Raw genomic sequence first — 112,655 nt, 5'->3', positions numbered from 1 at the left:
ATTACCGTAGAGGCTGCTGGCAACGTTCGCTGTCGTGGTTTTACCGGCACTCGATTGCTCGTAGAAGTGAATGCCAAAGCCATCCGCACCCGCTAGGCCAATCAGGGGCGCAGCCAGCGCGGCAGCAATGCCCGTCATCATCGAATAATTACCGACAGCCAGCGCCCCCACATTTTGACGCCAGCTCTCTGCGCTTCCCCTGCAGGTGTAACCGGCAGCGGCTGAACTGCGGCCGTTGAACAGCACCGGTTTGTCAGGCGTGCCGATGATTTCCCCATCCGGCATGATATAAGCGCCGCATTGCCACCCTGTAGCGTGCGCCACTCTCCAGACCTCCCGCGATCCGTTCCGCTGTAGCCAGTCAGCCAGAATCGCTCTCAGGCCGCTTTTGGTTGTGACATTCACCCCACCAGCTTTGAGCGTTCGCCATCCCTCCCGCTCGCCAACATCGGCCAGCGGGATCGCCTGTGTGGTTTCGCTATCTGAACCCCATGCCTGCCAGCGCAGAATCAGAAACTGGTCTTTATCGTCGCGTCCGGTGCCGATAACCTGCAGGGGCGAACACAGCCAGCTTTCACGGTTGATGATTTCCCCGGTCTGCTTATCGGTGTTTGGCTCAACCCAATACACGCCATCCTGACGGCTTTCAATTCGTGGCTTGAGTAAATCGGGATCGGATGCTGCTGTTTTACCTCCCTCAATGACTTCCAACTGAGCGCCCATGCTTTCCCCTTGCGGTTGGTACAGTGAATCGTTAAACGCTGCTGTGGCTGCCTCCAGCCCGTTTTGCTGGCGGTAATCATCCCAGTCTGCTTTGTAGCGGGTTGGTGGCAATGAAACGGCCCCGTTCACGGCCTCAGCAGCTTTATCAGCGAATATCTTGCCGCTGTTCACTCTTGGTTTGCCGCGTTCATCAAGTTCGCCAGGCTCATGCCAGTCGTTATCGCCGGCAATGACGATTGCGGCGTTCGGGTACTGCTGGCGCATAGCTTCCGCAACAGGTGGCAGATTGCCGGCATCAAGCGCCACGACAGCGAGCGCACCGGGGCGTATCAGGTGAGCTGTGAGCGTGGTGGCCAGCCCTTCAGCGATGATAATTTCCTTCACTTCCTGCCGCTGATTAACAAAATGCCACGCTCCGCGCTTGGCTGATCCGTAGAGCACTTTCTTTTCCCCTTGTGGCGTGATGGTCTGCGCTGCGGCCACATCGCCGGACTCATCCACCAGCGGAAGAAGAATTGATCCATCGGGCAGGCATGGCAGAGTGAAGCCATCAAGTCCTTTGGCAATCAGGTATTCGCTTTCGCCTGGCGTGGTTTGTCCTGCGAGTCTCTGGTAGTGGCCCACAAAATTCTCTCGCCGCTGTTCTGCTTCTACTGCCTCTTTCTTCTGACGATCCTGCTCATGCTGGTGGCGCTGTTCATCAAGCTGCCGCCTTCTCTGGCTGGCTGCTTTCTGGTCAATTTCAGTCACCCGGTAATCAATACCCAGTACATCAGCCGCCATGCGGGCGGCCTCAGTAGTACCGCACTGATTAACTTTTTGGATGAGGTCTAAACCATCACCCGCGCCGCACTGGTTGCAGAAGAAGCTGCCGCGCCCTTTATCATCAAAGCGAAAGCGATCTTTACCGCCACAGGCCGGGCATGGCGCGTGCTGGCGGGGTGAGCGTGGCACATCAATCCCCAGCTGGCTGAGCACCATCGGCCAGCGGTCAGCTGCGGCGCTGGTTGTCTCACGGATCAGGTCGTAATTACGCATGGAAGCTCACCTCGCCTTTTGAAAGAGAGGCGCTCATGTCGTTAATCATGCTCTGCCAGATGCTTTCCCCTCGCTCGCTCAGTCCGCTGCCCTCTATGCAGAGGGTCAACAGATTGACAGCCAGCGCTTCCCAGTGTGGATATTCCTGTTTCAATGCCTCCAGCAGATAACTGTCCACCAGCAACCTGATGCCTGCTGATCCATCCACAATGGCAACCTCAATCCTTTGCCCGCTGATTTCCATCGGGAACCAGTCGCCCCCGTTCAGCTGCCTGACATGGTTATAAATGGCCACCGAATACTGGTTGGCCAGCGCATTAAGTCGGAAGTTTTTAGTGATTAGCGTCATGGTTCCCCCTTTAATGCGCTGTCGGTGCGGCAGGAATGCCTTCGGTATTGAGAAGCTCGATAAAGCCATCATGAAGCATGGCCATGCCGTCGCGCCCCCACGCAGAGAGAGTCATGCCACCATCGGCAGACGGTTCAAGCATTGACTGATAAAGCATGAGCGCTTTCTGATACGGCTCATCATGTGTGAAGTCTTTCAGCATCAGCTCCTCAACGTTGAGCGCCAGAGAAAACCGTTCGGTTGCCGGATAAATCACAATGCCGCCATGTTTACCCACGTAACGCACCGCATGAGTCGTTGTGCCGTCATTCTGGCTGACCGCAACTGTGCCATTTGCCTTCATCTGCTCGACGATAAAAACGCCCGCCACCATCCAGCGCCAGACGCTTACTTGCTGCTCCAGGCTGGGTTTGAACCAGCCGTTAATTTCAGCCAGGGATAACTCAGCAATCACGCCAAAACCCTCTGAAAGCGGGTTATCAAAGCGCCCGTCATTCAGCTGGCGGATAGCTGATGAGTAACCAATAACTCTGTTGCCACAGCGCACACCATCAGAAGTCGCTTCTGCTGAGAAAGAGCCGGATTTCTCCGGCATTTTCGGGAATTTGAGGACGTTACTCATGATTTTGTCTTTGCCCCCTTTTCGAGTGATTTCAGCTCGGTATCTACTACCGCCTCAAGCGCCTCAATGGTGTCGTGAACGATGTCGTGCGCTAGGTTGATGAGCCAGGTGTAATCCTCGTTAATGTCGGTGCCAGGCATCGTATCGAGAAGGATTGAGAGAACGGCACGAGCCTTCTTCAGATTGGCTGCTTGCCCGTCAATATCAGCAAATGAAATAGCCATCAGATAGCACCTCCATGAGCAAGCTGGCTGGAGAGTCTGGCGATACGCATACCAGCCCGATCAGTGGTTGAGCACAGCTCTGCAAACAGTGTGGCGATGCGGACTGCGGCTCTTGGAACGTGCTCCATAAGGGCTGCGTGCACGCTGCCGTTGTAGATTTCAGCGAGCAGATTCGCGTATTTGTCAGCGTTATGAATGTCGATAGACACAGTTCTGAGGGGCGATTGCTGCTCAGTAAGAACGGCAACCGGCTGCGGGTGCTTGTTAGATACGGCGACGTTGAGATGTTTCATGCTTTTCCCTCCTGCGCCTGACGCTCTCTCGCAGCATCACATTCTTCAAAGCGAGTCAGATTGTGGATGCCATCTACGAGCAGGTACACCTCACGGCGCTGCTCCTCGTCCGTAATCTGAGGGATTACCACAGTCAGCAGGTGGAGCAATCCGGCCTGAGCGCGCAGCAGGCGATCACGAGAGATATTCTCAGGCGTGTTTGGCGTCGGGGCGCTCTCATTACCGATGATGGCCTGAGTACGCTTGAAATCTTCAGTGTGGGATTTAATGGTGTCGTTATGCATGAGCCACCTCCTGAACTGGCAGGCGTGCGGCTAATGACAAGATGAAATGTGGTGCCAGAACGCGGCGGGCTTCTTTCTCGTTTACGGCCTGAACGGATACGCGGCAAGGCTTGGCCTGCATGTCAGCGCGTGACAGAGCCAGAAAACGAAACTCAAATTTGGGCGTGGTTTGGGTGAGGGTAGTAGCCATGGTGGCAGCCTCCTTGTACTGGGATTTGATCCCACCACCGGAAACGCCAATTTCGCTGGTGGTGAGCTGAACAGGGTTGGCGTAACCGGCGTACAAGGTAACCGGCGCGGATTTCTCCGCCCCCATCCAGCCCACCATTACTTTGTGAGCGACACGGATTATAACCATATCGCTAAAAAAAGGGTGAACAGATGCGAGGACACAAAAAAAGACGCTAGGCGCGTCGTGTGTCGCCTTGTACTTTGCCAGGACGCCAATCCTGGCACCGGATTTTGCCGGTGCAGGTTGAGGATAGTCCGAAGATTGCAAAGAGGGCAAGCGGTTTTTTAAGTGTTTGTGACAGGCGCTGCCGACAGTGTAAGACACTGCCTTACGCATCATGGCTTTACGCATCGTCAGGCACAAAGCCAAATTACTGGCTGAGTAGGCGTCAGGTTTTGTGAAGTTGCTGACGTCATTATTTGTCATCAACTGGCTAAGTTTGGCTAAGTTCTCCGGGCGTAGTGACAGGCCAGCCAGCGGGTAAGCATTGCTCTGAACGGCCATCATGGCTTTATCTCCGTAAACTCACGCATAAAGCTCTCTAGTGGTTGTTTGCAGGGCGATGAGTACCCGTCTCGGTAGAACGTCACGCGATTAAATTGCACGCTGTGTACTGTGACCATCGCGCCGCTGGCGTCCTGATAGCGAGCGTTTGGGGTTGGATTTCCGGTGGGCTTAGTCATGGGCTGCCTCCAGGCGTTTAGCCAGCCACCGCTGAGACAGACGCATCAGTTCGGCTTTCCGCTGGTCATAGGCCATGCCCATATCAATCAGCGTGATGTTGGTGCTTTCGAGATAGGTGAGGTGCTCCAGCTGAGATGAATTCATGCCGTCGCGTGGTTCGCCCTGAACGCCATTTACCTGCGCCCACTGCTTAGCCGTGAGGCCACCCAAGACAATACGGGCGATCATGTTGCTCTCGTTGCTGTAGTGACGGGATAAAGTCTGTTTCCCCTGTTCTGCACGGGCAACATCCAGAGCGGCGCACATAGGCTTAAACATGTTGGCGGCACTCAGGCGGGCTTTAAGCTGGCGGCGATACTGTGCGGCAATCTCAGGCACGCTGCGCTGTAGTGCCTCTTCACACTGGATGAAGTAGCGGCGTATGGCACGGCCCTGCTCATTGCGCTCAACCATAGCCACTTCTTTTGCCATCCCAAGCGAAAGGCCGTAATCCTTACTGCGACGATCACCGCCGCGCTTCGTGACCCATCCGCGCTCGGCCTGCTCAATATTTGCACTTTGATTCCTGAAATCTGAGGAATCAAAAACCACGTAATCAGCACCGAGGGTAAACCCATATTCATCAATGCGGAGTTTTACCCAGGTAGAGAAGTCATTACCCACGCCTAATGCTTTATGCAGAGCTTTTGCACTTACAATATTGGTTTCACGCCCACCGATTTGGCCGGAAATAACCGGGACAATAGTGGCAAAGTCGTTTCCTGAAATATCGCTGATGCTGGTTGTGGGCTGAGGGGCGGCCTCAGAATTTAATCTGCTTTTTTCAGTTTTCATTTGTCAGGCTCCGTTAAGCGGCGCTGAACGCATCCGGGTAGAGGGAAAGAATGTCGTTAATCTCATGCTGAGACAGGCCGGTATAGCCACCAGCAGAGGCGTTGTATTTCATCAGGCGGATAACACGCATAACGTCAGCTCTGCAGGTGAAGCGATAACGGAAGTGGCTTCCGATGCCGTCCGGGTTTTTCTCGTCAATGCGCTCCAAGCGAATATCTAACTGGCGCTCTAATTCACTGGCGTAATTACGGCCAGAAGACAGACGACAATGTTTAAGAAGCTCATTCTCAGTAAATCCACTGGCACCGCTACGGAGCATAAAGAGACGCGCTCGATGCTTCTTAGGCGCTGGCTTAATAACTGTGGCAGGCGTAACATCAGAGGCGTCAGCTCCCTGATTAGCCGCCTGTAATGGGCGGTTTTTCATTTCCATCAGGCCACCTCACCACGAGATTCAGCGATACGCTGATTAATCCAGTCATCAACTTCACTTTCTACGAAAGCGATAGCGCGTGAACCAATTTTTACGGATTGAGGAAAGCGGCTTTCTCTAAGAAGACGATAAATCCACGCCTTGCTGTAACCAGTGCGGCGTTGGACTTCTGGTAAGCGGATTAGGGTTCTAGACAATGTAAAAGCTCCTGTAGTTGATTAAGGTCTACAGGAGCAAATATCTCACTCACACATCGCCATAGAGGCATAAATACAGATAAATACTTTATCTGGTAAAAATAACAGGTTTAGCTCTCAGCGAAAACCAGTGGTTCAATCTTCAGCGAGTTTCATAACATCTGAAAGTCTCATAGTCTTGAGGTAGCTATTTTTCTTTACATAGTGCTTTACGAGCTGATAAGTGTCTTCATTGATTATTTTTTCAACAAACGGGCGAATTGTATCCTTAACTTGCTGCGCTCCGATGAAATCGTCTTCATCATCCGGGAACAAAACTCTTGAAGCTAAATCATGGCTAATTTTTCTACCGTTGATTGCTTCCCAGAGCATCAAATCCAGGAAAGGAAAAACTTTATAGGTAATAATTTTCTTAATGGTTGAAATCCCTACCCTAGTTTTACTCGCTTGCGGTTCATCAATATCCAGCTCGAAACGCCATTCTTTAAGGAGTTCTTTGAATTCTGCTAGCAACTCATCATCAGTGTAAGATGCTAGGTTAACTTTGATGACTACTTCATCTTCGAATTCTGAACTTCCATCTTCTACAGCACTAACACATGAAAATATTCTACCGTCATTAATTTCCGAAACTCGGTGTCCATGGACTATGTGTTTATGGCGAAGATAAAAACGATAGTAGCTAGCTAAGTCACCCATACTGAAGGGGGTTATAGACTCCTCGCCACTTAACTCTTCTTGGTAAGGTTTTAAACCATGTTGATTGGAAATGACTGGAATACCATTAATCCTGTACTCGACAGGCTCAGGATCGTTCTTATCTCTGATAGCGGCGTTTTCTGCAACCGTTGGAAATGCCAATTCTGAAAGGTCTGCCGATAAAATGGTTCCCTTCTTTACTTGTTCAAGTAAGCTGGATTTGGTATGAAGCCAGCCTTCATTTGATTCCTCATCATCAGATGTGTAATCAATAAGGAACATTACCCTAAACTCTAATTCGAGAAGAATTTGCTCAATAGTTAGTGAGTGGAAAACTTCGTAATTCTTTAGCGAGAACCAACTTTTAATTTCTTTTGGAAGAACTTTTTTTGTCATAACGCCACCTCGCGTTCCTCTTTTTTGGCGGCTATGCCAGCCCGTAGAGGTGTACGGGTTTTCGGGGATCAGCCTAGACATAGCCTATTCTGTATTCGTCTACTGAAGTCTACTATCGTCACCTAATACTGTCTATTCATCCAGTTATGCTCTTCTGCCAAACGAGCCGTGAACCACGTTTTCGCCCTTCTCTAACGCATCCATATAGTCGGCATACCACTGAAGCATTTCACGGCGTCCATCCAGATACTGGGCGTGGTTGTAGGTGCCACGAATACTGTTCTTATCTGCGTGAGCCAACTGCGTTTCAATCCATGCAGTGTTATAGCCCTGCTCATGCAAAATGGTGCTCATAGTGTGTCTGAAGCCGTGACCGGTAGCTTTACCGCCATAACCGATTCGTTTGATAACCTGATTGATACTGGCCTCGCTCATCGTCTTCCCTGCATCGTTGCGCCCGGGGAACACATAGCGTCCTCTTCCCGTCAGCTGGTGGATTTCTTCAAGGAGAGATTTAGCTTGGATGGAAAGCGGCACTACATGAGGGCGGCGCATCTTCATCCGTTCTGCAGGTATCTGCCAGATGCCTTTCTCTAAATCGAATTCAGCCCATTCAGCGGCGCGTAATTCAATCGTGCGTGTGCCAGTAAGCATCAACAGCCGTGTGGCATTTTGTGTAACCTTGCTGCCAGTGTATTCACTAAGTGCGCGAAGGAAGCCGCCAATCTGTTCGGTGAGAAAGTGAGGGAAATGTTTTTGCTTTGGCGCTTTTAGTGCGCCGGCGAGATCGGTAACAGGGTTATGCTCTGCCCTGCCGGTGATGACGGCGTAGGTAAAAATCTGGCGGCAAGCCTGACGTGTTTTCTTCAATTTATCCAAAACGCCGCGCTGCTCCATCTTTCTGAGCACCTGCAGCATCTCTGCCGCTTTGATTTCTGCGATGGCACGTTTACCGATAAACGGGAACACATCTTTTTGCAGGTACTCCAGGATGTCACTGGCATAGCCCTGTGACCAGTTAGGGCGCTTATGCTCATGCCATTCAATCGCCAGTGCTTCGAAGCTGTTACTGACCGCCAGAATCTTAGCCTGCTTTTCCGTCTGTTTAACCTCACCCGGATCACCACCAGCAGCTAATGTGCGTTTTGCTTCATCACGCTTCGCCCTGGCATCAGCCAGAGAGACATCAGGATATACCCCCAGCGCCAGCAGCTTTTCTTTTCCCGCAACGCGATACTTCAAGCGCCAGTATCGTGAGCCATTGGTGTTAACGAGAAGGTAAAGTCCGCCGCCGTCAGAGAGCTTATAGGCTTTATCTTTGGCCTTTGAAGTGTCCACTGTGCGGGCATTAAGTTTCAATTTGGGGGTATCTCATCTCATTGAACAGAACTATACCCCCAAATGTACCCCCACATGATTGTTGATTTCAATAGATGATAGTAGACGTTGAGATAACGAGATTCGCGGGAAGGTGCTTACTGACTGGGGTTTTGTGGACTTTAGTAGACGACAGGAGAAGTGAAAATGGCACGCCCTACAGGATTCGAACCTGTGACCTACGGCTTAGAAGGCCGGTGCTCTATCCAGCTGAGCTAAGGGCGCGTGGAGATGGCGAGGATTATACGGCGAGACCTCAACGAGTCAACGGTTTTGGCTGTATGCGCGACGCATATGCCGAAGATTCAGACAACCGTCGGCGATTCAAAACCTGACAGCGCGTCACGCTTCTGACAGAATAGGCTCCTTTCCCCGATTCAACACAACACAGTGGATTTCCTCTCTGATGGCAGCAAAAATTATTGACGGTAAAACGATTGCGCAGCAGGTGCGCCTTGAGGTTGCGGAAAAAGTAAAGCAGCGTCTGGCAGCAGGTAAACGCGCACCGGGTCTGGCGGTGGTTCTGGTCGGTGAAAACCCGGCCTCGCAAATCTATGTTGGCAGTAAACGCCGCGCCTGTGAAGAAGTAGGCTTTGTCTCCCGCTCTTACGATCTGCCCGCGACCACCAGCGAGGCCGACCTGCTCCAGCTGATTGACGATCTCAATGACGACAGCGACATCGACGGCATTCTGGTGCAGCTGCCGCTGCCAGCCGGTATCGACAACGTCAAAGTGCTGGAACGCATCACCCCGGATAAAGATGTCGACGGCTTTCATCCCTATAACGTCGGCCGTCTCTGCCAGCGCGCACCAACGCTGCGTCCCTGCACGCCACGCGGCATCATTACGCTGCTGGAGCGTTACAATATTGATACCTACGGCCTGAATGCGGTTGTGGTGGGCGCATCTAACATTGTTGGCCGTCCGATGAGCATGGAGCTGCTGCTGGCAGGCTGTACCACTACCGTCACGCATCGCTTTACAAAAAATCTGCGTCACCACGTGGAGCATGCCGATCTGCTGGTGGTTGCCGTTGGCAAGCCAGGTTTTATTCCGGGCGACTGGATCAAGCCGGGCGCGGTGGTAATCGATGTGGGTATCAACCGGCTGGAGAGCGGAAAAGTGGTGGGTGACGTCGACTTTGACACTGCCTCAGAGCGCGCCTCCTGGATTACCCCGGTGCCGGGCGGCGTAGGCCCCATGACCGTCGCCACACTGATTGAGAACACGCTGCACGCGTGTGAAAGCTATCACGATAAAGAGGAAGCGTAATGGCAAGCTTTTCACTGGGTAAATTCCCGCACGTTGACCTGTGCGATCTGCTGAAGCTGGAAGGCTGGGTAGAGAGCGGCGCGCAGGCGAAAATCGTTATCGCCGACGGCGAAGTCACCGTTGACGGCGCGGTGGAAACCCGCAAGCGCTGCAAGATCGTTGCCGGACAGACCGTTGAGTTTGCTGGCCAGCGCGTTACCGTCACCGCCTGAGCTGGGGCGTCCTGCGGGACGCCCTGCTACGCCCCCGCTATTCGCGTCTCTCCTTCAACCTGCTCCAGCCGAATATGGTTTACCGGCGCATGCTGCGCAATCAGGTGCGCCAGACGCGGCGAATGGCTGGTGATCCACAGCTGACAAAACGGGCTGGCCTCGGCAATCAGGTGCGCCAGCGCGGGCAGCAGATCCTGATGCAGGCTGTTTTCCGGCTCGTTCAGCGCCATAAACTGTGGCGGTCTTGGGCTGAGCAGCGCCACCACCAGACAGAGAAAGCGCAGCGTTCCGTCTGAAAACTCCAGGCTGTCGAGCGGGCGCAGCACACCGCGCCGCGACATCTGCATCTGGAAACGCCCGTTCTGCACGTCTACGTGAAACGTACTGTCGGGAAAGGCCTGTGCCGTAACCGCACAGAGCAACTCATGATGACCGCGCTCCACAATGGTCGCCCAGGCGGCGGCGAGATTGCTGCCGTCGTGTGCCAGCACCGGCGAACGTACGCCGATCTGCGGCACGCGGACGGGCGATCCGGGCCAGACAGCAAACTCGTGATAGAAGCGCCACTGGCGCAGCCGTTCGCGCAGCTGCGACAGCTCAGGATAGCGGTGCGGTTCGCCCAGTTGACCGAACAGCGACTCCTCGGGATGCAGCATCGCCGGACAGGCCACGCGCTCGCCCTCCACGTTGTACAGAAACGCGGTCTGGTTTTGCCGGTGCATAATGCAGGATGAGGGTCTGCGCCGCTGGCCACTCAGCCAAATCGCTTCCTCTTTCACCAGCGGGTCGAGATTAAACAGCGACGTCGCCAGCGGTTCAGGAAAGCCTATATCAAGCTGGTAGTCAAGATCGTCCATCTGTGCCGCCAGCGTCAGCCGCCGGGGATCGTGACGCCGATCGCCGCGCCGCTGGCCACCCGCCCACATCACCTTCTGAATACCGCCCTCTTCCGCCAGCGCCGCCGCCAGCCGTCCGCTGGCGGCATCATGCAGCAGTTTCACCGCTTTATAGAGGTTCGATTTGCCGCAGCCGTTTGGACCGCTAATCACGTTAAGCTGCGTTAACGACAGCGTGAGCTGGCGCACCGAGCGAAAGCCGTGAATTTCAATCTTTTCGACAGGCATTAATAAAGGGCACCTGGGTGCCCTCTCCTCACACGTTACTTACGACGCCAGGTTGAGCCCTGCGGGCCGTCCTCAACGATTACGCCCAGCGCGTTCAGCTTGTCGCGGGCGATATCGGCCTGCGCCCAGTTTTTCTCTTTACGCGCGTCGGCGCGCGCCTGCACCCAGTGCTCAATCTCAGCCACTTCATCGGCGTTAGTCTGCGCACCGCTCTGCAGGAACTGCTCAGGATCCTGTTGCAGGATGCCCAGCACGTTAGCGATTTCACGCAGCTTCGCCGCCAGCGCACTGGCCGCCTCATCGCTCTCGCCTTTCAGACGGTTAACTTCGCGCGCCATGTCGAACAGCACAGAATAGGCTTCGGGCGTATTGAAGTCGTCATCCATGGCCGCCCGGAAACGGGCATCAAACTCTTCGCCACCCGCTGCCGCCACGCTGCGATCGGTGTGGCGCAGCGCGGTGTAAAGTCGCTCCAGCGCCGCACGTGCCTGATTCAGGTTCTCTTCGCCGTAGTTAAGCTGGCTACGGTAGTGGCCCGACATCAGGAAATAGCGCACCGTCTCCGCGTCGTAGTGCTGCAGCACGTCGCGCACGGTGAAAAAATTGCCGAGCGATTTTGACATCTTTTCACGATCGACCATGACCATACCGGAGTGCATCCAGTAGTTGACGTAGGGACCATCGTGGGCGCAGGTAGACTGGGCGATCTCGTTCTCATGGTGAGGGAACATCAGATCGGAGCCGCCGCCGTGAATATCAAAGTGCGCACCGAGCTGTTTGCAGTTCATCGCCGAGCACTCGATATGCCAGCCTGGACGGCCGTTACCCCACGGCGAGGGCCAGGCTGGTTCGTCGGCTTTGGACATTTTCCACAGCACGAAGTCCATCGGATTACGCTTCACCTCAGCGACTTCTACGCGGGCACCAGCCTGCAACTGCTCCAGGTCCTGACGCGACAGCGCACCGTAATCAGCATCACTCGGTACATCAAACATCACATCACCGTTGTCGGCGACATAGGCGTGGCCGCGTGCAATCAGACGCTCCACCAGCGCAATAATCTCAGCGATATGGCGCGTCGCACGCGGTTCCTGATCCGGTGGCAGAATGCCGAGCGCGGCAAAGTCTTTGTGCATCTCGCCGATCATGCGGTTGGTCAGCGTTTCAATACTCTCGCCGTTCTCGTTGGCGCGCTTAATGATTTTGTCATCAATGTCGGTGATGTTACGCACATAGTTAAGACGATAGCCGCTATAGCGCAGATAGCGTGATACCACGTCGAACGCCACGAACGTACGCCCGTGGCCAATATGACAAAGGTCGTACACCGTGATACCGCACACGTACATGCCGACTTCACCAGCATGGATAGGTTTGAATTCCTCTTTTTGTCGACTCAGGGTGTTATAAATCTTTAGCATTGAACAGTTCCGTTTAGACGAGTGCGGTAAACACTTTTATCAGGTTATTCAGTTATTGTGCCGTATTTTTCACGCTTGCGCGACGACAGCGTGCCAACGGCCCCGCGGGCGTGCTGACGCGTCATCAGAATTTATGATATAAGAGGCGTCGACTAAAATGGCCAGCCCGTTTTGCGGCGGCCAGACGACTGACGACAACCTTTACAGGACGAGAATGATGGTTACTTTCCAGACCAACCACGGCGACATCGTAATTAAAACCTTTGACGATAAAGCGCCTGCTACCGTGCAAAACTTCCTCGAATACTGCCGTGAAGGTTTTTATGACAACACGATTTTCCACCGTGTGATCAACGGCTTTATGATCCAGGGCGGCGGTTTTGAGCCGGGCATGAAGCAGAAAGCAACCAAAGCGGAAATTCGCAACGAAGCAAACAACGGCCTGAAAAACACCCGCGGCACGCTGGCAATGGCGCGCACCTCTGCTCCACACTCAGCAACCGCACAGTTTTTCATCAACGTCGCTGACAACGACTTCCTGAACTTCCGTGATGAAAGCCTGCAGGGCTGGGGCTACTGCGTATTTGCGGAAGTCGTTGAAGGCATGGACGTGGTTGAGAAAATTAAAGCGGTTTCAACCGGCCGCAGCGGTATGCACCAGGACGTTCCGAAGGATGACGTCATTATCCAGAAAGTGATCGTCAGCGAGTAATGTCGCGCACCCTGTTTATCGCAGATTTACATCTGTGCCAGGAAGAACCGGCGATTACCGCCGGTTTTCTGCGTTTTCTGGCGCGTGAAGCGTCGCACTGTGACGCACTTTATATCCTGGGCGATCTGTTTGAAGCCTGGATTGGCGATGACGATCCCAGTCCGCTGCATCAGCAGGTGGCTGACGCGCTGCGGGCACTGCCGGTCCCGGTCTACTTTATACACGGCAACCGCGACTTTTTGCTGGGCGAGGATTACGGTCGCGTCAGCGGCATGACGCTTCTGCCGGAAGAGCAGGTGCTGACAGGTTACGGCCATCGCGTGCTGATCCTGCACGGTGACACGCTCTGTACCGACGACGCGGGCTATCAACGCTTTCGCGCAAAGGTTCATCAGCGCTGGTTACAACGCCTCTTCCTGGCCCTGCCCTTGTTTATACGCCAGCGCATCGCCGCACGTATGCGCGACGGCAGTAAACAGGCAAACCAGCACAAATCGCAGACCATTATGGACGTCAACGCGCAGGCGGTTGCCGCAGCAATGCAGCGCCAGCAGGTCAGCCTGATGATCCACGGTCATACCCATCGTCCGGCGATTCACGCCTTTATGCTTCAGGGGCAGCCTGCTAAACGGGCCGTACTCGGCGCATGGCACGCGCGCGGCTCCATGATCCAGCTCGACGCCAGCGGCATTAGCCTGATTGAATTCGACTTTTAAAAAGCCGCAAAACCTGCGGTAAAAGCGGCGACGCAACCGTTTTCCTTACGGCTTTCTCATGCTATTCTCTGTGCCCTTCTTTACCGGCCTGACCGGCCAGGTTCGTTTGTTTATTCACAGGAGTTGACCGCATGTCATCCAACGCCGCCCCGGCACGCATTGCCATTGTGATGGGCTCAAAAAGTGACTGGTCCACCATGCAGTTCGCTGCGGAAATCCTCACCCGTCTGGAGGTCCCCTTCCATGTTGAAGTGGTCTCCGCCCACCGTACGCCAGATAAGCTGTTCAGCTTCGCCGAAACGGCAGCGGATAACGGCTATCAGGTGATTATTGCGGGCGCAGGCGGTGCAGCGCATCTGCCGGGTATGCTGGCAGCAAAAACCCTGGTGCCGGTACTGGGCGTGCCGGTGCAGAGCGCGGCGCTGAGTGGTGTCGACAGCCTCTACTCTATTGTGCAGATGCCGCGCGGCATTCCGGTGGGCACCCTGGCCATCGGTAAAGCGGGCGCTGCCAACGCGGGCCTGCTGGCGGCGCAGATTCTGGCGCTCCACGATGCGGCGCTGGCGACGCGCCTTAGCGAATGGCGTCAGGCGCAGACCGATGAGGTGCTGAACAACCCGGATCCGCGGGAGGAAGCATGAAGCCGGTTTGCGTACTGGGCAATGGTCAGCTGGGTCGCATGCTGCGCCAGGCGGGTGAGCCGCTGGGCATCGCCGTCTATCCGGTTGGTCTTGATGCCGAACCCGACGCGCTGCCGATTGCGCAGAGCGTCATTACCGCCGAGATCGAGCGCTGGCCAGAAACTGCGCTGACGCGCGAGCTGGCGGTACATCCGGCGTTCGTCAATCGTGACATTTTCCCGCGACTGGCCGACCGCCTGACGCAGAAACAGCTGCTCGACCAGCTAAACCTCGCTACTGCGCCATGGCAGCTGCTGGCCGACAAGCGCGAGTGGCCACAGGTGTTCGCCGCGCTGGGCGAGCTGGCTATCGTCAAGCGCCGCACCGGTGGCTATGACGGTCGCGGCCAGTGGCGGCTGCGCGCGAACGAAACCGCTGCGCTGCCTGACGAGTGCTATGGCGAATGCATTGTGGAACAGGGCATTAACTTTTCTGGTGAAGTCTCACTGGTCGGCGCACGTGGCCGGGACGGACGTACCGTATTTTATCCGCTGACTCACAACCTGCATCAGGACGGCATTCTGCGCACCAGCGTTGCCTTCCCCCAGGCGGATGCGGCACAGCAGGCGCAGGCCGAAGCAATGCTCAGCGCCATCATGCATGAACTGAACTATGTGGGCGTGATGGCAATGGAGTGTTTTGTCACGCCTGAAGGCCTGCTGATCAATGAGCTGGCTCCGCGCGTACACAACAGCGGGCACTGGACGCAGAACGGGGCCTCCATCAGCCAGTTCGAGCTGCACCTGCGCGCGATTCTGGGTCTGGCGCTCCCCCAGCCGGTGGTGATCGCGCCATCGGTCATGGTCAACCTGATTGGAACCGCACTTAACAGCGACTGGCTACAGCAGCCGCTGGTGCATCTGCACTGGTATGACAAAGAGGTGCGCTCCGGCCGCAAAGTTGGCCATCTCAACCTGACCGACAGCGACAGCGCGCGGCTGACCACGGCGTTAAAGGCCCTTGTGCCGATGCTGCCGCCTGAGTACGCCAGCGGCATTGCATGGACCATCGACAAGGTGTAATCCCCTCTTTCGCTGAGGCGGAAATTGCGCGCCCGCGTGGAAACGCACCCCCCTTGCTGGGGTGCGTCCGTAAAGGGCCAGTGCACCGTCTTCGCTGAACAGAACCAGCCATTTTTTCCCCGACACTCCCCTCTTTCCCGTCCCGCTTCTCGCTTTCAGGCTCTGACAGCGGCCTGACGGTGCGTCAGGCCGACTCGAAACGCCGGAACAGTGCCTTGCCGTGCAGCAGCCTGATGCCCAGCCAGCCGCCACAGATCGACAGCAGCAGCGCGCCACTCAAGGGGAGCGCCAGCCAGAGCGTCCAGTCAGGCTGCCAGGGGAAATCAAAAATCTTACGCTGCAGCGCCCAGAGCGCCGCTTCAGCACCCAGCGCCGCCGCTACGCCAGAGACGATGCCAAGCAGCGCAAACTCCCACCACAGCGTAGCGCGCAGCAGCTTCTTGCCCGCGCCCAGCGTGCGGCACACCACCAGTTCCTGCCGCCGCTGCCGCATCCCGACCTGAATCTGCGCCAGCAACAGCAGGACACCGCAAAAAGTCACCAGCACCACCATAATCTCCAGCGCCTGACTCACCTGCGTCAGGACCTGACCAATCTGCCGCATAATGCTGCCAATATCTAACAGGCTCAGTGTCGGAAAGGCGCGGTTCAGCTGCGCCAGCAGCGCGGGATTGTTCTCCAGCCGGAAACTGGTAAGCCAGGTTTGCGGCTGGGCATCGAGCGCACCGGGCGGAAAGATAAAGAAAAAGTTGGGCCGCAGACTCTCCCAGTCCACCTTGCGCAGGCTGGTAATCGTCGCGCTGAACGCCTGGGTATCGCCGGTAAAGGTCAGCGTATCTCCCAGCCTGACGCCCAGCCGCCCGGCCAGCTCCGTTTCCATGGAGACTTCGCCCGGCTTCGGCGGCCAGCTGCCCGCCACCAGCGGGTTGTGATCCGGCCGTTCGCTCATCCACGTCAGGTTGAGCTCGCGGTTCAGCGCACTGTCCACGCTGGGGTCTGCCGCTTTGCCATTAAGCCCGGTCAGCCGCACCCGCGCAATCGGGTAAAACGTCTCAGGTTTAACCTGATGCGCGGCGAGAAAGGCGCGCACCTGGGGCACCTGATCCTGCGTCATATTGAGCAAAAAGAAGTTGGGGCTATCGGCAGGCAACTGCTGCTGCCAGCGATCCAGCAAATCGCCGCGCATCACCAGCAGCAGCGCCAGCAGCATAAAGGAGAGCGAGAACGCGGCCAGCTGGCTCAGCGTCATGCCGGGCTGGCGCAGTAGCCGACTGATCGCCAGCCGCAGCGCCAGGCTGCGCACGGCCAGTCGCCGCAGTAACAGCAGGACGCTCCAGCCGAGCAGTGCCAGCAGGCCCGCCAGCACCGCCACCCCTGCCAGCAGTGCCCACAGCATCTTGCTGCCGCCCACCAGCAGCGCCAGCAGGGCCACCACCAGCAGCGCCATGGCCGGGAGATAATATTTTAGCGGCCAGAGGGTCGCCACCGCATCGCGTCGCAGCACGCGTAGCGGCTGGGTCGCCAGCAGCAGCCGATAGGGCCGCAGACCCACCATCAGTGAAATCACAAACAGCGAGCCTACAGCCCAGAGCCACGGCCAGCCGCTGGCAGGCGGCAGCGTCGCGGGCAGCACCGGCTTCAGCATCTGCATCAGCAGCGCCTCAACCCCCAGCCCCACTCCGCCGCCACAGAGTGTCGCCAGCAGCAGCACCGCCAGCCACTGACCAATAATCAGACGCTGTAGCGCGCTGCGCGTCGCGCCCAGGGTTTTTAGCACCGCCACCAGATCGTAACGGCTGCGGCAGTAGTGGCTCATCGCGACCGCCACGGCGGCGATGGCCAGCATCAGCGTCAGCAGGGCCGACAGCAGCAGGAACTGCTGGGCGCGCTGCATAGAACGGCCCAGCGCATCCTCGCTGTTTTCCACGCTGATCCAGCGCTGGTCGGCCTTCAGCTGCGGCTGGATCCAGCTATCGTAGCGCGCCAGCTGCGTGCGGTTTCCGGCAAACTGATAGCGCCACGTCAGGCGGCTGCCGGGCTGGATCGCCCCCGTTTTTTGCGCGTCATTGAGGTTAATCAACAGGCGTGGAGCCATCTGAAAAGGGTTAAAGCCGCCGTCGGGCTCCTGAATGACCTCACCTGCAATGAGCAGGCTGGCATCTCCCACGTCCAGCCGATCGCCCACCTTAAGGTTGAGTAGCGCCATCAGACGCGGTGCGGCCAGCGCCGTGCCTGGCCGGGGCTTCAGGCCGGGCGGATCGGTTTGCAGCTCGCCAAACATCGGATAGCGGTTATCTACCGCCTTCACCGCTGCCAGCTGCGGCGTCTCGCCAGCGAAGGTCATGGTCATAAAGCTGAGCTGCCCGCTCACGCTCAGCCCCTCCTGCCGCGCCCTGACAAGCCAGGCTTCGGGGACGGGCGTGCTGCTGCGCAGCGTGCGGTCACCGGCCATAAAGTCGCGACTCTGCTGGCTCAGCCCTTTTTCCATACGATCGCCAATGGTGCCAAGCGCCAGCACGCAGGCCACCGCCAGCGTCAGCGCCAGCCAGACAATTAACAGCGAGGGCGAACGCCACTCGCGCCAGAACCAGCGCCAGATCATTGTTCCTCCCACACTTTGCCGTCGCGCAGCCTGAGTCGACGGTCACAGCGCGCCGCCAGCTGTTCATCATGCGTCACCAGGATCAGCGTAGTGGCATAGTCGCGGTTCAGGGAAAACAGCAGATCGGCGATGTGATCGCCGGTTTTGCGGTCCAGATTGCCGGTTGGCTCATCGGCAAACAGCAGGCCAGGCCGCCCGTTAAAGGCGCGTGCCAGCGCCACACGCTGCTGTTCACCGCCGGAGAGCTGGGCAGGCAGATGCGTCAGGCGTGCGCCCAGCCCAAGCTGAGTAAGCAGCTCGCGCGCCTGCTCACGGCTCTGGCGATCGCTGTCGCCGCGCAGCAGCGCAGGCAACTGCACATTCTCCAGCGCGTTAAGGGTCGGTACCAGCATAAAAGACTGGAACACAAAACCTACCTGCGTCGCCCGCAGGGCCGCGCGCTGCTCCTCATCCAGCCGGTGCAGCGGCTGCCCCAGCAGATTCACCTCGCCACTGCTGCCATCATCAAGACCTGCCAGAATGCCCAGTAGCGTCGATTTGCCAGAGCCTGATTCGCCCGTAAGCGCAATGGTCTCGGCTCGTTTGACAATGAAGTCAACTCCGGTGAGGATGGTTAACGGGTGTTCCCCCTGACCGACGGACTTTGTAAGATGATGAACTTCAAGAATGTTTTCCGCTGGCATTATCCTTTCCTGTTTTTCGTTCTTATGCTGGTGTCGCATCTGGCTTCGGCGAGCACGTTACTGGTTTTAGGCGACAGCCTGAGCGCAGGCTATCGTATGTCGGCCAGCGTCGCCTGGCCGAGCCTGCTGAACAGCCACTGGCAACAGCAGCCCAGGGTGGTTAACGCCAGCATCAGTGGCGATACCACGGCCCAGGGTCTGGCGCGTTTACCGGCGTTATTAAAACAGCATCAGCCGCAGTGGGTGTTAATCGAACTGGGCGGCAACGATGGCCTGCGCGGTTTTTCGCCGCAGAGCATTGAGCAGGATCTGCGCAAAATCATTGACGACGTGAAGGCGGCCAATGCCAGGCCGCTGCTCATGCAGGTTCGTCTGCCCGCCAACTACGGGCGGCGTTATACGGAAGCGTTCAGCGGGATCTATCCCAGACTGGCACAGCAATACAACATTCCTCTGGTGCCCTTTTTTATGGAGCAGGTCTACCTGAAATCTGAATGGATGCAGCAGGACGGTATTCACCCGAATCCTGATGCGCAGCCCTTTATTGCCGAGCTGATGGCGAAAGAACTGGCTCCTTTAGTTAAGCATGAGTAACGGGAAGCGACGCGCTTTTTATGGGTAAAGATATGCAAAAGACCATTGTCATCACTGGCTGTTCCAGCGGTATTGGCCGGGTAGCCGCAGAGGATTTGCTGGCGCGTGGCTATCGCGTGATTGCGGCCTGCCGCAAGTCAGAAGATGTCGCGCAAATGCGCACGCGGGGCTTTACGGCGGTGAGACTGGATCTCGACGATGCGCAAAGCATTGACCGTGCGGCCGATGAGATCCTGGCGCTGACCAATCATCGTCTGTTCGCCCTGTTCAACAATGGCGGCTTCGGCCTCTATGGACCGCTGCGTACGCTGTCGCGCCAGCAGCTGGAGCAGCAGTTCTCGACCAATTTTTTCGGCACCCATCAGCTGACGATGCGGTTGCTGCCTGCGCTTGAGGCACACGGCGATGCACGCATCGTCAATACCAGTTCGGTCATGGGGCTGATCTCCACCCCCGGACGCGGCGCCTATGCCGCCAGTAAATATGCGCTTGAGGCCTGGAGCGATGCGCTGCGCCTTGAGGTGCGTCGCAGCGGCGTGCGCGTCAGCCTGATTGAGCCGGGCCCCATACAGACACGCTTTACCGACAACGTCACGCAGGGGGAACCGGGTAACCCCGTGCGTAATCCCGGCATCGCCGCACGCTTTACCCTGCCGCCGGAAGCCATTTTGCCCAGGCTGCGCCATGCGCTGGAAAGTCCCCGTCCGCGCCTGCGCTATCCAGTGACGCTGGTCGCACACGCCATGAGCATCCTGAAACGGCTGCTGCCAGGCTGGATGCTGGATCGCATTTTAAGCAGACACTGAGAATTCATCTTGAAGCGGGGCCGTTCGGCCCCATATTCTTTAAACACTTTCTGCCAAGAGACTTAGTCATGTCACCACACGCTTCGATTATCGACATCAATGAATCCAACCTGCACCAGACGCTGGAACAGTCCATGCAAATCCCGGTGCTGTTCTATTTCTGGTCGGATCGCAGCCAACATTGCCAGCAGCTAACGCCGCTGCTGGAGCGGCTGGCGCAGGAGTATGCGGGTCAGTTTATTCTGGCGAAACTGGACTGTGATAAAGAACAGATGGTTGCATCGCAGTTTGGTCTGCGCTCGATTCCAACGGTCTATCTGTTCCAGAACGGTCAGCCGGTTGACGGCTTCCAGGGCCCGCAGCCGGAAGAGGCGATTCGCGCACTGCTGGAAAAAGTGCTGCCGCGCGAAGAAGAGTTGAAGGCACAGCAGGCGCTGGCGCTGATGGACGAAGGCAAACCGCTGGAAGCGCTGCCGCTGTTAAAAGACGCCTGGCAGCTCAGTGGCCAGGCGAGCGAAATCGGTTTTCTGCTGGCAGAGGTGCTGATCGCCCTTAACCGCAGCGATGAAGCGGAAGAGGTGCTGGCGAAAGTTCCCCTGCAGGATCAGGACACACGCTATCAGGGTCTGATTGCACAGATCGATCTGCTGAAACAGGCCGCAGATACCCCAGAAATTCAGCAGCTGCAGGCGCTGCTGGAAAGCGATCCTGCGAATGCCGAGCTGGCTGCTAAGCTGTCGTTACAGCTCCATCAGGTAGGGCGTAACGAAGAGGCGCTGGAGCTGCTGCTGGGTTTTCTGAAGCGTGATTTGAATGCAGGTGATGGACAGGTGCGCAAAATGCTGCAGGAGATTCTGGCCGCGCTCGGAACCGGTGACGCACTCGCCGCCCGCTATCGCCGCCAGCTCTACTCCCTGCTCTACTGATTCGGCTCCGCCGTATCCGGGCCGAAGCGACTCGGCCCGTTATCTGACAATCAGGAGGTTATATGTTAACAGTTATCCCGGTGCTGATTGTGCTCGCCCTCGTTACCGTATGGGCAGGCGTCAAAATCGTACCGCAGGGCTATCAGTGGACCGTGGAACGCTTCGGGCGCTATACCCGCACGCTACAGCCCGGCCTGAGCCTGGTGGTGCCCTTTATGGATCGCATTGGTCACAAGATCAATATGATGGAGCGGGTGCTTGATATCCCCTCCCAGGAAGTGATCTCTAAAGACAACGCCAACGTCACCATTGACGCCGTCTGCTTTATCCAGGCCGTGGATCCGGCGCGCGCCGCCTATGAGGTCAGCAACCTTGAGCTGGCGATTATTAATCTCACCATGACCAATATCCGCACCGTGCTTGGCGGCATGGAACTGGATGAGATGCTGTCGCAGCGCGATAATATTAATACACGCCTGCTGCATATCGTCGATGAAGCCACCAACCCCTGGGGCGTAAAAATCACCCGTATTGAGATCCGCGACGTGCGTCCGCCGCAGGAGCTGATCGCCGCCATGAACGCGCAGATGAAGGCGGAGCGTACCAAACGTGCCGACATCCTGGCGGCAGAAGGGGTGCGTCAGGCAGCCATCCTGCGCGCCGAGGGGGATAAGCAGTCGCGCATCCTGAAAGCGGAAGGAGAACGCACCTCGGCGTTTTTACAGGCTGAGGCGCGCGAGCGTCAGGCAGAAGCGGAAGCGGCTGCCACGAAAATGGTCTCCGAAGCGATTGCAGCGGGCGACATCCAGGCCGTGAACTACTTTGTGGCGCAGAAATATACCGACGCGCTGCAAAAAATTGGCGAGGCCAGCAACAGTAAAGTGGTGATGATGCCGCTGGACGCCAGCAGCCTGCTGGGCTCGGTGGCGGGGATCAGCGAGTTGCTGAAAAGCACATCCTCTGAGTCGAAACGCTAATGCTGATGGAGATGATCGCGCATCCGCACTGGTTCTGGCTGACTCTGGGTGGCCTGTTGCTGGCAGCGGAGATGCTGGGCACCAGTGGCTATCTGCTCTGGAGCGGCATCGCGGCGGTGCTGGTCGGCATCGTTGAGTGGCTCTCTCCCTTTAGCTGGACGGCGCAGGGCTCACTGTTTGCGCTGCTGACGCTGGTTTGCGTCTACCTCTGGTATCGCTGGATACGTTATCGCGAGCGTAGTCAGCAACCTAACTCGCTAAACCAGCGCGGTACCCAGCTGACGGGCACCCTTTTAACGCTGGATGCACCGCTGGTCAACGGCGTCGGTCATGTGAAGCTTGGCGACAGTAGCTGGCGTGTGCAGGCTGACCAGGATCTGCCTGCTGGTACCCAGGTTATCGTCACCGGCATTGAGGGCATCACGCTGCACATTGCGCCGCGTTAATCGGGTTTCATGCGGGTGTGACCGCAGCAGCCTGCCAGGTCATTGATAATCGGACACTCTGCGCTGTCATCACCGGGACAGGCGTCAGCCAGCGCCAGCAGTCTTATACGCATCGCCTGAAGTTCTTCAATATGTGCAGCGATCTCCGCTGCTTTCTGCAGGGTACGCGCCTTTACGTCGGCGCTGTGTCGCGCCGGGTTGTTAAACAGCATGACCAGCTCGCGGCACTCTTCCAGCGTGAATCCCACCTGCCGCGCCTGTCGCAACAGGTTCAGCTCGTCAAGATGATGCGCGCTGTAGCGGCGATAGCCGTTGTCGCTGCGCAGCGGCGGCGTAACTACGCCCTTCTCTTCATAAAAGCGGATAGCTTTACTGGTCAGCCCGGTTTTTTTCGCCACATCGCTAATATTCATCTCTTTCTCCTCGCCAGCCCCCTTCACCTACAGACCTGTTAAAATAGTTTGACCTTCCCCTTGATGGAAGGTTTAGCCTGTATCACGAGTGATAAAAAAGCTCACATTGTTAACTGTGACACAACAGGAGCCCACTATGTCTCAGACCATTTCGCTGGCGCTGGAAGGCCTTACCTGCGGCCACTGCGTTAAACGTGTTAAGGAAGCGCTTGAAAAGCGTGACGATGTCGAACAGGCCAGCGTTACCCAGCATGACGCACGGGTAACCGGCGACGCCGACGCCGCTGCGCTGATCGCCACGGTGGAAGAAGCGGGCTATCACGCCACGCTGAGCGGCGACAGCCACCCAAAGCCTGAGCCGTTGACAGCTTCAGAGCCGCCGCCGGAGGCGCTGACAACGGTGGCGGAACCCCTGCCGGCACAACAGAGTGAAAGCGCGCAGTTCCTGCTGATTGAGGGCATGAGCTGCGCCAGCTGCGTCAGCCGGGTAGAAAAGGCGCTGGAAAAGGTGCCTGGCGTGACTCAGGCGCGCGTCAACCTTGGCGAACGCAGTGCGCTGGTGATGGGCGACGTCGCCGCGTCTCAGCTGGTTACCGCCGTAGAGGCGGCGGGCTATCACGCGCAGCCGGTGCAGGATGAGCAGGAGCGACGCGATAAACAGCAGCACAGTGCGCGTAGCGCAATGCGCCGCTTTAGCTGGCAGGCGGCGCTGGCGCTGGCGCTGGGTGCGCCCCTGATGATCTGGGGCATGCTCGGCGACAATATGATGCTCAGCGACGCTAACCGCAGCCTGTGGCTGACGCTCGGCATCGTGACGCTGCTGGTGATGATCGTCGCGGGCGGCCACTTCTACCGCAGCGCCTGGCGCAGCCTGCGCAATGGCAGCGCCACGATGGATACGCTGGTGGCGCTCGGCACCGCGGCCGCGTGGATCTATTCCATCAGCGTCGCTATCTGGCCAGACTTTTTTCCGGTCCAGGCGCGCCATCTCTATTTTGAAGCCAGCGTGATGATTATCGGCCTGATCAATCTGGGGCACGCGCTGGAGCAGCGTGCACGACAGCGCTCTTCCAGAGCCCTTGAGCGCCTGCTCGATTTGACGCCAGCGCAGGCGCGGCTCGTCAGCGAGCAAGGCGAAAGGCTGGTGCCGCTCAGCGCGGTGCAGCCCGGCATGACGCTACGCCTGATGACCGGCGATCGCGTGCCGGTGGATGGCGAGATCAGCGACGGTGAGGCCTGGCTTGACGAAGCGATGCTGACCGGCGAAGCGGTACCGCAGGGCAAAGGGGCCGGTGACAAGGTCTATGCCGGGACGCTGGTGCAGGACGGCGCGGTGCGCTTTGTGGCGCGCGCGACCGGACAGCACACCGCGCTTTCGCGCATCATTCATCTGGTGCGTCAGGCGCAGAGCAGCAAGCCCGACGTAGGCCGCCTTGCCGACCGCATCTCGGCGGTGTTTGTACCGGTAGTCGTGGCCATCGCACTGATTAGTGCGGCCATCTGGTATCTGTTCGGCCCGCAGCCGCAGATAGCCTACATGCTGGTGATCGCCACAACGGTGCTGATTATCGCCTGCCCGTGCGCGCTGGGCCTCGCCACGCCGATGTCGATTATCGCAGGCGTAGGACGGGCGGCCGAGCTGGGCGTGCTGGTGCGCGATGCCGATGCACTACAGCGCGCCAGCCGCATCGATACGCTGGTATTTGACAAAACCGGCACGCTGACCACAGGTAAGCCACAGGTTGATAAGGTGTTGACGTGGGGCGACTGGTCACGCGACGCGGTGTTAGAGCGCGCCGCCGTGCTGGAGAAAAATGCCAGCCATCCGCTGGCGCAGGCGATTGTTGCCGCATCGCACAGCGCTGATCGGGGGGAAATAGCGCAATTTCGTACAATACGCGGTAAAGGCGTCAGCGGCATACTTGACGGCAGAGCCCTGCTGCTGGGCAACGTGGCGCTGATGGAGGATAACCAGGTCGGACTCTCCCCTGCCCGGGCAGAGATTGAGCGGCTGTCGCGTCAGGGGGCGACGCCAGTGCTGCTGGCGCAGGACGGCGAACTTGTCGGCCTGATTGCACTACGCGACCAGCTGCGTCCTGAGAGTAAAGCCGCGCTGCAACGGCTTCATCAGGCGGGCTACCGTTTAATGATGCTGACCGGCGACCGTGAAGAGACCGCTCGCGCCATCGCCCAGCAGGCGGGCATTGATGAAGTGATTGCCGGGGTGCTGCCAGAGGCGAAAGCGCAAACCATCGCCAGGCTGCAACAGCAAGGCCGGTGCGTGGCGATGGTGGGCGACGGCATTAACGATGCCCCTGCGCTGGCGCAGGCGGACGTCGGCATTGCCATGGGCGGCGGCAGCGATGTGGCGCTGGAGACCGCACCCATCGCCCTGATGCGCGCCGATCTGGACAGCGTTGCCGATGCCCTGGCGCTTGCCAGCGCGACGCTGCGCAATATTCGTCAGAATCTGCTGGGCGCGTTTATCTATAACAGCCTGGGCATTCCGCTGGCAGCGGGCGTGCTCTATCCGCTGACTGGCGCGCTGCTCAGCCCGGTGGTGGCCGGGGCCGCAATGGCCCTCTCATCGATTACCGTCGTCAGTAACGCCAACCGTTTGCTGCGCTTTCGTCCGGCGCAGCGCAATAGCCGTTAATGCGCTGTTTTTCAGCAGCAGGAATCGCTAGCATGGCGTTTTGACTGAGTAAGGACAGGGAATGACAGGCACTATCTGGCGCAGTTTGCACGGGCTGATAAGCCGGCTCTTTCCCGCCAGCTACCGCTGGCCCGCCCAGGATATTCGGCTGGACGACCGCCTGCTGCATCTGGTGGGCAGCATTCATATGGGCACTCGTGACATGCAGCCGCTGCCCCCGCGCCTGCTGCGTCAGCTGCAAAAAGCAGATGCGCTGATTGTCGAAGCGGATATTACCCAGGGCGGTTCGCCGTTTGATGAGGCCGAGACGCGTGAGCCGCTCAGCCTCCGCCTGGCGCCCGATGAGCAGGCCACGCTGAGTGCGTTGTGCGGCGAGCTGCACCTCTCAATGATCATGTTCGATACCCTGCCCGCCTGGCAGATCGCCCTGATGTTACAGGCACAGCAGGCGCAGCGACTTGGGTTGCGCCCCGATTACGGCATCGATTTTCAGCTGCTGCAGGCAGCGAAAGCGATGCACAAGCCGGTTATTGAACTGGAAGGCGCGCAGACGCAAATTGCGCTGCTGAAATCCCTGCCGGACGACGGGATGGCGCTGCTGAAAGATACGCTGACGCACTGGCATACCAATGCGCGGCTGTTGCAGATGATGGTGAGCTGGTGGCTGGATGCACCGCCGCGTGAACCACGCATCACCCTGCCCTCAACGTTCAGCTCTGCCCTGAACGATGCGCTCATTTCACAGCGCAATGCCCAGTGGTGTGAACGGTTACGGGCGCTGCCGTCCGGACATTATGTGGTGGCGGTAGGCGCGCTGCATCTGTATGGCGATGAAAACCTGCCGGCGCTGTTACAGCGTTAGAAAAAAAGAAGGCCGATATTGCTATCGACCCGTCAAAGAGGAATTTGTTTATGATTTTGGTTATCGCTCAGCCTTTCGGCTGGCGCGGATGCCATTCTCGCGCAAAGCGCAAACTTTCGCCACCATTAATTTATTAAAATTAGGAATGAGATTTTTCTTATAAGGAGAAATTTATGACACCTGCCGTAAAACTGCTGGAAAAACAAAAGGTCACCTTTAAGATCCATCCCTATGAGCATGACAGTCATGAAACAAATTTTGGTGACGAAGCCGTAAAAAAACTTAATCTGGATGCCCGGCAGGTCTACAAAACCCTGCTGGTGGCGCTAAACGGTGATGCAAAACATCTGGCAGTGGCAGTTACGCCTGTTTCCAGCCAGCTCGATTTGAAGAAGGTTGCAAAGGCGTTAGGGGCAAAAAAAGCGGATATGGCCGATCCACAGCTGGCACAGCGTGTCACCGGCTATCTGGTTGGCGGCATCAGTCCGCTGGGGCAGAAAAAGCGCCTGCCAACGGTTATTGACCGCTCAGCAGCTGACTTTGCCACAATTTTTATCTCCGGCGGCAAACGCGGGCTCGATCTCGAACTGGCGGCGCAGGATCTGTCGCGCCTGCTGAACGCGCCGCTGGCAGACATCGCCCGACGCGACTAACTACGCGTCTGAGCGCAGAGCTGGTCAATCATCCAGCGCCCGGCAGGTCCTGGTGGCGTGCGCCGCGACCAGATCGCTTCCACCGCAATACGCTGCGGCCATCCCGGTAACGCCAGCTCCTGCAACACTTCATGACCAAACTGTTTGACCAGCCAGCGCGGCAGTATGCTCCAGCCAAACCCCTGCTCCGCCATCTCCAGCAGCAGTAAATAGGTCGGTGCTGACCAGACGCGCCCCGGCGGTGTAACGGCATGCGGCTCTACCCAGGTGTTAAGCCGCAGCTGACGCACCTGCTCCAGGGCGCTTTCTGTCAGCCCCGGCTGCTGCGCCAGCGGATGGTCACGATGAATAAAGATCGCCATTTCTGCATTAACCTGAAGTCGCGCAACGGCAATGTCAGGCGGCAGCACCGGCTGCGCACGTACCACGCCCAGGTGGACGCGTCCCGCCTGCAGCAGATCCAGCACGTCAGCATCCTCAGCGATCATGCACTCCAGCTCAATTTCCGGGAACTGCGCGTCAAACTGTTTCAGCAACTGCTCATGATATTCCGTCTGCCAGAAGTCGGAGACGGCGAAGCTAAGGCGTGGCTCAACGCCCTGCGACAGCCTGATGGCCAGCGCGTCCAGCCGCTCGCTGGCGGCAAGGATTTGCTGCACCTGCGCCAGCGCGCGCCTGCCCTGATCGGTCAGGATCGGCTGACGACTGCTGCGATCGAAGAGTCTGAAGCCGAGATCGTCCTCCAGGCTGGCTATCGCCACGCTGATCGTTGACTGACTTTTGCCCAGCGCACGCGCGGCCGCAGAGAAAGAACCGCTGCTTACGGTCTGCACAAAGGCTTCCAGGGATTCAGGGGAGTAGCGCATGTTTTATCCATCGCTTTTATCGATAGGTCATCATTTTATTTTACCATCCTCTGCTGTCAGAATGCCTGCCTCACTGATGGAGGTTGATAATGCGTACCCGTTCCCTGAAAGAACGTTTTTTACATGCTCTGGGATTTGAAACGCTGGCAATCCTGACCGTTTCGCCGCTGGCAGCATGGGCAATGCAGAAGCCGCTGTTCCAGATGGGCGCGCTGGCAATCGCGCTCTCAACTATCGCGATGCTGTGGAATATGATTTACAACACGCTTTTCGATCGCCTCTGCCCGCCGGGCAAAGTCCATCGCGGTCTGCTGATCCGCGCCCTGCATGCGCTGCTGTTCGAGGGGGGATTTATTCTGATTGGTTTGCCCGTTGCCGCCTGGATGCTGAAGATTTCGCTGTGGCAGGCCTTTCTGCTGGAAGTGGCGTTTTTTCTCTTTTTCCTGCCCTACACCATGGCCTATAACTGGGCATGGGACAGGCTGCGTCCGCGCTGGTTCAGGCGGAAATCGTGTGAGGCCTGATCTTTGCGCCTGCGGGCGAGGTCGCGCGATCACAGCATTACGCAGAAGATTGACAAACGCTCTGCCCACAGCCCCGCCGTCAGGACAGCTTTGCGGCGGCGGCCATCTTGCCCGCTAAGGGCATCCTGTCCCGGCTTTCGCGAAGGTTTACGGCGCATTGCGCGCCGTTTCATTTCCCCAGGGCCAGAGCCAGGCCAGAATCATTTTTGGATAGCTGCGCTTGTGCGGCTTCTCGCGCGCCTTTTTCTCCGCGTCCGTTAACTGGTGAACGACCTCTTTCGGCGCATAGTCAGCTGCTTTCAGCGGCGTGTTAGCCTTGACGTAGTCGCGCAGCACCTCGGCATCAATATCGCCGCTATTTTTAAAACCGGCATGGGTATCAATGCGTGGATAGCCATCACCGCCTGCGGCATTGAAGCTGTTGGTCGCCATGCGATAGATTTTATCGTCCTGAAGCGGCTGCCCGTTAATCCGCACCTCGCTTACCCTGTTGCCGTCTGCGACCAGGCTGACATGGGCAAACTGGGCAAAGCCTCCTGCATCTGCTTTGATGTTCGCCACCACATCAAGGTATTTTTTCACCTCGGCCCCGGTCAGCGTCACTGACACCACCTGGTTACTAAACGGCTGCACCTGTAGCAGATCGCGCCAGCTCAGCTTGCCTTCAGGTAACGAGGCGCGAATGCCGCCACCGCTCATCACGGCAAAGTCAGCCTTCACATGAGCCATCTGCGCGCGCAGAATAAGTTGTCCAAGGTTGGTCTGGGTAAAACGTACCTGCTCACGCTCGCCGTTAAACTGACCGATCGTGCTGCCCACATTGATACTGAGACGCGCCTCGGCACGCTTCTGATAGGGCATCAGCAGCTTCATCATAGCGGTGTTCTTTGGGATCTCCTGCTGCCAGGTCAGCCAGGTTTCGCTGCCATCCGCATTTTTAATCTGGTGCTTGAGGTTCACCGGCACCAGCGCGTAGGACTCCAGCGTGACCTCGCCGTTGCGCCAGGTAAAATCACCGCGCCCGACGTACTCGCCCCATTTCCCGGCCTGCATAATCCAGACGCCATTCTGCTTATCTGGCTGACAGGCTGCGCCCGGCTGATACATTTTCACCCGCACGTCCGGTTTTTCCATGCAGACCGAATCATGTGAATGACCGCCGACAATCATTGCAACCGTGCCTGGCGGCAGGCTGCGCGCCAGCGTCACGTCGCCAGGGGCGTTGCTGCCGTGCTCGCCGTTGTCGTCATAGCCGAGATGACTCAGCACCACAATCACATCCGGTTTCTCTCCGGCCCGTAATTCCGCCACCGCCTTTTTGGTCTCGTCGATCGGATCGCGGAACACCATGTCGCGCAGATGATCGGGATTTGCCAGCTTCGCGGTGTCGGGCGTAGCCAGCCCCAGTACCGCAATCTTTAACCCCATGCGATTGAAGATGGCCCAGGGTTTAAACATCCGCTTATCGGTATTTTTCTGGTAAATATTGGCGGCAAGAAACGGAAAACGTGCCCAGCCCTCCTGCTTACGCAGCACCTCGAGCGGACGATCAAATTCATGGTTGCCGAGCGCCATTGCGTCATAGCCAATCAGGTTCATGCCGCGAATATCAGGTTCAGCGTCCAGCTCGTCTGACTCCGGCACGCCAGTATTGACGTCACCCGCAGAGAGGATCAGCGCGCCGCCGCCTTTGGCCTGCACGTCATAGCGCAACGTATCCATCAGGGTTTTCTGCGCCGCCAGGCCATATTCACCCTGCGCACCGTACCAGAAATGGCCGTGCTCATCGTTGGTGTGGAGAACGCTAAAGCGGTAGGTGCGGTCTGGCAGCGCCGCCTGGGAAAGCGCCGGGACCAGCGCCAGCAGCGCGAGGCCGGTTGCAGTCCATCGTGATAACAGCAAAGCCTGTCTCCTTATTATTGTACAAAGTGCCCGTTCCGGGTGGTATCAGCATGCTGCCCCACTGTGTCGCATATTCCGCCGCTTAACTCAAGCTGTAACGCCAGGCCCGCAACAGCCGGGTCGTTGTTAACATGGATAACCAGCTATTAACAATACCGGGAAAGCTGGTGCAAAGATCTGCCTGGGAGACTTCCTCTGCTTTTTAGAGTGATTCCAGCCAGATAGTACTTATCAGCGCCGCATTTTCCGCGAATATATTGTGCGAACGTGTTTCGTCAGCTTGCTTGATAACGGCTAAGATTGACGAAAACCGTAAGAAATAGCCCTTCGACTGCACTTTCCTCTCATTTTCAAACTTTTTTCTTATTATCCCGCAAATTGCTCAGCGAAAAGGCCATAATTGCTTTAAACTCATTTGTTACAGGCAGATACATTTGCATACAAGGAGACAGGCATGCACCACACCACACCGTTGATCACTACCATCGTCGGGGGACTGGTCCTGGCGTTTCTCCTTGGTATGCTGGCGAACCGGCTACGCATCTCCCCGCTGGTCGGTTATCTGCTGGCTGGCGTACTGGCTGGCCCCTTCACGCCAGGCTTTGTCGCCGATACGAATCTGGCTCCTGAACTCGCCGAGCTGGGCGTTATTCTGCTGATGTTCGGCGTGGGTCTGCACTTTTCCCTGAAAGATTTAATGGCGGTAAAGAGCATCGCTATTCCCGGCGCTATCGCGCAGATCGCCGTTGCCACGCTGCTGGGCATGGGGCTTTCTGCCTGGCTGGGCTGGTCGCTGATGACCGGTCTGGTCTTTGGCCTCTGCCTCTCTACCGCCAGCACCGTGGTGCTGCTGCGTGCGCTGGAAGAGCGTCAGCTGATTGACAGCCAGCGTGGGCAGATCGCTATCGGCTGGCTGATTGTTGAAGATCTGGTGATGGTGCTGACGCTGGTATTGCTGCCCGCCATTGCCGGTATGCTGGAACAGGGCAACGCCAGCCCGCAGCTGCTGGCCTGGGATCTGCTGCTGACCATCGGTAAAGTTGCTGCCTTTATGGTGCTGATGATGGTGGTAGGCCGCCGCGTTGTGCCCTGGATCCTGGCAAAAAGCGCCGCAACCGGCTCACGCGAACTTTTTACTCTGTCGGTGCTGGCGCTGGCGCTTGGCATCGCTTTTGGCGCCGTTGAGTTTTTTGATGTCTCTTTCGCCCTCGGCGCCTTTTTCGCTGGCATGGTGCTAAATGAATCTGAGCTGAGCCATCGCGCCGCCCATGACACCCTGCCCCTGCGCGACGCCTTTGCGGTTCTCTTTTTTGTTTCGGTAGGCATGCTGTTCGATCCGATGATCCTGGTGGAACAGCCGCTGGCGGTACTGGGCGCGCTGGTGATTGTGGTGCTGGGCAAATCAGTTGCCGCGTGGCTGCTGGTCACCCTGCTGGGCCACTCACGCCGCACCGCCCTGACCATTTCCGTCAGCCTGGCGCAGATTGGTGAGTTCGCCTTTATTCTGGCTGGACTGGGCGTTTCCCTGAATTTGCTCAGCAGCGAAGGACGCAACCTGGTGCTGGCCGCGGCGATCCTCTCCATTATGCTCAACCCGATCCTCTTCACCCTGCTGGAGCGCTTCCTGGCGAAAAGTGAAAGCCGCCAGGAGCAGGCGCAGGAGGAGGCCGCTGAAGAGGAGAAGCAGATCCCCGTGGATATCTGCCATCACGCCGTGATCGTTGGCTATGGTCGTGTCGGCAGCCTGCTTGGCCAGAAGCTGCTGGAAGCGGACGTGCCTTTTGTCGTGGTAGAAAACTCACGCGCGCGCGTTGAAGCACTGCGCGAACAGGGCATCAGAGCCGTGCTGGGTAATGCGGTGCGCGCCGACACCATGGAGCTGGCGCGTCTCGACTGCGCGCGCTGGCTGCTACTGACCATTCCGAACGGCTATGAGTCAGGAGAAATTGTGACGACCGCGCGCGAGAAGTTTGCTGATATTGAGATTATTGCGCGAGCGCACTATGACGATGAGGTGGAGTACATTATGGCGCGTGGCGCAACGCGCGTGGTGATGGGCGAACGAGAAATTGCCAGCAGCATGCTGCATATGCTGGAGACAGAGATCGCTGAACGCCCCATCGTGCGCGAGTGTCCTGTCTGACCTGTCCGCTTCCCCTGGGCTAGGGGAAGCGCTGCCTGACTAACGATCCCAGTAAGATTCTTCCAGACTGTCTTCACGCTCCGGCAGGCCGCGCGTCAGGCGCGGCGAATGCTGGTTCAGCACCTGATAGCTGACGCGATTGGCATACTTGCACACCTGCGCCAGCGACGAGTAGGTGAGATACTCACGCGCGTGTTTACTGGAGTTTGGCACCTTCTGCCTGTGAAAGTTATTGGCCGTGATATCATGCAGCAGGGCTGCCAGCGCGCCATCGCCTGCCCCGTTGGTATTCATGATCTTTTCCGGGCCGCCCATATAAGGCGCGATATGGGAGTAAATGCGCATCGGCTGCTCACACGCCTGCTGGCGCATCGCTCGACTGAACTCATACTGGTTGAACTCCGCAATGGCCCCCGGCAGTAGTGCATGATTGGTTTTGCGCTTAAAGGCCTCTTCGGTATAGCCCGCCATATAGAGGCCGGTGGGACCGGCGGTGCAAAGCACCAGATCGACCCAGTCCAGTGTCCTGTCGGCCGCCAGTAGCGGATCGGACTCACCGGTCAGCGCCAGCGCCTCCTCCTCATTCATCGCCACGATGGTGACGTGATCGCGCAGGAAATCGCGCCAGAACTGCGGGTTATCGCCGATCACATATTTGGTGCCCAGCGTCAGTACCACCGGCACGTTGTGGCGCTTCGCATATTCGATCGCCTGAAGGGTGGCCTGCGGCATCGGTTCGCCTTCGCTACAGCGCACCAGATAGGAGGTCAGCACCAGCGCCGAGGCACCGGCAATCATCGCTTCAGGAATGCTGTCAGGACGCAGCTGGTTCATCTGACCCGGGCTGATGGCAAAGGTGCGTTCACCCTGCTCGCCAATCAGGGTAAAGCAGCGGCCAATCGCCCCGTCAATGCCCTGAAGATAGTTGAGATCCATGCGGCTTGAGGTGTTGCAGAGATAGCGATAGGCATAGCCACCGATCTGGATATTGCTGCACATCACCCCCAACAGCACCGAACGATCGTCGGCCAGCACGGAGTAGTTGTGAAGGGTGTTACCAATAGTGCCGCCTGCAAACTGGTGGGTGATCAGGTTGTCGCGCGTTAGCTCGTGGTAAAGCGCCTCGGCAACGTCGTCGGCGATAACCAGCGAGTGACCGGCACTCAGGCCGTAGCGCACCAGAAAAGCGTCATCGACTTTGGCTTCAATATCCACCAGCGTCTGGTCGATTCCGACGACCCAACTCCCCTCTTCTACATCCTGCGAGGCAGCATGCAGTAAGGGATCGCGGGCGCTAACGGGGAAGTAGTGTTTGGATTTGCGTTTGCCGGGAAATTTCATGGTGGATGCCGTCAGAAAAACAGGCGGAGGATGATAGCACACTCTCCGCCTGCTATTTAACGACGCGCGTTAACGAGTTGTACCATCATCTCGATATGTTCAGCATCAGCATTCAGCGCTGGAATATATTCAAACTTCTCGCCGCCGCCGTGCAGGAAGAATTCGCGGTTCTGCTCGCTAATCTCTTCCAGCGTCTCCAGACAGTCTGCCGCAAAGCCGGGGCTCATTACCTGAACATGCTTAATTCCCTTCTTCGCCAGACCCTGCATGGTTTCGTCAGTGTAGGGTTGCAGCCAGGGCTCACGACCAAAGCGTGACTGGAAGGTCATCATGATCTGGTCATCGCGCAGGCCCAGCGCCTGTTGTAGCAGCGCGGTCGTGTCCGCACAGCGCAGCGGGTAGTCGTCGCCCTGATTAGCGAAGCGCTGAGGGATGCCGTGATAGGAGAGCACCAGCAGATCGGGCTGGCCGTGCTCGGCAAACGCGCGCTCGACCGAGGCTTTCAGCGCAGCAATATAGGCCGGATGCTCAGCGTAGTCGCGGATAAAGTCGATGTCAGGCAGCGTACGTGACTTTTTAAATGCGCTGTAGAGGCCATCCCAGACCGCCGCCACGGTGGAACAGGAGAATTGTGGGTAGAGCGGCAGCACGATCATGCGCGTCACGCCCTGCGCCATCAGGCGATCCACTGCGCTTTGCAGACTGGGGTTACCGTAGCTCATTCCCAGCTCAACCGGCATATCGACGCGTGCGGCCAGCGCCTCGCGCTGCAGCTTGCTGTAGACCATCAGCGGCGAGCCCCCCTCCATCCAGACGGAGGCGTAAAGTTTCGATACACGCGGTGAGCGAAACGGCAGCACGATGCCATTGAGGATCGGCCACCAGAGCCAGCGTGGGGTATCGACCACGCGCGGATCGCTAAGAAACTGTTTCAGATAGCGCTTTACAGCAGCTGTGGTGGGGGCGTCTGGCGTACCTAAATTAACCAGTAACACGCCGGGCTTGTCTTGCCTCATTGTTATTCCTTGATAGCGGAGATGCGTGAAAACAGGAGAAATTGTAGCGGAAAGCGGGAGAGGGAAAAGCAATTACTGCAAAAGGGGCTGGCAGTGCCAGCCCCAGCGGCTTAGCCGAGGATATTTGCCAGCTGTTTGCTGACGTCGGCAACCGGCCTGGTACCGTCAATTTTGTGGTAAGCGGTATTGCCCGCTTCCGCTTCTTTGCTGTAGTAAGCAATCAGCGGCGCGGTCAGCTGATGGTATTCCACCAGACGTTTACGCACGGTCTCTTCCTGATCGTCTTTACGCGTGGTCAGCTCTTCGCCGGTCACGTCGTCCTGGCCTTCCACCTTCGGCGGATTGTATTTTACGTGATATACGCGGCCTGACGGGGCATGCACGCGGCGGCCAACGATTCGATCAACGATCAGCTCGTCCGGCACGGCGAACTCCAGCACGCAGTCAATCTTGATGCCTGCCTCTTTCATCGCATCCGCCTGCGGAATGGTGCGCGGGAAACCGTCCAGCAGAAAACCGTTTTTGCAATCTTCCTGCGCGATACGCTCTTTTACCAGCGCGATAACCAGCTCATCAGTCACCAGTTTACCGGCGTCCATAATGGCTTTCGCCTGGTTGCCGAGCTCGGTGCCAGCTTTTACCGCTGCACGCAACATATCGCCCGTGGAGATTTGCGGAATGCCGTATTTCTCCATGATGAACTGAGCCTGAGTGCCCTTACCTGCGCCCGGAGCACCGAGCAGAATAATACGCATTGCGTAAATCCCCTTGCGAATCGCATTGATCAATCTGAGAAGGCGAAGACCATACCATTATGGCCCGCTCACCACAAGAAAGGCGCGGCTTCATTGCCCGATGGGGCCAGCGCATTTTTCCATCGCAGGCTGCGGGCTGGCACGGCTACCCTCTTTTTTCAGACTGGCCGCCCGTGATAAACAGCTGCTGTAGCCGCAGGCTCACCTTTGCGGTAAGAGTACTGCGTTTTTTGCCGCTGCCGCGATGGCTGGCCCGTATCAGCAGACGTCCCTGACGGGGCCACAGCTCAAGATCGCTGGCAGGCGTCAGCGCAGCCAGCTGCGTCTGCGACAGGGGAAAGCTGGCGAACGGCAGCCCCGGCTGATGGCTGGAAGCGAGCAACAGCGGCGAGTGGAGAGCGATAGCCTCTACGCTGGCCTGATTGAACGGCCGCCAGTCCGCCTCCCGGGCGCGGGCCAGTGCGGCGAACACGGAGGTGTCCAGCGGCAATCCCTGCTCAAACAAACGCAGTTCGCTACGCACCAGCGTGCTGAAGTCAGCGGTGCGTAGCGCCACCAGCACCAGCCCGCCTGGCAGGTCAACATGGCGATCAAGGCAGGTGACAAACAGGCTGGAGTGGTTAATGACATCATCATGCAGCAAGTTACTGGCGAAGCTTTCGCTCACATCGACCACGCCCTGCTGCTGGCAGTCAACCAGCGAATGAACCAGGCCCCAGGGCAGTTCCACGTGCGGCACAAAGTTGATGCTGCCCGCCATGAGCGGTACAGCAGGTAAGACGTTAAGCTCCGTCACCGGATAGTGAGAGGCGTAGCGCGTCTGGTTACGTGCCTGCTCCTGACGCAGGAAAAGCTGAGAAAGAAGGATGCGTGCAACATGCAGCGAAGGGGCAAAGAAGAGATCGTAGTGCTCCAGCCGGTAATGCCGTGACAACAGAGTACGTAACCGATCCCGTGCCTGGGCAGGTCGGTCGGCATAGGGGGGAAGTGCCATCGTGTTGTGTGTCTCTTTTTGTCTCTCGGGTGATGGCGGGCTGGCGGTAGGCCCTCATCAGGCATAGCTTCGCCTGCAAGTCAACCCGCCATAATCAGTGGGCAAGGTTAGGGGAATGCGGCTGGACTTTAAATTGATATAAACTGACAATCCCTGTTAGGTTTTTACACAGGGGATGAGTATGACCCGGCTACCTCCGCTACGGGCGCTGCACCATTTTCATCAGGCGGCGTTATATAGCAGCTTTAGCGTGGCGGCCGAACACCTTCACGTCACTCACAGCGCCGTAAGCCACCAGATTCGCCAGCTGGAGAGCTGGATGGGCAAACCGCTTTTTGTGCGCAGTAACGGACGCGTGAAACTCACTTCACACGGTGAACGCCTGCTGCTCAGCTGTCAGAAAGCGTTTAGCGAGCTTTCGACAACCTGCGCGGGCATCCGCACCGGTATGCGCCATCATCTGAACGTCGCCTGCGCGCCCAGCTTTTTGTCGCAGTGGCTGATTCCCCGCATCAGTAGCTTTTACCAGCGCTATCCCGATATTGAAATTCAGTTTCTGGCGCAGCTGGAGCTGGATCAGCTACGCAGCGAGCATGTTGATGTGCTGATCCTCAGCTACGAGCAGCCGCCGGACGGGGATATAGACGCAACGCTGATTGGCGACGACTATATTGGGCCGCTCTGTGCCCCGCAGTTTGCCTCGCGCTTTCGCAGCGCACAGGATCTTCCCGCACTGCCTTTACTGCATGCGGATACCCGTCTGCATGCCTGGGCGGAGTGGGCGAAAGCGGCTGATGTATGCGGTCACTTCTGGGTGGGCAAACACTTTGACAACCTGACGCTGGGTATTCAGGCTGCAAAGAATGGGCTTGGTGTGATTACGGCACCGCGCCTGCTGGTGCGAAAAGAGCTTGAGGAGGGATCGCTGATCGCCCCGCTCGGCTTTGTGCACGTTAATCGCGCCACCTGGATGATGACTAAAGAGTCGCGGCGTAACGACGGGGAGATCACGCTGTTTCGCGACTGGCTGTGCGAGGCGGCACAGCAATAGGCGTTACGTTAAAACGCAAAAGGCCGGTGTACAGACACCGGCCTTTTGCGTTGTTATTCCCGACCTGCGCGCAGTGCGCTAAGCAGCAGCAATAGCGCCTTCCCTGACGCCTGGCCCGCCCCCTTCCTGTTGCAAAACGCGCTGCGGTCTGGTCAGTGCAGCGCCCGTCTGAAACATCAGAGCGCGCATATTGCTCACGCCGTCAGCAGCTGATTCATTCGACGGATAAACTGGTTAGGATCGTCCAGCGTACCGCGCTCGGCCAGCAGCGCCTGATCCAGCAGCAGTTCAACCCATTCGCCGAAGCGCGCGTCGTCTTGCGTCTCTGCCACGCGTTTCACCAGCTGATGATCCGGGTTGATCTCAAAGATATATTTCACTTCCGGCACCGCCTGGCCTGCTGCGGCAAAAAGCTTCGCCATCTGCGTGCTCATTTCATCAGCGTCGGTGGTGACGATAGCAGGCGTATCGGTGAGGCGATGGGTCAGGCGAACCTCTTTCACACGTTCACCCAGCAGCGTTTTCACGCGCTCAACAAACGGCTCCAGCGCCTTCTCAGCCTCTTTCTGCTCTTCGCTCTCTTCATCCGCCAGCTTGCTCAGCGATTCATCCGCCTTGCTGACCGACTGGAACGCCTTGCCGTCAAATTCGGTGAGGTAGCTCATCATCCACTCGTCAATGCGGTCGGAAAGCAGCAGTACCTCGATACCTTTTTTGCGGAACAGCTCCAGATGGGGGCTGCTCTTCGCTGCGGCATAGCTGTCAGCAGTGATGTAGTAGATCTTCTCCTGACCTTCCACCATACGGCTGACATACTCCTCCAGCGACACGCTCTGATCGGCGCTGTCGTTGTGCGTTGAGGCGAAGCGCAGCAGTTTAGCAATCGCTTCCTGGTTAGCGCTGTCTTCCGCCGGGCCTTCCTTCAGCACCAGGCCGAACTCTTTCCAGAAGGTCTGGTATTTCTCTGCGTCATCCTTCGCCAGTTTCTCCAGCATCTGCAACGTACGCTTCGTCAGCGCAGCGCGCAGGCTCTGGGTAACACGGCTGTCCTGCAGAATTTCGCGCGACACGTTCAGCGGCAGATCGCTGGAGTCAATCAGGCCACGCACGAAGCGCAGGTAGTTCGGCATAAACTGTTCGGCGTCGTCCATGATAAAAACGCGCTGTACATAGAGCTTCAGCCCGTGCTTGTGATCGCGGTTCCACATGTCAAACGGCGCGCGCGACGGGATATAAAGCAGGCTGGTGTACTCCTGCTTTCCTTCAACCCGGTTGTGACTCCAGATGGCGGGATCGCTGAAATCGTGTGCGATATGCTTATAAAACTCGTTGTACTCTTCGTCGCTGATCTCAGATTTATTGCGCGTCCACAGCGCCTGAGCTTTGTTAATTTTTTCCCAGGTCGTGGTGTCGTTCTCTGCATCTTTGGTCTCGATCTCGACCGGCAGCGCGATATGATCGGAGTATTTACCAATTACGCTGCGCACGCGCCAGGCGTCGAGGAATTCATCTTCCCCTTCGCGCAGGTGCAGCGTGATTTCGGTGCCGCGATCGGCTTTAGTGATATCGGCAATGGTGTATTCACCTTCACCCGCCGATTCCCAGAATACCCCCTCTTCCGCTGCGGCACCGGCTGCGCGGGTACGCACAGAGACTTTGTCCGCCACGATGAATGCCGAGTAGAAGCCAACGCCGAACTGACCGATCAGCTGGCTGTCTTTGGCCTGGTCTGAACCCAGAGATTCCAGGAAGGATTTGGTGCCCGATTTGGCAATGGTGCCCAGGTTCTCAATCACCTCATCGCGACGCATACCGATACCGTTGTCCGACAGCGTCAGGGTGCGCTTGTCCTTATCAACAGAGAGACGTACGCGCAGTTCGCCGTCGCCTTCATACAGGCTGGCGTCCGACAGCGCGCGGAAGCGCAGCTTATCAGCAGCATCTGAGGCGTTGGAAATCAGCTCACGCAGGAAAATCTCTTTGTTTGAATAGAGGGAATGGATCATCAGGTGCAGAAGCTGTTTTACCTCTGACTGAAAGCCACGCGTCTCTTGTCCTTTCATGGTCATTGTTACCTCAACAGGATCAGGTTAAACGAAGGTTGAGGTTGATGTGGGGGTAGTGCGGAAAATTTCAAGCCGACGTCAGTGATGACGTCGGCAAGCGGTCAGAAAGTAATCTTGTGGCGTCCCGCCAGCGAGTGTGACAGCGTGGTGCCATCAACCATCTCCAGCTCACCGCCCACCGGCACGCCGTGCGCGATACGGCTGGCATCAACGCCATACTGCCCGCACAGCTCGGCAATATAGTTGGCCGTCGCCTCGCCTTCCACAGTGGGGTTAGTGGCAAGAATAACCTCTTTGATAGTCTCACTTTCCAGACGCTGCTCCAGCCGATCCAGCCCGATATCATGTGGGCCGATGCCGTCCAGCGGGGAAAGGTGCCCCATCAAAACGAAGTAGCGCCCGGCAAACTGGCCGGTCTGCTCAATGGCGTGGATATCCGCTGGACTCTCCACCACGCAAATCAGCCCATTCTGCTGACGCCGTGGATTGGCGCAGATGGTGCAAATTTCCTGTTCGGTGAAGGTGCGGCAGTCAGCGCAGTGGCCGATTTCGGACATCGCCCGCGTCAGCGCCTGCGCCAGCCGCATACCACCGCTGCGATCGCGCTGCAGCAGCTGAAACGCCATGCGCTGCGCCGATTTTGGCCCAACGCCAGGTAAACAGCGCAGCGCCTCCATCAGTGATTCAAGCAGTGGACTGGTTTGCATCAGAACGGCATCTTAAAGCCCGGCGGCAGCTGCATACCGGCGGAGACAGAGGCCATTTTCTCTTTCTGCGTTTCGTCGATGCGGCGCGCAGCATCGTTGAAGGCAGCGGCAACCAAATCTTCCAGCATATCTTTGTCATCTTCCAGCAGGCTGGGATCGATCTCCACGCGGCGGCAGTTGTGCGCGCCGTTGATGGTCACTTTAACCAGGCCTGCGCCCGATTCGCCGGTCACTTCCAGCGCCGCGATCTCTTCCTGAACTTTGGCCATCTTGTCTTGCATCTGCTGGGCCTGCTTCATCAGGTTGCCCAGTCCGCCTTTACCAAACATAGTTTTCTCTCTCAGCTAAGGCCGCATCGCTATCCATGAGACAGCGGCAGCGTGGTCAAACGGGTCGGATACTCTCTTCATCCAGATCGGCGTCGAAGAAACGACGCAGCGTCTGGATGTGCGTATCGCTAATGATAGACTGGCGCGCCTGCGCCAGCTTCTCTTCATAAATGGCCTGCCGCCACTCCAGTGGCGTCAATACCGCAGGATTATCATCTTCAATGATAGTCAATTCAACTGGATGACCGGCAACGTCCCCTAAAGCCGCGCCAAGCACCTGCTGCGCAGAAGCAGAATTCAGGTGGCGCTGGCTGGAGCGCAGATGCAGGCAAACGCCCTGCTCTGTGGTCTCTTTCCAGGCGTTAAGCGCCAGCTGCTGCACCAGTTTCGGTAACGCCAGCGTAGCGAGCTCGGCTGCCCAGGCGTCGCGCTGCTGCGCCTCTTCCATCAGGCGCGCCGCCAGCTCAGGGGTTTTCTCATGCTCAAGCGCTGAACGCAAGGCTTTTGGCGTTGCCACCGGTTCAGGCGCGGCCGCCACCGGGGTTTGTGCTTTCCAGCGATAGGCTTCTTTTTTCTCTGGCGCGGCTTCGCGTGGACGCGTCTGCGCGCGTTCAGTGACGGAAGCCAGGCGCTCCAGCGCGGAGTTGGCCGGCCGCGTCAGGGACGCTGCCGGCTCACTCTTTTTTGGTTTGCTGGCTCCCTGACGCAGCAGCTGGGTGCGCGCCTGAAGGAGCTGGCTGGTGGTATCAGAGAGCGGCCCATCCGGTGCGGCAGCCGGCGGCGCGGCGGCCGGCGGCGGGGGCGAAGCGGGGGCCATTTGCGGCTGTGCCGCAGCCGCGTGCTGTGGTGGCACAGCCGCAGCGGAGGCGTCGGCCACGGGCGTCATTGACGGGCGTGCTACCGGTTCGGCAATCGCCGTATGCGGATGAAACGCCAGCGCACGTAACAGCGTCATTTCAACCCCCATGCGACGGTCGGGTGCCAGCGGCAGATCTTTGCGTCCCATAAGCAGCGTCTGGTAATAGAGCTGAACGTCAGCGGGCGGCACCACACGCGCCAGCTCCCGCAAACGCGGCGCATGGCTCTCTTCTTCATCATTGACAGAGGTGGGCAGCAGCTGAACCATAGCGATGCGGTGCAGCAGGCGCAGCATCTCTACCAGCAGCGCCTCCCACTCCACGCCGCGCGTCGCCGCCTGATTCAGCAGCGTCATCACCTGTTCACCGTTGCCATCCACCAGCGCCTCAATCAGGCCCAGCGGCTGTTCATCATCCAGCGTACCCAGCATCTGGCTAACCACGCTGCCGCTGACCACGCCCTGCCCCATGGCAATAGCCTGATCGGTCAGGCTGAGCGCATCACGCATGCTGCCATCGGCGGCGCGCGCCAGCAGCTGAAGCGCACGTGGCTCACTCTCAATCTGCTCCTGCTGCAGAACATAGTCGAGCTGATTGCGGATCAGGTCGACATCCAGCGCCTTGAGATGGAACTGTAAACAGCGTGAGAGGATCGTTACCGGCAGCTTTTGCGGATCGGTCGTGGCCAGCAGGAATTTGACGTGTGACGGCGGCTCTTCCAGCGTTTTCAGCAGGGCGTTAAAGCTGTGGCGCGAGAGCATGTGCACTTCATCGATCAGGTAGACCTTAAAGCGACCGCGCGCGGGCGCATACTGTACGTTGTCCAGCAGATCGCGCGTGTCTTCTACTTTAGTGCGTGAGGCGGCGTCGATCTCGATCAGATCGACAAAGCGGCCCTGCTCGATCTCGCGGCAGTTGTCGCACTGGCCGCATGGCGTCGCGGTGATACCGGTTTCGCAGTTGAGTCCTTTCGCCAGCAGTCGTGCGATAGTGGTTTTACCCACGCCACGCGTGCCGGAGAAGAGATAGGCATGATGGAGACGTCCCAGTGACAGTCCATTCGCCAGCGCGGTCAGGACATGTTCCTGACCGACAACGTCAGCAAATGCCTGGGGACGCCATTTTCGCGCAAGTACCTGATAGCTCATGTGGATTCGATCACTGGATGTGGTTGGAAAGATGAGCGCAGACGCGCTGCAACCCCTGTATATCGTTGCAGTAGTTTAACAGCGACGGCGGGCATTGCCTATCACTTGCTGGCCTCGCGCGCGGCGAGGCCAGTGTCACTCAGTGACCGGGGAAGTTGACCAGGCTGTAGCAGTTGACGCCCAGCGCTTTCAGGCGAGATTCGCCGGTCAGATCGAAAAGATTAATCACAAAAGCCGCGTCATTGACTTCGCCACCTGCGCGACGGATCAGCTTAACCGTTGCTTCGATGGTGCCACCGGTCGCCAGCAGATCGTCAACGACCAGCACCACGTCGCCAGGCTTAATCGCATCTTTATGCAGCTCAAGCGCGTCAGTGCCATATTCCAGCTCATAGGATTCGCTGAATGTTTCACGCGGTAGTTTGCCGGGTTTGCGCACCGGCACAAAGCCTACGCCCAACGCGAGCGCGACGGGCGCGCCAAATAAAAAGCCGCGCGCCTCGGTGCCGACGACTTTTGTAATGCCCCGATCGCGGAAGCGCTCAACAAACAGCGCAATAGTGGCGGCGTAGGCCTCTGGATCTTCCAGCAGGCTGGTGACGTCGCGGAACAGAATCCCGGGTTTTGGATAATCGGGAATGCTTTTAATGCTCTCTTTAATGAATTCAAGCTGCTGCGCAGTTGCGGTCATAATGTTACGCCTGGTAAAAACTTTATATCGCGCAGCTTCCATAGCGTCAGATTCCGAAATGAATCAGACGCAGAAGATAAAAATAAGGGAAGCCACGCACGAAGATGCCCAAATCTAAGCAAATGGCCGGCCAAATGCAACCTTATCGCGGTGGCGTGCGATCGTCGGGCGATTCTGCCACCACCGGAATGCGCCACATCATCAGCAGTAAAACGCAGAGCATTACGCCAAGCATGAGGCGTATCCACAGAATTTTTACTAGCCAGATCGATACGCCAAAGGTTACCAGCATCAGCGCAATGGCCCGCCCCTTTGCGCCTGGCGGCATCGCGTGGTGCCGCTGCCAGTGGCGCAGATAGCGACCAAAGGGCGAACGCCACAGCAGCCAGTGGTGAAAGCGCGGCGACGATCGGGCGAAACACCAGGCGGCCAGCAGCACAAATGGCGTGGTCGGCAATAATGGTAATACAATGCCCAGCGCGCCAAGTATGATGGCCAGCCAGCCGAGGGTCAGTAATACAATACGTTGCATAGCGTTGCCTGAATCCTTTGCATGCGCGCTACGTTAGCACAGATAAGGAAAAGATGATGGTCTCTGCCACTACGCAGCAGCGCCTGGCGGCCTGCATGACGGCGCTCCGGTCACAGATCGCTCAGCATCCTGACGGGCGCTGCCGCACGCCACGCTTCGATCAACAGCTGTTTACCACCACCGGCACGCGGCTGGCTGACTATCTGCTGGAGATCGAGCGCAACCTTGAGCTGTTCGGCCGCTGCCAGAACGCGCAGGAGCGTCTCTGGCTGGCAGACAGGCTGCTGAACCAGATTGCCGCCCTGCAGCGCGAGGCCAGCAGCCAGCAGCTGCGCCCGCGCCGTGAACAGCCTGCCGCCAGCCCGCGCCAGCAGAAGCTGGAAGAGTATCGCGAATATGAGCGGCGGCTAAAGGCGATGATCGACCAGCGCGAGCAGCGGCTGGCGCGGGCAGAGAGCCTGGCAGTGCAGCAGCAGCTTAAGCAGGATCTTGAGGTGCTGGAAGGCCGTTTAGCGCGCTGCCGTCAGGCGATCGCTGCCGTGGAATGGGCGCTTTCGCTGCGCGGTGACGTCCGCTAATGACTATACTTAACGCGATCTGTTCAGGAGCCGGATATGGGAATCATTGCCTGGATTATCACTGGACTGGTTGCAGGCTGGCTGAAGCGATTATTACTACCCGGCCGGCCCGGTGGCTTCATGGCAACGCTGGTGCTGGGGGTAATCGGTGCGCTGGTCGGCGGCTACATTGCCAGCTATTTTGGCCTCGGCTCGCTGGCGCACTTTCATTCTGGCGCGCTGGGTATCGCGCTGACGGGCGCATTAATGATGATGCTGGTCGCAGCAAAGCTGCGCATATAAGGAATCACCATGACACTGGAAAATGCACCCGATGAGGTGAAACTGGCAGTGGACCTGATTCAGCTGCTGGAAGAGAACCGGTTACCTGCCGATACGGTGCTGGCGGCGCTGGCTATTGTACAGCGCGACTTTGAGAAGAAACGCGCCGCCGAACAGCAGCGTTAATGCGTTGTCGTTAAGGTCGGACTCAAACGCAGCATATCCAGGAAAGCCTCGACAATTTGAGGTGCCGCTGCCGCCAGGTCGAAGCTTTCCGGCGTAAACAGCCAGCTCTCCATCATGCCATTAACGTAGCCCCGCAGCAGCAGCGCCGCCTGACGGGTATTGAGCGTGACGGGCAGTTGTCCTGCCTCAATGCACTCTTTCAATACATCTTCTATTTTGTCATAGCACTCAGAAAGCAGGCTTTGCTGCATATTCTGCAACGCAGCCATCTCACCAACAAATTCGCATTTGTGAAAAATAATCTCCATCAAAGCGCGACGCTGGGGATCCTTTGCTGTTGCTTCAAAGATATAGATGAGCATGGCGCGCAACACAGAAAGTGGATCACCGGGGTATTTTGTCTGATACTCAAGTTCCACATCATCAAGCCCAGCGTCAGTGCGCAGCCAAATTTCGTGCAAAACATCGGCTTTATTTTTGAAATGCCAGTAAATCGCGCCTCGCGTGACGCCAGCCGCTGCGGCAATATCTGCAAGCGACGTGGCAGAAACGCCCTGGCAGGAAAATAATGCAAGGGCGGCATCCAGAATTTGATGACGTGTTTCAAGTGCTTGGGCTTTGGTTTTTCGTGCCATAGAAGACTTTTTTTACAGGCTGGCAAGTTTACATACATTTGTGAATGTATGTACCATAGCACGACCCGGGTTTTAGCGCAGCAATGGGTTTTTCGGTTTGTGATCCATTGATCAATTGATATCGGACACTAGAGGTTTATTTATGAATAAAAACAGAGGATTATCGCCTCTGGCGGCCGTCCTGATGCTTTCAGGCAGCTTTGTATTAACAGGATGTGATGATAATAAATCCCAGCAAGCCGCCCAGCAGCAACCTCCAGAAGTGGGTGTGGTTACCCTTAAAAGCGAACCCCTAAAGATCACCACAGAACTGCCGGGCCGTACTTCAGCCTATCGCGTGGCTGAAGTGCGACCTCAGGTTTCCGGTATCATTCTGAAACGTAACTTCGTGGAAGGCAGCGATATTAAAGCGGGTGAGTCGCTTTATCAGATCGATCCGGCTACCTATCAGGCGAGCTATGACAGTGCCAAAGGCGATCTGGCGCAGGCGCAGGCCAACGCGCGCATCGCTCAGGTCACGGTTAATCGCTACAAGCCGCTGCTGGGCACAAAATATATCAGCCAGCAGGATTACGATAACGCCGTCGCCACCGCTGCGCAAAACGCGGCTGCCGTGCAGGTTGCCAAAGCCAACGTCGAAACCGCCCGTATTAACCTGGCCTATACCAAAGTCACGTCGCCGATTAGCGGTCGCATTGGCAAATCGTCCGTGACCGAAGGCGCGCTGGTGCAGAATGGGCAGACCACTGCGCTGGCCACTGTGCAGCAGCTCGATCCGATGTATGTCGATGTTACCCAGTCCAGCGATGAATTTATGCGCCTGCGCGCCGAGCTGGAGTCAGGTCAGCTGAAACAGGTTGACGGCAAAGCCAGCGTTACGCTGCTGATGCAGGACGGCAGCGAGTCGCCGCAGAAAGGTACACTGGAGTTCTCTGACGTAACCGTTGATGAAACAACCGGTTCTATCACGCTGCGTGCCATTATGCCTAACCCGGACCATCGTTTGCTGCCCGGCATGTTTGTGCGTGCGCGTCTGGAAGAAGGCACTAACCCCAATGCGCTGCTGGTTCCACAGCAGGCGGTTGCCCGTACGCCAACCGGCCAGGCCACCGTTATGGTGGTAGGCGCTGATAATAAGGTTGAAGTACGCAACGTCAACGCCTCGCAGGCGATTGGCGACAAGTGGCTGATCACCTCTGGTCTGAAAGAGGGTGAGCGTGTTATCAGCGTAGGTACACAGCGCGCCAAACCAGGCGCTCAGGTTACGCCGCAGGAGGTTTCTGATGAGCAGAAATCTGAAGCCAATGCGCAATCTCAGACCCAGTCTGAAAAATCGTCGTCTTAACAGGAGCCGTTGATACATGGCTAAGTTCTTTATCGATCGCCCCATCTTTGCGTGGGTAATCGCCATCATCGTGATGCTGGCGGGTGCGCTATCGATTCTTAAACTGCCGATTGAGCAATATCCAAACGTTGCTCCACCGGCCGTACAGATTCGTGCAGCCTATCCGGGTGCGGATGCGAAAACGCTGCAGGACTCCGTGACGCAGGTTATCGAACAGAATATGAACGGTATTGATGGGTTGATGTACTTCTCATCAAACAGTGACTCTTCCGGTAACCTGCAGCTGACCCTGAGCTTCGAATCCGGCACCGACCCTGACATCGCGCAGGTTCAGGTGCAGAACAAACTGCAGCTGGCGATGCCGCTGCTGCCGCAGGAAGTGCAGCAGCAAGGTATTCAGGTGCAGAAATCCTCCAGCAGCTTCCTGATGGTAGCGGGTTTTGTCAGCGATGACGGCTCCATGACGCAGAACGATATCTCCGATTTCGTGGCGTCAAACATCAAAGACCCCATCAGCCGTACCACGGGCGTCGGTGATACGCAGATCTTCGGTGCACAGTATGCGATGCGCATATGGATGGATCCGGCGAAGCTCAACAATTATCAGCTGACGCCAGTGGATGTGATCAGCGCCATCAACACGCAGAACGCCCAGGTTGCGGCGGGTCAGCTGGGTGGTGCCCCTGCCGCCCCCAACCAGCAACTCAACGCCTCAATCATTGCGCAGACGCGTCTGACCTCAACCGATGAGTTCGGCAAAATTCTGCTCAAGGTTAACACTGACGGTTCACAGGTACGCCTGCGCGACGTGGCGAAAATCGAATTGGGTGGCGAAAACTACGAGGTTATCGCGCGCTACAACGGTAAGCCCGCCTCCGGTATCGGTATCAAGCTGGCGACGGGTGCTAACGCACTGGATACCGCCAACGCGGTGAAGGCAGAACTGGGCAAACTGCAGTCGACCTTCCCGGCGGGCCTGAAAGTCGTTTACCCTTACGACACCACGCCATTCGTTAAAATCTCTATCTTCGAAGTGGTTAAGACACTGTTTGAAGCGATCGTGCTGGTTTTCCTGGTCATGTATCTCTTCCTGCAGAACTTCCGCGCCACGCTAATCCCGACTATCGCCGTGCCTGTTGTTCTGCTCGGTACCTTTGCCATCATCAACGCCTTCGGCTACTCGATCAACACGCTGACGATGTTCGGTATGGTGCTCGCCATTGGCCTGCTGGTGGATGATGCCATCGTGGTAGTAGAGAACGTTGAGCGTGTGATGGCCGAAGATGGCCTGCCGCCGAAAGAGGCGACAAAACGTTCAATGGAGCAGATTCAGGGCGCGCTGGTCGGTATCGCGCTGGTGCTCTCGGCGGTGTTTATCCCGATGGCCTTCTTCGGTGGCTCGACCGGGGTGATCTACCGCCAGTTCTCTATCACCATCGTTTCCGCAATGGCGCTGTCGGTACTGGTTGCGTTGATCCTGACGCCTGCGCTTTGCGCCACCATGCTGAAACCCATCAAAAAAGGCGATCATGGCACCACCACCGGCTTCTTCGGCTGGTTTAACCGCCTGTTCGACAAGAGCACCAATCACTATGTCGACAGCGTGGGCCATATCGTGCGCAGCACCGGCCGCTATCTGGTGCTCTATCTGGTCATTGTGGTTGGTATGGCGTATCTGTTCCTGCGCCTCCCCTCCTCCTTCCTGCCGGAAGAGGATCAGGGACTGCTGCTGGCTCAGGCGCAGCTGCCTGCGGGTGCCACGCAGGAGCGTACGCAGAAGGTCATGGATCAGATCACGGACTACTTCCTGACGAAAGAGAAAGACAGCGTCAAGTCGGTATTTACCGTTAACGGCTTCGGCTTCTCCGGCCGTGGTCAGAACACCGGTATTGCCTTCGTCAGCCTGAAACCCTGGGATGAGCGTAGCAGCAGCGATCTGAAGGTGCCCGCCATTGCCGGCCGCGCCATGGGCGCGCTGGGTAAGATCAAAGATGCGATGGTGTTTCCGTTCAACCTGCCAGCGATTATCGAACTCGGTAACGCAACGGGCTTCGACTTTGAGCTGATTGACCAGAACAACCTCGGCCATGAAAAACTGACCGAAGCGCGCAACCAGTTGCTGGGTATGGTGGCACAGCACTCCGATACGCTGGTAGGCGTGCGTCCTAACGGTCTGGAAGATACGCCGCAGTACAAGCTGACTGTCGATCAGGAAAAGGCGCAGGCGCTTGGCGTCTCGATTTCCGACATCAATACCACGCTGGGCGCAGCCTGGGGCGGCTCCTACGTTAATGACTTTATCGATCGCGGTCGTGTGAAAAAGGTCTACGTAATGGGTCAGGCCAGCGATCGTATGCTGCCTGATGACATCAGCAAGTGGTATGTGCGTAACAGCGGCGGCACGATGGTGCCCTTCTCTGCCTTCTCGTCGGCGAAGTGGCAGTATGGTTCACCGCGTCTGGAGCGCTATAACGGCCTGCCTTCGATGGAAATTCTGGGTCAGGCTGCGCCGGGCAAAAGCTCCGGTGATGCCATGAACCTGATGGAAGAGCTGGCGTCGAAACTGCCTGCGGGCATCGGCTATGACTGGACTGGCATGTCCTATCAGGAACGCCTCTCCGGTAACCAGGCGCCTGCGCTCTACGCCATCTCGCTGATTGTGGTCTTCCTCTGTCTGGCGGCGCTTTATGAGAGCTGGTCAATTCCCTTCTCGGTTATGCTGGTGGTGCCGCTCGGGGTTATCGGCGCGCTGATCTTTACCACACTGCGCGGACTGAGTAACGACGTCTACTTCGTGGTCGGTCTGTTAACCACCGTTGGTCTGTCGGCGAAGAACGCCATTCTGATTGTCGAATTCGCCAAGGATTTGATGGAGAAAGAGGGCAAAGGTCTGGTCGAAGCGACACTGGAGGCATGCCGTATGCGTCTGCGTCCAATCCTGATGACCTCGCTGGCCTTTATTCTCGGCGTGTTGCCGCTGGCGATCAGTACCGGTGCAGGCTCTGGCGCACAAAACGCCGTAGGTACTGGCGTAATGGGCGGTATGGTGACGGCAACGGCGCTGGCTATCTTCTTTGTGCCGGTGTTCTTCGTGGTGGTTCGCCGCCGCTTTAGCAAGAATAAAGCTGAGCTGGAAAAAGGTCATCCCACCGAACAGAGTCATCAGCATTAACCTTTCCTTCTGACAAAAGGCCGCACAAGCGGCCTTTTTTTCGTCCACCTCCCGCGCAGAAAAGCGTGAGCCGCTGTAGAGGCGTCCCTCTCCTGCGCAAGCTGTATCATTTTCCAGGCCTGCCACCTGCTGATAAACGCAGGCGGTTCAGCGCAGACGCACCACAGGCGCTTTCGCCCCCATTGCCATACCTTGCATTTCTGGCTGATGCGCGCCATAATAATGTTACTTTATAACATAACAAAAGTGAGGCGTTATGAAACCGAATATTCACCCTGCTTACCGTCCGGTCATATTTCATGACACGACCGTTGATAAGTATTTCAGGATTGGCTCTACCATCAAAACAGAGCGCACTATCGAATTTGAAGGTGAAACCCTGCCCTACGTGACGCTGGATGTCTCTTCCGCTTCGCACGTTTACTACACCGGCAAGCAGAAAGATTTCACCAAAGAAGGCAGCGCCGCGCGTTTCAATCAGCGTTTTGGCCGCTTTCTTAAAAAACAAGGTTGATAAATATGCAGGTATTGAGCTCACTGGCGTCAGCAAAAAAACGCCACAAGGATTGCAAAATTGTTCGTCGTCACGGGCGCGTTTTCGTGATTTGCAAATCGAACCCGCGCTTTAAGGCGGTACAGGGAAGAAAGAAAAAACGCTAGTCGCGGAAGTTGTTGAAAGCTGGCCGGGGTGATCCCCCGGCCTTTTTTTATTTCATGCTGCCAGTCATGGCTTCCACGTTATGGCGGAAGGCAGCAACGTAAGTGGCCGCCGGTCCTGCAGAGGAAGAGAGTGCTTCCGGATAAAGCTCTCCTCCCGGCTGCGCACCCGTGGCGCTGGCAATCTGCTTCACCAGACGTGGGTCAGTCTGATTTTCAATAAAGTAGGTGTGAATATGCTCGGCCTGAAGCTGTTTGATCAGGCCCCCAACGTCACTGGCGCTCGCTTCCGCTTCCGTGGAGAAGCCTACCGGCGCAAGGAAGGTGACGCCATAACGCTGGCCAAAATAGCCGAACGCATCGTGGCTGGTCAGCACTTTGCGCTTCGCCGCAGGTATGGCAGCAAAAGTGGTTTTTGCCCAGCTATCCAGCGCCTGAAGCTGCTGAATATACTTTTCGCCGCTGCGACGGATCGCGTCAGCATCCTGCGGATCGGCTTTCATCAGCGCCTGCATAACATTAGTGGCATAGATGACGCCGTTTTGCATGCTGTTCCACGCGTGGGGATCGGTCACCGTTTTCCCCTCCTCCTCCATACTCCGTGTCGATACGCCCTGAGAGGCGATAACCGGCTCACCTTTATAGCCAGAGGCGCTGACGAGGCGATCCATCCAGCCCTCCAGCCCCAGGCCACTGACAAACACGACATCGGCTTTCGCCAGCGCCTGACTGTCCTGCGGTGTCGGCTCAAAGGTGTGGGGATCGCCATTTGGCCCCACCAGCGATTTGACCCTGACATGTTCACCGCCGACCTGCTGCACGATATCAGCCAGCACGGTAAAGCTTGCGACCGCATCGACGGTCTTTGCCAGCGCCAGCGGGCTGGCAAGCAGCGCACCGATCGCCAGACTGAATGGTAACTTGTTCATAAATACCCCTGTTTAATGGCGGCGCAAAATACCGCCGCATGGTCCAGCCAGAATAGAAAAGAAAAAAAGCAGAGCGGCACTCAGCACCACTGCCGGGCCAGCCGGAAGTGAAAAGTGCCAGGAAAGCATCAATCCCGCCACGGCAGCGAGAATGGCCAGCACCATTGCCACGGCAATCATCCAGGCCAGATGGCGACTCCAGAAGCGCGCACTGGCAGCGGGCAGCATCATCAGACCGACCGACATCAGCGTGCCGAGCACCTGAAAGCCTGCTACCAGATTCAACACCACCAGCATCAGAAACAGCCCATGCACCAGTGGCGCGCTCCATCGTCCCTGGGCACGCAGAAAATCAGGATCGAAAGCATCAATCACCAGCGGTCGGTAAATGACGGCCAGCATCAGCAGCGTAAAGGCAGCGATTGCGCCCACCAGCAGCAGCGCCGGATTGTCTACCGCCAGCAGCGAGCCGAAGAGAACGTGCAGCAGATCAACGCTGGAACCGCGCAGTGAAACCAGCGTCACGCCGAGCGCCAGCGATCCCAGATAGAAACCGGCAAAGCTGGCGTCCTCTTTTAACGGCGTGTAGCGGCTCACCGCGCCTGAAAGCAAGGCCACGGCCAGCCCGGCGATCAGCCCACCGATCCCCATCGCGACCAGCGACAGGCCAGAGATCAGGTAGCCAGTGGCTGCGCCAGGCAAAACCGCATGCGACAGCGCATCACCAATCAAACTCATGCGACGCAGTGACAAAAAAACGCCCAACGGGGTAGCGCTGACCGCCAGCGCCACACAGGCCACCAGGGCGCGGCGCATAAAGCCAAACTCGATAAACGGCTGAATCAGGGTCATGATGCCAGGCCCCGCGCCGTCACGGAAAAGCGGTCGCTATCCAGATGACCAGCATCATCCAGCGACAGTACGTTGCTGAAATAACGTTCCACCAGCGGGCGATCGTGCAGCACAACCAGCAGTGTGGTACCTGCCTGCTGCTGCTGTTGCAGAATTGACATCAGCAATGTCACGGTTTTGCTGTCTATACCGTTAAAGGGTTCATCCAGCAGCCATAGTTGGCTGCGCTGTAGCAGCAGGCGGGCGAACAGCACGCGCTGTAGCTGGCCGCCCGACAGCGTGGCTGGCTGTGCATCGGCAAACTCCCGCATCTGAACCGCCTCCAGTGCGGCCACGATTTCGCGCTTCATGTCGCGATTAATGCCGCCGAACCAGCCACAGCGCGGCCAGCAACCCATTGAAACCAGCTCAAAAACGGTTAAGGGAAAACGCGTCTCCAGCTCACTACGCTGCGGCATCCAGCCAATCGCTTTTTGCGCAAACGCCAGCTCGCACTTCCCTGCAACTGGCTTTACCAGGCCCGCAATCGTTTTTAACAGCGTTGATTTACCGCTGCCGTTTGCGCCAACCAGTGCCGTCATGCTTCCTGTGGCTATCTCAGCATTGATAACGGGCGTCACCGCCACGCCCTGATAACCTGCTCTGAGGTAAGAAAAACGCATCATGGCGAGACGCCCCACAGCAGCGCCAGCGCCAGTAGCGTGATAATCCCCAGCGCTATTGCCAGACGCCCCATTAGCGAAAACAGCATTCCACTTTGATTCATGATTCACTCAATACGTTATAACATAACAATACTCTACCTGATCTTCTTAACAGGCTGGACGAGGAATATGTTTCAAAAGGTATCTGCTTAAAGAGCTATACTGAAAAGACGATATGCCACTTATCTGATTTGTCAGGTAAAAAACCTTTACGAATAACAATAATAGGTTTTGTCCATAACGGGCGGGTTGCAAAGTCGTTGCATAAGTCCAATGATGAGATTAACAATCCAGAGTGCTGATGAAGACATGTCATTACGAATCGAAAGCAATATCCTTGCAGATAACCCGGGCGTTCCTGAATTAACCGCGTTTATCCAACGGAATATTCCCAAAATAGCGCAACCGCTTGCAGGGGATTTACACTGGTATTCACCACATGCTCAGTTGCTTCCCGAGAGCTTTAGAATAAAGTCTGTTGAAATGTTAGCCGACAATCATTTTAAAATGGTTTATCAATTCGATGGACATATATTTAGTCCTTGTCTGGATTTAAATGAAAAATTCACGCGAGAAGAACAGGTCATGTTTCAGCTTCTTCCCGGTATTGTTGAGTTTGAGTTGATAGACAATCAGCAACCGTCGCCAGCTGAGGAATTGTAATATTTGGTAATCGAGGTGAGCAATTCTAATGATTGTGTCTTATATTTAATGTGTTGTTAACCCCAAACGTTTTTCAGAATCGCTTCCTGGCCGCTTTATCTCAACTCGCCGCACCGCGGTATCCGTGCAAGCTATGGAGGGGAAAAAGATGGACGAGTACTCACCGAAACGGCATGATATTGCCCAGCTTAAATTCCTGTGTGAGAACCTGTTTGATGAAAGTATGACGACGCTAACCGACAGCCATCACGGCTGGGTTAACGACCCGACTTCTGAGAACAATTTGCAGCTTAATGAATTGATTGAGCACATTGCTTCTTTCACGATGAATTACAAAATAAAGCATGCTGAAGATGAAGCGCTGATAACGCAAATCGATGACTATCTTGACGATACGTTTATGCTATTCACTAATTACGGTATCAGTACGCAAGATTTGAATCGGTGGCAGCGTTCTGCCCGTCGCTTATTTAATCTTTTTAGCGAAGAGTGCGCTTTCCTTCAGCAACCCAGTCACTCCATTTAGTTAAACATGAGACCGGTTTATTTATGAACAATCAAGCCCTGACTAAAACTGATTATTTGATGCGGCTGAGACGCTGCCGTTCGATTGATACGCTTGAACGCGTTATTGAAAAAAATAAGTACGAATTGTCTGATGACGAGCTGGCCGTATTCTACTCAGCTGCCGATCATCGACTGGCTGAACTGACGATGAATAAGCTTTACGACAAAGTGCCGGGTTCGGTATGGAAGTTTGTGCGTTAACACCCTGTTTTTCCTCTCTCGCTTCAGCAATGCACTTATTTTAATCTGAATAGATCTGTCGCTGGCCATGGAATGGCTGCTGTGAAGGGTGTCTGGCATTTTTTCAAGCGGAGAAAATGGTGGAGGCCCTGCCAGCCACATCCCGGCACACGCGTCACCTGCTGCGGCTGCTTCCTTCCGGACCTGACCGAGTTCACAAGTTAGCATTGCGGGAGGACCAACAGAGCCTCCATTGACGAGCCCTCTTTCGAAGGCGGGAGCATTATCAGGGATGGATCGGTCAATTGCAAGGCCCGTCCGGGTGACCGTTGTTTTCTTGAACAGCAGGCCGCACCGCAGGCTGTGTGCGCTATGGTAAAGTCACCTTTTGTTCTGACCGGATTTGCGTCATGGACCCGAACGACAGCTTTCAACAACGTATCTGGCAAATTGTTGCTGCCATTCCCTACGGTAAAGTCGCCACTTACGGTGATGTCGCCCTGCTTGCTGGCTCCCCGCGCGCGGCGCGTCAGGTTGGCGGCGTGCTGCGTCGTCTGCCGCCAGACAGCCAGCTTCCCTGGCATCGCGTGATCAATCGCCACGGTGCAATTTCATTGCAGGGTGACGATCTGCTCAGGCAGCGCGATGCACTGGCATCAGAAGGTATTGAGATTAGCGATGCGGGTCAGGTCAAGCTGGAGGCGTATCGCTGGCGTCCCTGACAGCGGGGCGACAGCGCCCCGCGGCTAACAGATTACAGGCTGGTAGGAGCAGGTACCGAGGAAGATGGGGTAACCTGCGTAGGCGAAGTCAAAGGAACAGTCGTTGCCGCGCCTGGCTGGGTAGGCAGTGCCGTATGCGGTACGGGCACCAGCAGCAACTCCGCTTTGGTTCCACCCTGGTTAATCACTGGCTTAACCGAGTCGGTTATAAATGCCAGCTTGCCGTCGATTGTGATGGCTGCGCTCAGCAAAATTCGCGCGTTAGGCTGAATGTCGGCAGGATTAAATGGCAGTACAAACTGGAACGGTGCCTGTTTACCCTGGGTATGAACGGCACGCTGCGCCAGTACTTTTGACGGCGCATCTGACAGCGAAGCGTCTGACAGCGTCACCGTTAACACTGCATCTGGCGGCAGCGCAATACGCTGACGAATATAGACCGAACCGCTGACATTAGGCTGCGCAATCGCCGCCTGTTGTCCGGGTGCACTCGCGCCCAGGGTGGGTACAGGCACCGGCTTGCTGTGATCGGCACAGCCTGCTGCGGCTGCAATGAGGGTGATACCACTTACCACTTGCCAGAGTTTCATTGATGTCGTCTCCATCTGATCACTATGATTATCGGCTGCGATTTTAGTGCACAGCGTTTCACTCGCTTTATGTGCTTAATCCTGGCATAAAATCCAGATATTTCCTGTTGGTGACCATACGGCCTGTGGCTCACTCTCTCATTGACGGCAACTGGTCGGATCTTTCACACTGGGCCAGTTAACTTTTTGAGGATGTCACTATGAGCCAGGCGCTGCAAAATCTGCTGAATTTATTAAATCTGGAAAAGCTGGAAGAGGGGTTGTTCCGGGGCCAGAGCGAGGATTTAGGCCTGCGTCAGGTTTTTGGCGGCCAGGTCGTGGGTCAGGCGCTTTACGCAGCCAAACAGACCGTGCCAGAAGATCGCATTATCCACTCGTTCCACAGTTATTTCCTGCGGCCGGGCGACAGTAAGAAAGGCATTATTTATGATGTGGAAACGCTGCGCGACGGTAAGAGCTTTAGCGCGCGTCGCGTCAGCGCCATCCAGAACGGCCAGCCCATTTTCTACATGACCGCGTCGTTTCAGGCACCCGAAAATGGTTTTGAACATCAGAACAGCATGCCTGAGGTCCCCGGCCCCGACGCGCTGGCTTCAGAGCAGGATCTGGCGCAAAAAATGGCCCATCTGCTACCAGAGAAGGTGCGTGAAAAGTTTATTGCCGAGCGGCCGCTGGAGATAAGACCAGTGCAGATCCATAACCCGCTGAAAGGGCGCGTTGATGAGCCGGTACGCCAGGTGTGGATCCGTGCTAACGGCGCACTGCCTGCCGATTTGCGCATCCATCAGTATCTGCTGGGCTACGCCTCCGATCTCAATTTCCTGCCGGTGGCGCTTCAGCCGCACGGCAAAGGCTTTCTGGAGCCAGACATGCAGGTTGCCACTATCGATCATTCAATGTGGTTCCACCGCCCGTTTAATTTCAGCGACTGGCTGCTTTATAGCGTGGTCAGTACTTCGGCTTCCGGTGCCCGCGGTTTTGTGCGCGGCGAATTTTACGATCGGCAGGGAGTGCTGGTTGCCTCAACGGTGCAGGAAGGCGTCATGCGCCAGCGCAGCGAATAGCCGTTCGCGCGTTGCAAGCGCCGTAATGGGTATCAGGCGTGACACCTAACGAAAAGGGGCGAATCATCGCCCCTTTTTACAGTGTTATTATTTCGCGCACTGCTCTGCTTTGCCCGAGAGCTTACTGGTTATAAGCATTCTCGCCGTGGCTGTTGACGTCCAGACCTTCGCGCTCCTGCTCTTCCGGCACGCGCAGACCAACAATCATATCCGCCAGCTTAAAGCCGATAAAGGCGACCACCGCAGACCAGATAATGGTTACGCCGACGCTGAGCAGCTGCACCCATACCTGATGACCCATCGTCACGCCTTCTGCATAGCCAACGCCACCGAGTGAGGAGGAGGCGAATATGCCGGTCAGGATACAGCCAACAATACCGCACACGCCATGCACACCGAAGACGTCGCACGGGTCATCCACGCGCAGCATTTTCTTCAGTGAGGTTACGCCCCACAGACCGGCCAGACCGCCGATCAGACCGATGATCAGTGCACCGCCAACGCCCACATAACCACAGGCTGGCGTAATCGCTACCAGACCGGCAATAAAGCCTGAACAGGCACCCAGCAGCGATGGCTTGCCGCGTACGGCCCACTCACCGAAGGTCCAGGAAAGGACAGCGCCTGCGGTGGCGACCACGGTATTCAGGAAGGCCAGCGCTGCGATTTCATTAGCCGCTGAAGCTGAACCGGCGTTAAAGCCAAACCAGCCAACGTAAAGAATGGCGGTGCCCGTAAAGACCATCGGCAGATTGTGAGGTTTAAAAGCCTCTTTACCAAAGCCTGCACGTTTGCCCACCAGGTAGGCACCGACCAGACCCGCCACCGCGGCGTTAATATGCACCACCGTACCACCTGCGAAGTCCAGCGCGCCGTCCTGAGCCAGGAAACCGCCAGCCCAGACCATATGTGCAACTGGCAGATAGGCCAGCGTGACCCAGACGCCCACAAAGATCAGCACCGCAGAGAAGCGAATACGCTCGGCAATAGCACCGACGATCAGCCCAACGGTGATACAGGCAAAGGAAGCCTGAAACGCCACGTGAATGTACTGATAAAAACTGCCCATAACGGCCGTCAGCTGAATGTTTTTCAGCATTGCCCACTGGAAGCTGCCAAAGAAAGCGTTGCCTTCACTGAACGCCAGCGAATAGCCGTAGACAATCCACAGCACGCACACCAGCGCAAAGGTCACGGCGACCTGGGTCAGCATCGACAGCACGTTTTTGCCGCGAATCAAGCCACCGTAAAACAGCGCGATCCCTGGAATTGTCATAAACAGCACCAGTGCGGTGCAAATCATCATAAATGCGTTATCGGCCTTATCCGCAACGGCAGGTGCCGCCATCGCCAGTGACGGTAACAGCGCCAGGCTGATGAGGCCCAACAAGGTGAGTGCTTTATTCATTTTTTGTCCATCCCATCAGATTACTTAGCCGAAATTACAACGCTGCTTCGTCGGTTTCGCCGGTGCGAATACGGATCACGCGCTGAAGCTCAGCGACGAATATTTTGCCGTCACCGATTTTGCCGGTGTAGGCCGCCTTGCTGATAACATCCACGACTTCGTCAAGCTGATCGTCAGCAATAGCGATATCAATCTTGACCTTCGGCAGGAAGTTCACGCTGTACTCAGCGCCGCGATAGAGCTCAGCGTGACCTTTCTGACGGCCGAACCCTTTGACTTCAGAGACGGTCAGCCCCTGAATACCGATAGAGGAGAGCGCTTCACGCACATCCTCCAGTTTGAACGGTTTAATAACCACGGTAACCAGCTTCATTGCATCCCCTCCGGGTAGTAGGCCAATACGTCAAATCAGATATGCAGTGACAGAAGCAAAGGCTGTGCCAGGAATGAACATGAGTCAGCATGGCGCGAGAAGTGCAGCGCAGCACGGCCTGAAATCACGGAAATAACAAGGGCAGGGAGAAAAGCGAAACAGCAACGCTGAGAGGATGCACTTCTTTGGTGCTTACGGCCTCAAAGAAGTGCATTGATACAGAACATTCTGATAAATGCGCGCAAAAAAGGTGCAATTTACCCGGTGATGACGGCGGCCTTGCCCGACGCAAGTTCATCACCTGCCTGCTGAAGCTGAAACATCTGCCAGTAGCGCCCCTGCTGTGCCAGCAGCGCGGCATGATTGCCCTGCTCTACCACCTGGCCTCTGTGCAGAACCAGAATCGTATCCGCTTCCGTGATCGTAGAGAGACGATGGGCAATCACGACCAGCGTAGTGTACTGGCGCAGCTGACGCAGGGTCTGCTGGATCGCCTGCTCGGTGCCGGAGTCGATATTGGCGGTTGCCTCGTCAAGGATAAGAATCTGTGGCATGTCGACCAGCACCCGCGCCAGCGCCAGCAATTGCTTTTGCCCGACTGACAAATTGTTACCCTGCTCGCCCAGGCGCGTATGGATGCCCGCTGGCATCTCGCGCGCCAGCGAAGCCAGCTGCACCTGCTCCAGTGCCTGCCATACCGCTTCCTCGCTGATATCGCGGCCCAGGCGCACGTTGGCCAGCAGCGTATCCGCCAGCACCACCGGATCTTGCTGCACCATGGCGACACCGCGCCGCAGCGTCTGATGGCTGAGCTGGCTGACCGGACGGCCGTCCAGCGCGATTTCGCCGCGCGTCACCGGGTAGTAGCCCATCAGCAAACTGGCGAGCGTACTTTTTCCACTACCGGTATGCCCTACCAGCGCCACAAAGCTGCGCGAAGGCACCTCAAGATTAATATCGCTCAGTACATCACGATCGTCACGGTAGGCAAAGCTCAGATGGCGCAGCGAGATCTGCCCTGACCTCAGCGGACGCGAATCATTGCCATAGTCCTGCTGCACCGCATCCATCAGTTCAAAAATGCGCTCGCCCGACACCACCGCCTGCTGCAGCATCGACTGTTGAGTGGTGAGTTCGATCAGCGGTTCATTGAGGCGACCCAGATAGGTGATAAAAGCATAGAGCACGCCGACCTCAAAGATCCCCGGTGAGGAGAAGCTAAACAGCATCAGCAGGCCACACAGGATCAGCGCCGAAAACAGGCTAAGCAGCGGGCGCAGCAGGAAACCATCAAGCCGCAGCGTCTGCATACGCGCCATGTAGTGCGAGCGGCTGGCTTCATTCATCCGTTCCCCAAAGCGCGCCTGCTGACGAAACTGCTGGATCACGCTCATGCCGTTGATGACTTCATTAAAGCCGTTATTGATATCCGCCAGATAGCTGCGCACCCGACGTGCAATCGGCGTGCTGTAACGCTGATAGATAAGCATAACCGCCAGCACCAGCGGGAAAATAGCCATCGCCACCAGCGCCATTCGCCAGTCCAGGCTGAACATCGCCACCATCATGGCACCAATCAGCGCCGCGCTGCGCAACACCGTCGCGACCACGGTCACGTACAGGTCCTTGATCACCTCCGTGTCGTTGGTGACGCGAGAGATGATCTGCCCGACCGGCTGGGTGTCAAACGCGCTAAGCGGCTGGCGCAGCGCCGCATTCATAATGTCGCTGCGCAGGCGCTGCACCACACCAATCGCTGCGCGGTTAAACAGCAGCGCCTGGAAGTAGTGCAGTCCTGCCGCCAGCAGCTGCAACAAAATAAAGCTCACCACCAGTCCGGCGACGATGCCCCAGGGCATCTGGTGTTTCGCTACCAGGTTATCGATAAAGTAGCTGACCAGCACCGGTCCGGTCACCTCGGCAGCAGCGGCGATCCACAGCATGCCCACCGCCAGTGCCAGCGATCGACGCCACGGCGCGCCGTAGGCCAGCAGCCGCTTCAGCGTTGGCCACAAGCGTTTAGACTTCGCCATGGGATGCTCCTTTCACGTCCTCTTCTCCATCCAGCGCGGCTTCAAGCTGCTGATAGCGATACATATCCCGATACCAGCCGGGTTGGGCAGTCAACGCCTCATGCTCACCGCGCTGTGCGACCCTCCCCTGCTGCAGCACCAGAATTTCATTCGCCTCCGTCAGGGCTGACAAACGGTGCGCGCTGATAATCAGGGTACGCCCTTTTCCCCACAGGCGCAGGTTATGCAGAATGTCATGCTCGGTGCGGCCATCAACCGCCGACAGAGCATCATCAAGAATCAGGATCTCTGCATTAAGCAGCAGCGCGCGTGCAATCGAGAGTCGTTGTTTCTGTCCACCCGAGAGCATGACGCCGCGCTCGCCCACTTCGGTCTCATACCCCTGCGGCAGACGCAGAATATCTTCATGGACGCAGGCCAGCCTGGCGGCACGCTCAATCTCCTCCTGGCTGGCGTCGGGTTTACCCAGCGCGATATTGCTTGCGACGCTGTCAGAGAAAAGGAACGGCGTCTGGCTGACCACTGCCAGACGACTGCGCCAGCTGTCGATACGCAACTGCGTCAGCGGCAGGTTGTGATAGCGGATCTCGCCCTGGTCAATATCAAAATGACGCTGTATCAGGCTGAGAAGCGTGCTTTTCCCGCTACCGGTAGGCCCGCACAGGCCAAGCATCTGGCCGGGCTTGAGCTGAAAACTGAGGTCCGTTAGCACAGGTGCAGCACTGGCCGGATAGCGAAAGGTCTCAATCGCCGCCTGCAAGACGCCCGGCTCCGCCGGCAGCACCCGATCGCCATCTTTTACCGCTGGCGCTTCTGCCAGCAGTGCCCCGATGCGGCTCCAGGCCGCGCTACCACGCTCGACGATATTAAACATCCACGCCAGCGCCAGCATCGGCCAGATCATCAGGCCGAGATACATGACAAAGCTGGTGAGCTGACCGAGCGTCAGCTGGTTGTGCCAGACCATCCAGCTGCCACCGCCAATTGCCAGCAGATTCGACAGACCGATAGCGACATAAATCGTAGGATCGAAACGGGCATCAACGCGCGCGACGCGCAGATTTTTTGCGCCGGTATCGCGGGCGATTGCAGAAAACTGTTCCGACTGGTGTGACTCCAGGCCAAACGCCTTGATCATGCGAATGCTGGTCAGGCTCTCCTGCGTCTGGTCGTTAAGGCTGGAAAAGGCGGCCTGCGCCAGCTTAAAGCGGTCATGCAACTGGTTGCCGTAGCGGTGGATAAACAGCGCCATAACCGGCATCGGTACCAGCGACAGCAGCGTCAGCTGCCAGCTAATTTGCAGGCTCATCACCAGCAGCACTACGCAGCCCATCACCAGCGAATCAACCAGCGTCAGCACCCCTTCGCCCGCTGCAAACACCACGCGATCCACATCATTAGTCGCGCGCGCAATCAGGTCGCCGGTGCGGTGGCGCAGATAAAAGGCAGGATGCTGGCGGCTCAGCTGACGATAGAAATCTTCGCGCAATTCAACGGCAAGCTGATAGGAAGCGCCGAACAGCAGCACGCGCCAGACATAGCGCAGCAGATAGGTCGCGACTGCCGTCACCAGCATCACGCCGATCCACATCATAATAGTGCCTGCGCTCATGCTGTGATGGGTGACGCCATCAACGATCACGCCCACCAGATGCGGCGGCAGCAGCTGCAGGATAGCGATGATAATCAGAAGAGTGACCGCGCCGAGATAGCGCCGCCACTCGCGGATAAAATACCAACTTAACTGGCTGAATAGTCGCACTACGCTGTTCTCTTTCTTTTGCCTCAGGGGGCAACGGGTAACGCCGTGGTGTATTTGATCTCCTCCATGGCAAAGCTGGAGGTGACGTCAATCAGGCCCGGCACGCTGTTGACCAGACGCTTATAAAAGTCGTCATAACGTTTCATATCTGCCACCTGGATCCGCAACAGATAGTCGAATTCGCCCGCGGTACGGTAAAATGACAGCACTTCCGGCATCTCCTGCACCGCCGAGACGAAGCCCTGATACCATTCGCGGCTGTGCTGCTGCGTTTTGACAAACATAAAGGCTGTCAGTCCGAGGCCGAGCTTTTCGGCATCCAGCAGCGCAACGCGCGCGCGGATAATACCGTCATCCTCCAGCTTTTTCAGTCGCTTCCAGCAGGGGGTGGTGGTGAGATTAACGGCGTCAGCCAGCGCCTGTAGCGATAGCGTACAGTCACGCTGCAGGAGATCGAGTAAACGGCGGTCAGTTTTATCTAACATTGTCCTCTCCGGGAGAATTTTTTTCTCCATCTGCGCCATTATAGCGAGAATAAAGCAATCTCTTTTTCCTGCCTGTGCCTTACAATCAGCGCAACTTTTCTGCCGGGAGTGCCCTATGAGCAGCTGGACTCGCCACGCCATCAATGAAATTAACGCCGACTTTCAGCGCTCCGCTGAAACCCATCTGATCCGCTTTCGTCTGGCAGATTATCCCGGCATCTGGTTTTATCTGAAAGATGAGAGCACGCACCCCAGCGGTAGCCTGAAGCATCGCCTGGCGCGCTCGCTGTTTCTCCATGGACTGGCGAACGGCTGGATCAAAGAGAATACGCCGGTTATCGAAGCCTCTTCCGGCAGCACCGCGGTATCAGAAGCCTATTTTGCCCAGCTGCTGGGGTTGCCTTTTATTGCCGTTATGCCCGCCACGACGGCGAAACGTAAAATTGAGCAGATTCAGTTCTACGGCGGTCAGTGCCATTTTGTCACCGATCCCTGCGAGCTTTACAGCGCCTCGGTCCAGCTGGCGCGTGAACTGAACGGCCATTTTATGGACCAGTTCACCTATGCCGAACGCGCCACCGACTGGCGCGGCAATAATAACATTGCAGAGAGCATTTTTCGTCAGATGGCGCATGAGCCCTTTCCGGTACCCCATACGCTTATCATGAGCGCCGGAACCGGCGGTACTTCCGCCACGCTCGGACGCTATATCCGCTACCAGGGGCTGGAGACACAGCTGCTGGTTGTCGATCCTGAAAACTCCGTCTTTTTCGACTACTGGCATAGCCGCGACGCCACGCTACGCAGCCCGCGCGGCAGCATGATTGAGGGTATTGGCCGTCCGCGCGTCGAGCCCTCTTTTATGCCCGACGTGATAGATGAAATGATGAAAGTGCCGGATGGCGCAACGCTGGCGGCGATGCTGAAGCTGGCGCAGATTATTGGCCGCAAACCCGGCGCGTCAACCGGTACTAACTTCTGGGGCATGATGCAGGTCGCGAAACGGATGCGGGCCAGAGGCGAACAGGGGGCACTGGTCACGCTGATGTGTGACAGCGGTGAACGCTATCCGGACAGCTACTACAACGAAAACTGGGTAGCGCAGCAGGTAGGCGACATTAGCTGCTGGCAGCGGGAGCTGGAATAATATAGCGGACCTCCCGTCCGCTTCACTGTAATCCTCAGCCTTCGGGGGAATATGCGAGGTGCGGGGTTGCCATCCAGTGATTTAAATAGTGAGACACGGCCTGTGTCTCGCAATGTCCGATAACCGGCAGATGCGGCAGCGCTGACTTAAGCTGGCTCATGGCATTGCCCATCACCAGCCCTTTGCCCACCAGCGACAGCATTTCGCGATCGTTCATGGCATCGCCGAAGGCCATACACTCCGCCAGCGTCAGCGAAAGATGCTGGCAGAGCCTGCCGAGCGCGCTGCCTTTGTTGCAGTCAGGCGGCAGCACCTCCAGACAATCCCATGCCGAAAAGCAGATATGGGCGCGGTCGCCAAGTGCCGCGTCAAGCTGCGCTTTTAGCGAGCAGAGCGCTTCGTGATCGTCGACAAAGCAGATTTTCGTGACCTCATGCGCCGGAAAGCTTTTCAGACTGCGCAGCTGGTAGCGGAAACCACTGATCAAATGCGCCTGAAGCATCTGCGGCACGGGTACATCGGTAAACCAGCCCTCATCATTGAATACGTGAACCGATGCGCTGCTGTCCCAGTGGCTGTGCAGTACCTCTTCCGCCACAGAGGGGGAAAGATCGCGGGCAAAAAGCAGATTGCCGTCAGGATCGTGGACGCGCGTGCCGTTGCCGGTAATAAGCCAGGCGGGCAGCGTCATGCGCTGCCGCAGGATCTGCATCTCCAGCAGATGGCGCCCCGTAGCGAAGGCCAGATGGATGTCGCGCTGGTGCAGCGCCAGCAGGCTGGCCAGCGTCTCCTGCCCCAGCTGATGGCTGGGCAGTAACAGCGTGCCGTCCATATCAAATGCAGCTAATCGCGCCATGGTGCTCTCCCCTTAACAAGACAGGCCCCACTATCGCCTGGCAATCCCGGAACTAATAGTGAATACTTTTAAAAAACTGTTCCGGGTTTAGCATGCGTCAGCTTAATCGCCTCAATCAGTTTCAGCGCCTCTGGCAGCACAGCCAGGGTCAGCCGCAACACACCTGCGTGGCCGAGATGGCCAGCCGCTGTTTTTGCAGCGATCGTCATCTACGCACCCTGCTGTCGCAGTGGCAGCACGCTGGCTGGCTACGCTGGCAGGGTGAATCGGGACGCGGCAAGCAGGGGCTGCTTACTTTTCTCTGCTCCCCTGAACAGCTACGGCAACAGCTGCTGCAAACGCAGCTACAGGCGGGCAACGCCGCCGAAGCCTTACAGCTACTGGAGATGGACCCAGGACGGCTGGTGACGCTACTGCGTCCGCTCATGGGCGGTCAGTGGCAAAACGACGCGCCCGTATTGCGTATACCCTACTACCGCCCGCTGGAATCTGTTGCACCGTTGCAAATCAGCGGGCGCGCCGAGCAGCATCTGACACGCCAGCTTTTTTCCGGCCTGACGCGTTTTAAAGCAGAAGAGCCCGCAGGCGACCTGGCCCATCACTGGCAACACAGCGAGGATGGACGCGTCTGGCTTTTCTGGCTGCGGCCGCAGCTCTACTGGCACAGCGATGAACCGCTGCATGCGGCGCAGCTGGTGGAACAGTTTGAGCGCATTATGCAGGATGAGCGTGCAAGACGACTGCTGGCCGCGGTAGAAACGGTGGACGCACCGCATCCGCTGGCGCTGCGCTTTCGGCTCAGCAGCAGCGACTACTGGCTGCCACACCGACTGGCGCATCAGCTCTCTCTGCTGCCACATCCCCGGCAGCCTCATCTCGGCAGCGGTCCCTGGAAACTGGCGCACTTCACGTCAGATTTAGTGCGTATTGAAAGCCATACGCGGTGGCACCTGCAACAGCCACTGATGCAGGCGGTAGAGTACTGGATTACGCCAACGCTGTTTGACCGAACGCTGGGCACCAGTTGCCGTCATCCGGTGCAGATCGCCATCGGCGATGCGGAGGATATGGCGTCGCTGCGACCGGTCAGCCGCAGCATCAGCCTGGGCTTTTGCTACCTCGCCTGTCGGCCGCGACCGGGTTTTACGCTGGCACAGGCGCGACGCCTGTTTCGCCTGTTGCAGCAAAGCGGCATCGTGTCGCAGCTGCCGCTGGAGCAGGGTCTGATTACGCCAAGCCAGGAGCTGTTGCCTGGCTGGCCGGTGCCGCTTATTGATGATGAAACGGTCGCGCTGCCGCCGCGTCTGACGCTGCACTATCAGCTGCCAACAGAACTGCATGAAATGGCTGACGCGCTGCGCCAGCTGTTACTGGCCGAAGGGTGTGAACTGATCCTGACCTTTCACAACGTCAAAAGCTGGCGACAATCCACGGATCTCGATCGGGCCGATCTGATAATGGGCGATCGGCTGATCGGCGAAGCGCCGATCTTTACGCTGGCAAGCTGGCTTGAAATTGACCGCCTGTGGCCTGCTGACATCCATAAGGGTATTCAACAGCAGCTGGCGGCGATACAGCAGCTGGCGGAGAGCGCCAGCCGCAGTGCTGCGCTGCATGAGCTTTACCATCAGCTTATGTGCGACGGCCTGCTGATGCCGCTGTTTAACTATCGCTATCAGATCTTCGCGCCGCCCGGCGTGGAGGGGATTAAGCTTAATACTCTGGGCTGGTTTGATTTCAGCCGCGCCTGGGTGCCACCTCCGCTAACAGAGGCATCACGCGCTTCGGGCTGTTCAGCGGAGTGAGGAGCCATTACCATAAGCATCAAATTTTTGACCAGGACAAGATAATGAAACGAGCCGTTGTCGTCTTCAGCGGTGGACAAGACTCCACTACCTGCCTGATCCAGGCATTACAGCAATATGATGAAGTGCACTGCGTGACCTTTGATTATGGTCAGCGTCATCGTGAAGAGATTGAGGTGGCGCAGGCGCTGGCGTTAAAACTGGGGGCGCGTGCGCATAAACTCCTCGACGTAACCCTGCTTAACGAACTGGCGGTCAGCAGCCTGACCCGCGATAACATTCCAGTGCCCTCCTACGATGCAGCTGCCAGCGGCCTGCCAAGCACCTTTGTGCCGGGGCGCAATATTCTCTTCCTGACGCTCGCCTCGGTTTACGCCTATCAGGTAGAAGCAGAGGCGGTGATCACTGGCGTATGCGAAACGGACTTTTCCGGCTATCCCGACTGTCGTGATGAGTTTGTAAAAGCCCTGAATCAGGCGGTAACGCTGGGCATGGCGCGCGAAATCCGGTTTGAAACGCCTTTGATGTGGCTCAATAAAGCCGAGACCTGGGCGCTGGCGGACTACTGGCAGAGTCTGTCGCTGGTGCGTGAAGAGACGCTGACCTGCTATAACGGCGTAAAAGGCGATGGCTGCGGCGAATGCGCGGCCTGTCACCTGCGCGCGCGTGGTCTGAACGACTATTTCAGCGACCGCGACGGCGTGATGATGGCCATGAAACAGAAAAGCGGTCTGGCCTGATCCCGGACGGACGACGGGTCCTGCGCCCTCGCCTCTGTTACTCAGCGTGAGAATGCCTCCAGCCGGGCACGCAGTTCGCCATCCAGCGACACTGCTTTCTGCGTGCGCAAATCGATACAGACAAAGGTCAGTGCTGCATCTGCAACCACTGTGTCGCTGGCTTCCAGCATCACATGCTGGACAATAATGCCGCTTTTGCCGTTGAGTTGCTTCATATCGCTATAAATCGTCAGCACGTCGCCCAGCACTGCCGGGCGACGATAGTTGATGTTTATATTGACTACCACGAACGCGAGCTGTTGTTCTCTCAGCCAGTTAAAGGCGTTGACCTCCTCCAGCCAGTGCCAGCGTGCCTCTTCGAGAAACTCCAGATAGCGCGCATTGTTGACGTGCTGATACACGTCAAGGTGATAGCCGCGAACCTTAATGGTGGTGTGCATACCTGACATCTCCTGTCGCTTCAGAACCTAACTGGTTGGACCTCTCCAGCGTAGCAAAAGCCTTTTCTGCGTGCGAAAAAAGCGTCAGGATTGCGTCTCAGCTCACAGTTTTAGCCGTCCGGCGTTACGCTCTACCAGCGCGTTGCCTATGCCCGGCACTTCCTTTAACTGCTCGATGGCGGTAAAGGGACCATACTGCTCGCGGTAACTGACAATAGCCTGTGCCTTCTTCAGACCGACCCCGTTCATCACGGCCGACAGCTGTTCAGCTGTTGCCTCGTTGATACTGACCGGTTCTTCTTGTGAGGATGAGGGCGTTGCCTGCGTCACAGGGGTGTCAGCGGCATTTTCTGCGGCCGATGCGCTGACATTACAGAGCGCGCCGCCAAGCGCCAGTGCAAAATAAGCTGCTGATAATAATGACTTAGCCATGCTGTGATTCTCCTTGTGTTTAACAGCCAGCACAGCGTGGCAAAGATAAAACTGGGCTTCAAAAGGCAAAGTGCAGAAATGGAAAAGGCCGCTTACGCGGCCTTTTGGATTTTCACTGTAATACAAAACTTTGCGAGCGTTACTGCATTTGAGCAGCCGCGCCATATTTGATTTTAGCCTCGTTGCGCAGGTTAGTCAGCAGGGCTTCAAACGCCAGCTGCGCATTGTTCTGCGTCATGCCTTTAATCATTTCGTCCACCTGCTCCTGTGGCAGCGTACCGGTGCTGACCTTATCCAGCGCAACCAGAACCACATTGCCCTGCATATCTTCACTTACGCCCCAGGTGGATTTGCCGTTGACCGGCTGCGGCAGGTTGAACGCTGTCTGTGTGACCGGATCCTGGCTATTGCGATCAACCGTTTTGCTGGCGCCCAGCGTCAGACCCGCTGCGCTTAGCGCATCCTGCTTGCCCGCGTTGAGATCGGCCAGTAATTTATCGGCCTGCGCTTTAGCCTGCTGTGCCGCCTTGTCATGCTTCAGCGTGTCGGTGATCTGTGTTTTCACCTCTTCAAGCGGTTTCACGGCTTCGGGCTTATGATCGCTGATACGCAGCACAAAGGCGCGGTCGCCATCGACGGTAATCACGTCAGAGTTATTGCCCGGCGCACCGTTCTGCCCCGTCAGGCCACCGTTGAACACCGCATTTTTCACCGCGTCGAAGTTCAGCTCCTGCGGCACGCTGTCACGGCTAAACCAGCCCGTTTCAATCACTTTCAAACCTGATACCTGAGCTGCGCCCGCCAGCGACTCATTGTCGTTGCTCGCTGCTTCACTCACCTTTTGCTGCTGCTGGTAAAAGGCGTCGACCGCTTTCTCCTGCTTCGCTTTATCCGCCACAGCATCGCGCACCTCAGCCAGCGGCTTGATCTTTTCAGGCTGAATATCGTCCAGTCGTACCACCAGGAAGCCAACGGAGGATTTAATCACGCCCGAAAGCTGGCCTTTCTGCGTCAGTCCGGCATTTTTTAGCTCATCCGGAGTGGTAGCGGGTTCCAGCCAGCCCATATCGCCGCCCTTGCGGGCAGAAATGGGGTCAATGGATTTGCTTTTCGCCAGCGCAGTAAAATCTGCCCCGCCTTTCAGCTGTTCCAGCACAGCGCTGGCGTCCGCTTCAGTTTTTGTCTGGATGACGCTGTAGCGATTGCGCTGCGGCTGGGTGTAGTCCGCTTTATGCTGATCATACCAGCTCTGAATATCCGCATCGCTGACGCTTGTCTGCTGGCTGGCAGCATCCATTTTGATGTAGCTGACGCGGAACTGCTCCGGCGCCATCAGATCGCTTTTATGCTGCTGATAGTACTGTGCAATCTCATCTTCAGTAACGGTTTGTTTAGCGGCCAGCGCGTTGACGTCGATGGTGGCCTGACGGATATCGCGTTTCTGCGACACCAGATCGATCAGCTTAGTGGTTTCGCCTTTCAGCATAAAATCAGTATTGGCTACGGCATTAATCAACTGCTGATTTGCCAGCTGCTTGCGCAAGCCTTCTGCATAGCGGTCGGCGGTCAGGCCCGCATTGCTAAGCAGCGCGTTATATTTAGCATTGTCGAATTTGCCGTTGGTCTGGAATACCTGCTGGGCGAAGATTGCCTGCTTGACCTGATCGTCGCTGATGCTGATATGGAGGTCGTGGATGTACTGGTCCAGCAGCGCCTGGTCCACCAGCTGTGACAGCGCCCGTTGACGCATCTGCTGCATAAAGCCGTCATTACCCGCCAGCTGGGAGAACTGGTCGCCCAGCATCTGCTGCTGCTGGCTGCGCTCGTTATTAAACGCCTGGTCTAACTGCGCGCGGCTGATCTCCTGCCCGTTGACTTTCGCAGCGTAGTCACCGCCGCCACCGGTCAGATAGCTGCCAACGCCGGTCAGCACGAAGGAGAGAATAATCAACCCCAAAATAACCTTGAGCACGACATGATTCGACGCCGCGCGTAAATTGTCCATCATGGTATGACAACGCTCCGCTGTAGTGTGGATATCAATCTCGGGCGCAACGCCTGTCGGATAAAGGTCGTTACGCAACTGCCGTTTAGCCTGGCAGCTTCACTCCTGTTGAGACAAGTCTTACCGCGATTTATCCCCGGATCCGAATAAAAAAGGCACATCAAATTTGATGTGCCCGTATGTTACATGAGAACGATTAAACCGTCCTCTGGTCCACGGAAGAAAATGCTTCTGCAGACAGATGCGTTGTCACGCGTTGACAGCGTCTTTCAGCGCTTTACCGGCGCGGAAGCCCGGTACTTTACCTGCGGCGATGGTGATTTCTTTTCCAGTCTGCGGGTTACGGCCGGTACGTGCAGCACGCTCGCGTACAGAGAAAGTACCAAAGCCCACCAGAGCCACTTCGTCACCGCCTTTCAGCGCGTCAGAAACAGAACTGGTGAATGCGTCTAAAACACGTCCCGCTGCTGCTTTAGAAATATCCGCATCTGCAGCAATTTTGTCGATCAACTGTGATTTATTCACTCTATTCATCCCCTCTTTTATTATTTCATTTCACATCCGCGCGTCCCGGCGGATACGAATGCGCAGCACGTTATATCAAGCCTGCCAGGTCGAAACAACGGAATTCATCTTAATCGCTGTTTCCGCCGCTCCTTAAAGTAGCGGCACTAAAAAAAGCTGGCAAGCGCTCAGTGGCCTGCCAGCTTCGCTTTTTAATGCTTTCTGCTGCTAATCACTATTTAGCGGTCGTAACCTGCATTCCGTAAGGCGCATTTTCCAGCGCAAGGCTTAAGACTTCCTCAATGCGTTTTACCGGATGGATTTCCAGATCGGCAATAACATTAGCCGGAATCTCTTCCAGATCGCGTTTGTTATCGTCCGGGATCAGCACGACTTTAATCCCGCCACGGTGCGCCGCCAGCAGCTTCTCTTTCAGGCCACCGATGGGCAGGACCTGACCACGCAGGGTGATTTCGCCAGTCATTGCCACGTCGGAGCGCACCGGATTGCCGGTCAGGCAGGAAACCAGTGCGGTACACATGGCGATACCGGCACTGGGACCATCCTTCGGCGTTGCGCCTTCCGGTACGTGAACGTGAATATCACGCTTCTCGTAGAAGTCGCCATTAATGCCGAGCTTCTCAGCACGTGCACGCACCACGGTCAGCGCCGCCTGAATAGACTCCTGCATAACCTCACCGAGCGAGCCGGTATAGGTCAGTTTACCTTTACCCGGTACGCAGGCGGTTTCGATGGTCAGCAGATCGCCGCCCACTTCGGTCCATGCCAGCCCTGTCACCTGCCCTACGCGGTTTTCGCTGTCGGCACGGCCATAGTCAAAGCGTTGAACGCCGAGATAATCTTTCAGGTTCTCGCCGTCAATGGTGATGTGCTTCTGCTCTTTATTCAGCAGCAGGGCCTTCACCGCTTTGCGGCACAGCTTGGACAGTTCACGCTCCAGGCTACGTACGCCCGCTTCACGGGTGTAATAGCGAATAATGCCGACGATAGCGCTATCTTCAACCGTGATTTCGCTCTGTTTCAGGGCGTTGCGCTCAATCTGCTTAGGCAGCAAATGCTGCTTAGCGATGTTGAGTTTCTCATCCTCGGTATAGCCGGAGAGACGAATCACCTCCATACGATCCAGCAGCGGTGCTGGAATGTTCATAGAGTTAGAGGTTGCTACAAACATCACATCGGAGAGATCGTAATCTACTTCGAGGTAATGGTCGTTAAAGGCAATATTCTGTTCAGGATCGAGCACTTCAAGCAGTGCTGACGCCGGATCGCCGCGCATGTCAGAGGACATTTTGTCAATCTCATCCAGCAGGAACAGCGGGTTTTTCACGCCCACTTTGGCCATCTTCTGGATCAGCTTGCCCGGCATTGAGCCAATATAGGTGCGGCGGTGACCGCGAATTTCCGCCTCGTCACGCACGCCACCCAGAGCCATACGCACATACTTACGCCCGGTCGCTTTCGCAATAGACTGCCCCAGCGAGGTTTTACCCACGCCCGGCGGTCCCACCAGACAGAGAATCGGACCTTTGATTTTGCTGACGCGACTCTGTACGGCAAGGTATTCAAGGATGCGGTCTTTGACGCGCTCCAGACCATAGTGATCGGTATCCAGCGTCTCCTGAGCTTTGCGCAGGTCTTTTTTCACCTTGCTGCGCGCGTTCCATGGCACCTGGACCATCCAGTCAATATAGCCGCGTACCACCGTCGCTTCGGCAGACATCGGCGACATCATTTTCAATTTTTGCAGCTCAGCTTCCGCTTTTTCGCGTGCTTCAGCCGGCATTTTTGCCGCATCGATCTTGCGCTTCAGGGCTTCGTACTCATCCGGTACGTCGTCCATTTCGCCCAGCTCTTTCTGAATGGCTTTCATCTGCTCATTCAGGTAATACTCGCGCTGGCTTTTCTCCATCTGCTTTTTCACGCGGTTGCGGATACGCTTTTCAACCTGCAGCAGATCGATTTCAGATTCCATCATCGCCATGAGATATTCCAGACGTTCATTAACGTCAGACATCTCCAGCACCGACTGTTTATCTGCCAGTTTCAACGGCATATGCGCTGCCACGGTGTCGGCCAGACGGGCCGCATCGTCGATATTGTTCAGCGAAGTCAGGACTTCCGGCGGGATCTTTTTATTCAGCTTAATGTAGCCTTCAAACTGATTGATCGCCGTACGCACCAGTACTTCCTGCTCGCGCTCTTCAATTTCTGGCGAGTTCAGGTATTCCGCCTGTGCGGTGAAGTGATCGCCATTATCTGCCAGCGTCGTGATGTGCGCGCGCTGTAAACCTTCGACCAGAACTTTCACTGTGCCGTCAGGCAGTTTTAGCATCTGCAATACAGAGGCTACGGTCCCTACTGAGAAGAGATCGTTAATGCCAGGTTCATCCGTTGACGCCTCTTTCTGGGCAACCAGCATGATCTTCTTGTCATGATCCATCGCCGCTTCGAGGCAACGAATCGATTTTTCCCGACCAACAAACAACGGAATTACCATGTGCGGATAAACCACCACGTCGCGCAGAGGCAACACGGGGATTTCAATGCGTTCAGAACGCTCAGGATTCATAGAGCTCTCTCTTAGTTAGTGTCCGCCAGGTGATGGGCACCGCAAATGCAGGAATGTGCAGTTAAACCCACAGGATTATGAGTATATGGGGATGATCGTTCGACATTCAACGTCATGAGAGCGAGAAAAACAAAAGGGGAAAGAATTTTCCCCTTTTTTAATGATATCAACACCCTTGCTGTGGCGAATTATTCGCCAGATGCCTGGGCTTCGTGCTTGCCGTAGATAAGCATCGGTTCAGACTGACCGTCAATGACCGACTCATCAATGACCACTTTTTCCACATCTTCCATAGAAGGCAGGTCATACATGGTTTCCAGCAGTGCGCCTTCAACAATAGAGCGCAGGCCACGTGCGCCGGTCTTGCGCGACATCGCTTTTTTAGCAATGGCGGTCAGGGCTTCATCACGGAACTCCAGCTCAACGCCTTCCAGGTTGAATAGCGCCTGGTACTGTTTGGTCAGCGCGTTTTTCGGCTCACGCAAAATCTGAATCAACGCCTCTTCGCTCAGCTCATTCAGCGTCGCCACAACAGGCAGACGGCCGATAAACTCCGGGATCAGACCAAATTTAATCAGATCTTCAGGCTCCACCTGCGACAGCAGTTCGCCTTCCGTTGCCTTCTGCGATTTACCTTTCACCGTTGCGCCAAAGCCGATGCCAGAGCCGGTCTCCACACGCTGGGAGATTACTTTGTCCAGGCCGGCGAACGCTCCCCCGCAGATAAACAAAATCTTGGAGGTATCAACCTGCAAAAACTCCTGCTGGGGATGCTTACGCCCACCCTGCGGTGGTACAGCCGCCACCGTACCTTCAATCAGCTTCAGCAGCGCCTGCTGGACACCTTCGCCAGAAACGTCACGCGTAATGGACGGGTTGTCCGATTTACGCGAAATTTTGTCAATTTCATCGATATAGACGATGCCGCGCTGCGCTTTCTGCACGTCGTAGTCGCACTTTTGCAGCAGTTTCTGGATGATATTCTCCACGTCTTCGCCCACGTAGCCCGCTTCGGTTAACGTGGTGGCGTCAGCCATGGTGAAAGGCACATCCAGCAGACGCGCCAGCGTTTCTGCCAGCAGCGTTTTACCACTCCCGGTTGGGCCAATCAGCAAAATGTTACTCTTGCCCAGTTCAATACCGTTGCTGGTATCGCCGTTACGCAGGCGTTTGTAGTGGTTGTACACCGCAACCGCCAGCACTTTTTTCGCCTTTTCCTGGCCGATAACATAATCATCGAGGTGATGGCGGATTTCGTGCGGCGTAGGCAGCGCGCTACGTTCGCGATGCGGGGCAACTTCTTTTATCTCTTCGCGAATGATGTCATTGCACAGATCGACACATTCGTCGCAGATATACACTGACGGCCCGGCAATCAGCTTACGCACTTCATGCTGGCTTTTGCCGCAGAAAGAGCAGTACAGCAACTTACCTGAACCGTCTTTGCGCTTATCTGTCATCAGTTAACCTCTTCTTGTTCTCAGGCCATACTGGCGTACGGCGCAGGCCGTGCGAACACGGCCAATATTCATTCAACTCAAACCCGTATCCCAGTAACTATAGCGTAAGGAGCCGGGCAGATGAGTCTTATTCGCGATGCGTCAGGACAGAGTCGACCAGTCCATACTCTACCGCTTCATTTGCAGAGAGGAAACGGTCACGCTCGGTATCGCGCTCAATTTGTTCCAGTGACTTGCCGGTATGCTCGGCCATCAGTTCGTTCATGCGCTGTTTTACTTTCAGAATTTCTTTCGCATGAATTTCTATGTCTGTCGCCTGGCCCTGATAACCGCCCAGCGGCTGATGGATCATCACGCGAGAGTTAGGCAGGCAGAAGCGCTTGCCCTTGGTCCCTGCCGTCAGCAGAAACGCGCCCATTGAACAGGCCTGGCCCATGCAAATGGTGCTAACGTCAGGCTTGATAAACTTCATGGTGTCATAGATCGACATGCCCGCCGTGATCACGCCGCCTGGCGAGTTGATATAAAGATAAATATCTTTTTCAGGGTTTTCCGCTTCCAGAAACAGCATCTGCGCCACGATCAGGTTAGCCATATGATCTTCAACCTGACCCGTCAGGAAGATCACGCGCTCTTTAAGCAGGCGGGAATAGATGTCGTAGGAACGCTCGCCGCGTGAAGTCTGTTCAACCACCATAGGCACCAGCGCATTGCGCGGCGCAGTAAATTCACGATCGCCACTGTATGACATTACCGTCTCCTGGATATAGTTCATTGGCAACATTCTGTACCGATTTCTCTGGAGCCAGCCAGCGCATGCTGCGCTACTCCGTTTCCGACACCTTCAAGGACGGTTAATCAGTCAGTCTAACTGTCTTTTGCATACTCCTTCAATCTGGGGATGCTGCCCAGTTGTTTCAAGCATAACAACCTTTTCTTCATTCGCTAACCGGGAAAAAGCGTAACGTGAATAATTTGCCGATTAATTAGGCGAATAGCGGGTCCAGAGTGAAGGGTATGCCGTAAAAACAAAAAAAGCCCACGACTTTGCAGTCGCGGGCTTCGCATTTCTGGTTAACTCAGCAATCAGGCAGCAGTCGTCTGATTCATCAGTTCCTGGAAGCTGGTCGCTTTCTCAGTCACTTTGGCTTTTTCCAGAACGGCTTCAACGGCCTGCTCTTCCAGCGCGACATTGCGCATGTTGTTCATCAGCTCATTGTTTTTGCTGTAGAACTCAATCACTTCCTGCGGATCTTCGTACGCAGAAGCCATCTCTTCGATCAGGGCGTTAACACGTGCTTCGTCAGCTTTCAGCTCGTGGGTACGAATCACTTCGCCCAGCAGCAGACCAACGATCACGCGGCGTTTTGCCTGCTCTTCAAACAGCTCACGCGGCAGTTCCAGCGCCTGTTTCTCGTTACCACCAAAGCGCTGAGCAGCCTGACGACGCAGCACGTCGATTTCGCTGTCGATCAGGGCAGCCGGTACGTCGATGGCGTTAGCGTTAACCAGGCCGTCGATCGCCTGAGTCTTCACACGGTTACGGATTGCGCCTTTCAGCTCACGATCCATATTTTTGCGCACTTCAGCACGCAGACCTTCCACTGAACCATCTTCCACGCCGAAACGCTTGATGAACTCTTCAGTCAGTTCCGGCAGTTCGCGCGTTTCAACTTTCTTCAGCACGATCTCGAACTTCGCGTCTTTACCTTTCAGGTTTTCCGCGTGGTAGTCTTCCGGGAATTTCACATCGATAGTGAAGGTGTCGCCTGCTTTATGACCCACAATGCCTTCTTCGAAGCCTGGGATCATGCGGCCCTGGCCCATTGCCAGAACGAAGTCAGACGCTTTGCCACCTTCAAACTCTTCACCGTCTACAGAACCGGTAAAGTCGATGGTTGCGCGATCTTCAGCCGTCGCGGCTGCATCGCTCTCTTTCCAGTTCGCCTGCTGCTTACGCAGCGTGTCCAGCATGGTGTCGACGTCAGCTTCGGTGACTTCAACCAGCGGTTTTTCAACTTCGATGCTGTCCAGACCCTGCAGTTCAACTTCCGGGTAGACTTCGAACTCAACGGCATAGGTGAAATCTTCACCTTCTTTATACTCGCCCGGCACATAGTTTGGTGCGCCAGCCGGGTTGATTTTTTCTTTGATGATGGCGTCAACGAAGTTGCGCGTCATCAGCTCGCCCAGCACGTCCTGGCGAACAGAAGCGCCGTAGCGCTGTGCGATGATATTGGCCGGCACTTTGCCTTTACGGAAACCATCGATACGGACTTTTTTCGCCACTTCCACCAGTTCTTTCTTTACTGCGCTTTCGATGCTGTCAGCTGCAACAGTAATCGTAATGCGACGGCCCAGACCCTGAGTGGTTTCTACTGAAACTGTCATCTTGTTACCTCAAAAAATCGCGTGCTCGGTCAACTTCAGACACCACACATTATGTAATGCGCCGTATCCAACAACCGGGACGGCTTCCACGAAGAGAACCTGATCCCTGTCACCAGAAGCGTCCCGAAGACATTCCGGAAAAATAGACGCCGCATTATAGCGGCATCGCTCTGGTGAGTCGAGGCTGGAAACTCACCGCTTTTTAACAGCTTTGCTGCTTTTTTGCGCCAGAGATCGCGTTTTTCAGGAAACAGAGAAGAAAAACGGCCCGCAGGCCGTTTTCACAAAGAAGAGGATTTCAGGCGAGGGTACCAGCACCACGGCAGTTAGGGGAAGCGAGCACGGTATCCTGCAACCCTTCCCACTCCTTCCGGGTATAAGTATGCAACGCCAGCGCATGTACACTGCCCGCCAGCTCAGCAGCGAGCTCACCATAAATAGCGCGGTGACGAGCCAGAAAGCGCTGGCCAGCAAACAGATCGCTGACTATCACCACTTTGAAATGGCTTTCTGAACCTGCAGGCACATTATGACGATAACTTTCATCGTGCACTTCCAGATGTGCCGGCTGGAAAGCCTGGCGCAGCTTCTCTTCAATTTGTTCGCGGATCATTGTCTTTTTCCTCAATGGCGAGCGCTGTGCCCCATCTGTTTAAATATTAGTAGGTTTTCAGACAGGTCCGCATAAATGTGTGAAAATATTTCTGCCGTCTGTAAACGTCAGGGGCATCATAGCGTAGCGAAAGCCCCGGTCAACGATCCCATTTCTAAAGGGGCTGGAAAAAGGCTTTTACAATCAATTCTCCCGCGCAGAGGGCTTTTTTCACTGCCGCTCAATGCTATGATGACCACAGTTTTTGCAAACCAACCCACAACATTAATGAGAATAAACATGTTGAAAAAACTGTTGTTTCCCCTGCTGGCTGCTTTCATTTTGGCCGGCTGTGCCACCAGCAGCAATACATTGACCATCCAGCCTAAAATTCAGCTGCCCCAGCAGGATCCCAGCCTGATGGGTGTGACAGTCAGCATTAACGGTGCTGACCAGCGTAGCGACCAGGCGCTGGCCAAGGTGAACCGTGATGGCCAGCTGGTGACGCTGACGCCGTCTCGCGACCTGCGCTTCCTGTTGCAGGAGGTGCTGGAGAAGCAGATGACCGCACGTGGTTACATGATTGGGCCTGAAGGTGCTGTAGATTTGCAGATTGTGGTGAATAATCTCTATGCAGACGTTACCCAGGGCAACGTGCGCTACAGCATCACCACCAAAGCCGATATTTCCATTATCGCCACGGCAAAAAATGGCAACAAGCAGGTGAAAAACTATCGTCAGACCTACAGCGTGGAAGGTGCCTTCAACGCAAGCAACGAGAAGATTACCAAGGCGGTGAACTCAACGCTGGGCGATGTCATCGCCGATATGGCGCAGGACACCAGCATCAGCAACTTCATCAAGCAGAACGCGCGCTAATTTGTCGTACCCTGTGCCCGGCCGGATGCCGGGCATGGCTTCAGGATCAGCATGAATCATTATCTCCGCATCTTTACGCAACGCAACGCCGCCGTTTTACTGCTGCTGGGGTTTGCCTCCGGCTTACCGCTGGCGCTGACTTCCGGTACGCTACAGGCCTGGATGACGGTCGAGAATGTTGACCTGAAAACGATCGGTTTTTTCTCTCTGGTCGGTCAGGCTTACGTTTTTAAGTTTCTCTGGGCACCGGTCATGGACCGCTTCACGCCCCCGCTGTTAGGACGGCGGCGCGGCTGGCTGCTGCTGACGCAGCTGGCGCTGATTGCCGGTATCGTGGCAATGGGCTTTATGCAGCCAGACCGCAATCTGACGCTGCTGGCCGCACTGGCGGTACTGGTCGCCTTTTGCTCCGCTTCACAGGATATCGTGTTTGACGCCTGGAAAACCGATGTGCTGCCGCCGGAAGAGCGCGGCAGTGGCGCAGCCATCACCGTACTCGGCTATCGTCTGGCCATGCTGGTCTCTGGCGGGCTGGCGCTGTGGCTTGCCGATCGCTATCTCGGCTGGCAGTCAACCTACTGGCTTATGGCCCTGCTGCTGCTGCCTGCGCTGATTGCAACGTTAATGGCTAACGAGCCTGACACCCATGCCACGACCCCGCATTCGCTACGCGATGCGGTATCGCTGCCGCTCAAAGATTTTTTTCAGCGCAATAATGCCTGGCTGCTCATTACGCTGATTGTGCTTTATAAACTTGGCGATGCCTTCGCCGCCTCGTTGACCACCACCTTTTTAATTCGCGGCGTTGGCTTCACTGCCGGTGATGTCGGTCTGGTTAACAAAACGCTTGGCCTGCTGGCGACGATTATCGGGGCACTTTATGGCGGCATGCTGATGCAGCGACTAAGCCTGTTTCGCGCACTGATGATATTCGGCGTACTTCAGGCGGCCTCAAATTTTGCTTACTGGCTGCTCGCAGTAACGTCACCCCACTTGTGGAGCATGGCCAGCGCCGTGTTTGTCGAAAACCTGTGCGGCGGAATGGGCACGGCAGCCTTCGTTGCGCTGCTGATGACGCTCTGCAACAAATCATTCTCCGCGACGCAGTTTGCCCTGCTCTCGGCGCTATCAGCGGTAGGCCGCGTTTATGTAGGCCCGGCGGCTGGCTGGCTGGTGGAACTCTGGGGCTGGCCAACCTTTTATGCTTTTACCGTACTGGCGGCATTGCCCGGCCTGCTGCTGCTGATACTCTGCCGCGAGACGCTGAACGCCGCGCAGAACAGCGGTCAGTTTCTGCCCCGTCGGCGATTTGCGGCAGCTTATCGCTGGACCACACGCCTGTTCTGCGCAGGCTGTGGATTTATCGCTCTGTGGCTGGTGGCGCTCGCCCTGCAGGCACTGGGGCTGTGGCAGGTGGGTCCAGCAGTGATCAGGCTGTTTGAAACAGGTATGGCACTGCTGGTGCTGGCAGTATGTGGCGGCGTGGCATTCGATTATCTGGCCCTGCGCGAAAACGCTGTGGTAAAAAAAAGTGACTGATGCGATCTCTGGGCTGACAAAAATTTTTAATGCACAGCCTTTACAAAAGACAAAAGTTAATTTTTGTCATCGCGTGTTATTTTCCTGAAAATAATAAGGTCACTTTCTTAACTCAACGCAAATATATTAAAAACCGGTGAGCAATTATTTTGTATAAATTACATCACACAAATGATGCAAAGTTGTTAAAGAATTGAGCGCTAAAGGTAAGGTTTATTCTTTCCCTGTTTTCTTTAAGGATACTTTCATTGGTTTTTGTTATATTAGCCTCAACTGCTTGTCGCAGTTAATAATTTATCACCCCAGGCAACATCTGTGACACCCTTAGCAAAAGGTGTCAACACGCTGCTGACACATCCTTATGCTGGTTTACACTGCATAAACCTTCCCGTAAAATGCGCGCACACTTAAACGACAATAAGCCCTTTGTCATTGAGGTCGTTAAATGAGACTCAGGAAATACAATAAAAGTTTGGGGATTTTGTCATTAATCGCAGGCACTTTGTTAATGAGTGGTTGCGATAATGCGTTGTTAAATCCCAAGGGACAGATTGCACTTGAGCAACGTTCGTTGATTCTGACAGCCTTTGGCTTGATGATGATCGTCGTTATTCCCGCAGTCTTGATGGCGGTGGTGTTTGCATGGAAATATCGTGCATCCAACACTGAAGCGAAGTACAGCCCTAACTGGTCACACTCTAACAAAGTTGAAGCTGTGGTCTGGACCATTCCGATCCTGATCATTCTCTTCCTCGGCGTGCTGACCTGGAAATCAACTCACGCGCTGGAGCCAAGCAAACCGCTCGCCTCTGACGTGAAACCGGTTGAGATTGAAGTGGTTGCGCTGGACTGGAAATGGTTGTTTATCTACCCGGAACAGGGTATTGCCACCATCAACCAGATCGCTTTCCCGGCTAATACGCCGGTGAGCTTCAAAATTACCTCTAACTCCGTTATGAACTCCTTCTTTATTCCGACGCTCGGCAGCCAGATTTATGCCATGGCGGGCATGCAGACCAAACTGCACCTGATCGCCAATGAGCCAGGAACGTTCGACGGTATCTCCTCGAACTTCAGTGGTCGAGGTTTCTCTGGTATGAAGTTCAAAGCCATTGCAACCAAGGACGATGCGGAATTCCAGCAGTGGGTTGCCAAAGTCAAAGCGGCACCTAACACGCTGACCACAATGGAAGATTTCGAGAAGGTAGCAGTGCCAAGCGAAAATCATCCGGTGGAATATTTCTCTTCAGCGAATCCTGAACTGTTCAAGCAAGTTATCGCTAAGTTCATGACCAGCCACGGGAAGATGGACATGCAGCAGCACGAAGGCATGGACATGAGTCATACCGCTTCCGCGGGAGCCGAGGAATAATACGATGTTCGGAAAATTAACACTGGATGCAGTGCCGTACCATGAGCCCATTATCATGGTTACGGTTGCCGGGATCATCATTGGTGGTCTGGCAATCATCGCTGCCCTCACCTACTTTGGTAAATGGCAGTATCTGTGGTCAGAATGGCTGACGTCTGTTGACCACAAAAAACTGGGTATCATGTATATCATCATGGCATTTGTCATGCTGCTGCGTGGCTTTGCCGATGCAATCATGATGCGTACCCAGCAGGTGATGGCTTCCGCTGGGGAAGCTGGCATACTCCCACCGCACCACTACGACCAGATCTTTACCGCGCACGGCGTGATTATGATCTTCTTCGTGGCGATGCCGTTCGTGGTCGGTCTGATGAACATCGCGGTTCCGCTGCAAATCGGTGCGCGCGACGTGGCATTCCCGTTCCTGAACAACCTGAGCTTCTGGTTTACCGCGGTCGGTGTGATCCTGGTTAACCTGTCTCTGGGCGTGGGCGAGTTTGCACAGACTGGCTGGCTGGCCTATCCGCCGCTTTCTGGCGCAGAGTACAGCCCTGGCGTCGGGGTCGATTACTGGATCTGGAGTCTCCAGCTTTCTGGTATCGGGACCACGCTAACCGGTATCAACTTCTTCGTCACCATTCTGAAGATGCGTGCGCCGGGCATGGACCTGTTCAAAATGCCGGTATTTACCTGGGCATCACTTTGTACCAACGTCCTGATCATCGCTGCGTTCCCGGTTCTGACCGTAACGCTGGCACTGTTGACCCTCGACCGTTACCTTGGCTTCCATTTCTTTACTAATGATATGGGCGGTAACATGATGATGTACGTCAACCTGATCTGGGTCTGGGGTCACCCGGAAGTGTACATCCTGGTTCTGCCGGTATTTGGCGTCTTCTCTGAAGTTACAGCAACATTCTCTAAAAAACGTCTGTTTGGTTACACCTCGCTGGTGTGGGCGACCATCGCCATTACCGTACTGTCGTTCATCGTTTGGCTGCACCACTTCTTCACCATGGGTGCGGGTGCGAACGTTAACGCCTTCTTCGGTATCATGACGATGATCATCGCGATTCCGACCGGTGTGAAAATCTTTAACTGGCTGTTCACCATGTACCAGGGTCGCATCGTAATGCACTCTGCGATGCTGTGGACTGTAGGCTTCCTGGTAACCTTCTCTGTGGGGGGAATGACCGGGGTACTGCTGGCAGTGCCGGGCGCGGACTTCGTGCTGCACAACAGCCTGTTCCTGATTGCGCACTTCCATAACGTCATCATCGGCGGTGTGGTATTCGGTTGTATGGCGGGCGTAACCTACTGGTTCCCGAAAGCCTTCGGCTTTACCCTGAACGAAACCTGGGGCAAGCGCGCCTTCTGGTTCTGGATCATCGGCTTCTTCGTTGCGTTTATGCCGCTGTATGTACTGGGCTTCATGGGTATGACCCGTCGTCTGAGCCAGGACATCGATCCGCAGTTCCACTCTCTGCTGGTTATTGCAGCATGCGGTGCAGCCCTGATCGCCTGCGGTATTATCAGCCAGGTCATCATGTTCTACGTTTCTGTACGTGACCGTCACCAGAACCGTGATGTGACTGGTGACCCATGGGGTGGTCGTACGCTGGAGTGGGCAACCTCTTCACCGCCGCCGTTCTACAACTTTGCCACTATCCCACATATCCACGAGCGCGACGCGTTCTGGGAAATGAAAGAAAAAGGCGAAGCGTACAAGCAGCCGGCGAAATATGAAGAGATTCATATGCCGAAGAACAGCGGCGCGGCTATCGTGATCGCAGCCTTCGCAACGGTATTCGGTTTTGCCGCAATCTGGCATATCTGGTGGCTGGCTGGCCTGAGCTTCCTGGGCATGATCGTGACCTGGATTGTGAAGAGCTTCGACGAAGACGTGGACTACTACGTTCCGGTTGCCGAGATTGAGAAGATCGAAAAGCAGCACTTTGACGATATTAGCAAAGCGGGTCTGAAATAATGTCGACTGAAACTCTGACAAAACACCACCACGACGCCCATGCGGAGCATGGGCATCACGATGCAGGAGCCAATAAGGTCTTTGGCTTCTGGATCTACCTGATGAGTGACTGCATTATCTTCGCAACCCTGTTTGCGACCTATGCGGTTATGGTCAACAGCACTGCCGGTGGCCCGGCAGGCAAAGACATCTTCGAACTGCCGTTCGTTCTGGGCGAAACAGCGCTGCTGCTGCTGAGCTCCATCACCTACGGTATGGCGGTTATCGCCATGAACCACGACAAGAAAAGCTCGGTCCTTAGCTGGCTGGCACTGACTTTCCTGTTCGGTCTTGGCTTTATCTGCATGGAGATCTATGAGTTCCATCATCTGATCGAAGAAGGCTTCGGCCCGAATCGCAGCGGCTTCCTGTCAGGCTTCTTTACCCTGGTAGGCACCCACGGCCTGCACGTTACCTGCGGCCTGATCTGGATGCTGGTGCTGATGTTCCAGATTGCCAAACGTGGGCTGACGTCGACTAACCATACTCGTATCCTGTGCCTGAGCCTGTTCTGGCACTTCCTGGATGTGGTGTGGATCTGCGTATTTACCATTGTCTATCTGATGGGAGTCATGTAATGAGTCATTCAGCTAACGGAAATGTTGTTCCGCACAGCAGCGTGAAGTCCTACATGATCGGCTTCATCCTCTCTGTCATCCTGACCGGTATCCCGTTCTGGATGGTGATGAGCGGCGAGTCATCTCAAGGTATGACCCTGGGCGTCGTGGTTGCCTGCGCAGTTATCCAGGTCGTTGTTCACCTGATCTACTTCCTGCATCTGGACACTAAGTCTGAAGGCGGCTGGAACATGGTAGCCATCGTCTTCTCGGCGGTCATTATTCTGATCGTCGTGGTTGGCTCGCTGTGGATTATGTGGAACCTCAACTACAACATGATGGTTCACTAAAGAGTCGCGTAATGATTAAGCAATACCTGCAAGTAACAAAACCAGGAATTATCTTCGGGAATTTAATTTCTGTGATCGGCGGATTTCTGCTGGCTTCAAAAGGCAGCATTGATTACGCCCTGTTTCTCACCTCGCTGATCGGCGTATCGCTGGTTGTCGCCTCAGGTTGTGTTTTCAACAACGTGATCGACCGCGATATCGACGTCAAGATGGAGAGAACCCGGAATCGAGTGCTGGTTAAAGGCCTCATCTCTGCGAAAGTAAGCCTGATTTATGCTACCGCGCTGGGTATTGCTGGCTTTGCGTTGCTTTACTTTGGTGCCAATCCGCTGGCCATGTGGCTGGCGGTCATGGGCTTTGTGGTTTATGTCGGTGTTTACAGCCTCTACATGAAGCGCCACTCCGTTTACGGGACGCTGATTGGCAGCCTGTCTGGTGCTGCGCCACCGGTCATTGGCTACTGCGCCGTAACAAACGAGTTCGACGCGGGCGCCCTGATCCTGCTGGCGATCTTTAGCCTGTGGCAGATGCCGCACTCCTATGCGATTGCTATCTTCCGCTTTAAAGATTACCAGGCGGCAAATATCCCGGTTCTGCCGGTGGTAAAAGGTATCTCCGTCGCGAAGAATCATATTACGCTCTATATTCTGGCGTTTATGATCGCGACGCTGATGCTGTCGCTGGGTGGCTATGCAGGCTACAAGTATCTGGTCGTGGCGGCTGCTGTCAGCGTCTGGTGGCTGGGAATGGCGCTGTCAGGTTACAAGACCTCAAACGATCGCGTCTGGGCACGTAAGCTGTTCGTTTTTTCCATCGTTGCCATCACCGCGCTTAGCGTGATGATGTCAGTGGATTTTATGGCTCCGGCTTCAAAAGATCTGCTGACCTACGTGTGGTAATGCTGCACTGACATAGCAAACTAAGGGCGCGATTTCGCGCCCTTTCTTTTTGTTACCACTTCTTAAACACTATTATTTTACCCGCCCTGCCCTGCTCCCTAAAATAAAGACGGCAAACTTACAGAGGTTGGAATGAACGATAATAAAATGACGCCGGTGGAGCTTCGCGCCACATGGGGTTTGGGTACGGTATTTTCCCTGCGAATGCTGGGCATGTTTATGGTCCTGCCGGTATTAACCACCTACGGCATGGCTCTTCAGGGTGCAAGTGAAACGCTTATTGGCCTGGCGATCGGCATTTACGGTCTGGCACAGGCAATATTTCAAATTCCATTTGGGCTGATGTCAGATCGCATTGGCCGTAAGCCACTGATTGTGGGCGGCCTGCTGTTGTTTGTTCTTGGCAGCGTCATCGCCGCCAGCACCACCTCGATCTGGGGCATTATTCTTGGCCGCGCGTTGCAGGGTTCTGGCGCAATTGCCGCCGCCGTCATGGCGCTGCTCTCTGATTTGACCCGCGAGCAGAACCGAACAAAAGCGATGGCGTTTATCGGCATCAGCTTTGGCGTGACCTTCGCCATTGCAATGGTGATTGGCCCGATTGTCACGCATGCGCTTGGCCTGCACGCGCTGTTCTGGATGATTGCCATTCTTGCCTCGCTAGGCATTGTGATTACGCTGCTGGTTGTGCCCACCGCGCCTGGCCATGTACTGAACCGCGAATCGGGCATGGTCAAAGGGAGCTTTCGCAAGGTGCTGGGTAATTCACGCCTGGTAAAACTCAATATCGGCATTCTCTGCCTGCACATTCTGCTGATGTCGAGCTTCGTCGCCCTGCCCGGCCAGTTTGAGCAGGCAGGCCTGCCTGCAGCCGAACACTGGAAAATCTATCTGGTGACCATGCTTGTCGCTTTTGTCGGCGTGGTGCCTTTTATTATTTATGCAGAAGTTAAACGCCGCATGAAGCGCGTCTTTGTTGCCTGCGTGGGCGCGATCGTTATTGCGGAGATTGTACTCTGGGGCGCAGAAGGCCATTTCTGGACGCTGGTGGCTGGCGTGCAGCTCTTCTTTTTTGCCTTTAACCTGATGGAGGCAATTCTGCCTTCGCTGGTGAGCAAAGAGTCGCCTGCCGGATACAAAGGCACCGCGATGGGCCTCTACTCTACCAGCCAGTTTATTGGCGTCGCCATTGGCGGTAGCCTGGGCGGCTGGGTATTGGGTCACTTTGATGCACAGACGGTTTTCCTGGTTGGCGCTATCGTGGCGGCTTTCTGGCTGTTTGTTGCCATGACCATGCAGGAACCCCCTTACGTTAGCAGCCTGCGCATTGTGCTGAGCGATACGGTGCTGGCTGTGCCAAACCTGGAGCAGCGGCTGAAAGCCCAGCCGGGCGTCACATCCGTGCTGATCGTGCCGGAAGAGAAAAGCGCCTACATCAAGATTGACAGTAAGGTCACCAGCCGTCCTGAACTGGAGGCGCTGCTGGCCAGCAGCTAAGGGGCTACGGCCCCGGCTGGATGAAACAAAAGAACCGGCTTTGTGCCGGTTCTTTGCTTTTTACGCCGCCGTTAAAGCGACATATCTATGACGATCCGCCCCTCAATTTTTCCGGCGTGCATACGTTCAAAAATGGCGTTGATATTGCTCAGTGGCTCAACGGCAATGGTGGCTTTTACCTTATGCCGTCCGGCAAAATCGAGCGCCTCCTGCAAATCCTTTCTGGTGCCAACGATAGAGCCGCGCACCGTGATACCGTCCAGCACCATATCAAAGATAGAGAGATCAAACTTGCCCGGCGGCAGCCCGTTCAGCACCATGGTTCCACCACGGCGCAGCGTGCCGATCGCCTGTTCAAACGCCTTGGGTGACACGGCGGTAACCAGCGCAGCGTGTGCGCCGCCAAACTGCGCGTGAAACACCTTTGCGGGATCGTCTTTACGCGCGTTCACCACTACGCTGGCCCCGAGCCGCTGTGCAAAAGCCAGCTTTTCATCATCAACATCGACTGCGGCCACGTTTAGCCCCATCGCTACGGCATACTGTACCGCCAGATGGCCCAGACCGCCGATTCCGGAGATAACCACCCAGTTTCCGGGCCTGGCTTCGGTCATTTTCAGTCCTTTATAGACAGTCACCCCAGCGCAGAGGATGGGCGCGACATCGGCATAGTCAAGGTTATCGGGCAGAATGCCGACATAGTTGGCATCGGCCAGGCAATACTCCGCAAAGCTGCCGTTAACCGAATAGCCCGCATTTTTCTGTTCATGGCAGAGCGTCTCCCAGCTGTCAAGACAGTGCTCGCAGTGGCCGCACGCCGAATAGAGCCAGGGCACACCAACGCGATCCCCCAGCTTGAGGTGAGTCACATTGGGGCCTACCGCCACAACTTCACCCACCCCTTCATGACCGGGAATAAAAGGCGGCTCGGGTTTGACGGGCCAGTCGCCCTCTGCCGCATGAAGATCGGTATGGCAAACGCCAGTGGCCGCAATTTTTACCAGTACCTGCCCCGCACCCGCTTCGGGTATCGGCACCTGCTCAATAACCAGCGGGGCACCAAACGCCTTCACTATGGCAGCTTTCATCATTTGCATGCTTTCATTCTCCAGTTGAGGGTTTCCTCATGAGATTTGTACAGCTTTGCCGAAAAGCATAATGATTAAACGCCGGGGAATAGCGGGAAACAAGCGGCACGACAGATGCAGTAAGCAAAGCGTGCAGCAGATCAACTGCTGCACGCCTGGAGGGAATTAATCGCGGAAATTTTTGAACTGGAATGGCTGGCCAAGATTGCCGCCGCGCACCAGCGCCATTGCGCTCTGCAGATCGTCGCGTGATTTACCCGTAACGCGCAGTGAGTCGCCCTGAATCTGGGTTTGCACTTTGATCTTGCTGTCTTTAATCAGCTTAACGATCTTCTTCGCCACCTCAGTCTCAATGCCCTTTTTCATTTTGGCATCGACGCTCCAGCTTTTGCCGCTGTGCTCAATCTCTTCGGGAATATCGAGCGCAGCGCCCTCAATGCCGCGCTTGAGCATCTTCTCACGCAGCATATCCACCAGCTGTTTCACCTGAAAATCAGACTCGCTGGTTACTTTGATGGTTTCATTCTTTTCGTTGAGCTCAAAACTGGCGCTCACGTTACGAAAATCGAAGCGGGTCGTTAATTCACGGTTGGCATTTTCGACCGCGTTGCGGACTTCCTGCATGTCGATTTCGGAAACGATATCGAAAGATGGCATCTCTTCTTCTCCTGACGCTAAAGTGACATGCATAATACGCGTCTTGCCGTGCTAAATAAAATCAGGTTGCGCAGAACGCTATACTCAGGCTGTGTATTAGAACAAACAATAAACCCGGATACGGGAGGCAGTATGAAGATTACCGTGTTGGGTTGCGGCGCTATCGGACAGATCTGGCTTTCAGCGCTTGCCCGCCAGGGCCATGAGGTACAGGGATGGCTGCGTGTGCCGCAGCCCTATTGTTCCGTTAACGTTATTGATGACCAGGGCAAGGTGAGTAACAACACCTTTATTGCCAACGATCCGCTGTTTCTGGCCGACAGCCAGCTGCTGCTGGTGACGCTCAAGGCCCCGCAGGTCTCCCCCGCGGTGCGCAACTTACAGAGCGTGCTGTCAGATGAGTGCCCTGTCCTGCTGCTGCATAACGGCATGGGCACGCTGGATGAGTTAAAGGGGTTAAGCCAGCCGCTGCTGCGCGGCATCACCACGCATGCGGCGATGCGTGACGGCACGGTAATTAAACATATTGCCAGCGGCATCACCCATATTGGTCCCGCGAACCGCAAAGGCGCTGCCTGGGCCGATCTCGCCGATATCCTGCATGCCGCTCTGCCAGATGTGGCGTGGCACAATCATATTGCTTCAGCCTGCTGGCGCAAGCTGGCGGTGAACTGCGTGATCAACCCGATGACCGTGGAGCATGCGTGTCAGAACGGTGCGCTTCGCGCCTGGCCCGCGCAGATTGACCAGCTCTGCCAGGAGCTGAGCTGGGTGATGGAGCGTGAAGGCCAGCATATCACCGCCGACAGCCTGCAGGACATTGTCTACAACGTGATTGACACCACCGCGGCAAATACCTCGTCCATGTTGCAGGACGTCCTGGCTCAGCGCCTGACCGAGATCGATTATATTACCGGCTTTTTGCTGCGCCGCGCGCGCGCACACGGCATTAGCGTGCCGGAAAATACCCGTCTGTATGAGTTTGTTAAACGCAAGGAGTCCCATTATGATCGCGAACACACCAGTTCTGGTATGCCTCGCTCATGGCACTGAAGAGATCGAAGCGGTAACCACACTCGATCTGCTGGTGCGCGGCGGCCTGAAGGTAGTCACCGCCAGCGTAGAGAGCGACGGCACGCGTGAGATTGTCTGCTCGCGCGGCGTGCGCCTGCTGGCGGATGCCCCACTGGTTGAAGTGGCTGATAATGACTATGCCGCGATTGTGCTGCCGGGCGGCCTGAAAGGTGCAGAGACCTTTCGCGATAGCCCGCTGCTGGTGGAAACCGTGCGTCAGTGCCATCTTTCTGGCCGTATCGTTGCCGCTATCTGTGCCGCAGCGGGCACAGTGCTGGTTCCGCATGACCTGTTTCCGGTGGGCAATATGACCGGCTTCCCTGGCCTGAAAGAGACCATTCCGGCAGAAAAATGGATGGAAAAGCGCGTTGTCTGGGATCCCCGTGTTAACCTGCTGACCAGCCAGGGGCCGGGCACGGCTATGGACTTCGCGCTGAAGCTCATTGATCTGCTGGCAGGGAAAGAGAAAGCGGCGGAGGTGGCGTCTCAGCTGGTGCTGGCCGCGGGCATTTACGACTACACGGAATAAAAAAGGCTGCGCACTGGCGCAGCCTTTTGGTTTACGGTCGATAGACCTTCACATTTTTAAAGCCCTGCTCGTGCAGATAGAGCGCCTGCAGCTTGCTCATTACGCCACGATCGCAGTAGAGCAGCCAGGTTTTGCTCTGATCGAGATCGCCGAACTGGGTGCTGAGCTTATAAAACGGCAGCGATTTCACCTCGGTACCGGCCAACGCCAGCGGCTTCTCTTCCTGCTCATCGATCGCGCGAATATCCAGTACCACATCCTGCGCGCCAAACGAATCAACCGTTTCGACTTCTACTACCTCTTCTTCCGCCTCAACAGCGATGTCGCGGATATCAACGTTGCTCGCCTCTTCCACAACGCGCTGCAGGATAGCGAAGTCAAAATTCTGCTCTTCCGCCTCAATTTTCGCCTTAACCGCTTTTACCGTCGGGCTTTTTGAAATGACGCCGCAATATTCCGGCATGGTGCGGGCAAAATCTTCGGTGCCGATCTCGCGCGCCACTTTGATGATGTGCTCTTTATCGTGCGAGATCAGCGGACGCAGGATAAGAGTGTCAGAGGCGTTATCTATCAGGCGCAGGTTGGTCAGGGTCTGGCTGGAAACCTGACCCAGCGCTTCACCGGTTACCAGCGCCTGCACGCCGTAGCGCTCCGCAACCATAGAAGCCGCACGCACCATCATGCGTTTCAGCACGACGCCCATCTGGCCGTCGTCTACCTTTTCCAGAATCTCGCCCACTACCGGCTCAAAGTTAATCGCCACAAAACGCACGCGATGCGAGCGACCAAAGCGATCCCAGATATAGTGTGCTACCTGACGCACGCCAATTTCATGCGCCGCGCCGCCAAGATTAAAGAAGCAGTAGTGCACGCGGCAGCCGCGACGCAGCAGCATGTAGCTGGAGACGCCAGAGTCAAAGCCGCCGGAGATTAGCGACATCACATCTTCCTGAGTCCCAATCGGGAAGCCGCCCAGTCCCTCGTAGCGTCCGGTGATCAGCAGCAGCCGATCGTCGTCAATTTCAAGATGAACAGTGACGTCAGGCTTGTTGAGCTGCACTTTTGCGCTGGCGATATGCTGATTCAGACCACCGCCCACGTAGCGCTCTACGTCTTGCGAGCTAAACTCATGTTTACCGCGGCGCTTAACGCGCACGCAGAAGGTTTTGTTTTGCAGGCTGTCGCCGTAGAGCGCCAGCGTCTGCTCAAAAATATTGTGCACGTCGGTATAGGCTCGATCTTCGACCGACAGCACATGATGAATACCGGGAATGCGGGTAAGCTCATCAACAATCACGCCGCGCAGCCCTTCGTCTTTTGAACGGACTTCGATGTGATCCCAATGGCGCACCACGGCGATATCCTCGCCAACGGTTTTCAGTACGTTGCGGATATTGCTGGTGAGGATTTTAATAAAGCGCAGTCGCACCGACTGACTTTTGATGGTGATTTCGGGAAATAACTTGATGATAAACTTCATGGCGACACGAATTCGTTGGGCAAATAAGTGCGAGCGCGCGGTAGTTAGCTGGTAAAATCACAGATATTGCAGGCTAAAGGGCGCATCCGCATCCGAGGCGCGAGAGTATATCATCTTTATCAGATAACTGCTTCTGCAACCGCAGTCACATTGATTATTTTGCTAATCAAACGCTCTCCGCTACCATGACCGATTACTTGTTAAAGATTTACACGTGAGCCGACACTGAATATGCCGAAAAAAGCCGAACAGCCCGCTAGTTTTGAAACCTCCTTACAGCAGCTGGAACAGATCGTCAGCCGACTGGAAAGCGGCGAGCTGCCGCTGGAAGAGGCGCTGAATGCGTTTGAGCGCGGTGTCCAGCTGGCACGCACCGGCCAGCAAACCTTACAACAGGCCGAGCAGCGCGTACGCATTCTGCTCAGCGATGATAAAGACGCCGATTTGAGCACCTTCACGCCGGAAAACAGTTAATGGATTTCATTCACCTGCTGAGCGTCTACCCGGAACGCGTAAACGCTGCGCTGTCGCGCTTTTTAGATCCCCTGCCCTTTCAGAGTTCTCCTCTGGTCAGCGCAATGCGCTATGGGGCACTTTTGGGTGGCAAACGTCTGCGCCCCTTTCTGGTCTACGCCACAGGCGAAATGCTCAACGCAAATCCGGCAAGCCTTGATGCGCCTGCCGCCGCCGTTGAATGCATTCACGCCTACTCTCTGATACATGACGACCTGCCAGCAATGGATGATGATGCGCTGCGTCGCGGTCAGCCAACCTGCCATATAAAATATGGTGAAGATACGGCGATTCTGGCGGGGGATGCGCTGCAAACGCAGGCATTCTCGATTCTCGCCGATGAGCCGATGCCGGGCGTCAGCGACGCAGATCGCATTGCGATGATAAGCGAACTGGCGCGCGCCAGCGGCGTGGCGGGCATGTGCGGGGGACAGGCGCTCGATTTAGCGGCCGAAGGCCAGCGCGTCGGCCTGCAACAGCTGGAGCAGATCCATCGTCATAAAACCGGCGCGCTGATCCGCACGGCTATTCGTCTTGGTGCTCTTGCGGCTGGCGAGCGCGGACGCGCTGCGCTACCGGCGCTGGATCGCTATGCTGATGCTATCGGCCTCGCGTTTCAGGTACAGGACGATATTCTGGATGTCGTCGGCGATAGCGCGGTAACCGGTAAAAAACAGGGTGCCGACCAGGAACTGGATAAAAGTACTTATCCATCGCTGCTGGGGCTGGATAACGCCCGTGCAAAAGCCAGGGAGCTTCACCAGCAGGCGCTGAGCGCGCTGGACATTCTTGCGGCGCAATCGTTAGACACCACAGCATTGCAGGCGCTGGCAAGCTTCGTAATTGAACGCGACAAATAACTTCCATAATGAGTCTCTGATGAGTTTTGATATTGCTAAATACCCGACACTGGCGCAGGCAAGCACCGTTGAGGAGCTGCGTTCTCTTCCGAAAGAGTCGCTTCCGGCGCTGTGCGACGAGCTGCGTCAATACCTGCTGGACAGCGTCAGCCGCTCCAGCGGCCACTTCGCCTCGGGTCTGGGCGTGGTCGAGTTGACCGTTGCGCTGCATTACGTTTACAACACGCCGTTCGACCATCTGGTATGGGACGTGGGTCATCAGGCCTATCCGCATAAAATTCTGACCGGCCGCCGCGATCGCATCGGCACCATCCGCCAGAAAAACGGCCTGCATCCCTTCCCGTGGCGCGGCGAGAGTGAGTATGACGTGCTGAGCGTCGGCCACTCATCGACCTCCATCAGCGCCGGGCTGGGAATGGCAGCAGCAGCAGAGCGCGAAGGCAAGGGCCGCCGTACCGCCTGTATTATCGGCGACGGCGCAATCACGGCGGGTATGGCGTTTGAGGCAATGAACCACGCGGGCGATATCAAGCCCGACATGCTGGTCATTCTCAATGACAACGAGATGTCGATCTCGGAGAACGTCGGGGCACTGAACAACCGCCTGGCGCAAATCCTCTCCGGCAAAACCTATTCACGCCTGCGTGAGGGGGGTAAACGCGTACTGGGAGGGTTACCGCCGATCAAAGAGCTGGTCAAACGCACCGAAGAACACCTGAAAGGCATGGTGGTTCCAGGCACGCTGTTTGAGGAGCTGGGCTTTAATTACATCGGCCCGGTCGACGGCCATGACGTGCTGACACTGGTCACCACGTTAACCAATATGCGCAGCCTGAAAGGGCCACAGTTCCTGCACATCATGACTAAAAAGGGCAAAGGCTATGCCCCGGCGGAAGAAGATCCGATCACCTGGCATGCGGTGCCGAAGTTCGATCCCGCCAGCGGTGCGCTGCCTAAAAGCGCCGAAGGTCTGCCTGGCTACTCCAAAATTTTTGGCAACTGGCTGTGCGAAATGGCGCAGGATGATGCCAGACTGATGGCCGTTACGCCGGCTATGCGCGAAGGCTCCGGCATGGTGGAGTTCTCTCGCCGCTTTCCGTCACAGTATTTCGACGTAGCGATTGCCGAGCAACATGCGGTGACCTTTGCTGCAGGCATGGCCATTGGCGGCTACAAGCCGATTGTGGCGATCTACTCGACCTTTTTGCAGCGCGCCTACGATCAGGTGATCCATGACGTGGCGATTCAGAAACTGCCGGTGCTGTTTGCCATCGATCGCGGCGGTATTGTGGGGGCTGACGGCCAGACGCATCAGGGCGCATTCGATCTCGCCTTCCTGCGCTGCGTGCCGGAGATGGTGATCATGACGCCAAGCGATGAAAACGAATGCCGTCAGATGCTCTATACCGGCTATCACTATCAGGATGGCCCGAGTGCGGTGCGCTATCCGCGCGGCAGTGCGGTTGGCGTTGAGTTGACTCCGCTGCAAAGTCTGCCGCTGGGCAAAGGCGTGGTTAAGCGTCGGGGCGAAAAGCTCGCCATTCTCAACTTTGGCACGCTGTTGCCTGCGGCAGCGGAAGCGGCGGAAGCGCTCAATGCCACGCTGGTTGATATGCGCTTTGTGAAGCCGCTGGATGAGGCGTTGATTGCCGAGCTGGCGCAGAGCCACGAGTCGCTGGTCACGCTGGAAGAAGGCGCTATCAAAGGCGGGGCTGGCAGCGGCGTCAATGAGACGATCATGGCGAAGCGCCTGCGCGTGCCGGTACTCAATCTGGGCCTGCCGGATGAATTTATCCCGCAGGGTACGCAGGATGAGGTGCGCCACGACTATCAGCTGGACGCGCAAGGTATTCAGCAGCAGATCCGCGACTGGCTCGCGGTGTAAATCCCCTGCCCCTCTCTCCTGCTATGCTTAACCGATTGTTTAATGCATAGCAGGAGCTTTCATGAAAACCACCCCGTTAGGCAACACCGACCTCAACGTTTCCCGCCTCTGTCTCGGCTGTATGACCTTTGGCGAGCCGGATCGCGGCCGTCACGCCTGGACGCTGCCAGAAGCAAGCAGCCGTCCGCTGATCCAGCAGGCGCTGGAGGCAGGCATTAATTTTTTCGACACGGCCAACAGCTATTCTGACGGCAGCAGTGAAGAGATCGTCGGTCGTGCGTTAAAGCAGCTTGCCCGTCGCGAAGAGGTTGTGGTTGCCACCAAAGTCTATTTCCCGCTCAGCAACCTGTCACAGGGGCTGTCACGTAAAAATATTATGCAGTCGATCGACGACAGCCTGAAGCGCCTGGATATGGAGTATGTCGATCTACTACAAATCCACCGCTGGGATTATGAAACGCCGCTGGAGGAGACGCTGGAGGCGTTAAGCGATGTGGTGAAGGCGGGGAAAGCGCGCTATATCGGGGCTTCCTCAATGCATGCCTGGCAGTTCGCTAAAGCGGTCTATACCCAACGCCAGCATGGCTGGGCGCAGTTTGTCAGCATGCAGGATCAGTACAACCTGATTCAGCGCGAAGAGGAGCGTGAGATGCACCCGCTTTGCCTGGCGGAAGGTATTGCGGTACTGCCATGGAGCCCGCTGGCACGCGGTCGCCTGACTCGTCCATGGGGCGAAACCACCGCACGTTCTGTCTCTGATGAATATGGCAAAACGCTCTACAACACAACAGAAGAGAACGATGCGGCGATTGCGCAGCGCGTAGAGGCGATCGCCGCAGATAAAGGCGTAAGCCGCGCCCAGGTGGCGCTGGCCTGGCTGTTGCACAAGCCTGCCGTTACCGCACCGATTATTGGTGCCTCACGTGCCGAGCAACTGGCGGATCTGGTGAAAGCCGTTGAGGTGGAACTGAGTACTGAGGAGATAGCCGAGCTGGAAACGGTTTATCAGCCGCATCCGGTGGTAGGCTTCGAATAACGTACGCTTGCAGGCCGTACCCTGTCGCCTGTAGCAGGTGGCAGGGTCGAGCAAAGCGTCCCGCGCCAGTGATGGTGCGGGACGAGCGAGCAAGGATACCTTAAGCGACCTTGCGATCGCCCCATGCCACTGGCGTGGGCATGACGGGGCAACAATTCAGGTGCTCAGCCACACCCCTGCCGCATAGAGCAGCGCCGCTGAGATCACCCCGGCAATAATATCGTCCACCATAATCCCCATGCCGCCGTGCACATTGCGGTCAAACCAGCGAATCGGCCAGGGTTTCCACATATCGAAAATGCGGAACAGCACAAAACCGGCCGCGACCCACTGCCAGGTATTGACCGGAATGGCCATCAGCGTAATCCACATGCCGATAAATTCATCCCAGACGATACTGCCGTGGTCGTGTACGCCCATATCTTTTGCCGTGCGGTGACAAATATAGACCCCGGTACTGATACCAAGCAGCACAATCAGCGAGTAAATATCCTGCGGCAGCTGCGCCATTAGCCACCAGAACGGGATCGCCGCCAGTGACCCCATAGTGCCAGGCACATAGGGGCTCAAGCCACTACCCAGTCCCGTAGCAAGCAGGTGCCACGGATTGCTCATACGCAGGCGACTTTTCGCCACATCCTTATTTCGTGTCAAAGTGATCAAAACCCTTATGGCTAAATGTGACCGGCCTGCCCTGCTCAAGCAGCGTAACGCCTTCTGCCTCGGGCACCAGCTGGCCGATACAGGTAAAGGGCACGCCATAATGGCCCAGCGCAACGTCCAGCGCCCCGCGGTTCATCTCCGGCACGGTAAAGCAGAGCTCATAATCCTCGCCGCCGCTCAGGGCCCAGCGCATGACCTGTTCAGGCGTAAAGTGGTCACGCAGCGCGGGCGACAGCGGCAGTGCATCAATATTGAGTCGGGCGCCGCAACCGCTGGCTTTTAGAATATGGCCGAGATCGGAGATCAAGCCGTCAGAGAGATCGATCGCCGCCGAGGCCAGCGAGCGCAGCGCCTGACCCTGCAGAATGCGCGGCATCGGGCGCAGGTGGCGCTTGATCAGCGCTTCATGCACGGCCGGATCGCTGATGCGGTGACGATGCTGCAACAGTGCCAGCCCCGCCGCGCTGTCGCCCAGCGTCCCGGTCACATAGATCCAGTCACCCGGCTTCGCCCCAGAGCGCTTCAGCGCCCGCCCCTGCGGCACCAGGCCATGAATGCCCAGCGTCAGGCTCAGCGGACCGCGCGTGGTATCGCCGCCCACCAGCTGCATATCGTAATACTCCAGCAGCTCAAACAGGCTTTCGCTAAAGGCGGCCAGCCAGCTTTCGTCCACCTCTGGCAGCGTCAGCGCCAGCGTCAACCATGCGGGGTCGGCACCCATGGCCGCCAGATCGCTGAGGTTGACCGCCAGTGCCTTATAGCCGAGATCGGCCGGGTGGATATCACGTAAAAAGTGGACGCCCGCCACCAGCGTATCGGTGCTGATCGCCAGCGTCTGTTTCTCCGGCACGCTCATCAGCGCACAGTCGTCACCAATACCGGTTTCAACATCCCGGCGGCTGCGCGTTTTGCGATTGAAGTAGCGTGCGATAAGTTCGAATTCGCCACAGGACATGGTTGCATTCCGCTTACAGATGAAAAAAGGCCGGCAAGCCGGCCTTTTATTTATTTGCGATTGGGTCGAATTTGTGGAGCAGCTTTATCCAGTACGCCGTTGACAAATTTATGACTGTCTTCAGCGCCGAACACTTTCGCCAGCTCAATGCCTTCGTTGATGGCCACTTTATAGGGCACATCACTGCGCTTGCTCAGTTCATACAGCGAAATACGCAGGATCGCTTTTTCTACCTGACCCAGCTCTTCGAGCTGGCGCGACAGATAAGGTTTCATCAGCCCATCCAGGTATGCGCTGTTGGTCGCCACACCGGACAGCAGTTCGCGGAAATAGGTAATGTCGACGTCTTTGACGTCTTGTTCCGCCAGAAACTGGTATTCCACATCGGCAATGTCGTTGTTGGACAACTGCCAGGAGTAAAGCGCCTGGACAGCGCACTCGCGGGCGCGGCGACGAGCAGCAGGTTTCACAAAATTCCCCTTACAAAAATCAGGCTTTGATGGCTTTCAATACGTTAATCATTTCGAGTGCGGTCAGTGCCGCTTCGGCACCTTTGTTACCCGCTTTAGTACCGGCACGCTCAATAGCCTGCTCGATGTTTTCAGTGGTCAGCACGCCGAAGGTTACCGGGATTTCGCTGGTCATCGCCACACTGGCGATACCAGAACTGGCTTCACCAGCGACATATTCAAAGTGTGCGGTACCGCCGCGGATCACGGTGCCCAGCGCCACGATGGCGTCGTGCTTACCGCTATTGGCCAGCGCGCGGGCTGCCAGCGGCAGTTCGTACGCGCCAGGCACCCAGACGACGGTGATGTTTTCATCTTTCACCTGACCGATACGCTTCAGCGCATCGATCGCACCGTCCAGCAGGCTGTCGTTGATGAAGTTGTTAAAACGCGCGATGACGATGGCAACATTGGCCTCAGGCGTGGCAACAGCAGCTTCGATAACTTTCATACTTATCCTTTCAGGGTTTTGTTATGGCCCCGCAGGGGGGCGGATTCTATCATACTCTTTGGCGGCGTGCTCTCGCTTTTCCGCCCCGCTCAGCGCGGCGTCAGCGTGAGACGCAGATCGGGCCCGACCTGGCGCACGTCGCTAAACGAAAAGGCTGGCGCATCAGCCAGTTGCTCTAAACCGGGCAGATGGCACAGGCCGCGCGCGGTATCCCCGAGCAGCGTAGGGGCGAGATAGACGATCAGCTCATCAACGACGCCCGCCTGTAGCAGCGCACCGGCCAGCGATGCGCCCGCTTCAACCCACAGGCTATTCACCTGGCGCTTGCCCAGCAGCATCATCATCGCCACCAGGTCGAGCTGTTCACCGCGCGCCGGTACAGCAATCTGCGTGACGCTCTCCGGCCAGGCCTGCTCATCCGGCGTGGCGCGCATCAGCCAGGTTTCTCCTGGCTGTGCAATCGCTTTATGCTGCGGCGTGACGCGGTTCTGACTGTCAACAATCACGCGCAGCGGCTGGCGCAGCGTTGCTTCATCCAGCAGCGACTGCGTTTCACCATCCAGCTCAGCCCAGCGCACCGTCAGCGATGGATTGTCTACCAGCACGGTGGCGCTGCTGCTGAGAATAGCGGAACTCTGCGCGCGCAGACGCTGTACGTCTCGCCGCGCCGCAGAGGAGGTGATCCACTGGCTTTCGCCGCTGGCCATCGCGGTACGGCCATCCAGCGATGCGCCGAGTTTGAGCTGCACCCAGGGGAAACCGGTACGCATTCGTTTCAGAAAGCCACGATTCAGGGCTTCCGCGTCCGCCATCATCAGGCCATGGCTCACCGCAATGCCCGCCTGCTGCAACCGATAAAGACCGCGTCCGGCGACCTGCGGGTTCGGATCCTGCATCGCGGCGACAACGCGGCTGACGCCTGCGGCGATCAGCGCGTCGCAGCAGGGTGGCGTGCGGCCATGATGGCTACAGGGCTCCAGCGTGACGTAGGCGGTTGCGCCGTGCGCCTTCTCGCCTGCCATGCGCAGCGCATGCACCTCTGCGTGCGGCTCGCCCGCTCGCTGATGCCAGCCTTCACCCACAACCTCACCGTCGCGCACAATCACACAGCCCACGTTCGGGTTAGGCGTGGTGGTAAAACGGCCGCGCCGCGCCAGCTCCAGCGCACGCGCCATATAGCGTTCATCGGTCATCGTTAATCCTGTAACTTCGCGATCTCGGCACCGAAATCCCGGATATCTTCAAAGCTGCGGTAAACCGAGGCGAAGCGAATGTAGGCTACCTTATCAAGCTTTTTCAGCTCATCCATCACCAGATTGCCGATCAGCTTGCTGGGGATCTCCCGTTCGCCGGTAGCACGCAGCTGGGTTTTGATATGGTTTACCGCGCTTTCAACTGCATCCGCGCTTACCGGGCGCTTCTCCAGCGCCTTCATCATGCCGCTGCTGAGCTTGTCTTCATTAAAGGGCTCACGCACGTCATTGCTTTTCACTACCCGCGGCATGACCAGTTCTGCCACTTCGAACGTGGTGAAACGTTCATGGCACACCAGACACTGACGACGACGGCGCACGGACGATCCTTCACTAACCAGACGTGAATCAATGACTTTCGTGTCCACAGCAGAGCAAAATGGGCAGTGCATGACGTTTCCTGACGCTAAATAAGTGGGCCCTACAGTGTAGCGCGAATGCATTGTCAACAAAATGTATAAGCGTGCCTTTGCACATTTGGTCAAAGCAGGAGACCTGCCGAGAAAGTGACTATGCTTATCAGTGTCGTCAGAAAGGCGACTTACACCACGATAATCTGGAGGATATATGGGTTTGTTTAACTTTGTAAAAGAGGCGGGCGAAAAACTGTGGGATGCGGTATCCGGCCATGATGATCCAAGCAAAAAACTCAAAGATCACATCGACAAGCTGGGCTTACCGGACAGCGACAAAGTCAACGTGGCGGTAAACGGCGACACCGTAACAGTGAGCGGTGACGGCATTTCTCAGGAGCTGAAAGAGAAGATTTTGGTGGCGGCCGGTAACGTCGCGGGCATCACCAAAGTTGATGACCAGGTTAACGTGGCCGACAGCGCGCCCGAAGCGGAATTCTACACCGTAAAAAGCGGCGACACCCTGAGCGCCATTTCAAAAACGGTTTATGGTAACGCTAATGAGTACAACAAAATTTTCGAAGCGAATAAGCCGATGCTGACGCACCCCGATAAAATCTACCCAGGCCAGGTATTGCGTATTCCTAAATAAGCGACAAGGATGATTTTATGATCAGGATGGTTTGGGCTCCGCTGGCGTGTGCCGTTGCGCTGTTAAGCGGCTGTGCTTCTCCACCGGCTAACCCGAAGGTAAAGCAACTGCATCAGGAAGTAAGCCAGCTGAATCAGGAGATGCGTCACCTGACCACTCAGGCGAGCGCCATCGAGATTCAGGGGCAGCTTAACAGCCACTCAACGCAGGGTGCGTGGCTGGTGCCACAGGCCAATACGCCCGTTGCGCTACAAACCCAGCTCGGCACGCTACGGCTGTCGCTGACGCGTCTTGCTGCGGAGGCGAGCGGCGCACGCGCTAACCTCACCATCAGCGCGACGGGTAGTGAGGCCATTCCTGCGCTACACGCACGCGTTGCGTGGGGCGAACGCGATCCCGCCACTGGCAAACCGCTGGAAGCCAGTAGTCTGAGCCAGACCATTGAGGTGCCTGCGTCGTTGCTGCCGCGCACCACGGTGACGGTGCCGCTGCGGCTGAGTGGATTCACACCGGAACAGCTTGGCTTTGTGCGCGTGCATGACGTCACGGGCGACGCGCCTGCTGCACCTGTACAGTAACCGCGAAACAAAAAGGGCTGCCCCATGGCAGCCCTTTTTTTATCACCGAATGTATTACGGCAGAATGGAAGGCTGATCGGCGCCCTCTTTCTCTACTTTCTGCACCAGCATATGCTCGCGCTTCATGCCCAGCTTCAGCGCCAGCGCAGAAGAGACATAAATCGACGAGACGGTACCAATAGAGACACCAATCAGCATGGTCAGCGAGAAGCCTTTCAGCAGCGCGCCACCAAAGATGAACAGGATCAGGATCATCGCCAGCGTGGTCAGCGAGGTGATCAAGGTACGGCTCAGCGTCTGGGTCAGCGACACGTTGGTGATATCGTAAGAGGAGCCGCGACGGATCTTGCGGAAGTTCTCACGAATACGGTCGGAAACCACGATTTTATCGTTGAGCGAGTAGCCAATCACCGACATCAGCGAGGCCACAATCGTCAGGTCAATCTCGATATGCGCCAGCGACAGAATGCCGCAGGTGATGATCACGTCGTGCGCCAGCGCCAGCACGGTACCGAGCGCCAGGCGCCACTCAAAGCGGATGCCGATATAGATCAGGATCGCAATCAGTGCCGCCAGCAGCGCCATCGCACCCGCCTGTGCCAGATCGTTGCCCACGCTCGGGCCAACGAACTCAATGCGCTTTACGGTCGCGTTCTGCTGCGTGGTCTGATTGATGATGGTGATGATCTTGTTGCCCAGCTCCTGGCCGGCCGGACCGTCCATCGGTGCCATGCGCACCATGACGTCACGGCTGCTGCCAAAGTTCTGCACGATCGGATCGGCATAGCCCGCTTTTTCCAGCCCGTCACGCAGCGTATCCAGCTCAGCCGGTTTCTCCAGGCTGATCTCAATCACCGTACCGCCGGTAAAATCGAGCCCCCAGTTAAAACCGCGTACTGAGATCATCGCAATGGACGCGACGATCAGCAGGCCGGAGATGATAAACGCCAGCGTGTCCCAGCGCATAAAGTCGACGACTTTACGCCCGTGATTCAGCTGTTCAATATTGTATTCCTGTGCCACAACGCACTCCTCAGATAGACAGCTTGTTGACGCGTTTGCCGCCGTACACCAGGTTCACGATGGCACGCGTTCCAACGATCGCGGTAAACATCGAGGTGGCGATACCAATGGCAGTGGTAATCGCAAAGCCTTTAATTGAACCCGTACCAACCGCATACAGGATGACGACTTTGATCAGCGTCGTAACGTTAGCATCGACGATACTCGAGAAGGCACCTTTATACCCCTCATGGATCGCCTGCTGCACGGAACGTCCGTTTCTCAGCTCTTCCTTAATACGTTCGTTGATCAGTACGTTCGCATCTACCGCTACCGCCAGCGTCAGCACAATACCGGCAATACCCGGCATGGTCAGCGTAGCGCCCGGCAGCAGCGACATGATGCCGACAATCAGCACCAGGTTGCAGAGCAGCGCGCTGGTAGCAATCAGGCCGAACTTTTTATAGAACACGACCATGAACAGAATTGAGGCAATCAGCCCCCACAGACAGGCTTCAAGCCCCTGCGTGATATTCTGTGCACCCATGGTCGGGCCAATGGTGCGCTCTTCCACGATCTGAATCGGCGCAATCAGCGCGCCCGCACGCAGCAGCAGCGACAGCTGACGCGCTTCGTTCGGGTTGTTGATGCCGGTAATACGGAAGCTGTTGCCGAGGCGAGACTGGATATTGGCGACGTTAATCACCTCTTCCTGCTTCACCAGCACCGCGCGACCGTTGGCGTCTTTCTTACCGCTGTCTTTGTACTCCACAAACAGGGTCGCCATCGGCTTGCCAATATTGTCCTTGGTGAAGTTAGACATGATGTTACCGCCCGCGCCGTCCAGTGAAATATTCACCTGCGGCTGGTTGTACTCATCCATGCTCGACGTCGAGTCGGTGATATGGTCACCGGTCAGGATCACACGCTTGTAGAGCACGACGGGCTGGCCATCACGCGTTTTCTTCACTTCCGAGTCGCCCGGCACGCGGCCATTGGCAGCGGCAGTCGGATCGGCCGTGGTGTTAACCAGACGGAACTCCAGGGTAGCGGTTGCACCGAGGATCTCTTTGGCGCGCGCGGTATCCTGAATACCCGGCAGTTCGACCACGATGCGGTCTGCTCCCTGACGCTGCACCAGCGGTTCTGCGACGCCAAGCTGGTTAACACGGTTGCGCAGAATAGTAATGTTCTGCTGAACAGCATATTCACGCGCTTCGCTGAGGCGCGCGTCGCTCATCACCGCACGCAACGCATCGCTACCGCTGGAGGAGATCACCATGTCGCGATGACGCGTGGTCAGCCAGCTGATCGCCTGATCGCGGCTGTTAGCATCGCGGAAACGGATTTCCACGCCATAGTTAGCGATTTTGTTAACGTTGGTATAGGGAATATTTTTTTCACGCAGGTCGCTGCGCAGGCTGTCGGCATTCTGCTCTTGCAGTTTGCTCAGCGCAGTGTCCATATCCACTTCCATCAGGAAGTGCACGCCACCGCGCAGATCCAGACCGAGCTTCATGGGTTCCGCCGCCAGCATACTCAGCCAGCGCGGCGTTGCCGGTGCCAGGTTGAGCGCCACTACGAAATCTTCGCCCAGCTTGTTGACGATCGCCTCACGGGCACGCAGCTGCACGTCCGTATTGGCAAAGCGCGCCAGGATGGCGCCATTTTCCAGCGCGAGGGATTTGCTCTGGATATTTTCTTGTTTTAACAGGCTCTGAATCTGATCCAACGTTTGCTCACTGGCGGCGCCGCCGCGCGCGCCAGTGATCTGAACGGCCGGATCCTCACCATACAGGTTGGGAAGCGCGTAGAGCAGGCCGACGAGGATAACGACGACCAGCATGACGTACTTCCACAAAGGATAACGATTTAACACGGCAGTTCCCTTAGGGAAGTAAAAATTACAGCGCCTTCATCGTACCTTTCGGCAGGACGGCAGCCACGAAATCACGTTTGATAACCACTTCGTTTGTCTCGTTCAGGGCGATAGAAACATAGCCCGTGTCAGACACTTTAGTGACGCGGCCAACCAGGCCACCGCTGGTCAGGACTTCGTCACCCTTGGAGATGGAATCCATCAGCTTTTTGTGCTCTTTTGCACGCTTCTGCTGCGGACGCAGGATCATGAAGTAAAAAATCAGGCCAAATACTACCAGCATGATCACCAGAGAATACGGACTTCCCTGCGACGGTGCACCTGCGGCAGCCACGGCGTCAGAAATGAAAAAGCTCATTTAATTTCCCTCATTGATAAAATTATCAGACGTTTAACGGCGGAACCGCTTTGCCCGTCCGTTGGTAGAACTCGCTAACAAAGCGCTCCAATTTACCCTCTTCAATAGCCTGGCGTAAACCAGCCATCAGGCGCTGGTAGTAGCGCAGGTTATGAATGGTATTCAGGCGCGCGCCGAGTATTTCGTTACAGCGATCAAGATGATGCAAGTAGGCGCGGCTGTAATTGCGACAGGTGTAGCAATCACACTCTGCATCCAGCGGCGAGGTGTCATCTTTGTGCTTCGCGTTGCGGATTTTCACCACGCCGTCAGTTACAAACAGATGGCCGTTACGCGCGTTACGCGTCGGCATCACGCAGTCGAACATATCGACGCCGCGACGAACGCCTTCAACTAAATCTTCCGGCTTGCCGACGCCCATCAGATAACGGGGTTTATCCTGCGGAATTTGCGGACAAACGTGCTCCAGGATGCGATGCATATCCTCTTTTGGCTCGCCGACCGCCAGGCCGCCCACAGCGTACCCATCAAAGCCAATCTCCACCAGACCTTTGACGGAGACATCACGTAAATCTTCGTAAACAGAGCCCTGAATAATGCCGAACAGCGCATTCTTATTACCCAGGCTGTCGAAACGATCACGGCTGCGTTTTGCCCAGCGCAGCGACATCTCCATAGAACGCTTCGCGTAGTCCCAGTCGGCCGGATAAGGAGTGCATTCGTCAAAGATCATCACAATATCCGATCCCAGATCGTACTGGATCTCCATCGATTTTTCGGGATCGAGGAAAATGGGATCGCCGTTGATCGGATTGCGGAAATGCACGCCCGCTTCGGTGATCTTACGAATATCACCGAGGCTGAACACCTGAAAGCCGCCGGAGTCGGTCAGAATCGGGCCTTTCCACTGCATAAAATCGTGCAAATCGCCGTGCAGCTTCATGATCTCCTGACCAGGTCGCAGCCAGAGATGGAAGGTGTTGCCGAGAATAATCTGCGCGCCGGTATCCTGTACCTCTTCCGGCGTCATGCCTTTAACCGTGCCGTAGGTGCCAACCGGCATAAATGCAGGCGTTTCTACTACACCGCGATCGAAAATCAGACGGCCACGGCGGGCGCGACCATCTGTGGTATCAAGTTCAAACTTCACAAAACCTCCATCAGAGAAACAGTCTGATGCGATAATTAAACAGGCAGTTTACGGCGCAGCCATAAACCGGACGTCATCAGGCACCCACTTTCTCCTGCGGTGCCTGCGGATTCTTGGTGATATACATCGCGTCGCCATAGCTGAAGAAGCGATATTGTTCGGTCACAGCGGCCTGGTAGGCCGCCATGGTGTGCTGATAACCGGCAAAGGCCGATACCAGCATAATCAGGGTCGATTCCGGCAGGTGGAAATTGGTAATCAGCGCATCGATCACCTGATACTCATAGCCCGGATAGATAAAGATCTGCGTGTCGTCGAAGAAGGGAGCAATCAGCGCCGTCTGGCTCGCCTGGGCAGCGCTCTCCAGCGAACGAACCGAGGTTGTGCCAACGGCCACCACTTTATTGCCGCGCGCCTTACACGCCAGCACTGCATCCACGACCTCCTGCGGCACTTCCGCATATTCAGAGTGCATCACGTGCTCTTCGATGCTGTCGACGCGGACCGGCTGAAAAGTGCCTGCCCCTACGTGCAGCGTTACAAACGCCATTTCAACGCCTTTTTCCCGCAGCGCCGCCAGCAGCGGTTCGTCAAAGTGAAGACCGGCCGTCGGTGCCGCAACGGCGCCAGGCCGTGCGCTGTAAACCGTTTGGTAAAGCTCGCGGTCCGCCTCTTCATCAGGACGATCGATGTAGGGCGGCAGCGGCATATGGCCAACGCTGTTAAGAATATCCAGCACCGCACGCTCATCACTAAACGCAATCTCAAACAGCGTGTCGTGACGCGCCACCATCGTCGCCCTGACGCTTTCATCGTCACCCAGCAGCAGTTCCGCGCCCGGCTTCGGCGCTTTAGAGGCGCGCACGTGCGCCAGCACGCGCTTATCATCCAGCATGCGCTCGACCAGCATTTCAATTTTGCCGCCGCTCGCCTTGCGTCCGAACACGCGCGCCGGGATCACCCGCGTATTGTTAAATACCAGCAGATCGCCGGGATTCAGCTTTTCCAGCACGTCGGTAAATACGCCGTGCGTCAGCTGCCCGCTCGGCCCGTCCAGCGACAGTAAGCGACAACCGCTACGCTGCGCCTGCGGATAGTGGGCGATTAAAGATTCAGGCAACTCAAAAGAAAAATCGGCGACACGCATGGCTACTTTCTTATCTCTGACGAAAAACAGGCGGCACAGTTTAGCGGAAAAGCGGCGAATTCTGAACAACTGGCTGCGCATCCGCACTTCTGGCTATAATGCAGCATGAACTTTCTCGCCCATCTCCACCTTGCTCATCTCGCCGAAAGCTCGCTGCCGGGCAATTTGCTGGCCGATTTTGTGCGCGGAAATCCGCATGAACACTGGCCTGCGCCGGTCGCTGACGGCATTCTGATGCACCGCCGACTGGATGTGATGACCGATAACCTGCCTGAAGTGCAGGAGGCGCGTCCCCTTTTTCGCCCTGAAACGCGGCGCGTGGCGCCCATCACTCTTGATGTCATCTGGGATCACTTTCTTGCCCGACACTGGCAGACCTTTAGCCCCGATATCACGCTGGCGGATTTTTCACGCTTTGCCGAGCAGAGTATCGCACCGCATCTGGCCGGCACGCCAGACAGCTTTCAGGCGCTGAACGCCGTGATGTGGCGTGAGCGCTGGTTTGAACATTACGCTGAACCGACGCGGCTGGCGCGCGTGCTCAACGGTATGGCGCAGCGTCGCCCGCGCCTGGCCGCACTGCGTGACTCCTATCACGATTTTACCGCACATTATGATCGGCTGGAGGCGCTGTTTTTTTGCTTCTATCCGCGTCTGATGGCACTGGCACGCAGCAAAACGCTGTGACTTACGGGTCGCTTGCCAGCGCCTTGCATTTACGGCTTAATGAAACCCTTCTTAACAATGGCACGCCATCAGCTCGCCATTTCTGGTGAATGATCGCTTCAGCCAGGTGAAAAATCATAAGAGGGAAAGATGTCATCCGCTTCGCAAACCGAAACAGACGCGCGTTACCACTACGCCTGTGAAATTGCCCGCGCGGCAGCCAGCCGCGCCTGGTCATGGTATCAACAGCGTCAGCAGCTGGTGGTTGAACACAAGCGCGATTTACAGGATGTGGTCAGCGAGGCGGATCGCAACGTTGAAGATCTGATTAAGACGCTGATTGCCGAACGTTTTCCGGACGACGCGGTGCTGGGCGAAGAGAGCGGCGGTGAGGCGGAGGGCGCAGCCTGGGTCTGGGTCGTTGACCCTATTGACGGCACCACCTGCTTTCTCAACGGCCTGCATAACTGGTGCGTTTCGCTTGCCGTGCTATGCAACGGTGAGCCAGTGATTGGCATCGTGTGCGATCCCGGCCATCAGGAGCTATTCCATGCGCGCGCAGGTAAGGGAGCCTGGGTTAACGACACGCGGCTACAGGTCCATCGCGCGCAGCATCTCAGTGAAGGGGTGCTGGGTCTGAGTAACTCCAGCCGGACGCCGGCAGCGCATATTTCCAGCCTGATTCAGGGCCTGCTTGAACAAGGCGGTATGTTTATTCGCACTGGCTCCGGTGCCCTTACCACAGCCTGGGCAGCTGCGGGCCGACTGATCGGCTACTATGAGGCACATATGAACCCCTGGGACAGCCTGCCGGGTATTGTGCTGATGCGTGAAGCGGGCGGCATCACCAACGACTATCTCGCTAACGATGGCCTGAAGAACGGCAATCCGGTGCTGCTGGCGAACCCTGCTATCTATGCACAAATTAATGCGTTGCTCGGTGCGAATGCCCTTGCCGACACCGCAGGTTGACCTGACGCGGCGCGGCCCGCGGCAGGAGCACCCCCTGGCGCGCTGACAAGCTGCAAATGCATGGGACAGGTAACAAGCGCACCTCTGAGATGGGGTGCGCGACGTCGCGAAGATGGTCAGCGATATCGCCATTGTCCCCTGCTACCTTCCTCTTACCCTCGCTGATGACGAGCCTGCTTGCTACAGTCTTGCTAAAGCGTTGCCTTTATATCCATAACTGATGCTTCACCATTTCCGTCACACCAGTGCGAACTTTTCTATATTCACCCCCCGCATGATTTCACCGCGCCTTTTTGTTTTAAGATAGCCACGTCAATCATCCCTTTATCATTATTGTTTTCTGTTTTTTTTTCTATTCGGCGACTGGATTCGCCGATTTCTTTATTGGCGGCGCATTGACGATATAAGCAGCAGTAAATACGTCGGGGAAACAGCAAATGAAAACGCACTTATCACTCGGTTATCGTGCAGATATTGATGGCCTGCGTGCCATTGCTATTCTGCTGGTGGTCCTCTTTCACGCGGGCGTCAGCGCCCTGCCCGGCGGCTACGCGGGCGTCGATATCTTCTTTGTTATTTCAGGTTTCCTTATCGGCGGCATACTGAGCCGCGATATTGCTTCGGGTCAGTTCTCATTTTATCAATTTTACCTGCGCCGAATCCGCCGCATAGCGCCTGCGTTAATGGTGATGCTGTTCAGCCTGTTATTCATTGGCTATTTTTTGCTGTCCCCGCTGGAGTATGGACAGCTGGCAAAATACAGCTTCGGCGTATTTCTTTCCGTGCCCAATATTATTCTGCTTAAGGGAACCGACTATTTCAGCGCCTCGTCGGATTTAAATCCGCTGCTGATGACCTGGTCGCTGGGCATTGAAGAACAATTTTATGTCGTGCTGCCGTTTATTCTACTGATGGCGGCCAGACTGCGCGCGTCAATGGCATGGCTGGTGGCGCTGCTGAGCCTGCTGTCGCTGGCGGGCTGCATCTGGCTGACACCGCAAAACAGCTCGCAGGCGTTCTATCTGCTGCCGACGCGCGCCTGGGAGCTTGGTGCGGGGGTTCTGCTGGCGCTGTGGAAACCGCAACCGGCCAGCGGTCGCTGGGCTAATCTCTTTACCCTTGCTGGCCTGGTGCTGACGGCATATTGCGCCCTGACGCTCAACAAAAGCGACGCTTTTCCCGGCTATCTGGCGCTTCTGCCGGTGCTTGCGGCCTGCCTGCTGATCGCAGCGCGCGGCTCCCTTAGCCGGCTGGTGCTGGAAAACGCGCCGATGCGTTTTATTGGCAAAATCTCCTACTCCTGGTATCTGTGGCACTGGCCGCTGCTGGCGCTGGCGCGCATCTGCAGCGACGGCCCGATTAGTGTCTCACAGGGGCTGGGCGTCAGCACCTTTGCGCTGGGCATCGCCTGGCTCTCCTGGCGCTACGTTGAGCAGCCGTTCCGCCGCCCCGTCAGACAGCCACGCAGGGTGATTCCGACCTACTGTCTGATGTCGGTAGCGGCCGCGGCGGCGATGACAGGCGTATGGGCCAGCGGCGGCCTGACCTGGCGCGTTAACGAAAAGGTGATCAGCAGCGAAGCCTATAAAATTGCGGCGCAGACCAATCCCTGCCTGCTCGATTCTGGCCCTAACCTGCCGTCAATGGATAAACGCTGTCAGCCGGATGCGTCGCGTCCTGGCATCGCGCTGGTTGGAGACAGTCATGCGGCGGCGATGCGTGTGGCCGTTGCACACTACGCCGAGGCGCAGCAGAAGCCGCTCTACCAGCTCACTAAGGCGACCTGCCCGCTGCTGACGGCGGGGATCACCCGTGCGGTCTATCAGCACCCCGCCCATGCAAAACAGTGTGCGACATTTAACGACGCGGTCATGCAAGAAATACTGAGCGATCGCATTGATGAAGTGATCATCACCGCATTCTGGGCTTCAGGTATGGAAACGCTGCCCGGCGCAGGCTATCGCGATATGAACCATCCCGATAAAGACAATTTCAGCGCGCTAAAACAGGGTATGGATGCCGTAATTGCCCGGCTGCGCCAGGCGGGTAAAAAGGTGGTGCTCATCGAAGACGCACCGGCGCTGTCGCTCGATGCGCTGCGCTACAGCAACAACCGTAATATGCCGTTGCGCCGCGAGCTGAGCCAGTGGCTGAGCAGCTGGAAAACCCTGCCGACTCAGAATGAACGCACCACCCTCTACTCGCTGCCGCAAGATAACCTGACGCAGCTGCTGCGCAGCTATGAGCAGCGGGATGTGCGCGTGGTGTCGTTACGGGAGAATTTATGTAACCGCAGCGGCTGCCTGGTCACCTGGCAGGGTCTGCCGCTCTATTACGATAACAACCATCTCAGCCCACATGGCGTGGACATTGCGCTGGGTAGCCGCTGGTAACCGGCGCGATAACGCAAAAAGGCCCGCGCAATCTCTTGCGCGGGCCTTTTTTGTCTCAGCGCCGTTAAGACTTACGTACCAGTCTGTAGCCCGCCAGCAGCACGACAATCCACACCACTCCTACATAGAGCGAAATACGCGTATCCGGGAAGTAGCCAATCAGCGCGATAATGAAGCCAAGGAACAGCACGCCGAACAGTGAGGTCCAGATACCGCCCGGCACGGCAAACTGCAGCTTGCTGGCCGCCTCTTTGCCAATTTTACGGCGGAAAGCTATCTGTGACAGCAGGATCATAATCCAGACCCAGACCGTGGCGAAGGTCGCCAGCGACGCAATCACCAGGAAGACTTTCTCCGGCATCAGGTAGTTAAGGTAGACTGCGATCAGCATCGCCGTCATCATGACTACGACCGTCACCCACGGAATGCCGCGCTCTGACACCTTCATAAACACTTTAGGTGCATGGCCCTGCTGCGCCATACCGTGCAGCATACGTCCCACACCAAACACGTCGCTGTTGATTGCTGACAGCGACGCGGTCAGCACGACAAAGTTCAGGATCGAGGCCGCAGCAGCAATGCCAAGATGCTGGAACGTCAGGACAAAAGGCGAGCCGTTGGTGCCGACCTGATTCCACGGATAGATCGACATAATCACAAACAGCGTGCCGACGTAGAACACCAGAATACGCATCGGCACCGAGTTAATGGCCCGCGGAATCGACTGCGCCGGATCCTTGGCTTCGCCCGCGGTAATTCCGATAATCTCAATGCCGCCATAGGCGAACATCACCATTTGCAGCGACAGCAGCATGCCGACGACGCCATGTGCAAAGAACCCGCCGTTGCTCCACAGGTTATGGATGCCGGTTGGCTGACCACCATTGCCGATGCCCCAGAAGATCATGGCGAAACCGGCAATAATCATCACGATAATGGTGGCGACTTTGAAGAAGGAGAACCAGAACTCGACTTCGCCAAACACCTTCACGCTCATCAGGTTGACCGCGCCAATAATCAGCACCACGCTCAGCACCCAAATCCAGTGCGGCACGTCCGGAAACCAGACGCCCATATAGATGCCGAAGGCGGTAACGTCCGCAATGGCAACAATCAGGATCTCAAAACAGTAGGTCCAGCCGGTGATGTATCCTGCCAGCGGCCCGAGATAATCCTGCGCGTAGCGTGAGAAAGAGCTGGCCTGCGGATTGTTAACCGAC

The 112,655-nt window shown here is 56.5% G+C and carries 116 protein-coding genes, 1 tRNA gene, 1 other RNA gene and 1 other annotated feature (2 of these 119 cut by a window edge); of the genes, 51 read left to right on the top strand and 67 right to left on the bottom strand.

All coding sequences use genetic code 11. The features are described from left to right. The 14 genes from HP564_RS09840 to HP564_RS09775 form a co-directional block, all read right to left on the bottom strand. Positions 1-1,761 carry the 5' portion of a DUF927 domain-containing protein gene (locus HP564_RS09840; protein ID WP_371242515.1) on the bottom strand. The gene continues 1,023 nt to the left of window position 1, outside the view, so 1,761 of the gene's 2,784 nt are visible here — the first part of the coding sequence; its start codon is at positions 1,759-1,761; its stop codon lies beyond the left edge, outside the window. Next, the gene (locus tag HP564_RS09835; protein ID WP_371242514.1) at positions 1,754-2,110 is read right to left on the bottom strand and encodes a hypothetical protein; all 357 of its coding nucleotides are present in this window, start codon (positions 2,108-2,110) and stop codon (positions 1,754-1,756) included. Before HP564_RS09835 ends, HP564_RS09840 begins: the two co-directional genes overlap by 8 nt. Before the next feature lie 10 nt (positions 2,111-2,120). Then, positions 2,121-2,732, bottom strand: a complete 612-nt coding sequence (locus tag HP564_RS09830) for a hypothetical protein (RefSeq protein ID WP_371242512.1) — start codon at positions 2,730-2,732, stop codon at positions 2,121-2,123. Further along, positions 2,729-2,956, bottom strand: coding sequence for a hypothetical protein (locus tag HP564_RS09825; protein ID WP_371242510.1), 228 nt, complete (start codon positions 2,954-2,956; stop codon positions 2,729-2,731). The genes HP564_RS09830 and HP564_RS09825 overlap by 4 nt, the downstream gene beginning before the upstream one ends. Beyond that, positions 2,956-3,249, bottom strand: a complete 294-nt coding sequence (locus tag HP564_RS09820) for a hypothetical protein (protein ID WP_371242509.1) — start codon at positions 3,247-3,249, stop codon at positions 2,956-2,958. Before HP564_RS09820 ends, HP564_RS09825 begins: the two co-directional genes overlap by 1 nt. Continuing rightward, positions 3,246-3,533, bottom strand: coding sequence for a transcriptional regulator (locus tag HP564_RS09815; RefSeq protein WP_239952725.1), 288 nt, complete (start codon positions 3,531-3,533; stop codon positions 3,246-3,248). Before HP564_RS09815 ends, HP564_RS09820 begins: the two co-directional genes overlap by 4 nt. Then, positions 3,526-4,272 (bottom strand): host cell division inhibitor Icd-like protein, encoded by a 747-nt coding sequence (locus tag HP564_RS09810; RefSeq protein ID WP_371242506.1) that lies wholly within the window; start codon positions 4,270-4,272, stop codon positions 3,526-3,528. Before HP564_RS09810 ends, HP564_RS09815 begins: the two co-directional genes overlap by 8 nt. After that, positions 4,269-4,448, bottom strand: a complete 180-nt coding sequence (locus HP564_RS09805) for a DUF4222 domain-containing protein (RefSeq protein WP_371242504.1) — start codon at positions 4,446-4,448, stop codon at positions 4,269-4,271. The genes HP564_RS09810 and HP564_RS09805 overlap by 4 nt, the downstream gene beginning before the upstream one ends. Next, the gene (locus HP564_RS09800) at positions 4,441-5,283 is read right to left on the bottom strand and encodes an antA/AntB antirepressor family protein (RefSeq protein ID WP_371242502.1); all 843 of its coding nucleotides are present in this window, start codon (positions 5,281-5,283) and stop codon (positions 4,441-4,443) included. Before HP564_RS09800 ends, HP564_RS09805 begins: the two co-directional genes overlap by 8 nt. A gap of 13 nt (positions 5,284-5,296) precedes the next feature. Continuing rightward, entirely contained in the window at positions 5,297-5,716 is a 420-nt protein-coding gene (locus HP564_RS09795; RefSeq protein WP_371242500.1) for a hypothetical protein, read from the bottom strand. Beyond that, positions 5,716-5,913, bottom strand: coding sequence for a helix-turn-helix transcriptional regulator (locus tag HP564_RS09790; RefSeq protein ID WP_371242498.1), 198 nt, complete (start codon positions 5,911-5,913; stop codon positions 5,716-5,718). The genes HP564_RS09795 and HP564_RS09790 overlap by 1 nt, the downstream gene beginning before the upstream one ends. 135 nt (positions 5,914-6,048) lie before the next feature. Further along, entirely contained in the window at positions 6,049-7,089 is a 1,041-nt protein-coding gene (locus HP564_RS09785) for a DUF6387 family protein (RefSeq protein ID WP_371242496.1), read from the bottom strand. A gap of 63 nt (positions 7,090-7,152) precedes the next feature. Continuing rightward, positions 7,153-8,367, bottom strand: coding sequence for a tyrosine-type recombinase/integrase (locus HP564_RS09780; protein WP_371242494.1), 1,215 nt, complete (start codon positions 8,365-8,367; stop codon positions 7,153-7,155). 166 nt (positions 8,368-8,533) lie between these two features. Then, positions 8,534-8,610, bottom strand: a tRNA-Arg gene (locus tag HP564_RS09775). A gap of 181 nt (positions 8,611-8,791) precedes the next feature. Between HP564_RS09775 and folD the strand changes: the two genes are divergently transcribed. Together folD and ybcJ are read left to right on the top strand one after the other, a co-directional pair. Beyond that, entirely contained in the window at positions 8,792-9,658 is an 867-nt protein-coding gene (gene folD, locus HP564_RS09770) for a bifunctional methylenetetrahydrofolate dehydrogenase/methenyltetrahydrofolate cyclohydrolase FolD (RefSeq protein WP_371242492.1), read from the top strand. After that, positions 9,658-9,870 carry a ribosome-associated protein YbcJ gene (gene ybcJ / locus HP564_RS09765; RefSeq protein WP_123798978.1) on the top strand — a complete coding sequence of 71 codons (213 nt, stop codon included), beginning with the start codon at positions 9,658-9,660 and terminating at the stop codon, positions 9,868-9,870. The genes folD and ybcJ overlap by 1 nt, the downstream gene beginning before the upstream one ends. A 26-nt stretch (positions 9,871-9,896) precedes the next feature. On the opposite strand, the gene HP564_RS09760 is transcribed toward ybcJ, so the two are convergent. Continuing rightward, complete coding sequence (locus HP564_RS09760) at positions 9,897-10,994, bottom strand: AAA family ATPase (RefSeq protein WP_371242490.1); 1,098 nt, start codon at positions 10,992-10,994, stop codon at positions 9,897-9,899. 35 nt (positions 10,995-11,029) lie between these two features. After that, complete coding sequence (cysS, locus tag HP564_RS09755; protein ID WP_371242488.1) at positions 11,030-12,415, bottom strand: cysteine--tRNA ligase; 1,386 nt, start codon at positions 12,413-12,415, stop codon at positions 11,030-11,032. 217 nt (positions 12,416-12,632) lie between these two features. Between cysS and ppiB the strand changes: the two genes are divergently transcribed. The 4 genes from ppiB (at position 12,633) to purK (ending at position 15,545) form a co-directional block, all read left to right on the top strand. Beyond that, entirely contained in the window at positions 12,633-13,127 is a 495-nt protein-coding gene (gene ppiB, locus HP564_RS09750) for a peptidylprolyl isomerase B (protein ID WP_371242743.1), read from the top strand. Next, entirely contained in the window at positions 13,127-13,843 is a 717-nt protein-coding gene (gene lpxH, locus HP564_RS09745) for a UDP-2,3-diacylglucosamine diphosphatase (protein WP_371242486.1), read from the top strand. The genes ppiB and lpxH overlap by 1 nt, the downstream gene beginning before the upstream one ends. A 131-nt stretch (positions 13,844-13,974) precedes the next feature. Next, the gene (gene purE / locus HP564_RS09740) at positions 13,975-14,484 is read left to right on the top strand and encodes a 5-(carboxyamino)imidazole ribonucleotide mutase (RefSeq protein ID WP_371242484.1); all 510 of its coding nucleotides are present in this window, start codon (positions 13,975-13,977) and stop codon (positions 14,482-14,484) included. After that, entirely contained in the window at positions 14,481-15,545 is a 1,065-nt protein-coding gene (purK, locus tag HP564_RS09735) for a 5-(carboxyamino)imidazole ribonucleotide synthase (protein ID WP_371242482.1), read from the top strand. The genes purE and purK overlap by 4 nt, the downstream gene beginning before the upstream one ends. 184 nt (positions 15,546-15,729) lie before the next feature. Here purK and ybbP read toward each other — a convergent pair whose 3' ends face one another. Then, positions 15,730-18,147, bottom strand: coding sequence for a putative ABC transporter permease subunit YbbP (gene ybbP, locus HP564_RS09730; protein ID WP_371242480.1), 2,418 nt, complete (start codon positions 18,145-18,147; stop codon positions 15,730-15,732). Next, complete coding sequence (gene ybbA, locus HP564_RS09725; RefSeq protein ID WP_371242478.1) at positions 18,144-18,830, bottom strand: putative ABC transporter ATP-binding protein YbbA; 687 nt, start codon at positions 18,828-18,830, stop codon at positions 18,144-18,146. Before ybbA ends, ybbP begins: the two co-directional genes overlap by 4 nt. Between ybbA and tesA the strand changes: the two genes are divergently transcribed. The 5 genes from tesA to HP564_RS09700 all read left to right on the top strand — a co-directional run bounded on the left by tesA (position 18,798) and on the right by HP564_RS09700 (position 22,579). Further along, the gene (tesA, locus tag HP564_RS09720; protein ID WP_371242476.1) at positions 18,798-19,424 is read left to right on the top strand and encodes a multifunctional acyl-CoA thioesterase I/protease I/lysophospholipase L1; all 627 of its coding nucleotides are present in this window, start codon (positions 18,798-18,800) and stop codon (positions 19,422-19,424) included. The genes ybbA and tesA overlap by 33 nt on opposite strands. 32 nt (positions 19,425-19,456) lie before the next feature. Continuing rightward, the gene (locus HP564_RS09715) at positions 19,457-20,230 is read left to right on the top strand and encodes an SDR family oxidoreductase (protein ID WP_371242474.1); all 774 of its coding nucleotides are present in this window, start codon (positions 19,457-19,459) and stop codon (positions 20,228-20,230) included. A gap of 68 nt (positions 20,231-20,298) precedes the next feature. Beyond that, positions 20,299-21,156: a co-chaperone YbbN gene (locus HP564_RS09710; protein WP_371242472.1), complete on the top strand. Its 858-nt coding sequence runs from the start codon at positions 20,299-20,301 to the stop codon at positions 21,154-21,156. 62 nt (positions 21,157-21,218) lie between these two features. Beyond that, entirely contained in the window at positions 21,219-22,133 is a 915-nt protein-coding gene (locus tag HP564_RS09705; RefSeq protein ID WP_371242470.1) for an SPFH domain-containing protein, read from the top strand. Next, positions 22,133-22,579, top strand: a complete 447-nt coding sequence (locus HP564_RS09700; RefSeq protein WP_371242468.1) for an NfeD family protein — start codon at positions 22,133-22,135, stop codon at positions 22,577-22,579. Before HP564_RS09705 ends, HP564_RS09700 begins: the two co-directional genes overlap by 1 nt. Here the strand turns inward: HP564_RS09700 and cueR are convergent. Then, a complete protein-coding gene (gene cueR / locus HP564_RS09695; protein ID WP_371242466.1) occupies positions 22,576-22,992 on the bottom strand; it encodes a Cu(I)-responsive transcriptional regulator in 417 nt (138 codons plus the stop codon). The genes HP564_RS09700 and cueR overlap by 4 nt on opposite strands. Positions 22,993-23,128: 136 nt before the next feature. Here cueR and copA point away from each other — a divergent pair, with 136 nt between their 5' ends. The 3 genes from copA (at position 23,129) to ybaK (ending at position 27,163) form a co-directional block, all read left to right on the top strand. Then, the gene (gene copA, locus HP564_RS09690; RefSeq protein WP_371242464.1) at positions 23,129-25,648 is read left to right on the top strand and encodes a copper-exporting P-type ATPase CopA; all 2,520 of its coding nucleotides are present in this window, start codon (positions 23,129-23,131) and stop codon (positions 25,646-25,648) included. 61 nt (positions 25,649-25,709) lie between these two features. After that, the gene (locus tag HP564_RS09685) at positions 25,710-26,510 is read left to right on the top strand and encodes a TraB/GumN family protein (RefSeq protein ID WP_371242462.1); all 801 of its coding nucleotides are present in this window, start codon (positions 25,710-25,712) and stop codon (positions 26,508-26,510) included. A 173-nt stretch (positions 26,511-26,683) separates the two neighbouring features. Beyond that, entirely contained in the window at positions 26,684-27,163 is a 480-nt protein-coding gene (gene ybaK, locus HP564_RS09680; RefSeq protein WP_371242460.1) for a Cys-tRNA(Pro)/Cys-tRNA(Cys) deacylase YbaK, read from the top strand. Here ybaK and HP564_RS09675 read toward each other — a convergent pair. Then, positions 27,160-28,029, bottom strand: a complete 870-nt coding sequence (locus HP564_RS09675; RefSeq protein WP_371242458.1) for a LysR family transcriptional regulator — start codon at positions 28,027-28,029, stop codon at positions 27,160-27,162. The genes ybaK and HP564_RS09675 overlap by 4 nt on opposite strands. An 89-nt stretch (positions 28,030-28,118) precedes the next feature. Between HP564_RS09675 and HP564_RS09670 the strand changes: the two genes are divergently transcribed. After that, the gene (locus HP564_RS09670; protein ID WP_371242456.1) at positions 28,119-28,553 is read left to right on the top strand and encodes a multidrug/biocide efflux PACE transporter; all 435 of its coding nucleotides are present in this window, start codon (positions 28,119-28,121) and stop codon (positions 28,551-28,553) included. Positions 28,554-28,700: 147 nt separating this feature from the next. On the opposite strand, the gene ushA is transcribed toward HP564_RS09670, so the two are convergent. Further along, positions 28,701-30,455 carry a bifunctional UDP-sugar hydrolase/5'-nucleotidase UshA gene (gene ushA / locus HP564_RS09665; protein ID WP_371242454.1) on the bottom strand — a complete coding sequence of 585 codons (1,755 nt, stop codon included), beginning with the start codon at positions 30,453-30,455 and terminating at the stop codon, positions 28,701-28,703. 454 nt (positions 30,456-30,909) lie between these two features. Here ushA and ybaL point away from each other — a divergent pair, with 454 nt between their 5' ends. Beyond that, on the top strand, positions 30,910-32,598 hold the full coding sequence (gene ybaL, locus HP564_RS09660) for a YbaL family putative K(+) efflux transporter (protein WP_371242452.1): 1,689 nt from the start codon (positions 30,910-30,912) through the stop codon (positions 32,596-32,598). Between the two features lie 39 nt (positions 32,599-32,637). Here the strand turns inward: ybaL and HP564_RS09655 are convergent, their stop codons facing one another. The 4 genes from HP564_RS09655 to HP564_RS09640 all read right to left on the bottom strand — a co-directional run bounded on the left by HP564_RS09655 (position 32,638) and on the right by HP564_RS09640 (position 36,704). Next, entirely contained in the window at positions 32,638-33,939 is a 1,302-nt protein-coding gene (locus HP564_RS09655) for an inosine/guanosine kinase (protein WP_371242450.1), read from the bottom strand. Positions 33,940-33,995: 56 nt separating this feature from the next. Beyond that, entirely contained in the window at positions 33,996-34,955 is a 960-nt protein-coding gene (gene hemH / locus HP564_RS09650; RefSeq protein WP_371242448.1) for a ferrochelatase, read from the bottom strand. A gap of 110 nt (positions 34,956-35,065) precedes the next feature. Then, complete coding sequence (adk, locus tag HP564_RS09645) at positions 35,066-35,710, bottom strand: adenylate kinase (protein ID WP_371242446.1); 645 nt, start codon at positions 35,708-35,710, stop codon at positions 35,066-35,068. Between the two features lie 145 nt (positions 35,711-35,855). Continuing rightward, entirely contained in the window at positions 35,856-36,704 is an 849-nt protein-coding gene (locus HP564_RS09640) for a DUF6024 family protein (RefSeq protein ID WP_371242444.1), read from the bottom strand. 181 nt (positions 36,705-36,885) lie between these two features. On the opposite strand from HP564_RS09640, the gene HP564_RS09635 reads away from it, so the two are divergent. Then, the gene (locus tag HP564_RS09635) at positions 36,886-37,755 is read left to right on the top strand and encodes a LysR substrate-binding domain-containing protein (protein WP_371242442.1); all 870 of its coding nucleotides are present in this window, start codon (positions 36,886-36,888) and stop codon (positions 37,753-37,755) included. Between the two features lie 194 nt (positions 37,756-37,949). Here the strand turns inward: HP564_RS09635 and htpG are convergent, their stop codons facing one another. The 6 genes from htpG to HP564_RS09605 form a co-directional block, all read right to left on the bottom strand. Next, a complete protein-coding gene (gene htpG / locus HP564_RS09630) occupies positions 37,950-39,824 on the bottom strand; it encodes a molecular chaperone HtpG (protein WP_371242440.1) in 1,875 nt (624 codons plus the stop codon). A gap of 98 nt (positions 39,825-39,922) precedes the next feature. Further along, on the bottom strand, positions 39,923-40,528 hold the full coding sequence (recR, locus tag HP564_RS09625; protein WP_371242438.1) for a recombination mediator RecR: 606 nt from the start codon (positions 40,526-40,528) through the stop codon (positions 39,923-39,925). After that, positions 40,528-40,857: a YbaB/EbfC family nucleoid-associated protein gene (locus tag HP564_RS09620; RefSeq protein ID WP_081139342.1), complete on the bottom strand. Its 330-nt coding sequence runs from the start codon at positions 40,855-40,857 to the stop codon at positions 40,528-40,530. Before HP564_RS09620 ends, recR begins: the two co-directional genes overlap by 1 nt. 55 nt (positions 40,858-40,912) lie before the next feature. Next, positions 40,913-42,862 (bottom strand): DNA polymerase III subunit gamma/tau, encoded by a 1,950-nt coding sequence (gene dnaX / locus HP564_RS09615; RefSeq protein WP_371242436.1) that lies wholly within the window; start codon positions 42,860-42,862, stop codon positions 40,913-40,915. Beyond that, positions 41,501-41,562: a sequence feature (DnaX frameshifting element), on the bottom strand. Its footprint overlaps the gene before it by 62 nt. A 139-nt stretch (positions 42,863-43,001) precedes the next feature. After that, the gene (apt, locus tag HP564_RS09610) at positions 43,002-43,553 is read right to left on the bottom strand and encodes an adenine phosphoribosyltransferase (RefSeq protein ID WP_371242434.1); all 552 of its coding nucleotides are present in this window, start codon (positions 43,551-43,553) and stop codon (positions 43,002-43,004) included. 142 nt (positions 43,554-43,695) lie between these two features. Continuing rightward, the gene (locus tag HP564_RS09605) at positions 43,696-44,085 is read right to left on the bottom strand and encodes a DUF454 family protein (RefSeq protein ID WP_371242432.1); all 390 of its coding nucleotides are present in this window, start codon (positions 44,083-44,085) and stop codon (positions 43,696-43,698) included. Positions 44,086-44,141: 56 nt separating this feature from the next. Here HP564_RS09605 and priC point away from each other — a divergent pair, with 56 nt between their 5' ends. The 3 genes from priC to rsmS are packed head-to-tail and all read left to right on the top strand — an operon-like array spanning position 44,142 to position 45,110. Then, positions 44,142-44,663 carry a primosomal replication protein PriC gene (gene priC, locus HP564_RS09600; RefSeq protein WP_371242741.1) on the top strand — a complete coding sequence of 174 codons (522 nt, stop codon included), beginning with the start codon at positions 44,142-44,144 and terminating at the stop codon, positions 44,661-44,663. 36 nt (positions 44,664-44,699) lie between these two features. Beyond that, a complete protein-coding gene (locus HP564_RS09595) occupies positions 44,700-44,945 on the top strand; it encodes a GlsB/YeaQ/YmgE family stress response membrane protein (protein WP_371242430.1) in 246 nt (81 codons plus the stop codon). 9 nt (positions 44,946-44,954) lie between these two features. Beyond that, positions 44,955-45,110, top strand: a complete 156-nt coding sequence (gene rsmS / locus HP564_RS09590; RefSeq protein ID WP_371242428.1) for a pleiotropic regulatory protein RsmS — start codon at positions 44,955-44,957, stop codon at positions 45,108-45,110. Here rsmS and acrR read toward each other — a convergent pair. Then, complete coding sequence (acrR, locus tag HP564_RS09585; protein WP_371242426.1) at positions 45,107-45,745, bottom strand: multidrug efflux transporter transcriptional repressor AcrR; 639 nt, start codon at positions 45,743-45,745, stop codon at positions 45,107-45,109. The two genes, rsmS and acrR, sit on opposite strands and share 4 nt — an antisense overlap. A gap of 142 nt (positions 45,746-45,887) precedes the next feature. On the opposite strand from acrR, the gene HP564_RS09580 reads away from it, so the two are divergent. The 4 genes from HP564_RS09580 (at position 45,888) to ykgO (ending at position 50,922) form a co-directional block, all read left to right on the top strand. Continuing rightward, entirely contained in the window at positions 45,888-47,090 is a 1,203-nt protein-coding gene (locus tag HP564_RS09580) for an efflux RND transporter periplasmic adaptor subunit (protein WP_371242424.1), read from the top strand. A 16-nt stretch (positions 47,091-47,106) separates the two neighbouring features. After that, entirely contained in the window at positions 47,107-50,262 is a 3,156-nt protein-coding gene (locus HP564_RS09575) for an efflux RND transporter permease subunit (protein WP_371242422.1), read from the top strand. A gap of 256 nt (positions 50,263-50,518) precedes the next feature. Continuing rightward, positions 50,519-50,776, top strand: coding sequence for a type B 50S ribosomal protein L31 (locus tag HP564_RS09570; RefSeq protein WP_371242420.1), 258 nt, complete (start codon positions 50,519-50,521; stop codon positions 50,774-50,776). 5 nt (positions 50,777-50,781) lie between these two features. After that, positions 50,782-50,922, top strand: a complete 141-nt coding sequence (gene ykgO / locus HP564_RS09565; RefSeq protein ID WP_071997379.1) for a type B 50S ribosomal protein L36 — start codon at positions 50,782-50,784, stop codon at positions 50,920-50,922. 47 nt (positions 50,923-50,969) lie between these two features. Here the strand turns inward: ykgO and HP564_RS09560 are convergent, their stop codons facing one another. Genes HP564_RS09560 through HP564_RS09550 form a run of 3 tightly spaced genes read right to left on the bottom strand, consistent with a single transcriptional unit; the run spans position 50,970 to position 53,365 of the window. Then, positions 50,970-51,848, bottom strand: a complete 879-nt coding sequence (locus HP564_RS09560) for a metal ABC transporter substrate-binding protein (protein WP_371242418.1) — start codon at positions 51,846-51,848, stop codon at positions 50,970-50,972. Positions 51,849-51,860: 12 nt separating this feature from the next. Continuing rightward, positions 51,861-52,700: a metal ABC transporter permease gene (locus HP564_RS09555; RefSeq protein ID WP_371242416.1), complete on the bottom strand. Its 840-nt coding sequence runs from the start codon at positions 52,698-52,700 to the stop codon at positions 51,861-51,863. Further along, on the bottom strand, positions 52,697-53,365 hold the full coding sequence (locus HP564_RS09550) for a metal ABC transporter ATP-binding protein (protein ID WP_371242414.1): 669 nt from the start codon (positions 53,363-53,365) through the stop codon (positions 52,697-52,699). The genes HP564_RS09555 and HP564_RS09550 overlap by 4 nt, the downstream gene beginning before the upstream one ends. 312 nt (positions 53,366-53,677) lie before the next feature. On the opposite strand from HP564_RS09550, the gene HP564_RS09545 reads away from it, so the two are divergent. The 3 genes from HP564_RS09545 (at position 53,678) to HP564_RS09535 (ending at position 54,835) form a co-directional block, all read left to right on the top strand. Next, positions 53,678-54,067 carry a hypothetical protein gene (locus HP564_RS09545; protein ID WP_371242412.1) on the top strand — a complete coding sequence of 130 codons (390 nt, stop codon included), beginning with the start codon at positions 53,678-53,680 and terminating at the stop codon, positions 54,065-54,067. 148 nt (positions 54,068-54,215) lie between these two features. Beyond that, positions 54,216-54,593, top strand: coding sequence for an Hha toxicity modulator TomB (gene tomB / locus HP564_RS09540; RefSeq protein WP_371242410.1), 378 nt, complete (start codon positions 54,216-54,218; stop codon positions 54,591-54,593). Positions 54,594-54,616: 23 nt separating this feature from the next. Further along, the gene (locus HP564_RS09535) at positions 54,617-54,835 is read left to right on the top strand and encodes an HHA domain-containing protein (RefSeq protein ID WP_123798894.1); all 219 of its coding nucleotides are present in this window, start codon (positions 54,617-54,619) and stop codon (positions 54,833-54,835) included. A gap of 126 nt (positions 54,836-54,961) precedes the next feature. Here the strand turns inward: HP564_RS09535 and ffs are convergent. After that, an RNA gene (gene ffs / locus HP564_RS09530) (signal recognition particle sRNA small type) lies at positions 54,962-55,058 on the bottom strand. A gap of 166 nt (positions 55,059-55,224) precedes the next feature. On the opposite strand from ffs, the gene HP564_RS09525 reads away from it, so the two are divergent. Beyond that, complete coding sequence (locus HP564_RS09525) at positions 55,225-55,536, top strand: MGMT family protein (protein ID WP_371242407.1); 312 nt, start codon at positions 55,225-55,227, stop codon at positions 55,534-55,536. A gap of 32 nt (positions 55,537-55,568) precedes the next feature. Here HP564_RS09525 and HP564_RS09520 read toward each other — a convergent pair whose 3' ends face one another. Further along, a complete protein-coding gene (locus HP564_RS09520) occupies positions 55,569-56,126 on the bottom strand; it encodes a YbaY family lipoprotein (protein ID WP_371242405.1) in 558 nt (185 codons plus the stop codon). Positions 56,127-56,326: 200 nt separating this feature from the next. On the opposite strand from HP564_RS09520, the gene tesB reads away from it, so the two are divergent. Further along, entirely contained in the window at positions 56,327-57,190 is an 864-nt protein-coding gene (gene tesB / locus HP564_RS09515; RefSeq protein WP_371242403.1) for an acyl-CoA thioesterase II, read from the top strand. Positions 57,191-57,311: 121 nt separating this feature from the next. Here tesB and amtB read toward each other — a convergent pair whose 3' ends face one another. The 5 genes from amtB to HP564_RS09490 all read right to left on the bottom strand — a co-directional run bounded on the left by amtB (position 57,312) and on the right by HP564_RS09490 (position 63,251). Beyond that, the gene (amtB, locus tag HP564_RS09510; protein WP_371242401.1) at positions 57,312-58,598 is read right to left on the bottom strand and encodes an ammonium transporter AmtB; all 1,287 of its coding nucleotides are present in this window, start codon (positions 58,596-58,598) and stop codon (positions 57,312-57,314) included. Between the two features lie 34 nt (positions 58,599-58,632). Further along, positions 58,633-58,971, bottom strand: a complete 339-nt coding sequence (gene glnK / locus HP564_RS09505; protein ID WP_003850469.1) for a P-II family nitrogen regulator — start codon at positions 58,969-58,971, stop codon at positions 58,633-58,635. 257 nt (positions 58,972-59,228) lie between these two features. Continuing rightward, the gene (locus tag HP564_RS09500) at positions 59,229-61,004 is read right to left on the bottom strand and encodes a SmdB family multidrug efflux ABC transporter permease/ATP-binding protein (RefSeq protein ID WP_371242398.1); all 1,776 of its coding nucleotides are present in this window, start codon (positions 61,002-61,004) and stop codon (positions 59,229-59,231) included. After that, positions 60,991-62,766: a SmdA family multidrug ABC transporter permease/ATP-binding protein gene (locus tag HP564_RS09495; protein ID WP_371242396.1), complete on the bottom strand. Its 1,776-nt coding sequence runs from the start codon at positions 62,764-62,766 to the stop codon at positions 60,991-60,993. The genes HP564_RS09500 and HP564_RS09495 overlap by 14 nt, the downstream gene beginning before the upstream one ends. 23 nt (positions 62,767-62,789) lie before the next feature. Then, a complete protein-coding gene (locus HP564_RS09490) occupies positions 62,790-63,251 on the bottom strand; it encodes an Lrp/AsnC family transcriptional regulator (RefSeq protein WP_371242394.1) in 462 nt (153 codons plus the stop codon). A 115-nt stretch (positions 63,252-63,366) separates the two neighbouring features. Here HP564_RS09490 and HP564_RS09485 point away from each other — a divergent pair, with 115 nt between their 5' ends. Beyond that, on the top strand, positions 63,367-64,398 hold the full coding sequence (locus HP564_RS09485; RefSeq protein WP_371242392.1) for a PLP-dependent cysteine synthase family protein: 1,032 nt from the start codon (positions 63,367-63,369) through the stop codon (positions 64,396-64,398). A 34-nt stretch (positions 64,399-64,432) separates the two neighbouring features. On the opposite strand, the gene cof is transcribed toward HP564_RS09485, so the two are convergent. Then, positions 64,433-65,254 (bottom strand): HMP-PP phosphatase, encoded by an 822-nt coding sequence (gene cof, locus HP564_RS09480; RefSeq protein WP_371242390.1) that lies wholly within the window; start codon positions 65,252-65,254, stop codon positions 64,433-64,435. A gap of 92 nt (positions 65,255-65,346) precedes the next feature. Between cof and HP564_RS09475 the strand changes: the two genes are divergently transcribed. Continuing rightward, on the top strand, positions 65,347-67,059 hold the full coding sequence (locus HP564_RS09475; RefSeq protein WP_371242388.1) for an SgrR family transcriptional regulator: 1,713 nt from the start codon (positions 65,347-65,349) through the stop codon (positions 67,057-67,059). A gap of 44 nt (positions 67,060-67,103) precedes the next feature. Then, complete coding sequence (queC, locus tag HP564_RS09470) at positions 67,104-67,799, top strand: 7-cyano-7-deazaguanine synthase QueC (protein ID WP_371242386.1); 696 nt, start codon at positions 67,104-67,106, stop codon at positions 67,797-67,799. Positions 67,800-67,840: 41 nt separating this feature from the next. On the opposite strand, the gene HP564_RS09465 is transcribed toward queC, so the two are convergent. The 9 genes from HP564_RS09465 to bolA form a co-directional block, all read right to left on the bottom strand. Next, a complete protein-coding gene (locus HP564_RS09465) occupies positions 67,841-68,239 on the bottom strand; it encodes a YbgC/FadM family acyl-CoA thioesterase (RefSeq protein WP_371242384.1) in 399 nt (132 codons plus the stop codon). A 102-nt stretch (positions 68,240-68,341) separates the two neighbouring features. Beyond that, positions 68,342-68,671, bottom strand: a complete 330-nt coding sequence (locus HP564_RS09460; protein WP_371242740.1) for a ComEA family DNA-binding protein — start codon at positions 68,669-68,671, stop codon at positions 68,342-68,344. 139 nt (positions 68,672-68,810) lie between these two features. After that, complete coding sequence (gene ppiD / locus HP564_RS09455; RefSeq protein WP_371242382.1) at positions 68,811-70,679, bottom strand: peptidylprolyl isomerase; 1,869 nt, start codon at positions 70,677-70,679, stop codon at positions 68,811-68,813. A gap of 246 nt (positions 70,680-70,925) precedes the next feature. Further along, on the bottom strand, positions 70,926-71,201 hold the full coding sequence (gene hupB / locus HP564_RS09450) for a nucleoid-associated protein HU-beta (RefSeq protein WP_033752705.1): 276 nt from the start codon (positions 71,199-71,201) through the stop codon (positions 70,926-70,928). Between the two features lie 214 nt (positions 71,202-71,415). Further along, positions 71,416-73,770 (bottom strand): endopeptidase La, encoded by a 2,355-nt coding sequence (gene lon, locus HP564_RS09445; RefSeq protein WP_371242380.1) that lies wholly within the window; start codon positions 73,768-73,770, stop codon positions 71,416-71,418. Between the two features lie 188 nt (positions 73,771-73,958). Continuing rightward, entirely contained in the window at positions 73,959-75,230 is a 1,272-nt protein-coding gene (clpX, locus tag HP564_RS09440) for an ATP-dependent protease ATP-binding subunit ClpX (protein ID WP_371242378.1), read from the bottom strand. Between the two features lie 127 nt (positions 75,231-75,357). Beyond that, entirely contained in the window at positions 75,358-75,981 is a 624-nt protein-coding gene (gene clpP / locus HP564_RS09435) for an ATP-dependent Clp endopeptidase proteolytic subunit ClpP (protein ID WP_371242376.1), read from the bottom strand. A gap of 335 nt (positions 75,982-76,316) precedes the next feature. Continuing rightward, the gene (gene tig, locus HP564_RS09430) at positions 76,317-77,621 is read right to left on the bottom strand and encodes a trigger factor (protein ID WP_371242374.1); all 1,305 of its coding nucleotides are present in this window, start codon (positions 77,619-77,621) and stop codon (positions 76,317-76,319) included. Between the two features lie 298 nt (positions 77,622-77,919). Then, a complete protein-coding gene (gene bolA, locus HP564_RS09425; protein ID WP_371242372.1) occupies positions 77,920-78,234 on the bottom strand; it encodes a transcriptional regulator BolA in 315 nt (104 codons plus the stop codon). 279 nt (positions 78,235-78,513) lie between these two features. Between bolA and HP564_RS09420 the strand changes: the two genes are divergently transcribed. From HP564_RS09420 to HP564_RS09385, 8 genes are all read left to right on the top strand, one after another. Further along, a complete protein-coding gene (locus HP564_RS09420) occupies positions 78,514-79,092 on the top strand; it encodes a lipoprotein (RefSeq protein ID WP_371242370.1) in 579 nt (192 codons plus the stop codon). A gap of 51 nt (positions 79,093-79,143) precedes the next feature. After that, positions 79,144-80,631: a muropeptide MFS transporter AmpG gene (gene ampG / locus HP564_RS09415; protein WP_371242368.1), complete on the top strand. Its 1,488-nt coding sequence runs from the start codon at positions 79,144-79,146 to the stop codon at positions 80,629-80,631. A 445-nt stretch (positions 80,632-81,076) separates the two neighbouring features. Continuing rightward, on the top strand, positions 81,077-82,003 hold the full coding sequence (gene cyoA / locus HP564_RS09410; RefSeq protein ID WP_371242366.1) for a cytochrome o ubiquinol oxidase subunit II: 927 nt from the start codon (positions 81,077-81,079) through the stop codon (positions 82,001-82,003). A 4-nt stretch (positions 82,004-82,007) separates the two neighbouring features. Beyond that, positions 82,008-83,990, top strand: a complete 1,983-nt coding sequence (gene cyoB / locus HP564_RS09405) for a cytochrome o ubiquinol oxidase subunit I (RefSeq protein WP_371242364.1) — start codon at positions 82,008-82,010, stop codon at positions 83,988-83,990. Further along, positions 83,990-84,607 (top strand): cytochrome o ubiquinol oxidase subunit III, encoded by a 618-nt coding sequence (locus HP564_RS09400; RefSeq protein ID WP_033752718.1) that lies wholly within the window; start codon positions 83,990-83,992, stop codon positions 84,605-84,607. The genes cyoB and HP564_RS09400 overlap by 1 nt, the downstream gene beginning before the upstream one ends. After that, positions 84,607-84,936, top strand: a complete 330-nt coding sequence (locus tag HP564_RS09395) for a cytochrome o ubiquinol oxidase subunit IV (RefSeq protein ID WP_103795099.1) — start codon at positions 84,607-84,609, stop codon at positions 84,934-84,936. The genes HP564_RS09400 and HP564_RS09395 overlap by 1 nt, the downstream gene beginning before the upstream one ends. 11 nt (positions 84,937-84,947) lie before the next feature. Further along, the gene (gene cyoE, locus HP564_RS09390; RefSeq protein WP_371242361.1) at positions 84,948-85,835 is read left to right on the top strand and encodes a heme o synthase; all 888 of its coding nucleotides are present in this window, start codon (positions 84,948-84,950) and stop codon (positions 85,833-85,835) included. Positions 85,836-85,967: 132 nt separating this feature from the next. Beyond that, positions 85,968-87,332 (top strand): MFS transporter, encoded by a 1,365-nt coding sequence (locus tag HP564_RS09385; RefSeq protein WP_371242359.1) that lies wholly within the window; start codon positions 85,968-85,970, stop codon positions 87,330-87,332. A 71-nt stretch (positions 87,333-87,403) separates the two neighbouring features. Here the strand turns inward: HP564_RS09385 and adhP are convergent, their stop codons facing one another. Both adhP and HP564_RS09375 read right to left on the bottom strand, forming a co-directional pair. Continuing rightward, positions 87,404-88,429: an alcohol dehydrogenase AdhP gene (adhP, locus tag HP564_RS09380; RefSeq protein ID WP_371242357.1), complete on the bottom strand. Its 1,026-nt coding sequence runs from the start codon at positions 88,427-88,429 to the stop codon at positions 87,404-87,406. Positions 88,430-88,585: 156 nt separating this feature from the next. Beyond that, complete coding sequence (locus HP564_RS09375; protein ID WP_371242355.1) at positions 88,586-89,077, bottom strand: YajQ family cyclic di-GMP-binding protein; 492 nt, start codon at positions 89,075-89,077, stop codon at positions 88,586-88,588. 132 nt (positions 89,078-89,209) lie between these two features. On the opposite strand from HP564_RS09375, the gene panE reads away from it, so the two are divergent. Further along, a complete protein-coding gene (gene panE, locus HP564_RS09370) occupies positions 89,210-90,130 on the top strand; it encodes a 2-dehydropantoate 2-reductase (RefSeq protein WP_371242353.1) in 921 nt (306 codons plus the stop codon). After that, a complete protein-coding gene (yajL, locus tag HP564_RS09365; protein WP_371242351.1) occupies positions 90,084-90,680 on the top strand; it encodes a protein deglycase YajL in 597 nt (198 codons plus the stop codon). Before panE ends, yajL begins: the two co-directional genes overlap by 47 nt. Positions 90,681-90,711: 31 nt before the next feature. Here the strand turns inward: yajL and thiI are convergent, their stop codons facing one another. Next, positions 90,712-92,160: a tRNA uracil 4-sulfurtransferase ThiI gene (thiI, locus tag HP564_RS09360; protein WP_371242349.1), complete on the bottom strand. Its 1,449-nt coding sequence runs from the start codon at positions 92,158-92,160 to the stop codon at positions 90,712-90,714. Between the two features lie 231 nt (positions 92,161-92,391). Between thiI and xseB the strand changes: the two genes are divergently transcribed. The 4 genes from xseB to HP564_RS09340 all read left to right on the top strand — a co-directional run bounded on the left by xseB (position 92,392) and on the right by HP564_RS09340 (position 96,454). Continuing rightward, complete coding sequence (gene xseB / locus HP564_RS09355; protein WP_371242347.1) at positions 92,392-92,634, top strand: exodeoxyribonuclease VII small subunit; 243 nt, start codon at positions 92,392-92,394, stop codon at positions 92,632-92,634. Next, positions 92,634-93,533: a (2E,6E)-farnesyl diphosphate synthase gene (gene ispA, locus HP564_RS09350; protein ID WP_371242345.1), complete on the top strand. Its 900-nt coding sequence runs from the start codon at positions 92,634-92,636 to the stop codon at positions 93,531-93,533. The genes xseB and ispA overlap by 1 nt, the downstream gene beginning before the upstream one ends. A 19-nt stretch (positions 93,534-93,552) precedes the next feature. Further along, positions 93,553-95,418: a 1-deoxy-D-xylulose-5-phosphate synthase gene (gene dxs, locus HP564_RS09345; RefSeq protein ID WP_371242343.1), complete on the top strand. Its 1,866-nt coding sequence runs from the start codon at positions 93,553-93,555 to the stop codon at positions 95,416-95,418. Between the two features lie 61 nt (positions 95,419-95,479). Next, on the top strand, positions 95,480-96,454 hold the full coding sequence (locus tag HP564_RS09340; protein WP_371242341.1) for an aldo/keto reductase: 975 nt from the start codon (positions 95,480-95,482) through the stop codon (positions 96,452-96,454). A 156-nt stretch (positions 96,455-96,610) separates the two neighbouring features. Here HP564_RS09340 and pgpA read toward each other — a convergent pair whose 3' ends face one another. The 6 genes from pgpA to nrdR form a co-directional block, all read right to left on the bottom strand. Beyond that, positions 96,611-97,108, bottom strand: a complete 498-nt coding sequence (pgpA, locus tag HP564_RS09335; protein WP_371242339.1) for a phosphatidylglycerophosphatase A — start codon at positions 97,106-97,108, stop codon at positions 96,611-96,613. Next, positions 97,095-98,072, bottom strand: a complete 978-nt coding sequence (gene thiL / locus HP564_RS09330) for a thiamine-phosphate kinase (RefSeq protein WP_371242337.1) — start codon at positions 98,070-98,072, stop codon at positions 97,095-97,097. Before thiL ends, pgpA begins: the two co-directional genes overlap by 14 nt. 50 nt (positions 98,073-98,122) lie before the next feature. Continuing rightward, positions 98,123-98,542 (bottom strand): transcription antitermination factor NusB, encoded by a 420-nt coding sequence (gene nusB, locus HP564_RS09325; RefSeq protein ID WP_371242335.1) that lies wholly within the window; start codon positions 98,540-98,542, stop codon positions 98,123-98,125. A gap of 19 nt (positions 98,543-98,561) precedes the next feature. After that, complete coding sequence (gene ribE, locus HP564_RS09320; RefSeq protein WP_123798819.1) at positions 98,562-99,032, bottom strand: 6,7-dimethyl-8-ribityllumazine synthase; 471 nt, start codon at positions 99,030-99,032, stop codon at positions 98,562-98,564. A gap of 89 nt (positions 99,033-99,121) precedes the next feature. Then, entirely contained in the window at positions 99,122-100,225 is a 1,104-nt protein-coding gene (ribD, locus tag HP564_RS09315) for a bifunctional diaminohydroxyphosphoribosylaminopyrimidine deaminase/5-amino-6-(5-phosphoribosylamino)uracil reductase RibD (protein ID WP_371242333.1), read from the bottom strand. 2 nt (positions 100,226-100,227) lie between these two features. Then, complete coding sequence (nrdR, locus tag HP564_RS09310; RefSeq protein ID WP_120451265.1) at positions 100,228-100,677, bottom strand: transcriptional regulator NrdR; 450 nt, start codon at positions 100,675-100,677, stop codon at positions 100,228-100,230. A gap of 175 nt (positions 100,678-100,852) precedes the next feature. On the opposite strand from nrdR, the gene lysM reads away from it, so the two are divergent. Next, positions 100,853-101,290, top strand: a complete 438-nt coding sequence (gene lysM, locus HP564_RS09305) for a peptidoglycan-binding protein LysM (RefSeq protein WP_371242330.1) — start codon at positions 100,853-100,855, stop codon at positions 101,288-101,290. A 17-nt stretch (positions 101,291-101,307) separates the two neighbouring features. Further along, positions 101,308-101,868 (top strand): DUF3251 domain-containing protein, encoded by a 561-nt coding sequence (locus HP564_RS09300; protein ID WP_371242328.1) that lies wholly within the window; start codon positions 101,308-101,310, stop codon positions 101,866-101,868. 54 nt (positions 101,869-101,922) lie between these two features. On the opposite strand, the gene secF is transcribed toward HP564_RS09300, so the two are convergent. The 5 genes from secF to queA form a co-directional block, all read right to left on the bottom strand. Then, the gene (secF, locus tag HP564_RS09295; protein WP_371242326.1) at positions 101,923-102,891 is read right to left on the bottom strand and encodes a protein translocase subunit SecF; all 969 of its coding nucleotides are present in this window, start codon (positions 102,889-102,891) and stop codon (positions 101,923-101,925) included. 10 nt (positions 102,892-102,901) lie between these two features. After that, positions 102,902-104,749 (bottom strand): protein translocase subunit SecD, encoded by a 1,848-nt coding sequence (secD, locus tag HP564_RS09290; RefSeq protein ID WP_371242324.1) that lies wholly within the window; start codon positions 104,747-104,749, stop codon positions 102,902-102,904. Positions 104,750-104,774: 25 nt separating this feature from the next. Beyond that, the gene (gene yajC, locus HP564_RS09285; protein WP_031374695.1) at positions 104,775-105,107 is read right to left on the bottom strand and encodes a preprotein translocase subunit YajC; all 333 of its coding nucleotides are present in this window, start codon (positions 105,105-105,107) and stop codon (positions 104,775-104,777) included. A 25-nt stretch (positions 105,108-105,132) separates the two neighbouring features. Then, the gene (tgt, locus tag HP564_RS09280; RefSeq protein WP_371242321.1) at positions 105,133-106,257 is read right to left on the bottom strand and encodes a tRNA guanosine(34) transglycosylase Tgt; all 1,125 of its coding nucleotides are present in this window, start codon (positions 106,255-106,257) and stop codon (positions 105,133-105,135) included. A 76-nt stretch (positions 106,258-106,333) separates the two neighbouring features. Beyond that, entirely contained in the window at positions 106,334-107,404 is a 1,071-nt protein-coding gene (queA, locus tag HP564_RS09275) for a tRNA preQ1(34) S-adenosylmethionine ribosyltransferase-isomerase QueA (protein WP_371242319.1), read from the bottom strand. A 105-nt stretch (positions 107,405-107,509) separates the two neighbouring features. Between queA and HP564_RS09270 the strand changes: the two genes are divergently transcribed. The 3 genes from HP564_RS09270 to HP564_RS09260 all read left to right on the top strand — a co-directional run bounded on the left by HP564_RS09270 (position 107,510) and on the right by HP564_RS09260 (position 111,435). Then, the gene (locus HP564_RS09270) at positions 107,510-108,091 is read left to right on the top strand and encodes an ACP phosphodiesterase (protein ID WP_371242317.1); all 582 of its coding nucleotides are present in this window, start codon (positions 107,510-107,512) and stop codon (positions 108,089-108,091) included. A 129-nt stretch (positions 108,092-108,220) separates the two neighbouring features. After that, positions 108,221-109,042 (top strand): inositol monophosphatase, encoded by an 822-nt coding sequence (locus tag HP564_RS09265; protein ID WP_371242315.1) that lies wholly within the window; start codon positions 108,221-108,223, stop codon positions 109,040-109,042. Between the two features lie 437 nt (positions 109,043-109,479). Further along, positions 109,480-111,435, top strand: a complete 1,956-nt coding sequence (locus HP564_RS09260; RefSeq protein ID WP_371242313.1) for an acyltransferase family protein — start codon at positions 109,480-109,482, stop codon at positions 111,433-111,435. Between the two features lie 64 nt (positions 111,436-111,499). On the opposite strand, the gene proY is transcribed toward HP564_RS09260, so the two are convergent. Continuing rightward, positions 111,500-112,655, bottom strand: partial view of a proline-specific permease ProY gene (gene proY, locus HP564_RS09255; protein ID WP_371242311.1) — the 3' portion only. It continues 194 nt past the right edge of the window; 1,156 of the gene's 1,350 nt are visible here — the last part of the coding sequence; its start codon lies off the right edge, out of view; it ends in the stop codon at positions 111,500-111,502.

Origin of the sequence: Pantoea sp. KPR_PJ (assembly GCF_041386365.1) — a bacterium.
Classification (GTDB): domain Bacteria; phylum Pseudomonadota; class Gammaproteobacteria; order Enterobacterales; family Enterobacteriaceae; genus Pantoea.
The sequence above is the reverse complement of the archived record's forward strand: the minus strand, read 5'-3'. Positions and strand labels throughout refer to the sequence as shown.

Coding starts and splice junctions, on each gene's coding strand:
- HP564_RS09835 (WP_371242514.1), bottom strand. CDS start 2,110: ATGACGCTAATCACTAAAAACTTCCGACTTAATGCGCTGGCCAACCAG.
- HP564_RS09830 (WP_371242512.1), bottom strand. CDS start 2,732: ATGAGTAACGTCCTCAAATTCCCGAAAATGCCGGAGAAATCCGGCTCT.
- HP564_RS09825 (WP_371242510.1), bottom strand. CDS start 2,956: ATGGCTATTTCATTTGCTGATATTGACGGGCAAGCAGCCAATCTGAAG.
- HP564_RS09820 (WP_371242509.1), bottom strand. CDS start 3,249: ATGAAACATCTCAACGTCGCCGTATCTAACAAGCACCCGCAGCCGGTT.
- HP564_RS09815 (WP_239952725.1), bottom strand. CDS start 3,533: ATGCATAACGACACCATTAAATCCCACACTGAAGATTTCAAGCGTACT.
- HP564_RS09810 (WP_371242506.1), bottom strand. CDS start 4,272: ATGATGGCCGTTCAGAGCAATGCTTACCCGCTGGCTGGCCTGTCACTA.
- HP564_RS09805 (WP_371242504.1), bottom strand. CDS start 4,448: ATGACTAAGCCCACCGGAAATCCAACCCCAAACGCTCGCTATCAGGAC.
- HP564_RS09800 (WP_371242502.1), bottom strand. CDS start 5,283: ATGAAAACTGAAAAAAGCAGATTAAATTCTGAGGCCGCCCCTCAGCCC.
- HP564_RS09795 (WP_371242500.1), bottom strand. CDS start 5,716: ATGGAAATGAAAAACCGCCCATTACAGGCGGCTAATCAGGGAGCTGAC.
- HP564_RS09785 (WP_371242496.1), bottom strand. CDS start 7,089: ATGTCTAGGCTGATCCCCGAAAACCCGTACACCTCTACGGGCTGGCAT.
- folD (WP_371242492.1), top strand. CDS start 8,792: ATGGCAGCAAAAATTATTGACGGTAAAACGATTGCGCAGCAGGTGCGC.
- ybcJ (WP_123798978.1), top strand. CDS start 9,658: ATGGCAAGCTTTTCACTGGGTAAATTCCCGCACGTTGACCTGTGCGAT.
- HP564_RS09760 (WP_371242490.1), bottom strand. CDS start 10,994: ATGCCTGTCGAAAAGATTGAAATTCACGGCTTTCGCTCGGTGCGCCAG.
- cysS (WP_371242488.1), bottom strand. CDS start 12,415: ATGCTAAAGATTTATAACACCCTGAGTCGACAAAAAGAGGAATTCAAA.
- ppiB (WP_371242743.1), top strand. CDS start 12,633: ATGGTTACTTTCCAGACCAACCACGGCGACATCGTAATTAAAACCTTT.
- lpxH (WP_371242486.1), top strand. CDS start 13,127: ATGTCGCGCACCCTGTTTATCGCAGATTTACATCTGTGCCAGGAAGAA.
- purE (WP_371242484.1), top strand. CDS start 13,975: ATGTCATCCAACGCCGCCCCGGCACGCATTGCCATTGTGATGGGCTCA.
- purK (WP_371242482.1), top strand. CDS start 14,481: ATGAAGCCGGTTTGCGTACTGGGCAATGGTCAGCTGGGTCGCATGCTG.
- ybbP (WP_371242480.1), bottom strand. CDS start 18,147: ATGATCTGGCGCTGGTTCTGGCGCGAGTGGCGTTCGCCCTCGCTGTTA.
- tesA (WP_371242476.1), top strand. CDS start 18,798: ATGATGAACTTCAAGAATGTTTTCCGCTGGCATTATCCTTTCCTGTTT.
- ybbA (WP_371242478.1), bottom strand. CDS start 18,830: ATGCCAGCGGAAAACATTCTTGAAGTTCATCATCTTACAAAGTCCGTC.
- HP564_RS09715 (WP_371242474.1), top strand. CDS start 19,457: ATGCAAAAGACCATTGTCATCACTGGCTGTTCCAGCGGTATTGGCCGG.
- HP564_RS09710 (WP_371242472.1), top strand. CDS start 20,299: ATGTCACCACACGCTTCGATTATCGACATCAATGAATCCAACCTGCAC.
- HP564_RS09705 (WP_371242470.1), top strand. CDS start 21,219: ATGTTAACAGTTATCCCGGTGCTGATTGTGCTCGCCCTCGTTACCGTA.
- HP564_RS09700 (WP_371242468.1), top strand. CDS start 22,133: ATGCTGATGGAGATGATCGCGCATCCGCACTGGTTCTGGCTGACTCTG.
- cueR (WP_371242466.1), bottom strand. CDS start 22,992: ATGAATATTAGCGATGTGGCGAAAAAAACCGGGCTGACCAGTAAAGCT.
- copA (WP_371242464.1), top strand. CDS start 23,129: ATGTCTCAGACCATTTCGCTGGCGCTGGAAGGCCTTACCTGCGGCCAC.
- HP564_RS09685 (WP_371242462.1), top strand. CDS start 25,710: ATGACAGGCACTATCTGGCGCAGTTTGCACGGGCTGATAAGCCGGCTC.
- ybaK (WP_371242460.1), top strand. CDS start 26,684: ATGACACCTGCCGTAAAACTGCTGGAAAAACAAAAGGTCACCTTTAAG.
- HP564_RS09675 (WP_371242458.1), bottom strand. CDS start 28,029: ATGCGCTACTCCCCTGAATCCCTGGAAGCCTTTGTGCAGACCGTAAGC.
- HP564_RS09670 (WP_371242456.1), top strand. CDS start 28,119: ATGCGTACCCGTTCCCTGAAAGAACGTTTTTTACATGCTCTGGGATTT.
- ybaL (WP_371242452.1), top strand. CDS start 30,910: ATGCACCACACCACACCGTTGATCACTACCATCGTCGGGGGACTGGTC.
- HP564_RS09655 (WP_371242450.1), bottom strand. CDS start 33,939: ATGAAATTTCCCGGCAAACGCAAATCCAAACACTACTTCCCCGTTAGC.
- hemH (WP_371242448.1), bottom strand. CDS start 34,955: ATGAGGCAAGACAAGCCCGGCGTGTTACTGGTTAATTTAGGTACGCCA.
- adk (WP_371242446.1), bottom strand. CDS start 35,710: ATGCGTATTATTCTGCTCGGTGCTCCGGGCGCAGGTAAGGGCACTCAG.
- HP564_RS09640 (WP_371242444.1), bottom strand. CDS start 36,704: ATGGCACTTCCCCCCTATGCCGACCGACCTGCCCAGGCACGGGATCGG.
- HP564_RS09635 (WP_371242442.1), top strand. CDS start 36,886: ATGACCCGGCTACCTCCGCTACGGGCGCTGCACCATTTTCATCAGGCG.
- htpG (WP_371242440.1), bottom strand. CDS start 39,824: ATGACCATGAAAGGACAAGAGACGCGTGGCTTTCAGTCAGAGGTAAAA.
- recR (WP_371242438.1), bottom strand. CDS start 40,528: ATGCAAACCAGTCCACTGCTTGAATCACTGATGGAGGCGCTGCGCTGT.
- HP564_RS09620 (WP_081139342.1), bottom strand. CDS start 40,857: ATGTTTGGTAAAGGCGGACTGGGCAACCTGATGAAGCAGGCCCAGCAG.
- dnaX (WP_371242436.1), bottom strand. CDS start 42,862: ATGAGCTATCAGGTACTTGCGCGAAAATGGCGTCCCCAGGCATTTGCT.
- apt (WP_371242434.1), bottom strand. CDS start 43,553: ATGACCGCAACTGCGCAGCAGCTTGAATTCATTAAAGAGAGCATTAAA.
- HP564_RS09605 (WP_371242432.1), bottom strand. CDS start 44,085: ATGCAACGTATTGTATTACTGACCCTCGGCTGGCTGGCCATCATACTT.
- priC (WP_371242741.1), top strand. CDS start 44,142: ATGGTCTCTGCCACTACGCAGCAGCGCCTGGCGGCCTGCATGACGGCG.
- HP564_RS09595 (WP_371242430.1), top strand. CDS start 44,700: ATGGGAATCATTGCCTGGATTATCACTGGACTGGTTGCAGGCTGGCTG.
- rsmS (WP_371242428.1), top strand. CDS start 44,955: ATGACACTGGAAAATGCACCCGATGAGGTGAAACTGGCAGTGGACCTG.
- acrR (WP_371242426.1), bottom strand. CDS start 45,745: ATGGCACGAAAAACCAAAGCCCAAGCACTTGAAACACGTCATCAAATT.
- HP564_RS09580 (WP_371242424.1), top strand. CDS start 45,888: ATGAATAAAAACAGAGGATTATCGCCTCTGGCGGCCGTCCTGATGCTT.
- HP564_RS09575 (WP_371242422.1), top strand. CDS start 47,107: ATGGCTAAGTTCTTTATCGATCGCCCCATCTTTGCGTGGGTAATCGCC.
- HP564_RS09570 (WP_371242420.1), top strand. CDS start 50,519: ATGAAACCGAATATTCACCCTGCTTACCGTCCGGTCATATTTCATGAC.
- ykgO (WP_071997379.1), top strand. CDS start 50,782: ATGCAGGTATTGAGCTCACTGGCGTCAGCAAAAAAACGCCACAAGGAT.
- HP564_RS09560 (WP_371242418.1), bottom strand. CDS start 51,848: ATGAACAAGTTACCATTCAGTCTGGCGATCGGTGCGCTGCTTGCCAGC.
- HP564_RS09555 (WP_371242416.1), bottom strand. CDS start 52,700: ATGACCCTGATTCAGCCGTTTATCGAGTTTGGCTTTATGCGCCGCGCC.
- HP564_RS09550 (WP_371242414.1), bottom strand. CDS start 53,365: ATGATGCGTTTTTCTTACCTCAGAGCAGGTTATCAGGGCGTGGCGGTG.
- HP564_RS09545 (WP_371242412.1), top strand. CDS start 53,678: ATGATGAGATTAACAATCCAGAGTGCTGATGAAGACATGTCATTACGA.
- tomB (WP_371242410.1), top strand. CDS start 54,216: ATGGACGAGTACTCACCGAAACGGCATGATATTGCCCAGCTTAAATTC.
- HP564_RS09535 (WP_123798894.1), top strand. CDS start 54,617: ATGAACAATCAAGCCCTGACTAAAACTGATTATTTGATGCGGCTGAGA.
- HP564_RS09525 (WP_371242407.1), top strand. CDS start 55,225: ATGGACCCGAACGACAGCTTTCAACAACGTATCTGGCAAATTGTTGCT.
- HP564_RS09520 (WP_371242405.1), bottom strand. CDS start 56,126: ATGAAACTCTGGCAAGTGGTAAGTGGTATCACCCTCATTGCAGCCGCA.
- tesB (WP_371242403.1), top strand. CDS start 56,327: ATGAGCCAGGCGCTGCAAAATCTGCTGAATTTATTAAATCTGGAAAAG.
- amtB (WP_371242401.1), bottom strand. CDS start 58,598: ATGAATAAAGCACTCACCTTGTTGGGCCTCATCAGCCTGGCGCTGTTA.
- glnK (WP_003850469.1), bottom strand. CDS start 58,971: ATGAAGCTGGTTACCGTGGTTATTAAACCGTTCAAACTGGAGGATGTG.
- HP564_RS09500 (WP_371242398.1), bottom strand. CDS start 61,004: ATGGCGAAGTCTAAACGCTTGTGGCCAACGCTGAAGCGGCTGCTGGCC.
- HP564_RS09490 (WP_371242394.1), bottom strand. CDS start 63,251: ATGTTAGATAAAACTGACCGCCGTTTACTCGATCTCCTGCAGCGTGAC.
- HP564_RS09485 (WP_371242392.1), top strand. CDS start 63,367: ATGAGCAGCTGGACTCGCCACGCCATCAATGAAATTAACGCCGACTTT.
- cof (WP_371242390.1), bottom strand. CDS start 65,254: ATGGCGCGATTAGCTGCATTTGATATGGACGGCACGCTGTTACTGCCC.
- HP564_RS09475 (WP_371242388.1), top strand. CDS start 65,347: ATGCGTCAGCTTAATCGCCTCAATCAGTTTCAGCGCCTCTGGCAGCAC.
- queC (WP_371242386.1), top strand. CDS start 67,104: ATGAAACGAGCCGTTGTCGTCTTCAGCGGTGGACAAGACTCCACTACC.
- HP564_RS09465 (WP_371242384.1), bottom strand. CDS start 68,239: ATGCACACCACCATTAAGGTTCGCGGCTATCACCTTGACGTGTATCAG.
- HP564_RS09460 (WP_371242740.1), bottom strand. CDS start 68,671: ATGGCTAAGTCATTATTATCAGCAGCTTATTTTGCACTGGCGCTTGGC.
- ppiD (WP_371242382.1), bottom strand. CDS start 70,679: ATGATGGACAATTTACGCGCGGCGTCGAATCATGTCGTGCTCAAGGTT.
- lon (WP_371242380.1), bottom strand. CDS start 73,770: ATGAATCCTGAGCGTTCTGAACGCATTGAAATCCCCGTGTTGCCTCTG.
- clpX (WP_371242378.1), bottom strand. CDS start 75,230: ATGACAGATAAGCGCAAAGACGGTTCAGGTAAGTTGCTGTACTGCTCT.
- clpP (WP_371242376.1), bottom strand. CDS start 75,981: ATGTCATACAGTGGCGATCGTGAATTTACTGCGCCGCGCAATGCGCTG.
- tig (WP_371242374.1), bottom strand. CDS start 77,621: ATGACAGTTTCAGTAGAAACCACTCAGGGTCTGGGCCGTCGCATTACG.
- bolA (WP_371242372.1), bottom strand. CDS start 78,234: ATGATCCGCGAACAAATTGAAGAGAAGCTGCGCCAGGCTTTCCAGCCG.
- HP564_RS09420 (WP_371242370.1), top strand. CDS start 78,514: ATGTTGAAAAAACTGTTGTTTCCCCTGCTGGCTGCTTTCATTTTGGCC.
- ampG (WP_371242368.1), top strand. CDS start 79,144: ATGAATCATTATCTCCGCATCTTTACGCAACGCAACGCCGCCGTTTTA.
- cyoA (WP_371242366.1), top strand. CDS start 81,077: ATGAGACTCAGGAAATACAATAAAAGTTTGGGGATTTTGTCATTAATC.
- cyoB (WP_371242364.1), top strand. CDS start 82,008: ATGTTCGGAAAATTAACACTGGATGCAGTGCCGTACCATGAGCCCATT.
- HP564_RS09400 (WP_033752718.1), top strand. CDS start 83,990: ATGTCGACTGAAACTCTGACAAAACACCACCACGACGCCCATGCGGAG.
- HP564_RS09395 (WP_103795099.1), top strand. CDS start 84,607: ATGAGTCATTCAGCTAACGGAAATGTTGTTCCGCACAGCAGCGTGAAG.
- cyoE (WP_371242361.1), top strand. CDS start 84,948: ATGATTAAGCAATACCTGCAAGTAACAAAACCAGGAATTATCTTCGGG.
- HP564_RS09385 (WP_371242359.1), top strand. CDS start 85,968: ATGAACGATAATAAAATGACGCCGGTGGAGCTTCGCGCCACATGGGGT.
- adhP (WP_371242357.1), bottom strand. CDS start 88,429: ATGCAAATGATGAAAGCTGCCATAGTGAAGGCGTTTGGTGCCCCGCTG.
- HP564_RS09375 (WP_371242355.1), bottom strand. CDS start 89,077: ATGCCATCTTTCGATATCGTTTCCGAAATCGACATGCAGGAAGTCCGC.
- panE (WP_371242353.1), top strand. CDS start 89,210: ATGAAGATTACCGTGTTGGGTTGCGGCGCTATCGGACAGATCTGGCTT.
- yajL (WP_371242351.1), top strand. CDS start 90,084: ATGATCGCGAACACACCAGTTCTGGTATGCCTCGCTCATGGCACTGAA.
- thiI (WP_371242349.1), bottom strand. CDS start 92,160: ATGAAGTTTATCATCAAGTTATTTCCCGAAATCACCATCAAAAGTCAG.
- xseB (WP_371242347.1), top strand. CDS start 92,392: ATGCCGAAAAAAGCCGAACAGCCCGCTAGTTTTGAAACCTCCTTACAG.
- ispA (WP_371242345.1), top strand. CDS start 92,634: ATGGATTTCATTCACCTGCTGAGCGTCTACCCGGAACGCGTAAACGCT.
- dxs (WP_371242343.1), top strand. CDS start 93,553: ATGAGTTTTGATATTGCTAAATACCCGACACTGGCGCAGGCAAGCACC.
- HP564_RS09340 (WP_371242341.1), top strand. CDS start 95,480: ATGAAAACCACCCCGTTAGGCAACACCGACCTCAACGTTTCCCGCCTC.
- thiL (WP_371242337.1), bottom strand. CDS start 98,072: ATGTCCTGTGGCGAATTCGAACTTATCGCACGCTACTTCAATCGCAAA.
- ribE (WP_123798819.1), bottom strand. CDS start 99,032: ATGAAAGTTATCGAAGCTGCTGTTGCCACGCCTGAGGCCAATGTTGCC.
- ribD (WP_371242333.1), bottom strand. CDS start 100,225: ATGACCGATGAACGCTATATGGCGCGTGCGCTGGAGCTGGCGCGGCGC.
- nrdR (WP_120451265.1), bottom strand. CDS start 100,677: ATGCACTGCCCATTTTGCTCTGCTGTGGACACGAAAGTCATTGATTCA.
- lysM (WP_371242330.1), top strand. CDS start 100,853: ATGGGTTTGTTTAACTTTGTAAAAGAGGCGGGCGAAAAACTGTGGGAT.
- HP564_RS09300 (WP_371242328.1), top strand. CDS start 101,308: ATGATCAGGATGGTTTGGGCTCCGCTGGCGTGTGCCGTTGCGCTGTTA.
- yajC (WP_031374695.1), bottom strand. CDS start 105,107: ATGAGCTTTTTCATTTCTGACGCCGTGGCTGCCGCAGGTGCACCGTCG.
- queA (WP_371242319.1), bottom strand. CDS start 107,404: ATGCGTGTCGCCGATTTTTCTTTTGAGTTGCCTGAATCTTTAATCGCC.
- HP564_RS09270 (WP_371242317.1), top strand. CDS start 107,510: ATGAACTTTCTCGCCCATCTCCACCTTGCTCATCTCGCCGAAAGCTCG.
- HP564_RS09265 (WP_371242315.1), top strand. CDS start 108,221: ATGTCATCCGCTTCGCAAACCGAAACAGACGCGCGTTACCACTACGCC.
- HP564_RS09260 (WP_371242313.1), top strand. CDS start 109,480: ATGAAAACGCACTTATCACTCGGTTATCGTGCAGATATTGATGGCCTG.